Genomic DNA, 115,343 nt, shown 5'->3' with positions numbered 1-115,343 from the left:
GTTTCAGGGGCAACTCAAGGCGGCCTCGGCGGGTTTTTCCGAGGCCCAAGGCGAGCTCACCCGAGCGCTCGCGGCCGTGGGGCGACTCTTGCTCGCGCAGCAAGACGGGTTGAGCCTCGATCCTGCAATCCTGGCGGCGATCCGCGCCACCGAGGCCGAGCTTCGACGCCTGAACGAGTCGAACGCCATGCACCTCGCGGCGCTCGATGCCTACGATCGCGAGACCGTCAAACGCGGAACCCTGCTGGTCGGCGGCGCGGCGGCGCTGATCGTTCTCGTGATCGTGCTGCTCGCCTTGCGCTGAACGCCACGAGTCAGAGCGGAATGTTGCCGTGTTTGCGCGGCGGGTTCTCGAGGCGTTTGTTCTTGAGCATGTCGAGGCTGGTGGCCAGGCGCTTGCGCAGCATGCGCGGGTGGATGACCTCGTCGACGAAGCCGAGCTCCGCTGCTTTGTAGGGGTTCGCGAACTTCGCCCGGTACTCGGCGCTGAACTCGGCGCGGGCTTTGTCCGCGTCGGCGGCCGTTTCGATCTCTTTGCGGTACACGATGTTCACGGCACCGTCCGGGCCCATCACCGCAATCTCTGCGGTGGGGAAGGCCAGGTTCACGTCGCCGCGCACGTGTTTGCTGCTCATGACGTCGTAGGCCCCGCCGTATGCCTTGCGGGTGATGACGGTGAGCTTCGGCACCGTCGCTTCGCAGAACGCGTACAGGAGCTTGGCCCCGTGAACGATGATGCCGTGGTGTTCCTGATCGACCCCCGGCAAGAAACCCGGCACGTCGACCCAGGTCACGATCGGCAAGTTGAAACAGTCACAGAAGCGCACGAAGCGCGCGGCCTTGATGCTGGCGTCGATGTCGAGCACGCCCGCGAGAAACGCCGGCTGATTGGCCACGATGCCGACCGGACGGCCGCCGATGCGGGCGAAGCCGACGACCATGTTCTTCGCCCAGTTTTCGTGGACCTCCAGCAAATAACCGTCGTCGACCACCGCCGCGATGACCTTCTTCATGTCGTACGGTTTGTTGCTCTCGGCGGGCACGAGGTCATCCAGCTCCGGGACCTCGCGGTCGACGGGATCACTGACGCGGGCGAGCGGCGGATCCTCGGTGTTGTTGAGCGGCAAGAACCCCAGCAGCTCACGCACCTTGGCGATGCAAGCGCGATCATCCTGCGAGGTGAAGTGTGCGACACCGCTCTTTGCAGAGTGGGTGTGGGCGCCACCCAGCTCTTCTTTGGTCACCTCCTCGTGGGTGACCGTCTTGATCACGTCGGGGCCGGTGATGAACATGTAGCTGGTGTTCTCCACCATGAAGATGAAGTCGGTGATGGCCGGCGAATAGACGGCGCCGCCGGCGCACGGCCCCATGATGGCGCTGATCTGCGGCACTACCCCGCTGGCCAGGGTGTTGCGCAAGAAGATGTCGGCGTAGCCCGCGAGGGATTCGACGCCCTCTTGGATGCGCGCGCCGCCGGAGTCGTTGAGACCGATCACCGGTGCGCCGACCTTGAGCGCCAGGTCCATCACCTTGCAGATCTTCGAGGCATAAGCCCCCGAGAGTGAGCCGCCGAACACGGTGAAGTCCTGCGCGAAGACGAACATGCGGCGACCATCGACGGTGCCGTGCCCGGTCACGACGCCGTCGCCGAGCACCTTCTGATCTTGCATGCCGAAGTCTGCGCAGCGGTGCGTCACGAAGCGGTCGAGCTCGACGAAGCTGCCAGGGTCGAGCAAGAGATCGATGCGCTCCCGCGCGGTCAGCTTGCCGGCGGCATGTTGTTTGTCTACGCGGGCTTTTCCGCCGCCTTCCAGAGCTTTGGCGTTGAGCGCGTCGAGCGTGAGGATTGCTTGTTTGCCGTTCGACATGGGCGGCCTTCGCTACCACGAGGGGCGCGCTCTGTCACTCCGCGGGCACGTCGCCGCGGGTCACCCTGTTCGGCGCTCTAGACCTCGGGATCGAAGTAGTCGACCTCGACCCCGCGCGGCGTGCGGAAGCGGGTCTTGCCGGCGGCCTGCGCCAGCACGTAGTCCGGGCCGATCGGGACTTTGCCAAACCCCCCCGGCGTATCGACGATCAGCTTCGGGAGCGCGATGCCACTCAGTCGCCCCTGCAGTGCTTCCATGATGCGCACACCGGTTTCAATCGGCGTGCGCAGGTGCCCGGTGCCCCGAACGGGGTCGGCCTGCAGCAGGTAATACGGCCGTGCCCGCTGCCGAACGAGACCGCGAAACAGCTGCGCGAGCAGCGCGGCATCGTCATTCACCCCGCGCAGCAGCACGGTCTGATTCATCACGGGAAAACCGGCGTCGGCCAGGCGACGGAGCGCGCGGCACGCCAGCGGCGTCAGCTCTTTCGGATGGTTGAAGTGGGTCATCACCCAGATCGGGTGCATCGGTCGCAGTGCCGACAACAGCTCCGCGTCGATGCGCTGCGGCAACACCACGGGCACCCGCGTCGCGAGGCGCAGGGTCTCGATGCTGGGGATCTCTCGCAGCTTGCCGAGCAGCGTGACGAGGCGCGGGGTCGCGAGGGTCAAGGGATCTCCGCCGCTGACGATCACGTCGCGCACCTCGGGGTGGGCTCTCAGCCAGGCGAACGCCGGCGCCAGATGCGCGAGCGAGCGCGTGCCGCTGCCGCCTCCGACCATGCGGCTGCGCGTACAGAATCGGCAATACACCGCGCAGCGATCGGTCGTGAGCACGAGCGCGCGATCCGGGTAGCGACTCACCAGGTCGGGGGCCACCTCGTGCGCCTGTTCGCCCAGCGGGTCGACGAGATCACCGCGGGAGACCTGGCTCTCGGCCGCGACGGGCACGACCTGTTGGCGAATGGGACAGGTCGGGTCGAGACGATCGGCGAGCGCCAGATAGTACGGCGTGATGGCGAGCGGGAATCCGGTCCGCTCGGCGCGCAGCGCTCCACGCCGCTCGGCGTCGGACAGCTCGAGGTGCTGCTCGAGCTCCGCAACCGAGCGTACGGCGTGCGAGAGCTGCCACTTCCAGTCGGCGCGCCGCGCTCGGGTACGCGGGAGCGCGCGCCCTGCATCGTGGGCGGCTCCACCCTCTGCTCCACCGGACACCGGCAAGACGACGCGCGCGCTACTTTGGCGCGGCAGGTCCTGCATCGAGCTTCTCCAGCGGCGACGACGGCAGCGTGATCTTCTCCAGTGCCTTGTCGTCGATCTTCACGGGATAACGCTGACGCAGATCCTGCTCGAGCTTCTCCTCGGCCCCGCGCATCTTCTCCTGGAGAATGGCGACCCGGATCGTACGCTCGGCCTCGGCCACGCTGCGGTCCCGTGCGTCGGTCTTGCCCGTCATGCGCACGATGTGGAACTTCCCGGCGTCCTTCACCACACCGTCGAACACTCCACCGACCGCGCCGATCTTGAAAACGGCCTCCCGCAGCGGCTCGGGCACACGCGGATTGTCACCCTTCGCGGCCCCTGGCGGGCCCACGATCCCGAGATCACCCGCGAGCTCGGACGGCCCGGTTGCCGCACCCGGCGGGGGTTTCTCCAGCGACTGATCGCGCACCAGCTTGCCCCACTCGGTGGGAGACGCCTTCTTGGCCTGCTCCAGCAGCTGTTTTGCCTTCGCCTCGTCGGAGACCACGATGTGCGCCACACGGCGGCGCTCGGGATCGCGGAACTCTTCCCGATGTTTGTCGTAGTACGCCTTGACCTCGCTCTCGGGGATGTCCGCGGGAGCGATGGTGTCCGTGCGGATCTGACGCAGCACGTCCTCGCGCAGGATCTGACGCACGCGCTCCTTGACCTCGGGCTTCTGATCCAGGCCGCGGCGCTTGGCCTCGGTCGCAAGCAGCTCCGCCTTGATCAGCTCGTCGAGCAGCTGACGTCGACGATCGACGGACTGGTATCGCAGTCGCTCGAACTGATCCATGCGGTCGAGGGTCGCCGCGAACTCACCCAGGGTGATCACCCGGTCGCCGACCGTGGCCAGAGCTTTTTGCGCGAGCTCGGGCGACAGCCCGCTCGATGCGGGCGCGGCGGAGCTGTCCCCCACCGGCTGTTTGCCGATGGCCTTTTCGTCGCAGCCGCCGAGGCCCAACGATCCCGAGATCAGGGCGAGGGCAATCGGGAATCGAAACGGTCTCGGCATGCTGGGGCTTTCGAATACTACGACCCCGCCCTCGGTGCCAGACGTCCGCGGCCGTTGCAGGATGGGCGCCACCCGGCTAGCTATCGAGCCCGTGACTGAACAAACCTCGACTCTCAGGTACCGGCGGGTGGTCATCAAGCTGAGCGGGGAGGCTCTGTCCGGCGGAACCGGCGGTTTTGGCATCGACACCGCCACGCTGAAGTCGACCGCCGCCGAGCTCGGTGAGGTGCACGGCTCGGGAGTTCAGGTCGGTCTGGTCGTGGGCGGCGGAAACATCTTCCGCGGCCTCAAGGGCGCGAGCGAAGGCATGGACCGCGCGCAGAGCGACTACATGGGCATGCTGGCCACGGTGATCAACTCGCTGGCCTTGCAGGACGCCCTCGAGCGAACCGGCATCCCCACCCGCGTGATGACCGCGATCGAGATCCGCGAGGTCGCCGAGCCCTACATTCGTCGGCGTGCCATCCATCACCTGGACCGTGGCCACATCGTGATCTTCGCCGCAGGCACCGGTAACCCGTACTTCTCGACCGACACCGCCGCGGCGCTCCGGGCCATGGAGATCCGCGCCGAAGCGCTGCTCAAGGCGACCAAGGTGGACGGCATCTACGATCGCGACCCGGTCCGACACCAGGGTGCAACCTTGCTACCGAAGGTCGCCTACGAACGCTTCCTCAGCGAGAACCTGAAGGTGATGGACGCCACCGCCGTGGCGCTGTGTCGGGAGAACGGTTTGCCCATCCGGGTGTTCAAGATGGCGCCCGGGAACATCAAGCGTGTTTGCCTGGGCGACGAAGTCGGCACGATTGTCTCCGACGAAGGATGAGCAGAGGAAATTCCTGCGCTGCTAGGCCCCCGCTACCGGGCTGCACCCTCGCGGGGCCGTGGTAGGCTCCGCGCCTCGATATGTGGCAATCCCTGCCTGAGCTTGGAACCGGCGTTCTTTACGCAATCCTGGTGGCCGCGGCCTACACCTTCGCGGTGAGCATCGCCGCTGGCCGAGGGCGACCCCGCCTGCTCGACGCGGCGCGCCTCGGCGGGTACGCGACCTGCGCGTTGATCGGCCTGGGCGTGCTGCTCTTGGCCTACGCCTTCATCACCCACGACTTCCGCATTCGTTACGTCGCTCGTTACAGCGACCGCTCGATGCCAACCGCGTACCTGTTCGCCGCGCTCTGGGGCGGACAAGACGGCTCGCTCTTGTGGTGGACGACCCTGCTCGGCGCGTACACCAGCGGCTGCCTGTGGTGGATGAAAGGTCGCTACCGCCAGCTGCAACCCTACGTGATCGCCACCCTGATGTCGGTCGTGGGATTCTTCGCCGTGTTGATGCTGTTCGCGGCGAACCCGTTCTCGACCAGCATCTCCGGCGCGTCGCTGGACGGCGAGGGTCTGAACCCACTCCTGCAAAACTACTGGATGGCGATCCATCCGCCGGCTCTCTACATCGGCTTCGTGGGCTGCGCCGTGCCGTTCGCCTTCGCGGTTGCCGCCCTGGTCACCGGTCGGCTCGACAACGACTGGATCGTCGGTGCGCGCAAGTGGATGCTGTTCGCCTGGTTGTTCCTCAGCATCGGCAACGCGCTGGGCATGGTCTGGGCCTACGAGGAGCTCGGCTGGGGTGGGTACTGGGCCTGGGATCCGGTAGAAAATGCCGCGTGTTTGCCCTGGTTCTCCGCCAGCGCCTACGTGCACTCCACGATGATCCAGGAGCGCCGGAACATGCTCAAGGTCTGGAACGTGGTGCTCATCTGCATCACGTTCTTGTTGACGATCTTCGGCACGTTCTTGACGCGCTCGGGGCTCATCTCGAGCGTGCACAGCTTCGCGCAGAGCAACATCGGGATCTTCTTCGTCTACTACATGGGCATGGTGATTGCCGTCTGTGCCGGGCTGATCGCCTGGCGCTGGCGCGAGCTGCGCGGCGAATCGCGCATCGAGGCCGTGGCCAGCCGCGAGGCCGCTTTCGTGCTCAACAACTGGGTGCTGCTGGGGATCGCGACCTTCATCGCCGTCGCGACGCTGTGGCCGAAGCTGAGCGAGTGGATCTACAAGGAGAGCGTCACCGTCGGGCCGCCCTTCTTCAATCGTTGGATCGCTCCGGCGGGAGTCATCTTGTTTGCGCTGATGGGCCTGGCGCCGTTGTTCGGGTGGCGCAAGACCAGCGGGGAGTCTCTGAAAAAAGCGGCCGCTTACCCCCTCGTGGGCATGGTCGTCGCGGTCGTGCTGCACGTGGCCCTGGGCAAGTCCCTCGGCTATCCGGCCTTCGTGCACGCCGACCAGTTTTATCCCGGCGTCGTAGGGGTGATCTTGCAGAAGGCCGGCTCCGTGTTGCCGGCGCTGGTCGTCGCCCTGGCGGCCTTCAATACCGGGGTGATCGTGCAGGAATTCGCCCGCGGTGTGGCCGCGCGCCGGCGTTCGTCGCTCAAGGCTGGCGAACAGGAGAGCATCCCGACGGCGCTCATGCGCCTGGTGGACAAGAGCCGTCGCCGTTACGGCGGCTACATCGTTCACTTCGGCATCGTGCTGATGTTCATCGGTTTCACCGGCAAGGCCTGGAGCATCGACAAAGAGGCGAGCATGTCGCCGGGCGATCGCATGGACATTGGCAGCTACTCGCTGACCTACAAGGGTCCGCGCATGGAGGTCGACGTCAGCAAACGCATGGTCTTCGCTGATCTGGAGGTCACCCAGAACGGCAAGTCCCTGGGCGTGATGTCCCCCGCGAAGTTCATCTACAAACGCTCAGCCGAGATGCCAACGACCGAGGTGGCGATGCATCGGAGCTTCCGCGACGACCTCTACCTGGTCGTGGGCATGGTGAGCCCCGAGACCAAGAAGGCGGCCTTCCAGTTTCACGTCAATCCGCTGGTCTCGTGGATCTGGATCGGAGTCATCGTGTTGATCGCTGGGGCGAGCATCTCGCTCTGGCCCGAGCTCGCGCTGAAGGAGGTCGGCGCTTGGGGTTACGTCCGCGCAACGGCCGCGGGACTCTCGGCGGTTGCCTTCGCAGTCTGGCTGGCGATGAGCCCTTCCAACGCATTTGCGGCTGAACGCGGAGCCCGAGCTCCTCCGCCAGCCAGCCCCGTCCCCACGGCGGCCGCGGCGAGTGAGGCCTCGCCACCCGTCCTTGGCGCCAGTTTGGCCTGTGTTGGTGGGCTGGGGCTGGGCCTTGCCGCGGCGCTCCGACGGCGTCGTTCTCCAGAATAGCTCCGGGTGGCCGAAGCTGATATCGGGTGACCCGTGCCGCTGCGCCTAAACGATCTGTTGCCACGCTTGCGCCCCTTTGCGCTGCCCTTGCTGGTTGCTGCTGCGGCGGCGGTCGGCGCGGCCCGCGGTTTGGGTCTTGCTCTCCTGGTTGTGGCGGGCGGAATGCTGCTCTTCGCAATCTCCAACCTCTGGGAGAGCGTTCAGCGCCTCGGCGACGACGGCGAGCTGACGGTGGACGAGGCCCTGGCGCTCGCGGCTCCTTCGGCGGAGGAAGAGAAGAAACGCTCCGTGCTGCGCGCGCTCAAAGATCTCGAATACGAGCGGAGTGTGGGCAAGGTCGGCGATGACGACTACGCCGTGCTGTCCGCACGATATCGCGACGAGGCGCGACGGCTGTTGCAAGCCCTCGATCGCGCCGAGACACCCGCGCGTCAGCGGGTCGAAAGGCTGATCGCCAAACGGCTGGAGCGCGCGGGCATTGCGGCGACAGCGGCGGCGGCGGCCACGACGAGCCCCCCCAGCGACGACGACGCCAGCGACGACGAGGTCAGCGAGGACGCGGCGAGCGGCGACGACGACGCACACGCGAGCGAAGGGCCCGCGACCAGTCAGAACGACGCGGACGACCCCGCGGACGAAGATGATGACGACGCGAACGACGATGGCGCGGACGACGACGACGCGGACGACGGGGTCGTGAGCGCCCAGGCCGGGGGAGCTGCCGCCGAAACCGCGACCTGTGGGGACTGCGGCACGCGCAACGATCCCGATGCACGGTTCTGCAAGCACTGCGGAGAGTCCCTGTCATGAAGCGTTCGCTGTCGGTCTTTGCAGCCCTGTCGTTCGCTACGGGCATTGCGTTCGCGCAAGCGCCGCTCGATCCCGGCGCCGGCGGTCCCATGCCTCCCGGCCACCCGCCCGTCGGAGCCAACGACGCGCCCGCCGAACCGGGAGAAGCACCCGCCGCCCCGATGCCCCCTGGTCATCCTCCCACCACCGCAGGGCAACGCGGCGCGGGCACGGCTGCACGTACGGACACCAGCACCCCTTCGAAGGATCTCCCCCCGGGCACCATCGACGCACAGATCAACGACGCAGAGGGCAAACCCTTGCCGGGAGTGTCCGTACGCTTGGGCATCTTGCGTCAGAGCGTCGCAGAGGGTGACTCGAGCGAGTTCAAGAACGCGGTCACGAACGCCGACGGCAAGGTGCGCTTCGACCGCCTGGAGCTCGGCTCACGCTTCAGCTACCGCATCACGGTCAAACAAGAGCCGGCCGAGTACGCTTCCGCTTCGATCAACCTGCGGGAAGATTCCGGCCAGAGTGTGGTCTTGCACGTTTACCCCGTGACCAGCGACATCCGCCGCACGATGGTGGGCATGCGGGGCTTCTTGATGGTCGAGCCGCGCGACGACGTGTTTCAGTTCGAGGTCCTGCTGCGGGTCTTCAACGTGGGGGCGACGACCTGGGTGCCCGAAGACGTGGTGATCGAGCTGCCGCGCGGCTGGAAGGGTTTCAGCGCTCAAGAAGGCATGGGCGACACCCGGGCGGTCGCCGAAGGAGAGCGCGGCGCCAAGCTCTTGGGCACGTTTTCCCCCGGTCAACACGAGGTGGCGTTCCGCTTCCAGGTCCCGAACGATCACGATGAAACGGTCGATCTGAAGCTGGGTTTGCCACCCCACATCGCGGAGCTTCAGGTCATGGCCGAGTCCGCTCGCGGCATGGGCTTCGAGGTTTCGGGTATGCCACCTGCACAACCGAGTGTGCGAGAGGACGGCCGCCGCATGTTGACGACGGGTCGCCAGCTCAAGCCAGGTGAGCCCGAGATGGAAGATGTCTCGCTGCGCCTCACCGGCATTCCCACACCAGGGCCGGGCCGCTGGTACGCCGCCGGGATCGCAGCTGCCCTCGCGGCGCTCGGCTTGATGCTCACGGCGCAGAACGGCAAAGAGAAGCCTTCGCTCAAGTCGCTGCCGGAGAAGGACATCAGTCGCGCGCGCAACCTGCTCTTGGACGAGCTCGTTGCGCTCGAGCAAGCACACCGCAACAAAGACATCGGCCCGCGCACCTACGAGTCTGCACGAAGGGCGCTGGTGAACGCCCTCGCGCGTCTCGAGGTCGACCGCCCGACACCGACGGGGCGCGTCTCGAAGAAGCGCGCACGGGCGCACTGACCGCCTCCGCAGGCAGGTCGCAGCGTCTCCGCGCACCGAACAAGGCGTGGTGGGTCGGGCGCGCGAGCGCTCGTTAGCCCGCGCAATGGACGCACCCGTCTCCACAGGCTGGGGACAACCTCCTGAAAAGGCTGAGGAAGACGTCCTGTTTGATCCTGTGCATTTCCTTGCCCGGATCCCTTATCCACACCCGCCTACATAGTCGCCAGCGGTCGTTTCCCCAGGAGACCCCGGGATTAGCTTTGTAATTCCTGGCGGTTCCGAAGTTTCCCCCATTCTCCACAGGCCCTACTGCTTCGACTCCTAGATCTATTTCTTAAGAAAGAGAGAGAAGAGAGGCCGACCCCAGGCCCTGGAACCCCCTGTGGAAAACCTGGGCACAGAAAACCCGCGCATTCCTGGCGCTCTCGCCTAGCGCCCTGGCACGGACGCAGGTAGGACCGCCCGACCATGCAGGTCGTGGTCAGCAAAAAAGATCTCCTGCGCGTCCTCGGGCGCTGTCAGGGCGTAGCGGACAAAAAAAGTACGATGCCTGTCCTGGGCAACGTGCTGCTCGAGGTCTCGGGACCCGATCAACTTCGGCTCGCCGCGACGGACTTGTACCTCGCAGTCAGCGGAACGATCAAAGCCCGGGTCGACAAGGGTGGCTCCATCGCGGTGGGTGCGCGCGACTTGTTCGAACGCGTGAAGATGATGCCCGAGGGGCAGATCTCGATCACGACCACCGAGGGCGCGGCCACCACGATCCGCTCGGTCGGCTCCGCGCGTCGCTACACGGTGCACGGCATCCCCGGAGAAGAGTTCCCGGCGCTGCCGCAGCTCGACGAAAAGACACAGCTCCTGTCCCTCGACGTCGACACACTCTCGCAGCTGATCGCGGCGACGCAGTTCTCGGTCTCGACGGACGAAACGCGACTGCACCTGAACAGCGCGCTCTTCGAGTGGGAAGGCGATCGCGTCCGGATGGTTTCCACCGATGGGCACCGGCTGTCGAAAATAGAGATCCAGGTGCCTGGCAAAGAGCCAGCGCGTCGCTCCTGATTCCACTCAAGGGCGTGCTCGAGCTCAAGCGTCTGTGCGACGAGGCCAAGGGTGAAGCCGGCAAGTCCGACGACGCGGATGCCAACACGATCAAGCTGGCCCAGAGCGGCCCCAACGCCTTTTTCCAGCTGGCCGGCTTCCGTTTCAGCGTGAAGCTCGTGGACGCGCAGTTCCCGCCCTACAGCCAGGTCATCCCCGAGGCCACCGAGAAGGCCGTGCGAGTGCCCCGGCTCGCGTTTTCGGATGCACTGAAGGCCGTGGCCCTGGCCGCGAGTGATCGCACCGGAGGCGTCAAGCTGACGCTCGAGGGAGGCAAGGTACGCTTCGAGTCCGAGAGCCCCGAGAGCGGCGAGGGTTTCGACGAGATCCCCATCGACTTCGAGGGCGGGCCGATGACCATCGGCTTCAACGCGCGGTACTTCCTCGACGTGCTCGGCGCCATCGACGACGACGAGGTCATCCTCGGCATCAGCGGCGAGCTGGATCCGGCGGTGGTCAAGCCCGCCACCGAGAGCACCAAGAAGAGCTACCTCGCCGTCGTCATGCCGATGCGGATCTGAGTGACCGCCGAGCTCCGCTTCGAACGGATCAGCGTCCGCGGATTCCGCAACATCTCGACCGCCGAGCTCGAGCCAGCCCCGCGCCTCAACGTTGTCGCTGGCGACAACGGGCACGGCAAGACCAGCCTGCTCGAGGCGCTGTACGTGCTCTCCACCAGCCGCAGCTTCCGCGCAGAGAAGAACGCCGAGGTCATCCAGCACGGCAGCGAGACGGCGGTGCTGTCGGCGAAGATCCGTGATGCGGGCCTCCTGCGCGAGCAGCGAGCCGCGCTCGGGCCGAAGAGCCGCGGGTTTTTCGCCGATGGAAAGCGCATCCAGCGGCTCGCGGACTACGCCGTGAAGACACCGGTCGTGGTCTTTCATCCCGGTGATCTGGCGCTCGCCAACGGGCCAGCGCTCGGCCGCCGCACCTTGCTCGATCGTGTGGCGTTGTTCCTCGAGCCCCTCAGCGCGGAGCACCGCCTGCGTTACACCGAGGCCCTGCGGGAGCGTCAGCGGGCGCTGGACGAGCGTGGGCCACGCGCCGCGGAGCTCGATGCTTACGAGGTCATCTTGGCCGAGCACGGCTCGGCGCTATCTCGCATTCGCGTTCGCACGGCGGCCCGCCTCGAGGAGGCGCTGACTCCGGCCTTCACCCGCATGGCGGCGCCGAAGCTGGAGCTGTCGGTGCGGCTGATCAGCGCCGGCTGCTCGGAGGTCGAAGACTTTCGTCGCGCACTCGCCGAGGCGCGGGCCATCGACGTGCGGCGCGGGAGCGCGAGCTTCGGCCCGCAGCGCGACGATCTCGAGCTCACGGTCGACGGCCGCTCGGCGCGTCGCCACGCTTCTCAAGGCCAGCAGCGCGTGCTCTCGCTGGCGCTGAAGGTCGCGGAGCTCGATTGTGTGCGCCAGGCTCGCGGCGCGCACCCCATCCTCCTGCTCGACGACGTCTCCAGTGAGCTCGATGCACAGCGATTCGAAGCCGTGTTCACGCTGCTCCAAGGCATGCCGAGCCAGGTCTTCGTGACGACCCCGCGCCCCGAGCTGTTTGCCGTGCCCGGGCTCGAGCCAGCCGATCGGGCAGATTTCTCCGTGGTCGACGGCGCCATCCAACAGCTTGCGCGATAGCCACCCCGAAGGCGTCGCCCGCGGGGCCCTGAAAGCGCCGCAAACGGGGCCCAGAAATGGCCCCAATTTTTGCGCCGGCCCGAGCGCGGATCCAGCTGAATTTCCCCTGGCTCAGCCTTGCTCGGAGGGTGCGGAAGGGGTATACCAATCGGGCTCGTTTTGGCCCAGGCCGAACCCCTCCCGGAAAGCTCGCTCGGGCGCCCAGCCGGCACCGCGCGATAGCCCAGACCGACGCATCGCTCCTCGCGGATCGATGCGGGGGGTGCGCCCTTCGACCGAGACGAGACAACCCGAGGAACCGCATTGACCACCGAGGCTCCCGAGACCCCCGACACCCCGTCCGAGACCGCCGAAGCTGCTGCGCCTGCCGAGGCTGCCGCGCCCGCTGAAGCTGCTGCGCCCGCCGAAGCGCCTACGCCCGCCGAGGCTGCTGCGCCCGAGGAGTACGACGCCGCCAACATCACCGTGCTCGAAGGGCTCGAGGCCGTGCGCAAGCGCCCCGGCATGTACATCGGAGACGTGCACGATGGCTCTGCGCTTCACCACCTGGTCTGGGAGGTGATCGACAACTCCGTCGACGAGCACCTGGCCGGGCACTGCAATCGGGTCAGAGTCACGATTCACTTCGACGGCTCCGTGACGGTCGAGGACAACGGGCGAGGGATCCCGGTCGACAAACACGAGCGAGGGGTCAGCGCAGCCGAGGTCGTGATGACGGTGCTGCACGCCGGCGGAAAGTTCGATCACTCGAGCTACAAGGTCAGCGCAGGCCTGCACGGCGTGGGTGTGAGCGCCGTCAACGCGGTGTGTGAGAAGCTGCAGCTGGAGATCAAACGCCAGGGCGGGCTCTATTTTCAGGAGTATCGGCGCGGCGTGCCCCAGGGCCCCATCGAGCGCATCGGCGAGACCTCGGAGCACGGGACCAAGGTCACCTTCAAGCCGGACACGCAGATCTTCACCAGCACCGAGTACAACTACGACATCCTGGCCAATCGCCTGCGGGAGCTGAGCTTCCTCAACTCCGGGCTGGTCATCGAGCTCAACGACGAGCGCAACGGCGGCCAGCGCGAGGTGTTCGAGTTCCAGGGCGGCATCAAGGAGTTCGTCGCGCTCCTCAGTCAGAAGAAGGAACCGATTCACGAGGACGTGATCGCCTTCACCACCGAGATGCAGACCGAGGACTCGAAGGCGCCCATCGGAGTCGACCTGGCCATCCAGTGGTCGGCGGCCTTCCAGGAACAGATCCTCTGTTACACCAACAACGTCCACAACAAGGACGGTGGCACTCACCTCACGGGCTTGCGCACGGCCCTCACCCGCATGCTCAACAGCTATGGGCAAGCACAGAACCTGCTCAAGGACGTGAAGAGCGGCATCTCGGGGGAAGACGCGCGAGAAGGGGTGATCTGCGTCATCCACGTCAAGCATCCCGACCCGAGCTTCGACTCGCAGACCAAGAGCAAGCTGGTCTCCAGCGAGGTTGCCGGCCTGGTGCAGAACGTGGTCGCCGAGCAGGTGGGTCGTTATTTCGAGGAGCACCCGTCCACGGCCAAGAAGATCCTGGAGAAGGCCGTGCTGGCCAGCCGCGCCCGAGAGGCGGCGCGCAAGGCCCGCGAGGTCGTGCGCAAGGGTGTGCTCGACAACACCCACCTGAGCGGCAAGCTCGCCGATTGTCAGAGCAAGGATCCGGCGCAGAGCGAGATCTACATCGTCGAGGGAGAGAGCGCCGGCGGCAGCGCAAAACAGGGACGCGATCGCCACTTTCAGGCCATCCTCCCGCTCAAGGGCAAGATCCTGAACGTCGAGCGCGCGCGCCTCGACAAGATGCTCTCGAGCCAAGAGGTCGCGACGCTGATCAGCGCCCTCGGCTGCGGCATCGGCGAGAACGGCAACTTCGACCTATCGAAGGTGCGTTATCACCGCGTGATTCTCATGACAGACGCCGACGTGGACGGAAGTCACATCCGCACGCTGCTGCTCACGTTCTTCTATCGCCAGATGCGCGAGCTGATCGAGAGCGGGTTCTTGTACATCGCGCAGCCTCCGCTGTTCCGCGTGCGCAAGGGCAAGAAAGATCTCTACCTGAAAGATCAGGGCGCGCTCGATCGTCTGCTCACACAGAACGGCATCGACGGGCTCACCGTGCAGAGCACCAAGGGGCCAGCCATCTCGGGCAAGCCCCTGTACGAGCTGGCGACGCGGCTGCGCTCGTTCCGGCACATCCTCGGCAAGATCGATCGCCGCTGTGACGCGCGGGTGGTCGGTGCCGTCTTGCGCTCCAGCGGCATGAAACGCGAAGACTTCCGGAGCGCCGAGAAGGTCAACGCTGCCGCAGACCAACTGCGCACCTACCTGGAAGGGCGATATCCCGACCTCTTGCCGCTCAGCGTCGACGTCGATCGGGACGACACCCACGGCGGCGGCCGCATCGCGGTCAAATTCCGCCCCGGCGCGTCCACCCGACCTGCGGTGATGGACTGGGAGGTCGCCGACTCCGCGGAGTACCAGGAGCTCTTGGCCATCGAGGAGGACATCCGCTCCATCGGGCCATTGCCTTACACCGCAAAGACCGAGACCGGGCAGCCAGTGAGCTTGCCCGATCCGGAGTCTCTCGACGCGCTGATCGACGAGCGCGGGCGCAAGGGCACGGCCATCACGCGCTACAAGGGGCTCGGTGAAATGAACGCCAGCGAGCTCTGGGAGACCACCATGAACCCGGACGCTCGGACCTTGCTGAAGGTGCGAGTGACCGACGACGTCGCGGCCGACCAGCTGTTCAGTGTGCTCATGGGCGACCAGGTCGAGCCCCGCCGCCAGTTCATCGAAGACAACGCGCTCAACGTCCGAAACCTGGATATCTAACGGAAATTTCGGGCCGAGGGCGCAGGTGCGTCGGCCCGAAGTCGGCGGAGCGGATTGACGCGTGCTATCCTCAGCCACCCCGCAGAGGGGATGCCCAATTCCTTTCTTTTCACAACCGGCCGACCTGTGCTTTAGTCCGCCGCCAGATTTCTAAAGAGGTGTGATCATGCGTGGTTCGTTGAAGCTTACTTTCGGTATCAGTCTGCTCGGCCTGCTCGTGCTGAGCGTCCCCGCCTGCGGCGACGACGACAGCGGCGGCGGTGGCACGAAGGCCACTGGCGGCAGCGGCGGCTCGACCGGCGGCAGCGGCGGTTCGACCGGCGGTGCAGCGGGGAGCGCAACCGGCGGCTCGGCAGGAACCGCAACGGGCGGCGCGGCTGGCAGCGGTGGCGCCACCACCTGCGGCGGCACAGCCTGTGAGACCTACAAGGTCGGCGGCCTCATCGCCCTCCCCCCGTGCTGCTCCAAGAACGACAAGTGCGGCAGCGACGTGAGTTCCAACGTCGGTATTCTCATCGGCGTCGCGGCCGGCTGCTACGAGATCGGCCAGAAGGGCAACGACGACTCGACCTGCCCGCAGCTCCTCTTCACCAACCCCCTCGACAGCGGACCGGCGGCCTTCGACGGCTGCTGCAACCACGCCACCAGCAAGTGTGGTTACAAGGTGAACATCACCAGCTCCGGCGGCCCGGACTTCGGCTGCATCGACGCGACCGGCCTGACCGACGCGCCGCAGACCTGCACGCCGATGACCTCGGACGGCGGCGGCACGGACGGCGGCACGGACGCCTCGACCGAGGGTGGCTCGGACGCTTCGACCGACTGATCAGTCCGTCGCAGCGACAATGCGGAAGGGCCGCGGAGCGAGAGCTTCGCGGCTTTTTTGCGCTTGGGGTGTCTCGCGACTCTCCCCGGCCCCGTAGGCCTCTCTTGCCGCAACTGCAACGCGCGGCCAACCGAGGGGTGCGGCGCTCGCCGTACCGTCCGTATGCTTGACGTCGGCACGACCAACGTGTTTCCAGGCCGCGTCCACCGCGGGCTGAACCGCGTCGCCGACGCGAGCTTCGATGGCGCCACAGCAGATGAAGCGCTGAAACCAGCCCCGATTCCGCGGCGGCACGATTTCAAGACGGGGCGCGCAGAGCACTTACGAACTGCATGCGAGCTCCGCGACGCTGGACAGGGCGAGTAAAGTGAGCCCCCGATCACTTCCGGCACGCGACATCGCAACCTACCCACGCTGCCTGGGCGTTCGACTCGCGATAGATGGTCGCCGCAGCGGACTTGGGTCCGCCGGCAGCGTTCACTTCGTCGCGGCATGGAAATGCTTTCGCGACGAGATCGCAACCAAGTGTGCCATAGCATCCCGCTTGCCGCGCGCACCGGAATATTGGAGCACAGGCCGGGTCGGTTGCGCATCCGGAGGTGCTGGCAGGTCCCTCCCCGCAAACGCACAATGCGCACGGGGAGCTGTCTCCGACTTGCTGGAGGCAGGACTCGACCGCGTTGGGGGCAAACGGCGTCCCCACGCACTGTCCGTGCACGCAGGCTGGCTGCACCGGCAGCGTCCCGCAGCAGGGCGCAATCAGCGGGCAGCTGGCCGCGCCTGCTTGTAATACGTCAAACTGAGCGGAAGAGTAGCTAGTGTTCAGATAGAAGCCACCACCGCAGTGCTCTCTTACACTGAAGCACGCACCGGCGTGCTCGCAGTCCGAGTCTACGTCACATGTTTTGTTCTCATAGACGAACTGCACAACCTCGCTGAGTGCCGGGCACACCGGCGGGAAGCGGTCTTCAAAGCCGTCAAGCTGACCCCATTCGTCCGCGTCCTTCGTGGTTGAACCGCATGCGCCGACGTAGGCCAGGGGGATGACGAGGGCCCATGCGACTAGTCTGCGCCGCGCGGTCATTCGTCAGCCTCCGCCCAGGCGACTCCCCAAGTGGTGCCTGGCAGGCCGCTATAGTTGAGCGGGATCAGACGGATGTTGTAGGTCTTCACGCCGCCACCGTTGTTCGGCACTCGAACGAACTGATAGTTGTTGCTGGTGCTGTTCGACGCGGCGACCAACGTCGTCCCATCGTAGACCTGCAGCGAAAAGATGACGAAAGGGTTCGCCGAGCAGACCTGTGAGGCCGTGCAGCCGCTGAACCCCCCAGGCGACGAACACCCCGGGTTTGCTGGGCACGTCGGCCGAGACTGGAAAAATGCAGCCGCTCGAAGAACCTTGCCCGGCGCAACGCTCGCGTTCCACTTCTCCGAATACACTGTATACGTGGGTGTGGTGACTTCCCACATACTTCCGAAGTCATGACCCTGGACAGCAGCTGGATTGTTACCATCCCTTTTTGAGCCAGCCCCGAGCACCCCGGCAGCCAGCGATGCGTTCAAGAGGCCCGCGCCATCGGAATCGTCAACACCGTCATGTAAGTTGAGCGGTGTTCCGTCGACATCCTCGTCGCCGGACGCCAACAATCCTGGGATGACCACTTCCGGCCAGGACTTCAGCGTTGGGTTGAACTCGTGGAGACCGGCAACAACCCCAGCCACCTGCGGGGCTGCCACACTTGTGCCGGTCAGCCCGGTGTCAGTGCTATTCAATGCTTTTCCAGCAGAGTCTACGTTTGAGCCAATGGCCACGAGATGCGGGACTTCGAAGCCAGTGGCGCCGTTGGGGTTCAAATCGCTCGAGTGGGCCGCCATGACCACGCTGTTGCGATCACTGCCGGAGTTTTCCTGCGCGGAACCCACGCTTACTCCGTTGCGCGGACGGCTCATCACCTTGGAGCCTGCGTTGGCATTGCCGGCGATGACAGCAATGAACGGATACGGGGACACGGAGGCTTTGTAGTCGTAGAGTCGATCACGTGATGATTGAAAAGCGTCCACCAGCGGATCGGGACCCATTTGGTCACTACAGCTGATCACCCGAGCGCCGTTCGATGTCGCCCAATTGAGCGCACTTGAGAACGCATCGGGCCCATTGGTTGTGCATCCGCCGTCCGTGTTTGCAGCGATCGTGCTGACCTCGTCCGCCATCCCTTCAAACCAAAGCGCTCCGCTCGAGGCGCGCACGATTCCCATCATCTGCCGGGCGTGGGAACCCCGCGCCCCGCCGGGGCAGTGGCAAAGGCGGGAGGTTCCAAAGCCAGAATCCGGGGCACACGAGCCGGACGGCCAGCCCGGGAGGTTCAGCGAACTGTCTGGGCGAACGAACTCAAGTATCGCGACGGTCTGTCCGGTCCCGTCGTGTCCTGCGTAGTCCAACCAAACGTCATTGGTTGTGAAGAAGTAGTTGGTCGTGCCCGGCTTCCAAGTCTCCTCGACGGGAACGATCTCCCAGACTTCGTCAGCCATGCCGGCCTGGTCCAGCGCGTTTCGACTGCCTCGAGCCAAGATGACTGGCGGCCCATACTCAGAGAAACCGGCGGTGCCCGACAGCAGCTCCAAGCCAGGGATCTTTCCGAGCCGGTCAAGCACGTCATTCGCCTTCGCGAACACCTTCGATTCCCGCTTCGCTTGTTCTTGGGCTTCAAGCCCTTCTCCGACAGTCTCCTCTTTCGGAACGTCATCGATCACATCGGGGCGGAACCAAATCTGGACTTTGATCTCCCGACCTGAGTCGGAATCCAGCGCGGCGCGTAGGGCGCCACGCATGCTCGCGTTGACGTTGTGAAACGCGAGTGCATCAAGCCGCTCTAGCTCCTCGAAATCCGCCGTCGACCCCGTTTCGTCGGTGACTGCGAAGCGAGAAACACCGTCTACAGAATTGCAGGTCTGGATTACGACCGTTCGGTTGATATTCTCGAACACGTGGGGAGTCGTCAGCAGGGCGGGGCCTTTGCAGGTGGCTTCGAGTTCTGCACGCGAGCCTCTGAGCGGGCCGCCATCGACTCGCTCACCGCACGCGATTGAACAGAGCGATACCGTGAGGATCATTGCGATTCGTGCTTGATTCTGGTGCCGCTGGCCCTCGATCTGCATAAAGTTCTCCTTCGGAGTCGCCGGGAGCCGCAGTAATCGAACTGCCAAGCTCCACTGAGTCGGCGGTGGCACGCGCCACGAATATCGGGTCACAGCAGACCGCCCGTCAGTGATTCTCGCAAGCGGTTCGGTCAAGAGACGTGGCTACGAGGCGAGCTCAACAGGGCGGCTTGCCGCCGCGAACGACCACGAAACCAAGTCCTGAGATCGTGATCGCGCGGCACAGCACGTCGGTCGCGCGTGCCGCGAAAGCCCGGCGATTTCTGGGCTGCTATGCCCGGCCGCCCCATCTCACGCCCCGCGGCCGCTGACGCCGGCGCCCTCTCCTCGCCAGACGCAGGAGCCGGCCGCGGCCCACAGCACACTTGCCAGCACGATCACCAGGCCGACGACCAGCAGAACGAGATACGCCAACAGTAACTCCCGCCCCAAGCGCTTCTCCGCGCTCGCGCGCACTACACCCCAAACGTCCTTTGGCGAGATGGAGCCCGTCCGACCCACCCTCTGCTTCACATCTAGACCTCCTCCAGCTCGACCCCCTCTTGCCACCCCATCACCCGCTCCGCCGCGCGCCACCACACGACGAGCACGGGGCGTGCGGATCCAAGGACCACCGAACGGGACACCAACCTCGGCTGCACTACCCCCCGCCTCCAGAAACGCCGGCTCGGTCCAGGCACTCCGACATCTCCGCGCGATCCCGGGTGTCCACCGGGTTCAGCCCCAGCGTGACCATGAGCTCCGCCAGGCCCCGCCCACCTTCGGTGGTCGTCCATAGCGGGCCGAACAGTCGCTGGAACTGCCGTATCAGACCTTGCGGCCACGCCGCGAGCGGCTCCTCCAGTCGCAGATACAGGAAGGCCGCCCGCTGCTCCGCACGGGCAAGCTTCGCAGAATGGTCGTCAGACTTCGGCATTGCGGCCTCGTGAAGCGCCCGTCGCGCAAGCGCTCGCACGGCGCCCGAGAAGGACAGTCGCGCTGCATTCCGCGGCGGCGCCTTGGACGCCGAGGTCCCAGCTCGAAGCATCAGATCGCCGGCCTCGAGCGGGCCGGTGGCGCCGGACAGTGCGATGGCCCGCTCGATTGTGTTCTTCAGCTCTCGTACGTTGCCCGGCCAACCGTGCGCGGCCAGGGCTGCTCTTGCACCATCGGTCAGCTGCCGACCCGGTGCGTGCGCCTTTAGCAGATCCTCGGCCAGCCAGTCGACGTCCGCCGGGCGCTCGCGCAGCGGCGGGACGCGCACCGCGAGCTGTGCGATCCGGTGATACAGATCGAACCGGAAGCGCTCAGCGCGAGTCAGATCGTCCAGATCACGGCTCGTCGCCGCGACGACGCGCACGTCAACCGGAACCTCGCGGTCGGGCGCGGGCGTTCAAGGAAGCTTCGATGGCCTCCCAGCTCAGCGCGTCCCCGGAGCCCGGGATGCAGAGCCCACCTTCGATCCGGGACGCTGGGACGGATTGTAGCGCCCCCGGGTGTAGCAGCCCGCGCCGCAGACGCGCAACGTCGAAGCTGGCAACGCAGCTCGCCGCCCGCGAGGCCGGGGCGCACGTCGCCGGCGTGGTGATGTCCACGGCGGAGCCACCAAGTGTCAAGATGATGGGGAGCGTAAACGCCGCCTCGGTTCCCGACGCGACGAGCGCCGGACGGGGCAGTCGGAGCATGTGCATGACCTCCGTTGCCTCGTCCCATACGACCGCCCGGAGCAGCGCGAGCGATGACGTTTTGGAATGCGCGAGCACCTGGTCACGCACGGCGTGATCGTTGGAATGACCGGGAGCGGCAAGACCGGTCTGGTGATCGTCACCGCGGAGGAGGCGTTGCGCGCCGGCGTGCCCGTGTTGATGATCGACGTGAAGGGCGACGTGCCCGATCTGCTGCTCGCGTTTCCGTCTTTCGACCCGGCGCATCTGGAGCCCTGGGCCCCTGCCGTGACCGAGCCGGGCGATGACCGCACGCCCCGGGAAGTGGCTGAGTCCATCGCCAATCAGCGGCGCGACGCCCTGTCCGCGTGGGGCATCGGCGAGAGGGATCTGCGCGCGTTCCACCAGCGCGTTGCGGTACGGGTCATCACGCCCGGGTCGACAGCAGGCGAACCACTCCACGTACTGTCGTCGCTAGAGCGGCGGTCGCCGCGCTGGGACACCGATCCCGAGGCCGCACGCACGGCGCTCGCGGCGGCGGTGTCACTGGTGCTGCGTCTGGTGGGACGCGATCCCGATCCGGCGCGGAGCCGCGATCACGTGCTCTTGTCCGTGCTCGCTGAGCGGCGCCTCCACGCAGGGGAGGGAGCCACGTTGGCGGCACTGCTGTCGGACTTGGCGAAGCCTCCCGTCGAGTCGGTCGGAGCATTGAAGGTGGACGCCTTCATGCCCAAGAAGGAGCGCGCTGCGCTCGCCGCCGCCCTGAACGGCCTGGTTGCCTCCCCGACGTTCGAGAGCTGGCGGTCCGGGGCCGGAATAGACGTGGCGAGCTGGTTGTCCCCAACGACGGACGGACGGACGTCGGCGGTGATCTTGAGCGTCGCTCACCTCGACGACGAGGAGCGCGCGCTGGTGCTCGGCGTCGTGTTCGAGGAGCTGCTGGCCTGGACACGATCGCTACCGGGCAGCCAGCGCCTGCGGGCGCTCGTGATGTTCGACGAGGTCTACGGCTTTCTCCCTCCGCACCCGGCCAACCCGCCTACCAAGCGCCCGCTGGTGTCACTGATGAAGCAGGCCCGTGCGTTCGGGATCGGCGTCGTCGTCGCCACGCAGAACCCCATGGACCTCGACTACCGCGCCCTCGGCAATGCAGGCGTATGGTGCATCGGTCGTCTTCAGACCAACGCCGACCGCGCCCGCGTGATCGAGGGAATGGCAGACAACGGAGCAGGCGCTCGCGAGCTCGACGAGATCGTGAAGAAGCTCGCCCCGCGCTGGTTCGTGATCCGGGACGTCCAAGCGTCCACGCGAACAATGGCGTCGCCCTGCTCCAACCGCGCTGGGCGATGTCGTGGATGCGCGGTCCGATGACGCGAAGCGAGCTGCGGCGAGCGCTCGAGATGAGGTGCAGCGAACGAGAGGCAGGGTTCCGGCCGACGGAGCCGTTGGTGAGCGTCCCAATCCCGCACCGGCCACCCAACATTGGCCGGGCTGGCGCGACACTCGAGGGGGAGTTTCACAAACGTAATCCGCCGACCTTTCAATAAATCCCCGCCGGGTTGGAGCGGTTTGCAGTGAACGCGCGCCACTACGTATCGTCCTTCGAACAGGCGAAGGTCCAATGGTGCAACGCTCAGTCGCCAAGAGTGCGGGAACTCCAGTTCCGGATTCATGTGATCGCGAGCGAGCCGCGGCGGTTGTTTTGCGTGCGAGGAGGCCGAACGATGGCATTCGATATTGAGAGACGTGGGGCTGCAACGACTGCCTGCGCGCTTACCTTTTGCTTGGGGCTTCTGTTCGAATCCCAGGAAGCAAGTGCGGTAACGTGCCCGACCAATGGCACTTGGAGCGCGGACATACCGGTGAAGGTGACGGTGCGTGACCACCCGAACACGCCCGGCACCGACTCGAAGTCGAACCAGGTCCGTGTGGAATTTAGCGAGCCCGTAGAGGCGAGGAGCTTGGTCGCGAGTGGGGTGTTGGGCAGTTTGGGCAAGAGCGAAGCAAAGTGTCTGTTTCTGGCTGGCGAATGCGTAGCGGGAACCGGTTCGGACGGGCCAATCTTGCGCGAGTTGGTGTTTCAGTTGTCCGGACCGGTGCCGAAGGCCGCTACGATTCAGGTAGTACTGCCACCCTCACTAAAAGGGGTCGCCCCGGACCATCGACGAAGGCAAACAGGTTGCGGGGACCGCATGGACTGCGGTAGCGGGCGGTGGGATGAAGTTCTCGACCGACACGACCGGGAAGTGGAGCACCTGTCAGCAGGGGGCCGCCGAATGTTGGTCTTTCGAGCGATAGTTGCGCTCACGATGCTTCTCCTCCCGTTCGCTTCCTCATGTTCGGCGTCGAGCGAAGCGGACTTGGGAGCCTGCGCAGCGTGCCAACATGAGTACGCCACCTGCTCGTTCCCGAATCTCCAAGAAGGGCTCGCCGTCGAGATTCGGGAGCGAGACAGTCACGGCTGCTCCGGCGTGGTTCAGGGTGCTCCCATGCATATCGTCTGCGAGCCCCTCCAGTTCTGCTGGGACAATCTGTCGACTTGCTACCCGGTCAAGTATTCAGAGGGCACGCTGCGATTCGACGATGGCGGGGTTTGCGGTTGAATTGCGTTGGCCCCCTGTGCCCTTGCCGGGGTAGCCGGCCGACATGGGACGCACTGGCCTTCCCGCCGCCCCGGTCCGTGTGCCCGGGCGTGATCCACGCGGCGTAGAGGGCGCGCCCTGGGCGAGTACGCCGATGGAGATAGCGGCGCCCCCTCGCGAAACTTGACCATGGGCGGTGGGAGGCGGAGTTTCATTCTGGATTCGTCAACGGAAGGGTCGTATCGCACCCCCCGCGATGGGTTGGAACTCCGGGATCAGCCTGTCGACCGGTTGCGCGCCTGGCTGGTCCGCAACGCTTCCGGTATGATGAGCTGTTCATGAGCGGAACGATCACCGTGCTGTGGCTCATTGACGAGCGCGACCTCCCCGCGGAACGCGACGAGCGCTTCCGCCACGTCACCGGTGACCCCGACCGGCCTGGCGCGGTCATCACCGGCCTCCTAGCCGACGGCGCGGTTCTCGCCGTCGTACGCAGTGAAGAGGAGGGGCAGCGCGCCATCGCCTACGGCGCCGATGAGGTGGTCGTTGGGTCCGAAGCGCTCCGCGGGGGCTTCGAGAAGTCGCTCCTGCGGACGAACGCGCGAGCGCGCGCCCGGATGCATCGCGACCTTTTCCTGATCGACCTCATCCGCAAGGACGACACCGCCGCCCTCGAGCTGCTGTCGGCAGCGCTGGGCGAAGAGCTGCTGGTGCCACTCTCGCGGGCTTCCGACGAGAGCAAGGGGCTCGTCGAAGAGCTTGGAAGAAACGGCGGACCCGCCCAGCGGGCGAGCGCGATCGCCGAAACCGTCGCTGGCGCTGCGCGGGTCATCGAGAAAATGAAGGAGCTTGTCAGCACGGAGCCAACCGACGAGGTCGTGGACCTCTCACGGATCGCGCGCGATGTGGCGCGCGAGCTCGCTCCCGGCGTACGCCCCGTGGCTGGGCTCGAAGTGAACGTCGTCGACCGCCCTTGCCGTGTCGGCATGCCGAGGTGGCAATTGGTGATGCTCGTCGCAAGCCTCGTCGAGAACGCGGTGCAGTCCGTGGCGGCTCGCGGTGGCCCCGGCCGGATGGTGTCGGTTCGGGTGAACGTCACGGAAGGGGCCGCGGTGCTCGAAGTGCAGGACGACGGTATGGGTATGGACGAGGATGAGCGCTCGTACGCCGCCGATCCCTTCTTCACGACCAGCGGAAGGGGCCGGCTCGGGCTCGGCCTCACGCTCGTCTCGGCGCGCGTGCGGCGCGCCGGCGGCGAGCTCGTCATCGAGTCGGACCCCGGCGTCGGAACGACCGTCCGGGCGTTCCTGCCACTGGTTGGCGAGCCCTCGGTCGGGCCAGAGCCGAACTGACCGCCAGGGCGACCGTTTCCGCCGGAAACGGCCGGCTGGGCTTCTTTTTCCCTGAATCCGTGTTCGAGCTGTCAACCGCCCACTTGAAAAGCGTTCGCCGTCCCCGCCCGGCCGACGGGGGACGTGCGCCAGCAACCACGTCCACCGCTTCCGCCCGACCGGCGCATCGTCCTTCTCGCCGAGCAGCTCGAGCTGATCGCCTCGAGCCGGAGGTGGCTTGTGACAGGCCGCATCCACGGGCGGCTTGGGCACGACGAGGGACCGGCGCGATGAGTGGCTCGAGAGCACCCCGAAATACCGGAGCATGTGAAAGCGTGGAGGCGGCACGGCCGCCACCAACCGCGCAATCAGGTCGTGGGGCTCGAGCACCAGCGCGCGGGTGCCGTCCCGCCACACCTTCTTGAAGATGAGCTCGAGCCTGCCGTCCTGCCGGCGCTCGAGGCGGTCCTGCGCGATCGGTGGGCGCGTGATGTACTTGACGCGCTTCGCGATACCCGACGGGCCGACGGGGTACCGAGCCGCTCCACTGTCGGCTATCTCGGCCGTCGACGACCTGCGCCGCATGCAAGTTGATGCCGCGCACCTCCGCGATGGGCGCATCCGTCGCGTCCGCGGCACGCGAGCGCTCGGGCAACTCCGCCGGCACGACCAACCGCAAGGGCGGCTTGCCTGCGCGCTCACCGCTCACGCCAATGCCCTGCGCAGCGGCCGCGTAACACGCAGCCAGCCCCGGCTCGTCAAAGCACAGCTCCGGCAGCTCCTGCTCACCGAGCTGGGGGTCGAGGCTCCGGCTTGGCCGACGTTCGCTCGTCCTCGAACGTCGACATTGGCATCGCGGTCACGCGCCTGAGAACGTCGAGCGCCTTCAGAATCTCGAGCTTGTGCGGACGCCCGCCGTGCCCGCTGCGCTTCGACGACGCACCGATGCTGGGCGCGAGCTGCAGCGCGTACTCCACGTGGAGCGGAAACGGACCCGCGCGCCGGACTTGTTTCAGTGCGGGTACGCCGACGCTAATTCAATGGCGACCCGAGCAAGTTCGAGTTCGAATCTGTTCGGTTATCGACGCTGGATCAGGCTTGACGGCGTTCTTCATCGAAGATGCGGGGCAGATCTCTTGGCTGCAACGAAAACGGTTGCCGAGGCGAAGACGGTTGAGAAGATGGGCTCCGGCTTCGGGTCGCAGGCCTGCGCACGGAAGGATGTTGGACATGTTGGCGTTTCGCTTCAGGACCACCACGCTGCTCTCGCGGGTCTGTTCCGCTGCCCTCAGGCGATCCCCATCCAGGGCATCCAGATTGGTGGCATGGGGATTCGTGCTACCATTTGGTGTGGTCGCAAGCGTACTGTCCAGCCCGACGCAAGCGCGCGCACAAAGCTCGTCGGGGGTGATCGTGGAAACGGTTAACGACTACGGTTGGTGGAACTGCTCCCCCGCTGGGAGCTGCGACACCATCTGCAACAGCGAAGGAAACAACCTGTACAGCTCGCTGACGGCTGCCGGGGTCCACTCTTTGCTGATGTTGGTCCCGGTGGCAGCGTGGAAGTCGCCCCTTACGGGAAACGTCTGGGCATCTGACGCGCGGACGGAACCCAACCGGGGCTCTGATCTCGCATACACACTGGCATCGGAGCAGTAGCGTTGACTCGTCGTCAGGCTGCGGCAATCTTGGCGGCTATCGTCGCAGCGTGCGCCTGCGGCTGCGGCGCTGACGATGGTGGCGACTCCTCGGGTACGGGTGGCGGCTCCGCGTCCGGGGGATCTGGAGGTACGAGCGTCGGTGATGCCGCGGCCGATTCTTCGGTGAAGGACCCGCAGTGCGAGGTGATCCAGCCAGGCGATCGGGCCCCAGAGGGGGCGTGCGTCGTAGCGGCGGTTTGTGAAGGATACTGGCTGTTCCAATGCCCGGATGGCTACAAGCCGGGGATGACCTATCCGTGGATTTGCGATTGCACAACCGGGACCTGGAAGTGCACGTCTCCGAACGGGGCCGGGCTCTCGTTCCCCGATTGCACCGGCCACACGGGTGACGCCAGCGACGGGGATGGTGGGTAACGCGGCAGCAACGGCACGAGCTCGGCGATCAGACGCTGCAACTGTGCAACTGCTGCAACCGAAGATTGCAGCGTCGCCCTCTGTGCCACGGTTCGGCGCGTTGCCGTGCAGGAACGGACGCATCGCGGAAAGACGCGAGTCCGGCGATTCGGCGATTCTCGCCGCGTGGGCCCTGAAGAACAGTGGGCCCCGACCCCGAAGGCAAAGTGAGTTGAAGTGTAACCCTCGCGCTCTAGTTGCCGTTGGTTCGCTCTCGTGGCGTGCGCCAACAAAGAGAATATCGGCGACCGGGCTGGTGGCACCGACGGTGGGGTCGAGTGTACTCGACATCGGCGGCGAACACGACCCTTGGAAGTCCCCGACGGGCCGCCCGGCGATGCTCAAGTCCGGTTGGCGGCCTCCCGCAAAAGTGCGCGCAGCACGCCGAGCCGCTCGTCCAGATCCTCCAACATGGCGATGTAGACGTCGATCTCCTCGGCGGCTATCTTCTTGACGGCACGCTGATCAGAAAAGGCGTCGACTGGCATTTTCGTGACGCGGTACAGCGCGTCCAGGGCTCGGACCACCTCGAGCTTCCGCGGCCGCCCGCCGTGACCTTTGCGCGCGCACGCAGCAGCCGTCTCTATCGCGGCCGCACCGAGCCGTTCCCGTTCGGCCCTGGCTAGCAGCCTGTCTTGGTCGCGCGCCGGCAGGCCGAGGACCGCCCGCACGTGAGTGACCCCGAGGTGCTTGCTCTCGCGCAGCTGCGGATGACGCAGCGAAAGCTCGTAGATCCCCACGGCCCGCCATAGGTTCGCCCGGCTGATCCCGAGATCGCTACGGTCTGCTAGCTGCGTGAACGACACTTCCTTCGGCCCGTTGAGGCGCAGCAACTCGGCATCGCCGTGGAATATGCGGCGGAAGACGATTTCACCGATGCTCAGCGCCATCTCGAGAGTCCCGACGCGCGCCACGTGCTGGATCTCGGCGGCCGCTTGTTCGATCACGTCGGCCGTCAGCGCGCGACTGCGAGCCCCGCCCGACGCGAGTCCGCCCCGCCGTCCACCGTGCCGCTTTCCCGCCGCCACACGACAAGGACACCAGGGCTCTCTGCGGTGCGCAAGGTGGTAGGGTGTGTGCACCGCTAAAGGTCCTATACGAACAGCCGTTGCAAGGGCGCGACGAAAGCTGGACTGGAGTCCTCATGGGTTCCGTGAATGCAGGCCGCCATGCCGGGTTGACCGTGGACCTGGCGCGCGGGCTCGCCGAGCTCGGCCTCGAGAGACGCCTCGCGGACACGCCGTCCGGCGCGCACATCCGCGGCCTTTTTTTCAAGCTCGCCGAACACGCGCTTGCAGAACGCTCGAAGGACTTGGTCACCGTGTGGCGCGCCGCGTCGGGAGCGCGGTCGCGGTGGTCCTTCAGGATGTACTCGACGCGGGACTTCCTTCGGGAGCAAGCCATCGCCGCGGCGCTGCTGCAGCCAGACGACCCAGGCGAGGGGCTGCGCCGGATGTGGACTTCCACTCCCCGGCTCACTCCACTCATTCGAGCGGACGGGTTCATGCGCTACCTGGGCGGAAACGAGCCGATGGGTGCGCTGAGATGGCTCGAGCACAACCGCGGAATGATGTGCGACTACGGCGACTGGTGGGTCGAGCCGACCGGCACGAGTAGCGCCACGTTCCACTATCGCGACGAGTACACCTGGATCGAGCACTGCCACCTCGGCGGTGTAGAAGGGACACTTGTGCGCTGTGGAGTTTCGCCCGTCGTTACTACTGAGCTGGACGGGCCCTACCGCGGCCGCCTGCTGATCCGCTGGGCGTAACCCAGCTTTGCGCCACGGGTAGAATCGCGGCCGCAACTCGTGTGCTCCCGCGCCGCCACCCGGGCGAGTTTCGGGACCGGGGAGAGGAGTGCCAATGGAGCATCAAGACATCAGTGTGCCCGCGGTCGCGGGCGAGACCCAGTGTGCAACCAGCGCGCACTCTTTCCTGCAGACGCTCGCGGACCGGGGAGTGTCCGTTGCATTCGGGATACCGGGCGGGACAGCGAGCCCGCTCTTCGACGCGCTCCGAAGCGTGCGCGGGCTGCGCTACGTCGCAAATCGCCACGAGGCGGGTGCCGCCTTCGCGGCGCTTGGCTTCGCGCGCGCCACCGGCACGCCCGCGGTTGTCCTCACGACCTCGGGTCCAGGCGTAACCAACACGCTTACGGCGGTGGCGTCGGCGTATGCCGAGGAAGTGCCCATGATACTCGTGTGCGGCGAGGTGCCGTTGCGCGCTTACGGTCGCGGCGCCCTCCAGGACGGGACGTCGGTAGGTTGGCGCGCGCACGACGTGATTAGGCCGATCACTCAGTGGTGCGGATGCCTCGCGACGGCCGGGTCCGCGCCAGCTGTTGCGTCGAAGGCGCTGCTGGCCAGCACGGTCGGGACGCCGGGGCCGGTGTTCGTCACCGTGCCGCTGGACATCGGTTCGTCCGTCGCGCTGGCAACGGAGATCCACCTGGGCCCGCCGCGAGCGCCCGATGAGGCGAACGAGTCTGCCTGCCGGCTGCTCGGTCACGAGCTCTCCCGAGCATCGAGACCACTCATGGTCCTCGGCAATGGCGCGCGACGTGCCGGCGCGGAGGCTATCCATGTCGCGGAGCGACTCAGCATCCCCGTTGCCGTCACTGCGCACGCGAAAGGCGTGTTCCCGGAACGCCACCCGCTCTATTTGGGCGTGCTTGGCCTCGGGCAACACCCAAGCGTTGATGAGTACCTGCGGAGCCCGCCCGACGTCTCGCTCGTCGTCGGAAGCGGGCTCGACGACCTCGCCACCAACGGATGGTCGCTGCCGCTGGTCGGCACGAGGGTGAGCTTCCAGATCGACCGCGACGCGAGGACGCTCGGGCGAAGCATGGCGTTCACCCACCTGATCGTGGGTGACGCGGCCCGCGCCCTGGAGACCACCGTGGGGTTCCTCCCGAGCGATGTCGCTCGACCCGTGCGAACTCAGCCCCGGTTTTCGAAGCTGTGCCCAGAGCTCGCACACTCGGACGCCGTGCCACTAAAACCGCCCCGCGCCCTCCGCGCGCTCGCCGAAGCGTTCCCGAACGCCGTGTGGGTCTCCGACATCGGCGAGCACCTGGCGTACGCGCTGCACTACCTGCAGGTGGATGGGCCGAGCGACTTCCACAACTTTCTCGGGTTCGGCTCGATGGGCAGCGGCATCGGCGCGGCCGTCGGCATTCAGCTCGCGCTTCCTGACAGGCAGGTCGTCTGTGTGTGCGGGGACGGCGGCTTCGCGATGATGTTGGGGGAGCTGCTCACGTGCGTCGAGCAGCAGCTGCCCGTCGTCTTCGCGGTGATGAACGACGGCCGCTGGAACATGGTCGAGCACGGATTCCGGACCGTTTATGGCGCCGTGCCGGACGGCTTCGTGAACGCGGTTGCGGACTACGCCGCGACAGCCCAGGCCATCGGCGCGGTCGGCGCGAAGGTTGCAACGCCGGAAGATCTCGACCCGCCCGCGCTGCGGGCGCTGGTGAAGGCACGCCTCCCGGTCGTTCTGGACGTGCGCATCGACGCCAGCGAGTCGCTCACGCCCGGCACTCGTGCGGCGAGCATCCGACACTTCTGCGCGGAGGTGTCGTGATGCTCGACGATGAGAAGCTGCTCGAGAACGTCCGGCTCGCCGCGGGGTGCGGTGCGGGGCCAACGATGCTGCTCACGGTCGCGCTCGCCTCGAGCGGCGCGGTCAGCATCGACGAGGCGCTCGACCGACTGAACCGCCTCCGCGGTCACATCGCCAAGCTCGAGAAAGAGACGCAGCGTCCGCACGCGGTGCTGGCCGAGCTCGAGCCCGAACTCTTGGAGCAGCCGCCGGTAGCGAGAATGCGGCTCGACATCGGGGACCACGAGCTCCGCGGACGCCTGGTGTTCGGAGAGCTGCTCGGGCGGAAGTCCTTCATGCAAGCGGCTGCGTTGGCGGTCGCAGGGGTCGGGATCTCGGAATCCGACGGCAAACTTCTGGACGACATCGGCGTGCTTGCGCAGCTTGCTGATCCGCGGATCTGGCCGCTCACGGTCGCCAGGCGCATATCGGCCAACGGCGGGAGCCTTGCAGAGGCGGTCACAGCCGGCGTCGCAAGCCTCTGTACGGAGCAGATGACCGGCATGCCGTCGGCGGGGATGATGCGGTTCCTCGAGCGTGTCGAGCAAGCGGTGGCACGAGGCGAATCCCTCGAGTCAGCGATACGCGGCGCGTTGTCACGCGGAGAACGCATCCCGGGTGTGGGTCGGCCGGTCCTTCGCGGGGACGAGCGGATCGCGCCGATGCTGGAGACGATGGCTCGGCACGGCCGCGGCGACGGTCCGAGCGTGACGCTCGCGAAGAGCATCGACCAGGTACTAGCGACGCAGAAAGGACTACGCGTGAACTCCGCCGGATTCTGCGGCGCGCTCATGCGCGACCTGGGGTTCCTGCCGGACGCAGCGGCGGCCTTTTGCCTCATCTACTTTCTGGTGCCGGTGCTCACGCACGCGACTGGTCCGCGCGCCTCGGGGTAGTGTCCTAATTTGAACTTGCGCGCGGCGAAAGGCCGCTCACATGCCCACACTACGGGCCATTCCAATCCTGCGCGAGCAGAAGGTCTGGCGGAAGACGCGCAGACCCCATCCGTCCGGCCTCGTGTCGCTGGACCGTCTCTCACCCGACGAAGAGGTGAGCGTTCGAGCCGCCCTGCGTGTGCTGCGCCAACGGTACGGAACGTGGAGGGGCCTCGCCAAAGCGTTACGGAGGAGTTCTTCAATGCGGTCGCGGGTCAACGACTCCGTGCTACCTTCGCGTGGGACTCGTGCCCCAATGGTGCCACGTCGGCGCCCGTGTCTGTCTACACCGACTTCGACCTCTACCTCTACAACGTCACGACGGGCCAATACGTCTACGGCTCGCAAACCTTGGACGACAATAATGAGGGATTTGACATCACTTTTCCGTCGTCCGGGCACTACCAGATTTGGTTGTCATGGCCGACCGGTCTGACGGGCTGCGATCCGCTGTGGGGCGACTTGGAGCCTTCGGCCTTGAGCTGGGTGCTCTTTCTCTGACGCAGGCCATCCGCTTGCTCGTGCTGGCTGGTGCGGTTAGTGCTCTGGCCGTTGGGTGCGGCGGCGACACCGCTCGCGACGAACCATGTCGGGGCAAGCGCATCGAGACCTGTCAGTTGGCGGAGGGCTGCGTCTGGCTGAAGCCAAACGACGAGTTGCGTTTCGCTCCCGGTTGCTTCGCGGACGAGCGTCCTGCATGTCAGGACAACGCATCCTGTGGCAGTGGCGCTGAGTGCACGCTCTACTACCGGCACGTGGAGGAGGGCGACCTTGCGGTATACGACGTTTGTGCAGCCCCGATGTCGAGTGGGGGCTCGAAGTGACTCGGCGGGTGCTCGCTGCGGTCGCCCTCGGCTTCTTGAGCTGCGCCGTTGACGACGACGGCGTTTCTGCCGCAGACGCCGGTTCGGAAGGGGGCGGCCAGGATGCGTGCGCTGGGAATCTGTGCATGGATGCCGCCATCTTCGATGTGCAGCTCGACAGCGGTGGGGAGCTTCCACCGGGGAAGTTCTACTGCACCGTAGATCCCAGCGATCCCTTCGAGTGCTTCGCGGGCACGGTTTGCTGTGAAGCCAAGTCGCAGTGCTACGACGCTCCGCCTGCTGCTGCCAGCGGAGGTCAGCGCGCTCATCGACTGGTCCACGCTCCGCGTCGAGCCGACGAGCGTGGTTGACGCGGCGCTCGCCGACACGCGCTCGGACGTGCTGTTCTCGGCGCGCCTCGATGACCGCGAGCTCTACCTCTACTTGCTGCTCGAGCACCAGAGCACCGCCGACGCCTGGATGCCGTTGCGCCTGCTCGGTTACATGCTCCGCATCTGGGAGGGCTATCTCGAAACGCACCCCGACGCGAAGAAGCTCCCTGCCGTCGTGCCGATGCTCCTCAGCCACTCGGAAGGCGGCTGGTCGGCGCCGCTCGCGTTCCAGGAATTGCTCGACCTCGACGAGGCGCTAGCGGCCGCGCTGGAGACGTGCATTCCAAGCTTCCAGCCGCTGCACGACGACCTGACCCGCACCGAATCCGAGGACCTGCACCGCCGCTCGATGACGGCCCTGGGGCGTCTCTCGCTGTTCTGTCTGGACCGCGCACGTCGCTCCAGTGACCTCCTGACCGAGCTCGCCCGCTGGCGCGGCACGGTCGAGGACGCCCTCGCCGCTCCCAACGGCGTAGCGGCACTCGGAGCAGTACTGCGCTACATTCTCGAAGCCAGCGAGACAACCCCCGAGCAGGTCCGACAGTTGACCCGGCAGCTCGGGCCCAGAGGCGAGGAAGCGTTCATGACCGGTGCGCAGATTTTGAGGGCCGAAGCCGAAGCGAAGGGCAAGGCCGAGGGCGAAGCGAAGGGCAAGGCCGAAGGCGAAGCGAAGGGCAAGGCCGAGGTGCTGATCAAGCTCCTCGAGTTGAGATTCGGTGGAGTGCCGGACGCCGCGGTGACACGCATCCTCAACGCGCCCATGACCGATCTCGACCGCTGGGTGGAACGCTTCATCACCGCGACCACGCTCGATGACGTGATGACCGACTAGCGCTGCGAGCGGTCGAGCGGTCTGGTTCAACGCCGGCGCGCGGCGCGGCGGAGCACGGAGCCAAGCGCCGCCAGCAGACCCAAGAGGCCGAGATCCCGTTCGCTGTGGGGTGTGACGCGACAATTGCAGCCGCCGTCGTCGCCAGGAGTGGTGGTTGGGCCGGCGTCGCTGGGACCGCTCGATCCGCTCGATCCGTTCGACCCACCGCCGCCGGGACTGCTTCCGCCGGAAGATGGACACGCAACATAACCCCCGACTCCCCAGGATGCGTCGGGCATCCCCGCGTCGATCGGACATGAACCCACCGCGCCGTCGAGGCCGTTCGAGCCCACGGGCTCCGGCTCGCCGAGAGCCCAGCCGGTTCCGATCCAGCGCAGCGCCTTGCCGAGTGGCAGCGCCGGCGCTTTTGGCGTGCCGGAGATGAAGCCGGGATAGTCGCCGTAAATAGTCTCCGAGCTCGAGCTGTCACACTGCGAAATCACGCGCCCGTTCGGCGAAGACAGCGTGCCCGTCGCGACCACATCGGCCTTGATACCAAAGAGCGCCTCGGCGGCCGGCGTGGCCACGAGCAGGGTACCGCCGGCCTTGACCAGCTCGCCCGGAAGGCTGGCGAACAGGCTCTGGGATTCGCCGCAGTGATCGGCGGCGCGTACCGTGGCCGAATACGGAGCCGTGTACTGGTTGCTGGTAGTCAGCACGACGTATTGCGCAGCAGGGCACTCGACCGAACCGGCAAAAATCTCGATGAAGCGCGGAGCGAAACACGGCGGAGGAGTGCCCGACTCCGCAGACGCAGTCGCAACCCACAGGGCTGTGGCGAGAAACGCGAGTACGGCGCATCGACCGAGCTGCGTCTGCATGCCCCCAGGATCGCGGGTTTCTGGTTGACTTGCAACGGATGTCGACGACGGCGCCGGGTCGGTTCATTCTAGATTTCATGCTGGCGCTCGGCACTCACCGCGGAAGTTCGCTCTGCGTGCTGGCCGGACTGTTGGCCCACGCCTGCGGGGGTTTGACGGACGCTGAGGTCAACACGACTGGCTCCGGCGGTGACGTTCCCGCGGCCGACGCCGCGATGGAGGGCGCGCCGCGGCCCTCGACCGACGCGGCACCGAAGCCGGAAGCGGCGGCGCCGGATGCCTCGAGCTGTTTTGATGTCGCCTCGGGCTCCACCCCGGCCTGCCTCGAGAGGCCGGTCGTCGCTTGCCCGCTCTCGAAGGGCTCGCCATCGGTGGCGCACGCGGTGAAGACGCTCGTCACGGCCTGCCGTACGTGCATTGGCAGCTGGACGTGTGGCTCACTCAGCTTCGAGGTCGACGCCGACGGCTGCACGACTCCGCCGATCTTCTCCCACCCGGGCAACGAACCCTTCATGGCCTGTGTTCGCACCGCGATGGGCACTGTCCGGTTCGACTGCGCGGAGGGGCTGGACGCGCAAGCTTGGGGGGTCGGTATCGACTCTTGCACCAAGTAAATGCGCCGGCTTTTCGCCTCCGCCGAACCCACGTCCCGGCGCCGCGCCAGCAGCGACTCCCTCGCTTTTGGTACACCCCTTGATCGGTGAAGATCAGGCCTTACTTTCTCGTGTGCTTCGCGCCTGAAATGGCGACGGGGCAGGATTGGCGAGCGAATCTAGGACGAGCGGGCGCCGCGAGCGGCGACGCCGAGCGATGATGGTGTAGCCATGCGAATGGATCGACTGACGACCAAGAGCCAGGAAGCGCTGCGAGCCGCGGTGGATGACGCCGTTCGGCGCGGCAACCCGGAGGTGATTCCGGAGCACATTCTCGCCGCCATCATCCGCCAGGAAGACGGGCTCGGTGGGCCACTGGTGCAGAAGGCCGGGGCGAACGCCGACGCGCTGGCGAAGGAATTCGACGAGCGCGTGGCGAAGCTGCCGCAGGTGAGCGGTGGGGGCGAGCCTGCGTTCGGGCGTCGTGCGGTGCCGCTGCTCACCAAGAGTGAAGACGAAGCCAAGGCCTTCAAGGACGACTTCGTCTCCGTCGAGCACTTCCTGCTCGCCGGCGCGAAACACGACAAGGACGTACAAGCGGTCCTGAATCGACACGGGCTCTCGTACGACAAACTCGTGCAGGCGCTGGCCGAGGTGCGCGGCAGTCAGCGCATCACCGACCAGAACCCCGAAGGGAAATTTCAGGCCCTCGACAAGTACACCCGCGATCTGACGGCGCTGGCGCGCCGAGGCAAGATCGATCCGGTCATCGGCCGCGACGAGGAGATCCGGCGGGTGATGCAGGTGCTGTCGCGGCGCACCAAGAACAACCCGGTCCTGATCGGTGAGCCGGGCGTCGGCAAGACGGCCATCGCCGAGGGCATTGCGCTGCGCATCGCCGCCGGGGACGTGCCCGAGTCACTCAAGGAAAAGCGCATCTTGGCCCTCGATCTGGCCAGCATGGTCGCCGGGTCCAAGTACCGCGGGGAGTTCGAAGATCGCCTGAAGGCTGTCCTGAAAGAAGTGGAAGACGCAACGGGCAAGGTCATCCTCTTCATCGACGAGCTGCACACCCTCGTGGGCGCGGGCGCGGCCGAGGGCGCGATGGACGCCTCCAACATGCTCAAGCCGGCGCTGGCCCGCGGGGAGCTGCGTTGTGTCGGCGCAACCACCCTCGACGAGTATCGCAAACACATCGAGAAGGACGCGGCGCTCGAGCGGCGCTTCCAGCCGGTCATGGTGAGCCAGCCGACGGTCGAGGACACCATCGCCATCTTGCGCGGCATCAAGGAGCGCTACGAGGCCCACCACGGCATTCACATTCAAGACTCCGCGCTGGTCGCGGCCGCCGTGCTCTCGAATCGCTACATCACCGATCGTTTTTTGCCCGACAAGGCCATCGATCTGGTCGACGAGGCGGCGAGCAAGATCAAGATGGAGATCGACAGCATGCCGTTCGAGATCGATCAGCTCGAGCGCAAGCTGCTTCAGCTCAAGATCGAGGAACAGGCGCTGAAACAAGAGAAGGACAAAAACAGCAAGGCGCGCCTGGCGGAGCTCAGCCGAGAGGTCGCCGATCTCGAGGAGCAGAAGGGCGGAATGCGCGCCCAGTGGATGCGTGAGAAGGAGATCATCGGGGCTCTGCGCGACAAACAGGTCGAGCACGAGGAGCTGAAGATCGAGATGGAGCAGGCGCGCCGCAAGGGGGACCTCGGCAAGGCAGCGGAGTTCCAGTACGGCACCATCCCCAACATCGAAAAAGAGATCGACGCGCAGCGCGCCGAGCTCGCGCGGGTGCAGGAGAAGGGCAGCTACCTGAAGGAAGAGGTCGGCGACGAGGACATCGCGCAGATCATCAGCAAGTGGACCGGCGTTCCGGTCAGCAAGATGCTCGAGGGGGAGATGCACAAACTCCTCGCGATGGAGGAGAACCTGCGTCAGCGGGTGGTCGGGCAAGACTCCGCGCTGGTCGCGGTGGCCAACGCCGTGCGCCGCAGCAGGGCCGGGCTCGGCGACGACCGGCGGCCGATCGGCAGCTTCCTGTTCCTGGGTCCGACGGGAGTCGGCAAGACGGAGACCGCGCGAGCGCTGGCGGAGTTCCTGTTCGACGACGAGCGCGCCATGATCCGCATCGACATGAGTGAGTACATGGAGCGCCACGCCGTCAGCCGGCTGATCGGCGCGCCCCCGGGTTACATCGGCTACGACGAGGGGGGTCAGCTCACCGAGCCGGTGCGCCGCCGTCCGTACAGCGTGATCTTGTTCGACGAGATCGAGAAGGCTCACCCGGACGTGTTCAACACGCTCTTGCAAGTGCTCGACGATGGTCGCCTCACGGACGGGCAGGGCCGCACCGTGGACTTCAAGAACACGGTCGTGATCCTGACCAGCAACGTCGGCACCACCGAGCTGAACGTCATCGAAGAGCGGCGTGATCTCGAGGACGACGACAAGTCCGAGATCATGAAGCGCACGGCGATGGAGGCCTTGCGCCAGCAGTTCCGGCCCGAGTTCCTGAATCGGCTCGACGAGATCGTCGTGTATCGCCGGCTCGGCCGCGACCAGATCCGTCGCATCGTCGATCTGCAAGTGGAGCTGCTCCGCGAGCGCCTGGCCAATCGCGACATCACGCTCGAAGCCAGCGACGGCGCGCGGGATTTCTTGGCCGAGGTCGGCTGGGATCCGCAGTACGGTGCCCGGCCGCTGAAGCGTGCGATCCAGAAGTACGTCGAAGACGGTCTGGCCCGCCAGGTGATCGCCGGCGACGTCGTGATGGGCGACACCGTCGTCGTGGAGCGCGGTGGCGACGGGCTGAGCTTCGAGAAGAAGGCGAAGGTCAGCGAACAGCCGAGTGTTCCTCCGCGGCCACACGCCCAGGCCTGAAGCGTCGGGCTCACGCTGGCGGCGGCGACGTCCCCAGGGCGTGGGCAGCGATCACGCGGTACTGACTGCCAGAGGGGGTCAGCGTGGACGCGACGAGGCGAAGCTCGCTGAACTCGAGCTGAAGCGGCGCGAGCTCGACCTGTGAGAGCAGCGCTTGGACGGAGCCGGGGTGTTTGAAACGCGCGAGGGTGACGTGCGGGCGAAACGCACGCTCTTGCCGCGGTACACCGAGCTCGGCCGCGGCGCTCTCGAGCTCACTCGCGAGGGCGGTCAGGGTCGGTGAATCGGTCTCCACCTCGACGATGAGCACGCGCGCGCGTTCTGGACCGCCGAACGAAGTCAGACGCGAGAGCTTCGCAGTGAAGGGTGGGTGACGTCCGGCAAGCGCTGCCGCAACACGCTCGAGCTCGAGCGATACGGGCGGCGCGATGTCGCCCAGGAAGGCCAGCGTCACGTGCATCTGCTCGGCTGTGGTGAAACGAGGTGAGAGGCTCGTCACGAATGGGCGCGCGTGTTCTCGAGTCGCAGACAAGACCTCGATTGCCGCTGCGGGCAGGGGGAGTGCAAAGAAGGCGCGGACGCTGGCGGTCACCCGAGCTCCCCGTGCCCGTGCAGTACGACCTTGCGCACCAGTGCCATGCCAGCAAACGCACTCAGGTCGCGGATCTGAGCGCGAGAGCCAGGGAACACCATCTGACGGTCACTCGTGCCCGCCGCGGTGGACACGGCGAAGTGGACCAGTCCGACGGGTTTGTCTGCGGTGCCGCCGGTGGGCCCGGCGATGCCGGTGAGCGCCAGCGCGACATCGGCCGCGAGCGCGAGCCGCACTCCTTCCGCCATCGCACGGGCGACCTCGGCGCTGACCGCGCCGTGTTGGTCGAGCAGCGCCGCGGGAACACCAACGAGCTTCTGTTTGGCGCTATTGGCGTAGGTGATGGCGCCGCCCAGGAAGAACGCGCTCGACCCGCCGCGCTCGGTCAAGAGGCGCGACACGGAGCCGCCGGTACACGACTCCGCAACGGCGAGGGTCAGCTTTTGTTCGACCAAGAGCCGGCCCAGCTGCTCTGCGAACGTGACGTCGCCTTCGCCGTACACCACGTCGGAGCCAAGGCGAGTGAGCACCTCGTCTGCGGCGCGGCGCGCGCGAGCCGCTGCTTCTTCCGGATGCTCGGCAACCGCGCGGGCGTGGACCTTGACCTCGATCTCGGGGAAGTGGGCGCGGTAAGCCAGCGTCACGTCGAAGGCCGCCTCGATGCCGTCGAGTTTGTCGTTCACACCCGACTCGGTCATGCCGAAGGTCTTGAGCCGTACTTGGTGGATGGCGGCCTGGGTCAGGTGACTGAGCGACGGTGCGACCAGCTCGCCGAACATCGTCTTCATCTCGCGCGGGACACCGGGCATGAAGAAGGCCTGTGCGTCTCCAAGCGCGACGGAAAAGCCGGGCGCCGTTCCTTTTCGATTCGGAAGGATGCGCGCGCCTTCGGGAAAATCCGCCTGTTTGGCGTTGGAGGTTGCCATGCTGCGTCCGAACTTTTCCATGCGCACGCGGATCGCATCCAGCGAGGCTTCGTCGCGCACGAGCGGCACGTTCAGCACGGTCGCCACGCACTCACTCGTGATGTCATCCGTCGTGGGTCCGAGGCCGCCCGTGCAGACGATGACCGTGTGCTGGGCACTCAAGCGGTGCAGGGTGTCCACGATCAGCTGGCGGTCGTCGGGGATGGCATCGATGTCCGTGACCTCGATGCCGAGGTCGGTCAGCGTCTCGGCCAACCACGAGGCGTTGGTGTTGACGATTTCCCCGCGCGTGAGCTCTGTTCCAATGCACAAAACTGCGGCCGACATGCGGCGAGCCTAGTGCGGCGGCGCCCCCGCGGCGACGGCATACGCGCAGCGAAATCCTACATGTGCGGCTGGTCCTTGCAGCTGCTCTTCCGACCACGATTTCAGCTCCCCCGCGACGCGGGAGCGAAAGCTGCCGCCGCGCGCGCGGACGCTGCCATCCGGCTCTCGCGTCCACTCCGCGACGTTGCCCGCGAGATCGAACACACCCTCCGGGGTGCGTCCATCGGGGCGCGCTCCGGCGAGCTCGGGGCCGGACGCGCCGCTCGCGCAGGGGCCCTCGACGAGGCCGAAGCTCACACGCCGGCACACGAGGCCGGATTGTCCCCAAGGAAATCGGCGGCCCGCGCTGCCGGCGGCGGCGAACAGATGTTCGTCGGCGGTTGGCAGGTGCCCGTCGAGGGTGCGGCAGAACTTCTCGGCCTCGTCGGCGCTGACGTGAGTCACCGGCAAGCCAGGCTCGGTCGTGGCGAGTGCGCGGCAGGCGCCGCTGGTGGCGCAAGCAGCCCAGCGGAGGTGGGTGACCTCGGCGGTGTCTAGCTCGAAGTCGGGAAGGGTGAGCGTGCGGGGTGCAACGACGCCTTCTGCTTCCCAGTCGCTCGGCGAGAGGGTGAGTGTACCGGCCGGGATGCGCACGCGGGTCGCGGCCACGACACACCCCTTGGGAGTTCGCCCGAGCCCCGCTGGGCACACGAGCGGTGCGCCGGTGCACGCACCGCGAGCGAAGGTTTGGCCCTCGGCGCAACAACGAAAACCGCGGGCGACGAGACCTTCTGGGCAGCGCGCGGGATCGGTTCGTTCCCGGCGCGCCACGAAGAGCACGACCGCAACGGCGAGCAGCGCGCCGAGTACGCCGGCGCCGACCAACACCCGGCGGCCCATTGGACGCAGCATGGCGCGCAACACTGGTGAAGCTCAATGGTCGATGTTGGCGTTCGCCCTGCGCCCCGCGAACTTGCGCCCTGGCGATCACCCGAGCAGCCTCCTAGACTACCGCCGGTCAAGCATGAGCGACTTCAACGGCAAGATCGTGTTCGGGCGGACGGGGCTGCACGTGGGCCGATTGGGGGTGGCGTCGGGATACGGGGTGCCCGCCGCGGCGCTCGAAGAAGCCTTCGAACGAGGCGTGAACTACTTCTACTGGGGGTCCCGTCGCACGGCGGAGATGGCGACGGCCATCCGCAACATCGCCAAGCGGGATCGCGAGGCGCTGGTCGTCTGCTTGCAGAGTTATTCGCGCGCTGGCTTCTGGCTGAAGCGCTCCATCACCAAGGCCTTGAAAGAGGCCAAGCTCGACTACGCCGATGTGCTCCTGCTCGGCTGGTACAACGATCCACCCCCCGCGCGCATCATGGACGCGGCGACCGACCTCGTCGCCTCCGGCTTGGTGCGCCACATCGCGATCTCCAGTCATCGACGCACGATGTTCCCGCCATTGGTCGACGATCAGCGGGTCGGCGTCTGGCAGCTTCGTTACAACGCTGTGCACCGCGGGGCCGAGCGTGAGGTGTTCGCCGCGCTCGACGGCCTGGATCTGAACAAACGCCCGGGCGTCATCACCTACACGACCACGCGCTGGGGCCACCTCCTCGATCCCAAACGCACGCCCGCTGGAGAGGTCACACCCACGGGCGCCGACTGCTACCGGTTCGCGATGTCACACCCCCACGTCGACGTCGTGATGAGTGGCCCCGCCGATACCGAGCAGATGCGCGAGGCGCTCCGCTCCCTCGAGCTCGGGCGCATGGACGACGAGGAGCTCGCTCGCATGCGGCGAATTGGGGACGCCATCTACGGCAAGGATCGCACGAGCAAGGTCCGCGACTGAGCGGAACCGATCACCGAGCTCGGCGCTCGCCCCGACCTGCACACTCTCCCTGACCCCGAAGACAACGCCATGGCCCGAGTCTTGATGCCGCTGCCGGACGTGGACTTCGATCCAACCGAGGTCGCAGCGCCGTGGAGCGTGCTCTCGGAGGCCGGACACGAGGTCGTGTTCGCGACGGCTTCCGGCGACGCCGGGCGCGCGGATCCGCGCGTGCTGAACGGCGTGATCTTCGGTCAGCTCGGGGCGGAGCCGGACGCGCGGGCGCTGTATGCAAAGCTCGAAACCGCTCCAGAGTTCGCGCGTCCGCTGTCGTGGAGCGAGCTCGCCGAAGTCGACGTCGACGCCGTCCTTCTTCCAGGGGGTCATGCCCAGGGCATGCGGCCGTACCTGGAGAGCCGCGAGGTTCAGGCCGCAGTGCTCGCTCACTGGCAAGCGGAGCGACCGATTGCGGCCATCTGCCACGGCGTGATCGTGCTCGCTCGCACGCTCGACCCGACCAGCAAACACTCCGTGCTGCGCGGTCGAAGGAGCAGCTGCTTGCCGAAGTACATGGAGCGCATCGCGTATTATTCGACCGCCTGGCGACTCGGTCGTTACTACCGAACTTATCCCGAGTACGTCGAGGACGAGGTCAAGCGCGCGCTTGGCCCGGACGGTCACTTCGAGCGCGGACCGTTCACCTTGTTTCAGAAGGGCACCCGCTCCAACGATGGCGCGGCGTTCGTGGTCGAGGACGGAAACTACCTGTCGGCGCGCTGGCCTGGCGACGCGTACGCGATCGGAAAGAGGTTGGCCGAGCGGCTGGCAACGACGGAAGCGAGGCAAGCAGAATGACCGAGCCTACGGCAGCCGCCAGTGCACAGCGGTTCTTGCTGCGGGACGGACGCGCAGCGCGGATCCGCCCGGCAACACCCGATGACGCTGCGAAGATCGTCGCCCTTGGCACTGCGCTCGCCGCAGACGGCGCGGGCATGGTCACCGACCAGGGACAGGTGCGCGATGAACCGGCCGAGCGGCGCAAACTCGAGGACAGCGCGCGGACCGCACGTGGCGGGCGGCTCGCGCTGTGTCTCGTGGCGGAGCTGGAGGGAACCCCGGAACCGAGCCTGGGCCTGGGCGAGCTGAGACAGCTCGAGCCCGCGCGCTGCACCCACGTGGGGATCGTCGCGCTCGGGGTCCACCCCACGTTTCAGCGACAGGGCATCGGGCGGGCGCTGTTCGGTCGACTGGTCGCGCTGGCCGATGCCGCTGCCCTCGTCCGCCTCGAGCTGTACGTGCGCGCGGACAACCATCGCGCGCAGGCGCTGTACCGGGAATTCGGTTTTGTGCACGAGGGGACCCGCGAGCGCTTCGTGCGCTTGGACGACGGCCGGCTGATCGACGACTACATCTTCGCGCGCTTCAAGCCCTGACTCAGCCGGGTTCGGTCGCGACGTCGAAGCCGAGGCTGCCCAGCTCCGCGAGGCAAACCTCCACCGTGTCGGCGTGCGCGAGCGGGCCTACCCCCTCTGGAGTACCGGTCAGGATCAGGTCGCCGGGCTCGAGGGTCATGGCGTTGGAGATGAACGCAACCAGCGCGGGGATGTCGAAGACCATGTCCCGTGTATTGCCGTCCTGTCTCAGTTGACCGTTCACCCGCAGCTGCACCGAGAGCGAGCTTGGATCGATGCCTGTCACCAGCTCGGGCCCGAGCGGACAGAACGTGTCGAAGCCCTTGGCGCGGGTCCACTGTCCGTCCTTCTTCTGCAGATCGCGCGCGGTGACGTCGCACGCGATGGTGAAACCAAAGACATGATCGAATGCACGCTCGCGTGAGATGCGCCGTCCGCGTTTGCCGACCACGACAGCCAGCTCCGCTTCGTACTCGACCCGCTCACTCTCCCTGGGCAAGAACACCGTGCCGCCGGCGGCGAGCAGCGATGAGGGTGGCTTGAAGAACAGGAGCGGTTCTTTCGGCACCTCGTTGCCCAGCTCCTTGGCGTGGGCGCTGTAGTTGCGGCCGACACACACGATCTTGGTCGGCTCTGCCGGTGCCAGTCGGGGGAGCGAGCTCGACTCGAGCTTGCCGCGTTCGCGGCTCTCGTCGACCCAGGGGGCGTGCGTGAGGCTCATGCCGTCGTCGATTCGCAGCCAGATGGGGAGCCCGTCCTCGGAAACTCGTGCGTAGCGGGTCATCGTCAGCCCTCCGGCGCGGGTTCACCGCGCAACATGCCAGCCAAGATCTGCTCGTCAATCACGCGGGTCCCATGTTTCTTGGCGCTGTCGAGCTTGGATTTCCCGACCTTGTCGCCGGCGACCAGGAACGTCGTGCCCTTCTTCACCTTGTCGTGCACCTCGCCGCCGCCTCCGCGGATGTCGGCGTGCACGTCCTCGCGCTTCTTGCTGAGCACGCCGGTGACACAGAACGTCATGCCCGAGAGCGGTCCGTCTTTTGCGACGGCGGCAACCGGCTGCTGGCGCGAGACGCCGCGCGCGAGCAGCTTTTGCAGGAGCGAACGGCTGACGTCGTCAGCGAGGAAGCCGGCGACACTCTCGACCATCTTGGGCCCGAAGCCGGAGATGGCCGACACCTTCGCGACGACGTCCTCGGGCGTCCACGCAAGGAGAGTCGACAACTCGCCCGCCGCCTCGGCCAGCTGCCGCGCCGCAACTTGACCGACATGCTCGATGCCGACCCCGGTCAGCAGGCGCTCGAGGGGTTGCTCCTTGGAGCGGACGACCGAGTCGACCAGGTTGGTGGCGCTCTTCTCGGCCATGCGCTCCAGCGCGCTGACGCCGTCGACGTCGAGGTCGTAGAGATCGGCGACGTCCCGGATGCGCCCGGTGTCGACCAGCTGATCGACCAGCGACTCGCCGAGGCCGTCGATGTCCATGGCAAAACGCCGCGAAAAATGGATGATCTTCCCCTTCACGACCGCGGGGCAGGCGGGGTTCGGGCAGAAGATTGCGACCTCACTCTCGCGCCGTTCCACCGCCGTGTCACACACCGGGCAGCGCTCGGGCATCGACCAAGACTTGGCCCCGCGTGCCCGGGCGCTCACGTCGACGGCGACGACCTGAGGGATGATCTCGCCGGCCTTCTCGATGCTCACGCGATCACCGATGCGGACGTCGAGCGCCTGCACGATGTCGGCGTTGTGCAGTGACGCACGCGACACCGTCGTGCCGGCCAGCTGCACGGGCTCGAGCACGGCGACGGGTGTCAGCGCGCCGGTGCGCCCGACCTGCACGATGATGTCTTCGAGGCGGGTCTCGGCTCGCTCCGCGCTGAACTTGTAGGCGATGGCCCAGCGCGGAAACTTGGCGGTTGCCCCGAGGATGGCCTGCTCCGACAGCGCGTCCACCTTCACCACCGCGCCGTCGATCTCGTAGGGGTAGTCCTTGCGCTGGGTCTCGATCTCCGCGATGGCTGCCCGCAGCTCCTCGAAGCTGTGACACACGCGGTGCGCCCGATGCGTCGGCAACCCGAGCTCGGCGATCCGATCGAGCGCCGCCGAGTGACGGCCGCCGAGATCCTCCACGACCTGCCACACCAGGGCGCGCAGCCGGCGTTTTGCCACGATACGCGGATCAATCATGCGCAGGCTGCCGGACGCCGCGTTGCGCGGGTTGGCAAACAGCGCTTCCCCGTCTTGCGCGCGCTCGGCGTTGATGAGCTCGAGATCCTTGCGATAGATCACGACCTCCGCCCGCAGCGTGAGCGGGCCCTGATACTCGATGGTCAGCGGCAGCGAGCGAATTGTCCGGAGGTTTTCGCTGATTTCTTCCCCCGACGCCCCGTCGCCGCGGGTCGAGCCGCCGACGAAGCGGCCGTCGCGATAGAGCAGCTCCACACTGGCGCCGTCGAGCTTCGGCTCGACGACGTACGAGGGGCTCGCGCCGTCGGGGAGGCCGGCATGCACGCGCCGCACGAAGTCCGCGAGCTCGTCCTCCGAGTAGGTGTTGTCGAGGGACATCATCGGCACGACGTGCGCGACCGTCTTCAGATCGGAGCGTGGTCCGCCGCCGACGCGACGGGTCGGCGAGTCGGCGCTGCCGAGCTCGGGGAACGTGCGCTCTAGCTCGACCAGCTCGGCGTAGAGCGCGTCGTACTCGCGGTCGCCGATCTGCGGATCGTCGAGGACGTAGTAGCGGTAGTCGTGGGCGCGGATTTCACGCGTCAGCTCGCGGTGGCGCGCCTGCGCCTGTTTGGGGGTCATGCGCGTGTTTCCAGCTGCAAGGCCTTGGCCAGGCGGGTCAGGCCTTCTGCCAGCTTCTTCTTGTCCGTGGTCCAGCCGAGGCGGAAGGCGCTCTCGTCACCGAAGAACGTGCCCGGTGCGGCGAGGACGCCGTGCTCGCGGATCCCCTGCTCGATCAACGGCAGCAGATCGCCGCCGCGAGTGTCTCGCACCCAACCAAACACGCTGGTCGCGGGGGGCGGGACCCAGGCAAGGCTCGGGTGGCGCGCGATGAACGCGTCGACCAGCTCGCGTTTGCCCACTTGCAGCACCCGAACTCGCTCGAGCAGGCGGTCGGCGCGGGTCACGGCGCGTTCACCCCAGGCCCAGGTGACCGGCGGCGCCAGGCCCGCGACGTAGCGCTCGACCCGCAGCGCGGCGGCGACGTGCGCCTCGGGCAGAAACAACCAGCCGGCGCGCGCCCAGCCAGCGCCCCAGCACTTGGTGGCGCTGCTGCAGGTCACGATGTTCGGCGACAGCTTGCGCGCGGTCGTGCGCGGCGACGCCAGCTCCTGATAGGCCTCGTCAATCAAGAGGATGACACCGCGCTCAGCGAGCACCGACGCCAACTCGCTTAGCGTGGCGTCGCTCGCGACGTGTCCGGTCGGGTTGTGAGGGTTGGTGATGGCAACCACGCGGGTCTCGGGGCGGCAGGCGTCGAGCACACGCTCCGGCTCGATCCGGTAGCCTTCGTCAAAGCTGCGCTCGAAGCGATCGACCTTGACGCCCAGGGCTTGGGCTCCGCACCACAGGGGTTCGTAGCTGGGGTTCTCGACCAGCAGCCGTTGTCCGGGTTCGAGCAGCGTTGCGTGGGCGGCGAAGAGCGCGCCGCTCGCGCCGAGGGCGGTCACGACCTCGTTCGTCCCGACGCCGTAGCGCGCTGCGAGCGCCTGTCGAAAACGATCGCGCGCGCCCAGGTCGTCGAGAGGCACTCCCGCGCCGAGCAGCTCGTCGGACACGGGCGCGACGCCGCTCGAAGCGAGGTCGAAGCCGACCTGTCCGTACCAGCGACCCGCGAAGTCCAAATAGGCGATCGGCGGCAGCACGATTTCCCGAGGGTAGCCCGGATTGCCGCGTCAAAGGATAGGCTCGAAAGCCGAAAATTCGCGGGCAAACCTCGGGTTTGAACGCCGGGGTGCCTTGCCTTTGCTAAGGTCCGCCCGCGATGGCGGACACGCCGGGTGAGGACCAGAGTCGAGAGTCGGGAGCAGACCCGCCGGACGACGACGCGCGCCCTTCGGCCGACGACACGCGCGAGCGCGAGTACGAATACCCGGACGGCGCAGCGGAATCCGGAGTGCCGGACGTCAGCATTTCGGACAACGAGGCGCCGAAGAGCCGCGGTGATCTGATCTGGCGCCTGCGCGGTGTCGTGAAGACGATCCGCCCACACCAGTGGGTCAAGAACGTGTTCGTGCTCGCGCCGGTGGTCTTCGCCAAAGAGATCTTCGATCCGTTGTTGCTGTGGCGAGCCGGCGCGGCGTTCCTCGCCTTCTGTCTCTTGGCAGGCGCCGTCTACACCATGAACGACCTCGCGGACGTCGAGGCCGATCGGCAGCACCCGGTGAAGCGATTTCGCCCCATCGCCTCAGGAAGGGTGCCGATCCCGATTGCGCGTGGGCTGGTCGTGGCGCTGGTGGTTGGCGCGCTGCTGGGCTCCGCGATGCGCTCGTGGCCGTTTTTTGCGGCGGCGGCGGCGTACTTCACGCTGAACGTTGCCTACTCACTCAAGCTCAAACACGTGGCGTACCTGGACGTGGGCTGCATCGCGGCCGGGTTCGTGCTGCGGGTGGTCGGCGGCGGTCAGGCGACGCAGATCAACGTCTCGCACTACTTGCTGGTCTGTACGGCACTCTTGGCGCTGTTTTTGGGCTTCGGGAAACGGCGCCACGAGCTGTCTCTGGCGGCGGCGGGTGGCGGGAAGACGCGAGCCGCACTCGAGTCGTATTCACCGCGTGGGCTCGACGTTGCGCTGACCGTCACGGCGCTGGCCACGGTCGCTACCTACGTTGCGTACACTCTCGATCCGCACACCCAAGAGTTCTTCAAGACCCGCTGGCTGTGGCCGAGCGCGTTGTTCGTGGTGCTCGGGGTGTGGCGCTTCCTGTTCTTGATCCGGAGCCGACCGCGGGCCGAGAGTCCGACCCAGGAAATGCTGAAAGATGGGCCATTCGTGGGCATCGTGTTGTGCTGGGTCGTGCTCGTGATGTGGGTCGTCTATCACCTCAGGCCGAGCTGAGATGGCGGAGCCGGCGAAGCCCGAGGCGGAGAAACCCGGCTTCTTCGCCAAGGCGAGTGACGCCTGGTCGGACCTGGTGCTCACGCTGCCGATCTTCGTGCTCTATCACCTTGGGGTGGTGTTCTTGCCCGTGCGGAACGCCGCCGATGTCGTGACCAGCGAGCTGATCGCGCTCGCGGACAACAACATGGTGGCGTACGGCGGGCTGACGCTGCTCATCGGCGGAGTGTTCGTCGGCGTGCTGCTCTTGATGGGACGGCGTGAAGCCCTGGAGTGGGAGCGGTTTGCTTTCCTCGCCGTCGAGGCGACCGTCTATGCGATCGCCATGCGGTTCATCGCGGGCTGGGTGGTGGGCAAGGTGAGCCTGGCCGGCTCCGCATTGCAGGGGGGCTTTTCGGGCGCCGTCATGAGCGCTGGCGCAGGATTTTACGAGGAGATTGCCTTTCGAGTGGTCCTGTTCGGGCTCGGGCTCCAGCTCTTGAAGCTGCTGTTTCCGATGACCGACCCGGTGCGGCCGCGGCTGCTCGGTGTGGGTTGGGCGCTGGCGTCGTCAGCCGTGTTCAGTGGCTGGCACTACGTGGGTGCGTTTGGCGATCCGTTCGAGCTCCGCTCGTTCGTCTTCCGCTGGACGTGCGGCGCGGTGTTCACCGCGATCTACGCCTTCCGCGGTTTTGCTCCCGCGGTCTGGACCCACACGCTCTACGATCTCTGGGTGCTGGTGCTCTAGAGCGCCGATCAGCTTGCGCCTCGTTGTGCGCGGGGCCCTGGGCCGGGGGTGGGCCCCCCCCCCGGCCCCCCCGCCCGGCCCCCGCCCCCGCCCCGGGGCGCGGCCCCCCCGCCCGGCCCCGGAAAACAAACGACGTTCAACCTGTTCGGCGCTCTAGCCCTCAGCGCCGCTCGGCCAGCACGAAGTGTTCGACGTTGCCCTTGGGACCCGGCACCGTGGACTCACACTCCGCGAGCACGGAGAACCCCGCTGACTCGATGGCGGCGCGGGCGTCCGCGATCGCCGCCTCGCGGACCGCAGTGTCCTTGATCACCCCGCGATGGCGCCGCGCGGCCTCGCGGCCTGCCTCGAACTGGGGCTTGACCAGGGCGACCAGGCGGCCGCCCACTGGCAAGAGGCTCGCGATGGCAGGCATCAGCTTCTCGATGCCGATGAACGAAGCGTCCACGACCACGAGGCTTACCGGTTGATCGAAGGCGGCCGGGGTCAGGTGACGCGCGTTGGTGCGCTCCATCACGACCACTCGCGGGTCGCTCCGGAGTTTGTGCGCGAGCTGCCCGTGACCGACGTCGACGGCGAAGACTCGTGTTGCACCCCGTCCGAGCACACAGTCGGTAAAGCCGCCGGTCGACGCGCCGATGTCGGCGACGATTGCGCCCGTGACGTCGAGCTCGAAAGTATCGAGCGCGGCATCGAGTTTGTCGCCGCCCCGCGAGACAAAACGCGGGGCGCCGCGGACCATGAGCTCGAGGGTGTCGGGCAGGAGCTCCCCCGGTTTTTCGATGCGCCGATCGGCGGAAGACACCCGGCCCGCGAGGATCAACGCCTGCGCCTGGGTGCGCGAAGCCGCGAGGCCGCGCTCGACCAGCAGCAGATCGGCGCGCTGCTTCATGGGATCACGACCCCGGGGTGCAGCGCGCGTGCGAGCACCGCGAGCCCCTGCCCGACCCGAGGCCCGGGTCGTAGCACTCGATCGTCGGATACGACGACGAGGTGGCCTTCGCGCACCGCACGCACCTCGGTCCAACCGGGAAGATCTTTGGTGATGCTGATGCCTTCGCGCATCGCTCCACCCGTCGAATCGACCACGACGTCCGGATCGAGAGCGAGCACTCGCTCGATTCCCAGGGTTGGAAACCGCGTGCGCTCGCCGACGATCACGTTGTCCGCGCCCGCGAGCGTCAGCATCTCGTCGGGGAAACTCCCCGGCGCAGCGACGACGACGGGTCGCAGGCCAAACACCAGCAGTGCACGGGGACGAGGGCGATTGCCGAGCGCGCTCACGACGCTGTCTCGCTCGCGAAAGATGGCGGCCCGAGCCGCGACGCCCGCAGCTTCGTCACCGAGCAGCCGCGCGAGGCCGACCAGCATCGCGCCGATCTCGGCGAAGTTCTGGCTCGGCGGAAAGTAGGTGCTGATGCCGCGCGCTTCGAGGCGATCGGCAAAGTCACGCAGCCCCGGACCCTGCACCCCGATCACGAGGTCCGGCTTCACCGCGAGGATGGCCTCCAGGCTCGGGTCCACGAAGCCGCCCACCGGGCGGACGGCCTTCACCTCGGGGGGGAAGTCACAATAACGCGAGCGGCCGACCAGCCGGGCCCCGTGACCCAGAGCAAAAATTGCTTCGGTGGTCGAGGGTGAGAGCGACACGACGCGGCGGGCAGGCCCCGGAGCGCGCCCCGGACGCGCGCAGCCGATCAGCGCGAATGTCGAGAGAAATGCGCGTCGGCCGAGCCTCACGCCCCTCTTCTAACCCCGCCTCGGGAAGATGGGCACCGGCCGCGTCGTAATAGGAGCCCGAGCGGGTTTTCCCCGCAACTCCGCGCGTTCGACCGCAGGTTGACGGCGTCGGGGGCCTCGGGCAACCATGCGCCCGCCCGAGGCAGGGCAGCTTTCAGTTTTCCGGGCCGAATACGGCCTTCATCGGAGGATCAGTAGATGCGGATCTCGAAGCTCAACGTGGGAGCGGCAGTGGTGTTGGCGACGGTGTCCTTTGCGGGCAGCGCCTTGGCTCAAGACGCGGAGGCAAGCGGCGAGGTCGGCATGACGTTGCCCGGCGCCACCGGTCCGAAGGCGGGTGCAGCAACCGGCGAGTCGGATCACGATCAGATGATCGGGCACTTCGCGATTGGTTACCTCGGTGCGCGCGCCGTTCCGATCATGGACATTGCAGGTGGCGCGGGTAACCCGACGCCAGTTCTCGGGACCGTTCAGGCTCCGGTCATTGGTCTGCGCTACTGGCTGGACCAGGGCATGGGCCTCGACGTCGGCCTTGGTTTCTTCAGCAGCGGTGGCAGCACGAAGAACGGCAACACGACCACGGACAAAGCTGGCATCAACGCCGTGCTGGTGCACGCCGGCGTTCCGCTCGCGCTCTCGGGCAGCAAACACTTCAGCTTCCAGATCGTCCCGGAAGCGAACGTCGGTTTTGCGCAGCAGACGAAGAAGGACATCTTCGCGGGCAACGACGAGCTCAAGAACAGCGGCTTTGTCATCGACGTCGGCGCTCGCGCCGGCGCCGAGCTGCACTTCGGCTTCATCGGAGTGCCCCAGCTCAGCTTGCAGGGAAGTGTAGGTGTGCTGTTCCGGTCGGAGACCCGAACCGCGGAGTACACGCCTCCGGCGGGCGCGAGCACCACCGTCGAGGACAAGTCGACCGTGATCTCCACCAGTGTTTACGACAACCCGTGGAACATCTTCACGAGCAACGTCGCCGCCCTCTACTATTTCTGATACCTTTTTGAACGACACCACGCGGTCGGGTCGACTCGCGAAGGGAGCTTGGCGCCATGAAATATCGCAGCTCAGTTTGGCTCGTCGCCTCACTGTTGGTTCTCGGCTGTGCGACCTCCGGAAACGGGGACGCACCGTCGGGCTTCGAGAGTGATCGCTCTCCGCCCGGAAACGCAAACAACCCACTGCCGAACTCGAACGGGCCGTCCGGCTCGTCCGGCGGCGGTGGTGAGGGCGCGCAGGGTGGCGGTGGCGGCGACGGCGGCGGCGGTGGCATCGGCGGCGGCGACGGCGGCGGTGGTGGCATCGGCGGCGGCGACGGCGGCGGTGGTGGCATTGGCGGCGGTGGCGGCATCGGTGGCGGTGAGTTCGGTGGCGCGGGCGGCATCGGCGGCGGTGAGTTCGGCGGCGCAGCCGGCCTCGGCGGCGGAGCCGGCCTCGGCGGCGGCACCGGCGCATGCAGTTATCCGGACTGCGGCGGCTGCGTCGATCCGTGCGAGATCTGCCTGTGCGCAACGCAGAACAACGCCAGCGCCTGCACCTCGTACTGCGGTTGATGGCGAAGAGCGCCGGCGGCCGCCCGATGGCCGCTGGCTGAAACGACGCGGCGTCCGAGTTTCCCTCGGGCGCCGTTGTCGTTTGTGAGCGAGTGGCGGCTCGGCGCGATGTTTGCTCAGCACGAGTGGAGTGAGAGTCGATCCACTCCTGGCCGTGGCGCTCGCGTTGGCTGCGGGGCCCTTGGCCGTTGTTGCGCCAGGTCCGTCGGCGCTGGGGTTTCTCGGCGTTTTTGCGCTCTCTTTCGGCCGTTTTCGTCCGGGAGTGCTCGCGCTCGCAGTTGCGGCGCTCCTGGCCGGAGCCTTCAACGCGCACTTCGCGCTGGAGCGCTGGCGGGGAGCGTGGCTCGATGCCCGCGCGGCGGTGAACGAACCGCTGCGCTGCGCCGCAACGGCGACGGTGCGAAGCTCGCCGACCCGCCGAGGGGACGCGATGAGTTTCATTGCCGAGCTCGATGCGCTCGAGTGTGAGGGTCAAGCAAAGGCGGCGCAGGTTGCGCGCGTCTACGGTGGCGCGGCGGATCTCCGGCGTGGCGATCGGCTCGAGGTCGTCGCGCAGCTGGCGCCGATCCAGCTCTTCCGAAACAAGGAGCTGCCGGATCCGGCGCCCGGCGCGGCGCGGCAAGGGGTGACGTTGAGCGGCATGCTGCTGAGTGCGGAGCGGGTGCAGCGTCGAACGACCCTGGCGTCACTGATCGACGGCGCTCGGAACCACGCGCGGGCCGCCATCGATCGCTCCTTTGCTCCCGCCGCGGCGCCGCTCGCGCGGGCGCTCGTGCTCGGTGAAAACGATCTCGAACCGGAGGACGATCGCGCCTTCCGACTGAGTGGGCTGTCGCACTTGTTGGCCGTGAGTGGCACCCACCTCGTGTTTGCGGTCGCGGCGCTGGTGCGCGCGCTCGCCGCGATTCTGGTTCGTCTCGAGGCCCTCGCAGCCCGGGTCGAGGCGGCGCGTCTTGCGGCGGCGGCTGGTGTGCCGATTGCGCTGATCTACGCCGATTTTGCCGGCGGAAGTGGCTCGGCGTGGCGCGCGGCCTGGATGCTCGCGTTTGCGTACTTCGTACGCGCGGCCGGGCGACACGCGCGCCCCGAGCGCACGCTGGGTGCCTCACTCATCGGTGGCACCCTCGTCGATCCGCTGCTGCCCTTCGACGTCTCGTTCTTGCTCTCGGCAGGTGCAACCGTGGGCCTCATCGTGCTCGGTCAACCGTTCAATCGGCGTGTCGAGCGGCTGACCTGGGCTCCCTGTCGCCTCGTGGTCGGCTCCATCGGCACCACGTTGTCCGCGATGATTCCTTGCGCGCCGCTCCTCGCGCTCTTGGCGCCCGAACAAACCCTGGCAGGTGTGCTCGCCAACGGTTTCGCGGCGCCCATCGGTGAGGCGATCGCCCTTCCGCTCTGTCTGATCCACCCGCTCGTGAGCGGAGTTCCGGGGCTGGGTCGCGGGATCGCACTGGCTGCGTCTGGGGCGCTGCTGTGGGTGCGCGGTGTCGCGCACGCCGGTGCGTCGGCACGCTGGCTCGCGTTCGCGGTTCCGCCGCCAAACGCCTGGCACTTTGCGGTGCTCGCCGTCGCGCTGCTCGGCATGTGGCTCAGACCGCCACGCTTCACCTGGCTCTTGGGCGGGGCTTTCGCGCTGGCAATGGTCGAGCTCGCGGCGATCCGCGCCGGGCATCCGACCGGGCGTCTGCGAGTGAGCGTGCTCGACGTCGGCCAAGGGGACTCACTCTTGGTGGACCTGCCCGACGGCTCGCTGATGTTGGTCGACGGCGGCGGTTTCGTCGGCAGTCCGGTCGATCCGGGCAAGAGTGTGATCGCTCCCCTGCTGCGCGTGCGGCGGCGCCGCCGGGTGGACGTCGTGGTGCTGAGCCATCCGCACCCGGATCACTTCGGGGGACTCGCGTCCGCGCTCGAGCGCGTCGAGGTCGGTGAGCTGTGGGACACCGGTCAGGGGGAGCGTGAAGGAGCCGGCCCCGTGTACCGGCAGCTGCTGGCCGGTCTGCGCTCGCGTGGCGTGTCTGTGCTTCGTCCGGCCGAGCTCTGTGGCGAGAGCCGGGCGTTTGGTGCAGCTCTGGTACGAGTGCTCGCACCGTGCCCCGACTTCGTTCCGGGTCGCGGGCAGAACGACAACTCGTTGGTGGTGTCGCTCGCTCTCGGCGCGCACCGTGCCCTGCTGCTCGGGGATGCGGAGCGCGAAGAAGAGGAGGAGCTCGTGGCGCGCTTCGGGCGCGGACTGCGCGCGGATCTGCTCAAGCTCGGCCATCACGGCAGCCGCACCTCGAGCAGCGCGTCGCTCCTCGGCGCCGTCGGTCCCAGCTACGCGGCTATCTCCTGCGGCGTACGCAATCGGTTTGGCCATCCCCACGCCCAGACGTTGGAAGCCGTCGCGGCGCGGTCTATCCACACCTTACGCACAGATCTCCACGGCGGGTTGAGCTGGTGGACGGACGGGGCGGTCATGCGCGTCGAGGTCAGTGAGCTGATCCACCGACGGTGATTGACGGGGCAAGCCCGCCTCGGTACCGCCTGAGCATGAGCTGGTACCGCGAGAAGATCGAGACCCTGTACACCCCGGAGCAGATCAACACGCGCGTGCGCGAGCTCGGAGCCGAGATCACCCGAGACTATCGCGGCAAATCCCTGGTTCTGTTGTGCGTGTTGAAGGGCAGCTTCGTGCTGGCGGCGGATCTCGCGCGTGCCATCGACCTGCCCCTGCGAGTCGAGTTCCTGGGTGTGCAGAGCTACGGGGACGACACCGAGTCGAGCGGCGTCGTGCGGATCACGTTGGATCTCGCCAGGCCGGTGGACGGTGAGCACGTGCTGCTCGTCGAGGACATCGTGGATACGGGTCTCACGCTGGACTACCTGATGCACCAGATCCAGACGCGCAACGCCGCGAGCGTGAAGGTGTGCGCGCTCCTGCACAAGCCGGCGCGCACTCAGAAGAAGGTGTCCATCGACTACCTCGGCTTCACCATCGACGACGTCTTCGTCGTGGGGTACGGGCTCGACTGGGCGCAGAAGTACCGCAACATGCCCGAGATCGGCGTGGTCAAGGAGCCGAGCGCGGGCTGAGGCGTCACTCGCTCGGTTTCGGCGGGCGCGCGCGCAGTCGCTCGAGACGCTCGCGGATCTGCTTCTCCAGACCTTCGTGGCTCGGCGCGTACAGCGTCGTGCCTTCGAGCTCGTCGGGCAGGTAACTCTCCCCCGGCACGACGTGCCCGGGGAAATCGTGGGCATATCGATAACCCTCGCCGTATCCCTCGGAGCGCATCAGTCCCGTGACGGCGTTCCTCAGCTTGAGCGGCACCGGCAGAGCGCCACGCTTTTCAATCAGCGCCCGGGTCGTCGAAATGGCGCGCTTCACCGCGTCGGATTTGGGACAGCTCGCCAGATACAGGCAAGCGTGGGCCAGCGGGTAGACCCCCTCCGGCAAGCCGACCCGGCGGAAAGCCTCGTCCGCCGCGACCGCAACCTGGAGTGCCCGGGGATCCGCGTTGCCCACGTCTTCGCTGGCGAAGATCAACATGCGCCGCGACAGGAAGAGCGGGTCGTCGCCCGCGTCGAGCATGCGCAGCAGCCAGTAGATTGCCGCGTCGGGATCACTGCCGCGCATGGCCTTGATGAGCGCGCTCGACACGTTGTAGTGCTCTTCACCGGACTTGTCGTAGAGCAGCGTTCGCTCTTCGGCGCCTCGCTTCACGTCATCCAGGCAGAGCTCACTCGCCGAGTCGGGCAAGAGGGCGACCGCGGTCTCGAGCAGACCCAGCGCGCGCCGCGCGTCCCCTGCGCTGCTCTCCGCGATCAGCGCGAGCGCGTCGCCTTGCGCCGACAGACCGCGCTCGCCAAGACCGAACTGTTTGTCCGAGAGCGCGCGCTCGAGCAGCTTGACGAGGTCGTTCTCGGTGAGCGCTTGCAGCCGGAGCACCTTGCAGCGCGACAGCACGGCGGCGTTCACGGCGAACGAGGGGTTCTCGGTCGTGGCACCGATCAGGGTGATGGTGCCGGCCTCGACGTGGGGCAGGAACGCGTCCTGTTGCGCCTTGTTGAAGCGATGGATCTCGTCGACGAAGAGCAGGGTCTTGCGGCCACGGAACCCGAGCTCCTCTTTTGCGGTATCGATGATGACCCGGAGCTCCGCCACACCACCGAGCACCGCCGAGAACGGCACAAACAGCGAGCGCGTGGAGCCGGCCACCACGTTGGCGAGCGTCGTCTTGCCCGAGCCGGGTGGCCCCCACAGGACCAAGGACGGCACACGGTCGTTGCGGATCGCGTCGGCGAGCCACTTGCCATCGCCGATCAGGTGGCGCTGTCCCATCACGTCGTCGAGCGTGCGCGGGCGCATGCGATCGGCGAGCGGCGCGGTGCCGGAGCCGAGTGAACCGCGACGAGCTGCCGCAGCGAGCAGGGTCGGTTGACCGGGTGGTTCGCGGCGCTTCTGGGCCATCAGGCGCGCTCACCGAAGATCGCCGTGCCGATCCGCACCCAGGTCGCACCCGCGGCAATGGCGTGTTCGAGATCGTGGCTCATGCCCATGGACAGCTCGGGCAGTCGGGCTGCCCCGCCGTGGGCGTCGCGCAGCGCGACCAGGGTGTCGAAGAATGGCCGGGCGCCCGCCGGGTCTTCGGTGTGCGGCGGCACCGTCATCAGCCCCGTCAAGCGCAGGCTCCGTGCCTCCTCGATGGTCTCGAGCAAGGGGCCGAGCGCATCCGGCGAGCAACCGTGCTTCTGAAACTCCCCGCCGACGTTCACCTCGACCAGCACGGTGAGGGGTTCCCGCCCCGCCTCGGCGACGCGCTTGTCCAAGTCCAGTGCCAGCCGCGCCGAGTCGATGGTGTGGACGGCGCTCGCGAGCTTTGCGACGTGTTTGGTTTTGTTGCGCTGCAGGTGGCCGATCAAGTGCCAGCTGAGATCGGAAAGATCCGCCAGCTCGGCGGCTTTTTCCAGCAACTCTTGCACGTAGTTCTCGCCGAAATCTCGCTGTCCCGCCGCGTGAGCGGCACGGATGGCGGCGGCGGGTTTGGTCTTGGAGACGGCGAGCAAGCGCACGGAGCCCGGCTCGCGACCGGACTGCCGGGCCGCTAGCTCGATGCGCTGCCGGACGTCGCGCAGGCGTGCCGCGACGTCGAGCATCAGCGTCCGCTCCGCGCTTTGTTGATGACGTCGCGATACACATCCAGCGTGCGCGCGGCCATGCGCTCGAGCGTGAACTTGCCCGCGCGCGCAGTGCCGCGCGTGCTGAGCCGCGCGCGCTCGGCGGGGTCCTCGACCAGTGCCAGGATTGCCTCGGCGATGGCGTCGGCGCTCTCGGGATCGACCTGGATCGCGGCGTCCCCGGCGATCTCCGCGAGGCTCGAGCGATCACTGGTGATGACGGGGCAGCCCGCGGCCATGGCCTCGATCACCGGGTAGCCAAAACCCTCCGCGCGAGAGGGAAACAGCTGGGCCAGCGCGCCGCGGTACAGCGCAGCGAGATCGGCATCCGACACGTAACCGGCCAGCGTGAACGAGCTGGATACGCCGTGTTCGTAGGCTGCGCGACGCAGCTCCATCTGCGTGGAAAGGTCGAGGCGTGCGGCCCAGACCATCACCACGTTGGCATCGGTCGCACGTTTTCTGACCTGCGCCAGGGCCGCCAGCATCAGGTCGTGGTTCTTGCGAAAATCTGCGGCCCCGACACACAGCACGTAAGGCGCTTCTGCCAGGCCAAAACGCTCGCGCACCTTGCCGTCGTCGTGGCCGGGCTCGCTCGACCACCGCACGAGGTCGACGCCGTTGTGCACGACGCTGATCTTCCGGGGCGACACCCCGAGCAAGGTGACCAGATCGTTCGCGGTCGTCTCGCTGACGGCGATCACATGGTCTGCTGAGTGGTAACGCCGCTGATCCAGCCAGCGCCGCCCGGTGCGGTAACCGTCGCGCAAGCTCAGGTACTGGTCCGGGAAGCGCAGCGGGATCAGGTCGTGACACGTGGTCACGCGCGGGCAACCGAGATCGCCGAGGGGAGTTGCGTTGGGGTGTCCCGTGTGGACGAGATCGGGCGAGAGGGCGCGCGTCGCCGCGGCCATCGACACGCGCAGGCGGTAGGCCCACGACAAGTGCGCCTGGGTGGGCGTGCTCGTTGCGGTCAGACGCTCCACCGCGCCGCTCAGATCTTCGGTGACCGACGCACCACCGATCCAATCGAAGCGTTCGACACCCAGGACCCGCAGATCTTCCAGCGTGCCTTCGCTCCTGGCGAAACCCTGCGCCAGATCTGCGACGTAGCGGCCGATCCCGCGCCGTCGCGTGTTCGTCGCCAGCACACTCAGATCGAGCAGAGCCGTGGACACGGCGACGATCTAACACGAACGCGGCGGGGGCCCGAGGGCGGGCCGCTCGGCGGACACAGCCGCGTGCGCTCAGCTTCCACTCGGCGCCGCGTTCGGGACGGGCTCTCCGACGGCGGGTTTGGCTCCGCCACGGGAGACCACGATCAGCGCATCCCGCACGGTTTTGCTGTCGCCGGTGGAGGCCTGAAGGCGCCCCTTCATCTGATCCCCTTCGCGCGTCAGCACGGTGAATCCGCTGAACGCACGGTCTCCCGGAGTCTTCGCCGTGAAACGCACGCGGAACACCTCGGCGTCGACCTCACCCACCAGCACTTGCTCGCCGAGCGGACCCTTCGCGACGCCGCGAATGTCACCGCCCTCCGCCACGTTCAGCGTCAGCTGCCCGGTGCCGGTGTTGGCTCCGCCGTCATCGGCTGCCCACTCGCGCGCGCCCTCGTTCTTGCGTGCCTCGATCAGGTAGTGCTGCGCTTCATAGGTTCCGCCCCAGGTTCCCGCCGTGGTGCTGGCCGGTGCGGCGGCCGATGCGCTGGGCAGGGGTCGAGCAACGGAGGCGCTCGGACCGGGCGCGCTCGCGGCCGGCGTCGGAGCGGCGGGTTTGTCACACCCAAGAACCAGGAACGCCACGCCAACGGCGCTCCCTCGCACGAGGTTCACGGAGCGCCCCCGAGAACTTCTCGAATTCGAACCCCCAGCTCGCCTTCGATCTCCACGAGCTCTCCACGCGCCACCTCGCGACCAGCAACGCGCAACACGACCGGATCGTTGATCCGGCGTCCGGTCTCGATCACGTCGCCGGGGCGGAGCGCCGCCCACTCGCGGGCGCTCAGCGACACTGCGCCAACCTCGACCCGTACGACCACCGGCGCGTCGAGGACTGCCTCTGTCAGCGCCGCTCCACCATGATTTTCCCCGTCCACGCTCATGTTCGCCTCGATGTCGAACGACAGATCGACCTCGCCGTCCCCTACCACGACACGCCCATCGGGCGCCAAGTCGACGCTCAGCCCCCGTTCCCCGCGGGGAGCCGCGAGCGCCGCGCGCCCGGCGCCCTGTCGATCGATCCACCAGCCGTCGCCCGGCAGCCAGGCGTCTCCGGGGCGCAGGGTCCCGAGCTCGCCGGGGTTCGCCGAGGCGAGCGCGACCACCAGGCGCAGCGACACTTCCAGCTCACCCAGGTCGTCCAGAGTTGCAGGTCGTTCGCGCTCCGAAGTTTTGTCCGCGAGCACCCACGCCCGCGCAGAGTAGGGTTTGTCGCCCACCACCAGCGTTCCGGAGACACACACACAAACCGCGCTCGGGTTCGGGCGCTGGTCGAGCACGCGCAGCGCCTCGGCTGCGCCTGTGCGACGCGCGACCTCGACCAAGATCGCCGAGAGCGCGCCGCTCGACGCGGGATCGAGACGCGTGCCTTGGGGTGTGAGGCCGACGGTTCTGCCGAGCACACGAGCGAGCATGGCGCTGACCAGCGGCGCCTCCAGCTCGATCCAGATACGAGAGCCGTCCGAGAGCTGAAGACCCAGGACGTCCTCGGCGCTTGGTGCTGGACCAATCGAGACGTTGCCCAGTACGACGAGCACCTCGCCGGACAGGATTTCCGAGAGCGCGCGCCCCAGTCCCTCCGGACGTACCGCGCGCTGAACGGCGCGCCTCGCGAACCGAGCCTCGCGCCACGCTTGGCGAGGGAGGCGCTCCAAGGAGGCCCACGGAAAGGGCTGGACCCGCATGCGGCCCGATTGATCGCGGCAAACCCGCCCTTCGTCCAGCATTCTCGGGCGCGCTCCCACGACCGAGAGAAGCCCACGGATTTCCCACGGATATTCCGGCCGCCGGGGCGGTGCTCCCGCGCGATGTCGCGCCGGTGATGGAGCCCGTGATACGTTCCTTCGCATGAAGACCCGGCTCTTGCTGCTGCCCGTCTTGGCGCTGACGATTGCGCTCCCCGCGGCCGCCGAGAACAAAGAGAAACCCGCCAAGCCAGCCGCCACGGCGACGGGCGGTCCCCGCAAGGACCCGCAGGGCATCAAGGGCATCAGCCCGTTCTGGGAGCAGCTCAAGAAGGGCGACGACCTGTTCGTGGCGCGCGACTTCGATGGAGCGATCGGCGCATACAAGGACGCGATCACCAAGGAGCCCCAGAACCCGATGGGCCACTATCGCATTGGTGAGGCGCACCTTGCGAAGAACGACACCCAAGAGGCGGAGACGTCCTGGGTGGCGGCGCTGCGTTTTGTCGGCGGCGACCACATGCTCAAAGCCAAGATCTTGTTCGTGCTCGCCGATCTGCGCGAGCGGCAGAAGTCTTACGACGACGCTACGGATCGCTGGAACGCCTACGGCCAGTTCGCTCAGCAGCAGCCGGCAGCCAAGGCCTTCCCGAAGAGCGCGGAAGACCGCAAGGTCAAGATCACGACCTGGACCAAGTTGGTCGCGGACTATGCCGTCGTGAAGAAGCGCATCGAGACGCGCCTGAATGAAGCCGACGCCAAGGCCAAGAAGGACGCGACGAGCACCAAGGCCGACAAGTAGGGCTTCAGCGCGGTACGGCCAGACGGACGTCCCGCCCGAGCGCCGCGTCCGCGCGCCGCGCGAACTCGAGAAACGCCGGATACGCTTCGGGGCTGACGCGGCCGGCGGGGATGTCGAGCACTCGATCGAGCCAGAGGGTGTCCCCTACCAGGCGATCGGCGATCTTCACCGACCGATCGCCGTCTTTGACCGTGCTCCCGGCCAAGACATCCTTGAGGGTCACGCCCTTGGGCAGCTTGATCGCGAGCCGCACTTCCTGATGGGTCGCCTCACCGATCATCAGCGGCGTCTGCCGAACCGGCAGCGTCGCGAGCTGCGCGACGCGCGGTGAGAACGGCGGCGAGATCGAGAGATCGGCTCCGCTGTTCGTGGCAAAGCCCGCCATCTCTGCGTGCATCTCCAGCAAGAGCGGTTGGTCCGCGTCGTCGAGGTGACGGAGCTCGTGTTTGATCAGGCGTGCACCGCGCAGCGCGCGGCCGAGCAGCTTGGATTCGACTAGATCTCTGAGCTGCGCCTCCGGCAGCTGAATGAACGCCGCTCGCACTGCCATCGCGTACTTTCCGGTGAAGCGCTGGGTGATGTCGAGCTTGGCGGAGCCGTCGGCCGCGAGAGTCACGCTGCCCTCGTAGATCACGCTGTCTTCGGTGCCCGCGGCCGGTGTCGTGATGCGTTTCGGACCCCGTGCAAGCAGCACGTAGGCCGGCGCTCCCCGCAGCTCCGCGGGCACGTAGCCAAACGGCGCGAACTTGCTGGCTACGGTGAGCCAGAGGTCGCCCTTCTTCGTCGTTACTCGCACCAGCGGCTCGGTGAACTGCGTGGCCGCGCTGATCTTTCCCGTGGGCTCTGGTGCGAGACGGTTCTTCGCCACCGCATATGCGGTTGGCATGCCGAGCGCGCGACACAGAGTCATGAAACCGCGCCAGCGGTTGCCGCGCTTGCTCACGACCACCCTGCGGCCGTCGCTCTCGGGTCCCTCCTCCACGTTGGCGAGCACCCAGCGGTAGAGTTTCTTCGCGCGCTCGGCCTCCAGCTCGGCGGGCAGCGGCTCCACGATCTTGCGGGCAATGCGGCGCACCCGCGGATCCACGGGTGTTGCGTCGGTGAGCGAGTCCGCCAGCGAGCGCACCCGCTCTTCGAGGTTCACACCCCAGCCGACGCGCACGCTGGGCAGAAACTCGGTGATGGGCGGGCTGCCGGGCTCGGTCTCGGCGGCCGGGCTCTGATCGACTCGCCAGCGGCGGATCACGATCCCGTCTTTCTTCTCCATGACCGGCGTGGGCACCGCGCCCTGCGTCTCGATCTCCAGGTTCGCGCCGTCCGGAGTGATCATCACGAACTCGCTGCGCGCGTAGGCGATGTTCGCCTCCCGGAAGAACCAGTGAGGGCTCACGTATTGTTTGCCGCGCCCGTCGCCCGGCTTGCTGACGACGTGCTCGGTCTCGATGTAGTCCCCGACCTCGAGGTGCGGGAAGGTCATGGTGGGTTTGCCAGGGACCTCCTCCGGCTCGAGCACGCGCCCGTCCTTCTTGATCACCCGCGCGTGCAGCACGACACCGTCGAGCTTCGGATGCTCGGCGAGCTGCCCCGCCGCCTCTGGCGATTGGATGCGTATGACCTCGTGCTCCAGCATGCGGCTGGAGCCGTCCGAGTGGACCCAGATGGCCGCGTAGTCGAGCACGCGCGCTGCGGTCCCGGGCATGCTGAGCCCGCTCTTTTCGTAGTCGGCGATGATGCGCCGCGCGTCGAGCCGATAGTGTTCGAGCTCGCTCTGGCCCTCGACGAGATCGAGTGCCTCTTCGAGCGGGCCGGTATTGGCTCCGTTGACGAGGGCGTCCACCAGGGCCTTGCGAAGCGCGTTGTGATCCCCCGCGCTCAAGCGGGCGTCGGCGAGGGCCAGGCGCGCGCGGCCGTCGAACGGCTCCTTGTTGATGGCCGACTCGAGCTTCTTCCAGGTCTCGCTGCGATTTCCTGCGCGCACCATCACGTCGTGCACACGCTCGGCGACGTCTTTGCGATCGGGGTGGCGCGCCCCGATGCGCGAGAGCTCTGCCAGCGCGGCCGGGTAGTCCTCCCGGGCCAAGGCGCGGGTCAGCTGAATTTCGGTGTCCGGATCGAGCGCCTTGATGCGAGCGACCAGCCCATCGACCTTGGTCTGGTCACCTCGAGACTCGTACACGGCGAGTGCTGCGCTCAGCGCCTCGACGTCGTCGGGAAAACGCGTCGCGAGCTTCTTGGCGGTGTCGGCGTACTCCGCGACCCAGCCGAGCTCGCCGTACAGTCTGCCGAGGGAGAGCAAGACCGGGGACGCCTCCGGGAAATCGTCGGAGAGCTTGCGCAGGCGTCGCACGGCCTCCGTGGGTCCGGCGCGCTCACCCTGCCAGAGTGCGAGCGCGAGCTCGGATTGCCACAGATGTTTGTCCTTCTTCACGGCGCGCTCGTGGAGCTCACGCGAGAGGTCCCGCACACTCGTCGGATCGAAGAGCGGATCTTTCTCGGCGAAGGTCGCCGAGGCCCCGAGCACGAGGCCGGTTGCCTTGGAGTTGTCCTTCAGGAGCGGCTCGGTGAGGATGGCGGCAACGTCGCCCTGGCCCTCGGAGTAAGCGAGGTAGGCCAGCAAGAAGCGGGCGACGTCGTCATTGGGATCACTGACGTCGCCGTGTTTCACGTAGCGGCTGATCAGGTTCGGCTCACCGGTGATGCGCGGGGGCACGGCTCGGTAAGGCGTCGAGGTGTCGGCGCTGCCGCGGATGCCCGCGGGGCGGCCATCGGTCGCGAGCACACGCACGCTGGTCTGCGGATCGGCGAGGCGCGCAATCACGCGGTGTCGACCCGCCTCGAGCCAGACTTGCACGCCGAATTTCGGCCAGACGCCCCAGATGCGCGGATCGCGATCCAGCACCTTCTCGTCGTCCACGAACAGCGCGAGCGCGCCCTGCACGGCCACGATGACCTCGGCCGGCGAGTCGAGCTCGAGCAGGGTCTCGGCGTAAAACACACCGTTGGTCACCGGCTCGTCGACCCGGACGAAACAGCCGTCTTGTTTGGTGGTGAGGATGCGCGGCGCGACGAACGCTCCGGGCGTGGGCTCCCAGCGTGCCGGCCACGGTCCAGGGCGCTCGGCGAGAAAACTCCGAAACGCGTCCGGCATCGCACCTCGCCCGAAGGGGCCCGACAGCCGTACGTGATCGACACAGCCGTACTCGGCGGCGGACTGTTTCTCGACGTCCTTTGCGGCGCCCGCGTAGGCCTCGTCGGCCCACCACTCGACGAGCTCCGCGCGCGCTCGCCAGCCCAGGTTGAGCGGCTCCTTCATCGCGTCGGAGACGAACGAGCGCCAGCGCGGCCACAGATCCTTGGCATGGCTGCGCAGCGCCACGGCGCGGTTGGCGGCGAACCACGCCACGGTGGGCGCCCGCGGATCGGTCGAGGTGCGAGCGGCGCGGGTCGCAGCCAGGTAGTGATCGGGAGCGCTCCGCATGCGCCCGTGGATGGCGTCGTCGAGCCCCCGCGCGAGGTGCGCGAGCATGTTCCCGCCGCCCAGCTCGTCCAGGCGCGCCCGGGCCTTTTCGGCTGTTTTCGCGTCGCCACCTGGCGAGACCAGCTCGTGCAGCAACCACTCTCCCACGAGCTCGGCGTTTGCCGTCGTGGGCCCCACGCGGCGCAACTCGCCGAGGGCAGTGGGTGCGTACTCGGCGCCTTTGCCCGTGCCGCAGGCGACGGCAAACAGCATACACACGAGGACGAGAAGGCGTCTCACTGCGACACCACCAGTCGACCGCTCAGAGCGCGATCCACGTCCTCGCAGAACTGCTTGAACGCCGGATACTGCTTGGGTGTGATGCGTGTTGCGCCAACCTCGACGCGACTCTTCACCGTGACCTGACCCGCTTGCACCGAGGCCTCGACCTTGAAGGATCCAAACGGGGACGTGCCCGAAGCGCTGAGCGGTGCCGTCTTCACCTTCATGCCGGCTGGCAGCTTGACCACGAACGTGTCGTCGATGGTGGAGAACGATGGGATCCGCACGTCCTGTTTACGGCTCGAGAGCGAGGCGTAGTTCGCCGTCAGGCGGACCCCGGGCGTCACCCCCATGCTGAGTGTGTCGCCCTCTTTGCGGGCGAAACCCCGGGCGGTGCCACGCACCTTGAGCTTCGGCGAAATCTCGAGGTTCTCCAGGTCGTTGCTGGAGATGCCGGCGTTCCCGGCCACGATCTCGAAGCCGGGGAACTCACGGCCGAGATCGGCGTTGATGCGGGCACGACGGGTGGACTCGGCGTGGTAACGGCGGCGCCAGTCGGAGGATTCGGAGCCCAGCGTCTCGAAGTCCATTTCGAGCTTCGCGTCCCCGTTCGGACCGACGGCGGCGGTCACGTTGCGCGTGAGCACGTTCTTCTTGGGGTCACGCTCGGGCAGGTGGGTGAGCTTGGAGTCTCCCTTGTTGATCAACAGGCCAAGGGCGCCAGCGTCCATGTCCGGCAACTCGCCGGAGCCCGTGTACTCGGCCGTACCATCCAGGTAGAGGTCGAGGGACGGCACGTAGACGATGGCGTGATCGAAGGCGGCCAAGCTCGGAATGTTCGAGCGAAAGTCGCCGCGCATCTGGGTGCGCAAGATCACGATGGTCGACGGCACACCCAGCTCTTCGAGCAGGGTCACGATCACCGTTGCCTTGTCCTTGCAGTCACCCCAGCCGCGCGTGACGGTCTGCACACAACGCCGGGGTTTGTAGCCATAGATGCCGAACTCGAGGGCGACGTAGCGGGTGTTCTTGACCACCCAGTTGTAGACCGCCGTCACCTTCTCCCGCTCGGTCTTGGCGCCCTTTGCCACTTCGCGGGCCAGCTTCCGCGTCTCGTCGTCGAGGTCGAACTGATCTTTGACGAAACCCCAGTACCAGCGCCCGAGCTCCTTCCAGTCCTTGTAGGTCGAGACGTGCACGAAACCGAGCACCTCGGACCAAGGAGGCATGGCGCTCTCGGGCTGGAGCGGCGCGAGTTTGTCGGCGTAGAACCGGTAGATGCGCTGCTCCCCCTGCTCCCGCGTCTCGCGCTTCAGTCCCGGGACCTTCTCGTCGATGTAAAACGTGCGCTTTTTCGGCGTGATCAGCACGTACTCGGCGTTCTGCACCGGCTCGTTGGACTGCAGGTAGGCGACCTCGCCGAAGTAGTCGGCGTACTCGTTGCGCGGGGTCACCTCGTCGATGCGGTAGCGGAGCTCGACCACGTCGCCCGGGTCGAGTCGCGGGAACTGCACGTAGAAGTTCCGCGCGGAGGTGTACATGCTGATTGACGGATCGTCGGCAGCTCCTTCGCCGTACTCCACCGCCTCGTCGGTGCGACCGTCGCCGCGATACACCTTGGCGCCGCGTAGCTGCACGACCTCGCGGTCCGACTCGTACTGAAAAGCGTACTGGCGAGCGAGCGCCGCGCCGGCGTCGTTCAGCGGTTGGAACACGACCTGACGAAACTTCCCGCTCAACCCGTTCTCGAACACCGTCGTGACGGTCAAATCACGCAGCACTCTGCGGTTCTGTCCCGCGGCCGGCGCGTGCCTCAGCTTCAGGAACTTCTCACTCTTGTAGGCCCAGGCTTCGTCGGCGCGAGGTTTGGCGGGCTCGATGTGCTCGACGTACTCGCGCACGTCCTTGTCTTGCGGCCGGATCTTGAGGATGGCCTGGAGCAACTTGAGCTGTTCGTCGCGGCGCCCGAGCTCACCCTGGAGATCCGAGAGCGCGCGCAGCGTGCCCACGTCTTCAGGGGCCAACGTCAGGGCTTTTTGGTAGGTGGCGATGGCGCGCTGGGGCTGGCCCAGCGAGCGGTAGGTGCGCGCGGCAATGCCGTGGGCCCACTGGCTGTCGGGATCGGAGTCGAGCAGGCGCTGCACCCAGCGCTCCGCAGACTTGCGGTCACGGCGGGCCACTGCGAGCTCGATCTGTGAGCTCAAGAAGCTCGGGTCGTCGAAGCGCAGAGCCGCGTATCGCCCCTCCGCCTCGCTGGCCTCCGTCGCTCTGCCGAGTGAGCGGAGCTGCGAGGCATACATGTTGAGCAGCAACAGTGCGCTCGGGTTCTTCTGGACCGCAGCCTCCAAGGTCGCGAGCGCCGTGCGCTTGAGGCCCGCAGTGTTGTAGGTGATGACGCGGCCGGCGATGGCGTCGATCTGCTCGGGGTCGATGGCGAGCGCTTGGTCGAAGTAGCGCGACGCGGTCTGCCAGCTCGGGCCCGACCGCGCGAGATCGGCGCGGGCGAGCAGCACGTCGATGCTGGGCTTGCCGCTCTTTTTGGCCAGCGCCTCCGCCTTGTCGACCCACTCGGCGCGTTGATTGCGGTCCTCTGCCAGCTCACCCGCGAGCAGCAGTCGCGCGATGCTGGGTTCACGCTCGGCCGCACGCCGGGCGAGATCTCGCGCCTCGTGTTTGGTGCGGTCTTCGCCCCCGGTGACCTGGAGATAACGCGCGTAGCCCTCGAGGTCGGCGGCGTTCGGAGTCTTCTTGGCGACCAGCGCCGTGAACGCTTGCAGTGGGCCGAGCGGGCCGCGGGCCGGCACTATTGCGGTCTTTTTGCTGGAGGCAGGCGGGGCGAGCTTCGCAGCCTCGGCGCTCGCGGCCAGATCGCCGGTGGTCTCGAGCTCCCCGTCGGGCGCGCCGCGCGCATCTCCGAGCCGCACGGAGACGATGGGTGGCACCTCGTCGCCGCAGACCTTGACGGTCAAATTGTTGTAGCCCGGCTTCAGGCTCAGTGTTGCCGCCATGCGGTCCGCGTCGTGGTTGCGGTACGCCGCATCTCGCAGGACCTCGCGCCCGTTGAAGTAGAGCGCAAAACTGCCGCTGGCGCCGACCCACGCGGTCATGGTCCGCGCGGCTCGCGCGCCCGGCTTCGCGCGCACGAAGGTCGTCGCGAAGCCGCAGACCTTGCGTTCGGGTCGGAGCAGCGCGCCCAGATCCAGATACCCGAGCGGGAAGGCGTCGGGCACCGTGCGCCAGCGCACAGGTCGCTCCTTGCCGGAGTAAGCGCGGCCCGGAACGATGGCCTTGTCGAAGTCGGACTCCGGTCCTTGTTCCACGTCGAGCCCGCCGCGGCCCTCGTTGTCGAAGGGCCCGACGACCATCCAATGGTTCACGAAGCCGAGCGCTGAGATCTTCTTCCGCGCCTGCGTGACGTCCCCACGGCGCATGCGGGTGTATGCGCCGAGCATGCCGGCGTAGGCCCGGGTCGGCGCGTCGAGCTTCGGGTTCGACTCGGCTGCCAAGAGGGCCTCCTCCACCTGATTCGGGTCGGCCCGGTCCCAGGTGTTCCAGATGCCGCGCAGGGCTCCGTAGACATGCGGGCCCCGCGCCGCGTCGAGGTCCGAGACGGCCTGCCGAAGCGCCACGTGGAACCGGCCGACTTCGGCGCTGGCGTGGGGGACGAAGGTCGTCAGCACCGCAAACAGCCACAAGGCGATGCGTTTCACGCTCGGACCATAACCTCCGGTCATGGGGCCCTGTAAACCCTCCCCCGCTGCACCCGGGACGCGCGGCCGGACGGTCGGGAAATCGGCCCGTTTGTCGTTTCCGGGTGGGGGGATCGATGCCGCGCTTGCTGGCCCGTATGGGGTTCGGTAGAAGGGTGGAACGCTATCAGGCTCGAACTCTCAATTCGCCGGCGATTATCGTCGGAGAAGGGAGGGAACACCCGGGGAGACAGGTGACGTCAACCCGGTGCCGCGTAGGCGGCGCTCGCGAAGAGAACGCGGGCGGCTTGCGGAGGTTCGGATGGTTAACCCGCAGATGGTGATGTACGAAGAGGAGTTCAACCAGATCCAGGTGGTCGTAGACCGTCTGGTGAAGGAAGCGAACGCCAGAGTCGTCTTCATCGTCGACAAGAACGGTCAGCTCATCGCGGCGGCCGGCGACATCGACAACATCGATACGACGTCGCTGGCATCGCTCACGGCGGGCAACATTGCTGCCACGGGCGGCATCGCCAAATTACTTCGGGAGAACGAGTTCGCCGCTCAGTTCCACGAGGGCGAGAAGGCGAACATTCACATCCAGCTCGTGGGCAACCGCGTGATTTTGGTGGTGATCTTCGACGCGAAATCGAGCCTCGGCTTGGTCCGCTTGAGGGTCCGAAAGGCGACCGACGAGCTGAATCGAATCTTCGAGGCGCTGCTATCGAAGGTGGCGGCACCCGGTGCCGACTCGCCCTTCGCCGAGATCACCGATGATGACATCGACAACCTCTTCAACGACTGAGGAGAGGGCGGCCGATGAGCTTCATCAACTACATGGCTCGGGAGATCAACTGTAAGATCGTCTACTACGGGCCTGGACTCTGCGGAAAAACCACGAATCTGCAGTACATCTACGAGCGCACGAACCCCGACGCGAAGGGCAAGATGATCAGCCTCGCGACGGAGACCGAGCGCACGCTGTTCTTCGACTTCTTGCCGCTGTCCCTGGGTGAGATCCGCGGCTTCAAAACGCGCTTCCACCTCTACACGGTGCCCGGGCAGGTGTTCTACGACGCCAGCCGCAAGCTGATCTTGAAGGGTGTCGACGGCGTCATCTTCGTGGCCGACAGCCAGATCGAACGGCTCGAGGCCAACCAAGAGAGCTTGGACAACCTGCGCACGAACCTGGCGGAGCAGGGGTACTCGCTCGAGAAGATCCCGTTCGTGATTCAGTACAACAAGCGCGATCTGCCGAACGCCGTCGAGGTCGTCGAGCTCCGAGAGCTGTTGAATCCGACGGCGGTCCCGGACTTCGAGGCCAACGCGCGCTCCGGCATGGGCGTGTTCGACACGCTCAAGGCCGTGAGCAAGCTGGTCTTGACCGAGCTCAAGCGCGGCGGCTGAACGCGCGAGCGTCGCTCAACACGCCGACGCGTTGAGGCACTGGCCGGTGCGCGGCGTCGCGCTGCCCTTGCCGACGCCACACCACTCCGGCATCACCTTGGGTAGCCCGTTCGTCTGGTACGGGGACTGACCTGCTGGCAGCCAGTACGGGTGATCGAGCACGAATTGCCAGAGCGATTGGTACTTCGAATACCCGGTCGCGCCGGTGATCGGAGGCTCCGAGTGTCCGCAGTTGTGCACACACTCCACGAAAAAGTGGCCGCCCTTGATCAGCTCGTCTTCGAGGGTCGCGGAGAGGGAGTTGAAGCTCAGCAGGCCTGCGCAGGTGTCGGTGGGTCCACCCCAGAGCACCAGTCCCGGGAGTTTGTGGGTCGGTTTGCCCCAGGACCGGATGACCCCGCCCACGCCTCCGGACAGGGACAGGAACGACGACAGGTATTCACTTCGGCTGCCCGCCAGCTGATCGGTCCACAGCGCGCCGGCGCTCACCCCCGCGCTGGCGACGCAGTTCTTGTCGACCGAGAACTGCTCGCTGACGCAGGCGAGCATGTCGTCGAAGAACTTCAGCTCCTCGTCGATGCGGGTCTGTGACTGGATGATCTCGACGGGCCACACGAACAAAGCGTCGCCCTTCTTCTCGGGCAGCACCGCGATGAAGTGCTGGCTGTCGACGGCAGCCTGGATCTCACCCTTGTCGAGGAAACCCTGAGCGCTACCGCCGAGCCAGTGCCACAGGAAGATGACTGGCGGTTTGTCTCCCGGCTTCAGATCTTTGGGCAGCACGAGAATGAACTTGCGATCCGCGCTGCTCTGAATCGTGTTCTCTCCGGCAACCAGCTTCGGGCAGCTGCCGCCCGAGTACTTTGGCGGGTCCTTCGCGGTCGGGGCGCCGGCGGGAACCGGATCTCCGCAGCGCCCGAGTGCCGGGCCGCCTCCCGCGTCGCTGCCACCACTCGAGCTGCCGGCAGCTCCACCGGTCGCCACGGTGCCGGCGCTGCCGCCGCTCGAGCTTCCGGCCGCGCCGCCGCTGGCCTGTCCGCCGCTGCTCGGGCTCGAATCCTCCGACTGACCGCCGCAAGCGGCTGCGAGTCCGAGTGCACAGAAGCAGCTCACCACCAGACTACGTGCGATCATGGTTCGCCAGGATACGCCGAGCTTCGACTCACGACCATCATGCGCCGCGTCGTCGCGGGGTGTATTGGGAAGAGTGCGTCGTTTTCGCGGAACCGCGCCCGTGTCAGGTCGAGAGGGAGTCCGGATGGTTGTCGAGCGAAAGCGCCCAACCTTCGTCGCCGAACCAGAGCAGCGAGACTCGAGATGAAGAAGTCGAGCAAGAGACCGTGCGAACCCCTCACTCGCGACGAGCTGGAAAGGGCCGCCCTCGCGTACCTCGATCGTTTCGATAGCTCCGTCACGAATCTGCGCCGCGTGCTGCTCGGTCATGTCGCGCGCGCTGCCGAACAGCGGGGTGGGGACGCTGCCAAGGGCGGCGAGGTCTGGGTGGACGAGCTGATCGCGCGCTATCAGGCGAGCGGCCTGCTGAACGACACGCGTTTTGCGGCGACGCTCGCGACCGGGCTCCGGCGCCGCGGTTCATCGAAACAGGCCATCGTGCACAAGCTCCGCGCCCGCGGCGTGGAGGAGGCTCAGGCGAACGAGGCGCTCCTTGGGGTCGACGCCGACACCGGCGTTGACGCCGAGCTCGAGGCGGCGCGTGCCTTTGCTCGCCGCCGTCGCCTTGGCGTGTTCCGACCGGAGCAGGACCGGAGAGCTAGCTACCGGCGCGATCTCGGCGCGCTAGCGCGCGCCGGTTTTGGCGTGGACGTCGCTCGGCGCGTGCTGGGCAGCACGGAAAACGACGACGAAGAAGGCTGAGCTCAGGCGCGGATGTGATTGTGCCGGCGCTTGTTCTTGTTCTTGAGCTTTGCCTTGTGACGTGCGGAGCGCTTGCGGTCGCGCTTGGGCTTGCCGAGCTTGAAGAGAAACATGGGAGGCGGAGTTTATGCAGAACGAGCCGCTTGTCGAGGCTTCTTTCCGCCGCGCTTCTGGGGCCGTCCGGCCCCGCGTAGCCCGCCCGTGGCCGGCGCGCTGAGCGGATTATCAGGGTTTTACCTGGGCCGCCGTGTGGGTCAGGAGCTTCTCGATCAGCTGCGCGGAGTACTTGCTGAGCTCGAGGAAAACCACGCCCATGCCGGGTGGGCTGGCTTCGACGCGCACGACCTGGCCCAGGCCCTCGATGCTCTCGATGTCATCCATGATGACCGTGAACCGCAGGTTCACCTCGGTCCCGATCGGGAGCGGCTGATCGGTGCGGATGAAGGCGCCGGTGCGCGAGATGTTGGTGACGTACTCTTGGATGAACTGATCGAACGACTCGAACTCCTTGTTGATCGTCACCCGCTCGTCGCGCCGGTCGTTCGACATTGTCATCTCCCCTGCAGATCGAACTGCTCGATGTGATACTCGCGCCGCGGGACGAGCTCGATTCGGCGCATGTAGCGGCGCTCCGCGTCTTGCACGGCCTCTTTCTCGTCGGTGGTCAGCAGGTCCACGACCGCGGGATGGGCGTTCACCGTGATCACGTAGCCCGGGAGACTGTCCCGCTCGCGGCGGATCTGCCTCAAGATCTCGTAGGCGATGGTGGCGCGTGATTGGATGTGACCCGTGCCGTCGCAATAAAAGCACGGCTCGTTCATCGTGCGGCTCAGGCTCTCGCGAGTGCGCTTGCGCGTCATCTCGATCAGGCCGAGCTCGCTGATGCGGTTGAGCGTCGTCTTGGCCTTGTCCTTGGCCAATGCGGTCTCGAGCGCGCGCCAGACCTTGTCGCGACTGCTGGCGATCTCCATGTCGATGAGATCGAGGATCACCAGGCCGCCGATGTTGCGGAAGCGCAGCTGATAGGCGATCTCCGCGACCGCCTCGAGGTTGGTCTTGAGCGCCGTCTCCTCGAGATCTTTGCTGCCTTTGCCTACGAATCGCCCGGTGTTCACGTCAATGGCCGTGAGCGCCTCGGCCTGATCGATGATCAGGTAGCCGCCGCTGCCGAGTGGCACCTTGCGGCTGAGGGCACGCCCGATCTCGTCCTCGATGCCGTAGGCATCGAAGATGGGTTCGGGGCCGGTGTAGAGCTCGATGTCCTTCACCCGCGCCGGCAGGAACATCTCGACGAAGCGCACCAGGCGCAGGTACTGCTCGCGATCATCGACGACGATGTGCTCGATCTCGTCGGTGAACAGATCGCGCGCCGTTCTCAGCACGATGTCGAGCTCGGAGTACAGGACCTTGGGCGAGCGGGCGCCCTCGCGGTTCTTGGCGATCTCGGCCCAGAGTTTGATCAGGTAGCCGATGTCGGCCTTCAGCTGTTTCTTGGTCAGCCCTTCGGCGACGGTGCGCACGATGAGCCCGCCCTGCTGGGGCCTCACCGAGTCGATGACCTCGCGCAGGCGGTGACGCTCGCGCCCGGAGCCGATCCGCTTGCTGACACCGGTGTGTTCGACCGTCGGCAGATACACGACGTAGCGACCCGGCAGCGAGATGTGGCTGGTCACCCGGGCGCCCTTGGTGCCAATGGGCTCCTTGGAAATCTGGACGACGACCTCGTTGCCTTCTTTGACAACCTCGGTGATCGGCACGGTGCGCGCCACGCGGAGCTGCGGCTTTTTGCCCTTGTTGTCCTTGTCCTTTGCGCCCCTGCCGGAGCGTGCGTCGCGACGGCCCGGCGGCGGTGCGGCGGGCTCCGGCGTACGACCACCACGACGCCGCCGTCGACGTCGGCCGCGGCGCGACGCTTCGACGAAACGACCGGTGCTCTCGTCGACTGCGGCTCCCTCCGGCGGCGCTTCGTCCTCTGCAACCGCCGCGGGCACAGCTGCGGCGTCGGCCGGCAGAATTGCGGCGTTTTCGGGGCTCGCCACGGCTCCGACCGCGGCTTGCTCCGCCTCGACGCTGGGGTCGGCATGCTCGCCCTCAGCAGCGACGAGCAGCGCGTCGGGTTCGTCCGAGTCCGGACCCTCGTCCTCGTCGTCGTCCTCGTCGTCGTCCTCGTCGTCGTCCTCGTCGTCGTCCTCGTCGTCCGAAGGCGTGGCTTCGTCGTCCGCCGCCTCCGGGTCTGACTCCGGTTCGCCCGGCACCGGCTGGTCGGTGGCTGACGCTTCCGGATCCGACTCCTCGTCGACCGCTACGTGCTGCGCGTCTGAGGGTTCCGGTGGAACGTCGTCCACCGTGATCTCGGGCACGGAAGCGAGTGCGGGCTCGAGACTGGCGTCGACGGCAGAGACTTCCGCCCCCGCCTCGACCACGACCTCGTCGTCGTCCTCGGCTTCGCCGTGACGGCGTCGACCCCCCTCACCCTTGCCCGAGGGTTCGTCGTCTTCACGATTCGCCCCGGCCAGGTAGGCCTCGAAGTCTTCAGGCCGTATCAGGTCCTCGACGTGGAGGAACGCAGCGCGATCCATGCCCACATCGATGAAGGCCGCCTGCATGCCCGGAAGCACGCGCGTAACCTTACCCAACACGACGTTTCCGACCGTGCCCCGTGCGTTCGCCCGCTCGATGTGGAGCTCGGCGATGACCCCGTTTTCAATCAGAGCGACCCGGGTCTCCCTCAGATCGCAGTTTATAACCAGTGTATTTCGCGCCATGCGCCCGGCGGGGGCAAAGCCAGCCCGCCCCAAAAAGGATGAGGCTCCCCTCGCTGCTCGCGACCGCGCGACGCCGAATTGGGGAGCGGAAAATCATGTCGACGCAGGTCACCACGGGCCGCCTGGTCTGTCAAGTACTCGGAACTAGGTGATATTTTGCGTGGGTTTGGCTCGGTTGGCGGGGGCGTGGTCGGGTCCGGCGGCTGACGCGCGGCCGACGCCCCGGCTGGCCGCGGGCGGCGGTTGACCCCCTCGGCCCGGACCGTAAATGCTGCGGCGTGGCCAAGTCGTACCTCGTGCTCGACATCGAGACCGTGCTCGATGCCGAGCTCCCCATCGCCGAGTCGAGTGAAGCCGAGCGCCTGCCGGCTCCGCCTCACCACCGCATCGTCGTGATCGGCGCGCTCTTGTTCGACGCGAGCTACGTCGTGCAGCGCATCGGTGTCATCGGCGAGGACCGGGACGAACCGGCGATGCTCCTGGATTTCGCCAAGTTCCTCGACGAGCGGAAGCCCGACATGATCACCTTCAACGGCCGGGGCTTCGACCTACCCGTGATCGCGGCGCGCTGTCTGCGCCACGGCGTTCCGCTGCGCCACTACTACCGCGCACGCGACGTGCGGTATCGATTTTCCCCCGAGGGTCACCTCGACCTGATGGACTTCATCGCCGACTTCGGGGCCGCCAAGAGCGCGAAGCTGGACATCCTCGCCAAGCTCTGCGGAATGCCCGGCAAGGTGGGGGTCGACGGCAAGGACGTCGGCCCGATGGTGCACGCCGGTCGGATCAAAGAGGTCCGGGAGTATTGCCTGTGCGACGTCGCGCAGACCGCCGGGGTGTTCCTGCGAGTGCAGCTCGTGCGGGGGGAGCTCGAGCCGAGCGCCTATCGAGAGGCCATGAAGGGCCTGATCGAGTCCATCCGCGCGGACCCGCGGCTGGTTGCGGTTGCCTCCGCGCTCGACGAAGAGCGCCTGATGTCCGTGGCGGGTTGAGGGGAAACGCCGCGCAAAGCCGGGCATTGCCCTGCCGAGCGCGAGCACTAAGCTCCGGGTCCGATGAACCTGACGGCGAAGCGATGTGTTCCGTGTGAGGGCGGCGTTCCGGCGCTGGGAAACGACGAGGTCTGCACTCTGACGCGGGAGTTGCCCGAGTGGAGCGTGGCCGCCGACGAGAAGAGTATTTCCAGGAAATTCGGCTTCGCGAACTACTACCAGACCGTGGCCTTCGTGAACGCCATCGCCTGGATGGCCCATCAGGAGGACCACCATCCGGACCTCGAGGTCTTTTACGATCGCGTCGTCGTGCGCTACGCGACCCACGCCATCGGGGGCCTGAGCGAGAACGACTTCATCTGCGCGGCCAAGGTCGACGCGCTGTTCGCCAGCGGCTGAGACCTGCTCAGGGCTCGCGGTAGAAACGCGGCACGCGGCGCGAGACCGCGGTCAGGATTTCCCACGGGATGGTGTCGAGTTGTTTCGCCATCTCTTCGGCGCTGATGCTGCCGGTGCCGAGCGGGCCCTTCTGCGAGCCGAGCAGCACGACCTCGTCGCCGAGGCGGGCGCCGTCGATGTCGGTGACGTCGACCATGATCATGTCCATGCTCACGACGCCCACGATGGGGGCGCGTTTGCCACGCACGAGGACGTGGCCCTTGTTGGAGAGCCCGCGCGAGAGGCCGTCGGCGTACCCCATCGGCACAGTGGCAACTCGGCTCGGGCGGCTCGCCTTCCAGTTGGCGCCGTAACCGACGCTCATTCCGGCCTGCAGCTCGCGCACGGCGATCAGCTGGCTCTGGATGCGCATGACCGGCCGGAGCTCGCTGGAGAGTCCCTCGCTCGGCGATACGCCGAACAGCGCGATTCCGGGGCGAACCAGGTCGAAGCGAGCTCGTTCACTGCGCAGGAGAGCGGCGCTGTTGGCGGCGTGCCGAAGCTCCGCGTTGATGCCCATGCTGCGCAAGGTGGCAGTGGCGGCGTCGAAGCGGTCGATCTGCTCGTCGATGCCCTCACCGGTGTCGGCGCAGGCAAAGTGGGTCATCAGACCCTGCAGCTGGACCTCGGGGTGACGCAGCAGGCTCGCGCCGAGCTTGCCGATGTCCTTCGGCATCACACCCAGGCGGCCCATGCCGGTGTCGATCTTGACGTGGACCCGAATGGGGTCACTGGACGAGTAGCGCACCTCGTCCGCCAGCTCTTCGATGTGGCTGGGGTCGAAGACGATCGGGGTCAGATCGTTGCGTAGGAGCTCCCCCAGGGCGCGGCCGTAGTAGCCGCCCATGACCAGAATGGGCACGCGGATCCCGGCCTCGCGAAGCTCGATGCCCTCTTCCAGGAGCGCCACACAAAGCCCGGTAGCCCCGGCACGCTCCAGGGTGCGCGCGACGGCCTTGGCGCCGTGGCCGTAGCCGTCCGCCTTGAGTACACCCCAGACCGCGGCGCCTCCGGCGGAGCGCTGGAGCACCCGCAGGTTGTGGCGCAGGTTCGCGAGGTTGATCTCGGCGCGGGTCGGCCGCACCGCGTCGGACGGCACGGCTCGCTGGGGCCGAAGCACGCGCGGGAGGGGGGTGGCGAGGGCGCCCGCGCCAGGCCCGAGCAAAGGATGCTGCACCGTCATGCTGGCCTCATGGAGCGTTAGCGTTGCTTTGCGTGCCGCGTCAACTAATTGGGTTCACTTGAAACAACGCTGAACGCACCTGCTGTAGTCCGAGTCGCATGCTTTGCAGGCGTTGTGCTTCGAGCCGCTGTCCGGGTTGCAGATTTCCCGACAGGCCCTCCAGATGGGCCGGCAGCTCCCGCTGCACTCGGCCCCCGGCGGCTCGGCTTGGCCTGCATTCCCCGCGTCCGCAACGGCGCCATCTGGAGGCCCGGCATCTTCGCGTGGCTTGGCCGTGGGCAACATCTTCGGTGGCGGAGCGTGCACGTTGGTCGGCTGCGGCGCCTCGTCCGACTCGGCCGAGGCACTCCGCACCGTCAGGTCGAGCTCGGGTCGCGACGAGTCCCCGCTCTGGAGTGCGTGGATGCGTCGGCGCGCGTACTCGAACCGATCCCGAGTCTGACCATACGTGTAGCGCCGGCTCCACTCGCGCCAGCAAGTGATGCGATGCCCGGGCGCGACGTTGGGGTCGAGATCGAGTCGGTAACAGTGCTCGAAGCGGATGTTCGCCTCGTAGATGGCGCTGACACTCGGTCCGCACGCCCCCGCCAGACCCACCGCCAAGAACGGGGTGAGCGCGACGAGCACGGTGCGGCGGGTCACCGCCCGACTATAGACCACGGCTCCCGCCCCCTCCATTTCGGCGTTCGCGCCTAGAGCGCCGAACAGGTTGAACGGCGTTTGTTTTCCGGGACTTGCAAGGTGTTCGGCGCTCGCGCGCGGAGCGCGCACGGCCGAAGGCCGGGGGTTTGGGGCGCAGCCCCAACGTAAAGGTCCTAGAACACGAGCTGCGCAAGCTGATCGGTGTTCTAGGGAACGCCCGCCCCGAGGTGCTATGGACCAGCCGCGATGTTCACGGGCCTGGTCGAAACCACGGGCGAGCTTCGGGCGCGCCACGCGCGCGGGCCTGGCTTTCGGCTGGAAATTGCCTGCAGCCTGGGACCGCTCGAGCTCGGTGAATCGATCGCGGTCAGTGGCGCGTGTCTGACGGTGGTGACGGCGGAGAGCGGGAGCTTCTCGGCCGACGTATCCCGCGAGACCGCGGACAAGACCACGCTCGGGCGCTTGCCGCTCGGAGCGAAGCTGAACCTGGAGCGCTCGCTGCGCGTCGGCGATCGACTCGGCGGCCACTGGGTCAGTGGTCACGTGGACGACATCGCCAAGGTCCGCTCGGTCGAGACCGTCGGCGAAGCGTGGCGCGTCCAGCTGACCGCGCCGGCTGCCCTGGCCCGCTACGTTGCAAGCAAAGGCTCGGTGACGCTCGACGGTGTCTCGCTCACCGTCAACGGGGTTGACGCGGCCGGTTTCGAAGTGATGCTCATCCCGCACACACGCAGCGTGACGAACCTCGGACGCCTCGTGCCGGGTGAGCTCTTGAACATGGAGGTCGACCTGGTCGCCCGCTATGTGCTCCGCTACCTCGACGTGGCGGGCAAAGACCCCGACGCCCGCCTGCACGACGTGCTCGAGCGAGCCGGCTTCATCCGAGAGACCTGACCCCGCCATGACCGAGCGCATCTCGAAACCGCTACCCAAGCCACTCGACATCGACCCCGAGCCGCTCGCACGCGTGACCCGTGCGCTCAGCGACATCCGTGCGGGCAAGATGGTGATCCTGGTCGACGACGAGGATCGCGAGAACGAGGGTGATCTGACCATGGCCGCGGATCGGATCACACCGGAGGCCATCAACTTCATGGCCACCCACGGCCGCGGTTTGATCTGCGTCACCTTGACTGAGAGCCAGGTAGAACGCCTGGAATTGCCGATGATGCAGCCGCCGTCGGGCCGCGCCGGCCCGCCCCTCGGTACCGCCTTCACCGTGAGTGTCGAGGCCAGCGAGGGTGTGACCACCGGCATCAGCGCCGCCGATCGCGCGCACACCATCAAGGTGGCCACCGCCGCCAACGCAAAACCCACCGATCTGGTGACCCCGGGCCACGTGTTTCCGCTGCGCGCTCGGCGCGGTGGCGTGCTGGTGCGCGCCGGGCAGACCGAAGGCTCGGTCGACCTCTCGCGCCTGGCCGGGCTCACACCCGCGGGCGTCATCTGCGAGATCATGAACGAGGACGGCACCATGGCGCGCATGCCGGACCTCGAGATCTTCGCCGAGCGACACGGCCTCGTGATCCTGACCATCGCGGATTTGATCCGCTACCGGTTGCAGGCAGAGCGTCTGGTCGAGCGGGTGGAAGAAGGTCTGATCGTGCTCGACCGCACGGACACGGCGTGGCGGGCCATCGTCTACGAAGCCACCGTCGATGATCGACAGCTGATGGCCCTGGTCAAGGGCGACGTGAAGTCCGAGGGCTCGATCTTGTGTCGGATGCACTCCGGGTCGACGCTGGGCGACGTGTTTGCTTCGCCGGTGAGCGAGGGCGGGCGTAACTTGTTCCAGGCGGTCGACGCCATCGAAAAGGAGGGGCGCGGTGTGATCGTGTACCTGCCACCGCGCGGCGATCTGCGCGCCGAGCTCGAATCCATCGCTCGTCGCACCAAGAGCTCTCCGGTTGCGGCGCCGCCGCCGGAGACCCGAGCGCACGGAGGCACGCTCAGAGAGTACGGTCTCGGGGCTCAGGTTCTGCGCGAGCTGGGTGTGCGGCGGATCCGGCTTTTGACCAACAATCCGCGAAAAATCGCGGGCATTCACGGCTATGGGCTCGAGGTGGAAGCGAGCGTGCCGCTAGTGCCGGGACCGTCCGGCCAGGTATCGTAGGTGTCCCGATGAACAACTCCCCGAAGACCCTCGAAGGTTCGCTGCTCCCGCCGGACAACGCGCGCTTTGGCATCGTCGCCTCGCGCTTCAACGATTTCATCGTGGAAAAACTGGTGGCGGGCGCGCTCGACGCGCTGTCGCGCCACGGTGTCTCCGCGGACCGCATCACCCTGGTGCGTGTGCCGGGCAGCTGGGAGCTCCCGCTGGTGTGTGCACGACTGGCAAAGAGTGCGAAGTTCGACGCGGTCATCGCGCTCGGCGCGGTGATTCGCGGTGGCACTCCGCACTTCGACTACGTCGCAGCCGAGGCCGCCAAGGGTGTGGCTGCGGCAGCCGCCGCGGGAGTGCCTGTTGTCTTCGGGGTGCTCACGACCGACAGTATCGAGCAGGCGGTCGAGCGCGCCGGGACGAAGATGGGGAACAAGGGCGCCGACGCCGCGATGGCCGCCATCGAAATGGTGAGCCTGGGTAAAGCGCTCACCGACGCTGGGCTTTGAGCCATGGGCGCGCGCACCGGAGCCCGCGAGGCAGCCTTGCAGTTGCTCTTTGGCATCGAGATGAGCGACGTGCTCGCCGAGCAGGCCATCTTCGATTTCTGGCGGGAAATGCCCGGAGATGCCGAGGGTCGGGAGTATGCGGACGCCGTGGTGCGCGGCGTCACCGAAGAGCGTGACGCCACCGACGCCTTGATTCGTGCGGCCAGCACCAACTGGCGGCTCGAGCGCATGACCCGGGTCGATCGCAACCTGCTGCGCATGGGTGCCTGGGAGCTCAAGGCGCGTCCCGAGATCCCGCGTGCGGTCATCATCGACGAGGCGGTCGAGCTGGCAAAACGTTACGGCACCGAAGACAGCGGCGCCTTCGTCAACGGTGTGCTCGAGCGCATTGCGAACGACCTCGGGCGCGAGGACACTGCAAAAAGCGCAGGCTGAGGGGCGATGGACCTGCGCTTCGTCACGCGGAACTTGCGGCGCCTGGACCTCGCGGCGACCGAAGTTCTCCTTGCCACCCTCGCCGAGGATGAACGGCCGCCGCACGGAGTCGCGGGCCTCGTCGACTGGCGCCTCTCGGGTCGAGTGTCGGGTCTCGTGGCGGGAGGGTTTGCGACCGGGAGCCTGGGTGAAGTGCTGCTCATCCCCGGCAAACCCAAGCTGCCCTTCGACAAGGTGGTGTTTTTTGGCTGCGGGTCCCGGGAGGCGTTTGGCGAACGCACCTTCCGCACGGTGGTCGAGACCATGCTCAGCACGCTCGAAGGGCTGCGGGTTCGCTCCGCGGTGGTCGAGCTACCAGGGCGGCACTTTGATGGCATTTCGCCCGAGCGCGCGGCGGATTTGTTGCTCGAACAAGCGGCGAGCCGGCCAGAGCACGACGTCTGGACTCTGGTCGAGAGCGCGGAGGCTCAGCGCACGATCACCCAGCACATGGTGGCCGAGCGGCGCCGCGTGCGGCAGCCGTGAGTCAGTCCGGAATGCGCGCGCCGCCGAGGGCGGGACGGCCGTTGGGCAGACGGTCGTACTCGAGCACGATGCCCTTGTAGGCGTGCTGCTGGAAACACTCGGGCGCCGCACCTTCGTTGTTCTCGATCACCCGTTCGGGTGGGCCCATGTATTGCTGTATGGCAGCGGGCAGCATGCCAAAGAGCAGGTCCGGCGGGATGGCGCCGTTGAACACGCCGTACTCCTTGTCGCCGACCTTGCGCCCCTGGCGGTGGGCGCGGATGCGTTTCACCTTGCCCGCTCCGTCGAGCTCGAACTCCACGGCGCGACCGACGTAGCGGCAGAGGGTCGGGGTCTTCTCCTCGCATGGAGCTTCCATCAGGCGCTCCACTGTGGTCACGGACGCGCCCACGCGGATGGCGCCCACGCCCTGTCCTGCGACGATGGCCAGACGCGGCCCAGTGGGAACCGGGTAGGTCGAGCGTGCGGAGCCGGTCGGCGATGCGGCCGGGGTGGGCGGCTGGCCGGACGCGGCGGCGCCTGCGTCCGTGTTGCCCTGGGCGACCTGAGATTTGCAGCCCCCAGCCCCAAGACTGGCCAGGACAAACGTCGTGCTGAAAACGAGGCGGAGGTTTGGGCGAAGCATGGTATGTGGACTCGCTCCGAGTAGCGCAGATGACGCCCCTCGACCAGCGTCGCTTCCTGTTCGTGACCGGCAAGGGGGGAGTCGGGAAATCGACGGTTACCGCAGCCTTGGCTCTGGCCATGGCGGAGCGGGGAAAACGCGTGCTTGTCACGGCCTGCGACGCCAAGGAGCGGATCAGTCTGCTGCTCGGCAGCGAGCCGCTGACCTCGGAGGTCCGCGAGCTCCGGAAGGGCATCTACGGCGTCCAGCTGGTGCCACAGGTCGCGCTCCGTGAGTACGGGGGCATGGTGCTCAAGAGCGAGGTCGTCTTCGGGGCGGTGTTCGACAACAAGTACGTGCGCCAGTTCTTCGCCGGTGTTCCGGGGCTGCAAGAGTGGGCCATGCTCGGTAAGGCCTGGTTCCACGCGATCGAAGAGACCTCGAAGGGCAAACCCCGCTTCGATGTCGTGCTGTTCGACGCGCCCGCCACTGGCCACGGTCTCGACATGCTGCGGGTGCCAAAGGTGATCGTCGACGTGGTTCCGCCGGGTGTCTTGCGGCGAGACGCCGAGCGCGCCTGGAAGATGTTCCAGGACGAAAAACAGAGCGGAGTGGTCGTCGTCACGCTGCCCGAGGACATGCCGACCAACGAGACCGTGGAGCTGTGCGAAGCCCTGGAAAAAGAGCTGCTGCTCCCGATCGCCACGCTGGTGATCAACGGAGTCATCGAGGCGATGTTCTCCGAGCCGGAGCGCGCGACGCTACTGCTCGACCGCGAGCTCGACCGGTCGAACCCCGGCGACGAGGCCATCGCGTGCGGCATCCGCCGCTCGATTCGCGAGCGAGTCCAGGCCCAGAGCCTGGGCCGGCTCCAGGCGCTGGGAGGCAACCAGATCCAGCTTCCGCTGCTGCGGCGGGATGCGGCGACTCCGGAAGCTGTCGCGGAGCTTTCGACACGTTTCTGAAAACGCCGGAATTACCGGCCCTTGGCCGGCGTTCTGACGCTCTCGAGCGGGCGTTAATAGCTGCCCCCGGGCGCTCTGGGCGCTATCGTGTCTCGTTCCCCGGCCATGGCACCCAAAACTCCTGAACCCGGCCTGGTCCTGGCCGGCCGCTATCGGCTCGAGGACAAACTCGGGGTGGGAGGCATGGGGACCGTGTGGCGGGCGGAGCACCTGGTGCTGTGCGCCCCCGTCGCGGTGAAGATCCTGGACCGCGACGTGAGCCGCGACGAGGAGGCCCACGACCGTTTCATTCGCGAGGCGCGCTCCGCTGCGGCGCTGCGCAGTCCGCACGTGGTGCAGATCCTGGATTACGGCATCGACGGTGGCCACCCGTACATCGCGATGGAGCTGCTCGAAGGGGAGACGCTCCAGCATCGACTGGCCCGGATGACTCGGCTGGCGCCCATCGAGACGGCACGCATCATCAACCACGTGGCCCGCGCCGTGGCTCGCGCGCACGAGGCCGGGATCATCCACCGGGATCTCAAACCCGAGAACGTCTTCATCGTTCGCAACGAAGACGCCGAGATCTCCAAGGTCCTCGATTTTGGCGTGGCGAAGGTGGAGACGGCGCAGCTTGGGCCCAAGGGCACACGAACGCGCACGGGTTCGCTGCTCGGCACTCCATTTTACATGAGCCCCGAGCAGGCTCAGGGGAACAAGACCATCGATCCGCGCTCGGATCTCTGGTCGCTGGGTGTGATCGCGTTCGAGTGCCTGACGGGCAAACGGCCGTTCGAGAGCGAAGGGCTCGGAGACCTGGTGCTGCAGATCTGCGTGCGGGACATGCCGGTTCCGAGCGAGCTCGCGGCGGTACCGCCGAAGTTCGACGAGTGGTTCTCGAAGGCCTGCGCGCGGGATCTGGAACAGCGGTTTCAGACGGCTCGCGAGCTCTCGGACGGGCTCAGAGACATCGTCGGGCTCGAGGCGCGCGAGACCCTCGCGACCCTCTCGGATGAGGACCTGCCCTCGGTACCCAAGTCAGTAGTCGTGCGCAGCGGGCGCGACGATGACTCGGGAGGTATCGCCAAGACTCTGGTCGAATCCGCGCCGAGCTCGCTGTTCGACGAGGACGATGTCGCCGCCGCGAGCGCCAAGAAACCATCCCTCACCATCCGGCAATTCGGCACCACTCAGTCCAGCGTGCCGGGTTCCTCCAGCCGGACGGCGCTCTTGGTGGGGGTGGGCGGAGTCGCGCTGGCCGTCGGAGTCGTGGCGGGTTTTCTGGTGCTGAATGGCCCGAACCAAACGCAGGCGGGCGCAGCGACCGATACCTCGGGAGTCGAAGCCGGGGTGTCGCTGCCCGAGCCTTCGGCTAGCGCCGAGGGCGAAACCGCGCCCGAGAAGAAAGAGCAGGACGCTGCCGAAGTGGAAGACGCAGCGGCCGCCGCCGAGCTGAAAGAAGACGCCGCCGTCGATGCTTCGAGCTCGGCGACGGACGCCAGCGTCGAGCCTCAGCCCGTACACCCGACCGGCGGCGACGACGGCGAGAAACCGGACAAGGAAAAGAAGGCTGTGTTCGACGCCGCGACGGATCGCGACTGGGGCAAGACCACGGGGGAAGAGCCTGTGGTCCCGAAACCGCCCGATCCGAAGCCGCCCGATCAGAACAAACTGCCGACGCCGCCGGCGCCGATCACGCCTGATCACTGAGCGTTCAGCGCGACGACTCGATCATCTCGCAGATCAGCGAGGCGAGGTTGTGCCCGTCGACCATTCGGCTCGACAGCACGGTGCCGTCCCCGGAGTTGCTCATGAAGATCCTGAGCATGTTGCCGTGCACCGACGTGACCACGATGAACGGAGTGGTCACTCCCTGACGGCGTACCCGCGCCAGCACTTGCAGCGTGCTCGGTCCGGGCAGGCGGGCACCGGCGATCACCAGCTGAAAGCTGCCACCGGACAAGAGCAGGGTCTCGAGAGTGCCGCCGTCGCGCGCCTCTGCGATCTCGGCGTCGAGATCACCCAGCCAGGGCAGGAGCAGCTCGCGTGTGGTTCGGTCGGCCTCGGCGAGCAGCAGGCGGCGCGCCACCGAGCTCCCATCCTCGCGGCGAGTAGCCCGCTGCGAATGGGGTCGAGACCCCGCGGTCAGCACCCGCGCATGGCCCTCGGGTGTGTCCCGATCCTGGGCCTGCATGGCGAGCGCTCGGCCGGTGCTGCTCCGCATCGGAATGGACAGAGAGCACGCAGCGTGCCCGCCGAATTCGCTTGGAAGTGTATGGAATCAGGCCAGCGGGCCCGAGCTGCGGGGCCATGGATTTCAGGTCTGCACGCAGCCTTGCAAGCTCAGCCCAGGAGCGCTGTCAGGTCGGGCGGGCTCGCGGTCGCCGCATCCGTCAGATCGATCTGAGCTTTCTGGAGCTTACCGGCCAGGTCGACGTTGACCGCTTGCCAGCGGGTGTAGGCGTCAATCACCCAGATCCCACTCTCTCGCGTACCGTTCCCGCTCCAGCCGTTCCCACCGAAGGGGAGGTGGGCCTCGGCGCCGGTCGTGGAGTTGTTCACGCTGGTCATGCCCGCGCGGATCTCTTCTTTGAAGCGCAGCATGGCGCGAGCATCTCGCGTGTAGACGGCGCTCGACAGGCCGTAGGGCGTGCCGTTCGCCGCCGCGACGGCCTCGTCGAAACCATCGACCTCGACGATGTTCACGGTGGGACCAAAACACTCGTCCTGGAACACCCGCATGTTCGGCTTCACCTTGTCGAAGATGCGCGGGGTGGCGTAGAGCCCGCGGCTCGCGTCACCGCTGAAACCAGCAGGCTCTTCGCCGGGGACGATGCGCTTGCCGTCGAGCAGCAGCTCCGCTCCGTCTTCGAGGCCGATGGCGCGCTGTTCGATCCACTTCTCCAGGAAGCGCTCGTTGATGAAGGGCCCGTAGTCCACGGTCTCTGTCAGCGGGTTGCCGATCTTCAGCGCCTTGGCTCGGCGCACCAGCTCCGAGCGCACGTTCCCGGCGACGCGTTTGTCCACGATGATGTTGCCGCAGCTGGTGCAGCGTTGGCCCGCGGTCCCGAACGACGCCCAGAGCGCGCCCTCGACCGCCAGCTCCAGATCCGCGTCCGCCAGGATCACCAGCGGGTTCTTGCCGCCCAGCTCGAGGGAGGGCACCTGCAGGTTGCGCCCGCAGGCCTCGCCGATCTTCCGGCCGATGGCCGTCGAACCGGTGAATGAGACTTTGTCCAGCAAACCCGCGTCGATCATCTCGATCAGGAACTCACCCGCGCTGTCGGCGCCGCGGCCGTGCACCACGTTGACCACCCCGTCCGGCAGGCCAGCCCGGCGCCACAGGTCGACGAAGATGTCGGCGATCCCCGGGGCGTCGTCGCTGGGCTTCCAGACCACGGAGTTGCCGCACAAGATCGCGGGCACCATCTTCCAGGCCGGCACCGCGATCGGAAAATTTCCAGCTGTGATCATGCCGACCACGCCGATCGGGCGCCGATACGTGAAGAGCTCCTTGTCGCGCAGCTCACTCGGCACGGTCTGGCCGTACAATCGCCGGCCTTCGCTCATGAAGAACTCGGCCGTGTCGATGGCCTCCTGCACGCTTCCCCGAGCCTCGCGCAGAGGTTTGCCCATCTCCCGAGCGATGAAGCGCGAGAGCGACTCCTTGCTCGCGCTGAGCAGGCCCGCCAGGCGGGTCAGCACCTGGGCGCGCTGCGGCGCGGGCACGCGGCCCCAGCTCTTTTGCGCCACACCTGCCGCTTCACACGCGGCCTTCACCTGCTCGCGGGTCGAGAGCGGCGCGACCGTGACGACGTCATCCCGGTTCGCGGGGCTCCTGCGCTCGAAGCTCTCCTTCCCAGGCAAGGACTCCGCTCCGCCGATCCAGTTTCCGACGATGAGTGTTGCCGGCAGTCCGTCGATTTGTGGGCGCGTTTCCATGGGGCGGGGACATGCGATGGACGGCCAGGGCGTGCAAGTCGAGGCCGGGTACGGCGGGGATTTTCGAGGTATTTCCGGCTGCGGCGTGCCCGCGGGCGAGTGCTTGGCGAGCGCAGCTGCGCTCGCTGACCGCATTGCACCCACGCCCTTGGTCTGGGAAGAAATGCCCTGGGCTGGCGTACGAAACCCGCCCTTTTGCTCATGGCGCCACGCTGCCCGGAAGAAGCTGCAATGTTCCGTTTTTCGCACGAGCTCGGTCTGATCCTTTCGGCGTTGGTTGCCGTTGCTTGCAGCAGCGCTGGCAGTGGTGGGGCGCTGCCGGCGGGCGGAGAGTGCGACGCACTTCACGCGTGCTGCGACGACATCGCCGACGCCGCCCAGAACCAGCAGTGTCACGATCAGGCGACGCAGTTTCAAGGCTCGGCGAACGCCGCGGCGGCCTGCACGAACGCCAAGCAGAGTTACTCGCAGGCGGGTATGTGTGGTGGGGGAGGTACTTCCGGCGCGGGTGGCAGCGGCGGTACCTCCGGGGGTGCCTGCGCCGAGCTCGGTGCGTGTTGCGACGCCGCGGAAGCCAGCTTCAAGGCGGAGTGCGGCGCCGCGCTCGACGCCTACAAGAAGAGCAGTGATCCAGAGACGGGGTGCAAGAGCGCGTACACCGCATACCAGCAGGGCGGCCTGTGTGATGGCGGGAGCGGGGGCGCGGGTGGCGCGGGTGGTGCGGGCGGCACGAGCGGTGCGGGCGGCACGAGCGGCGCGGGCGGCACGAGCGGCGCGGGTGGCACGAGCGGCTCGGGTGGCACGAGCGGCGCGGGTGGCACGAGCGGCTCCGGTGGCACGAGCGGCGCGGGTGGCACGAGCGGCGCGGGTGGCACGAGCGGCTCCGGTGGCACGAGCGGCGCCGGTGGTTCGGGTGGCACCGTCGCAACGACGGAAGATACCAATCAGACCTGCAGCGACGGCAAGGACAACGACGGCGACGGGTTCATCGACTGCAAGGATTTTTCATGCAGCAAGAGCCCGAGCGTCACGTTCTGCAAGGGCACACCGGGTCCCGAGAACAACAACACCGCCTGCAGCGACGGCAAGGACAACGACGGTGACGGCTACGTGGATTGCAGCGACTACGACTGTGTGAACAGTCCGAGCGTTACCGTCTGCCCCTGAGTCGCTCGCCGCGGTGGTAAATCCCCGCCCGCAGAGCTAGACACGTCGGCCATGCGGGCAATGGTCCTCGGGGCAGGCAGAATGGGTCGTGCGGCGGCGTGGGATCTCGCGCGCCAGCCAGGGGTCGAGGTCGTACGCCTGGTCGATCGCGACGCCGACGCGCTCGCCGTGGCGGAGCACGAGGTCAGCAAGCTGCTGCGGGAGACCTCGCCAGAAGCCACGACCAAGATCGACGCGCAGCGCTACGACCTGAGCGAGACGTCAGGCCTCGTGCGTCTGCTGGACGGCTTCGACGTGATGCTGTCGAGCTCCGACTATCGCTACAACGAAGTGCTCACCCGCGCGGCAATCGACGCCAAGTGCCACATGTGTGATCTCGGCGGGAACCTCTTCGTCGTCGAGAGGCAACTCCAGATGTGCGAGGACGCCGAGCGTCGCGGCGTGACCATCGTCCCCGACTGTGGGCTCGCGCCGGGCATGGCGTGTCTGTTTGCGGCCTTCGGGGTCGAGCGCATGGACGTGGCGGAGAGTGTGAAGATCCGCGTCGGCGGGCTGCCGGCCCACCCGAAACCCCCGCTCAACTACAAACTCCTGTTCGCCGTGCGCGGACTCACGAACGAGTACCTCGAGCCCGCGGAGGCGCTGCGCGACGGGAAGATCGTTCGCATCCCGTCGCTGACCGAGGTCGAGACCGTCGAGTTCCCGTATCCCTACGGCACGCTGGAGGCGTTCAACACCTCCGGCGGCTCGTCGACGTTGCCCCGCACGCTCAAGGACAAGGTCAGGAACATCGACTACAAAACCCTGCGTTATCCAGGCCACTGCGCCGCCTTCGCCGGCATGCACGCCATCGGGCTCCTGTCCGAGAAACCGGTGGACGGCGTGGTCCCGCGGGAGTTCACCGAAAAACTACTGGAGCAATCGCTGCACGATGACGACACGGACGTCGCTCTGGTCCGGGTGATCGTCGACGGAAAGAAGAACGGCAAGTCCAAGCGCCTGACCTACGAGGTCATCGATCGCCACGACCCCAAGACCGGCCACAGCGCCATGGCACGGACCACCTCGTACCCGGCCGCCGCGGTGGCCTACATGCTGGGCGCCGGCGCGGTGCGAAAACGCGGGGTGTTGCCCGGGGAGCTCGCCGTGCCGCTGGAGTCGTTCCTGGGCGCGGTGCGCGCTCGCGGCATCGACGTGAAGGAGCGATGGGAAGAGCTCTCTTAGTCTGGTTGCCGCTCCCGCTCGTGTGGGCGTGTGCGCCGGCGGTGGGAGCGGGGGCTGCCTCGCCCACGGCGTCGGAGCCCACTCCGCGGTCCGAGCGGGAGCCGCGCGCGGGCCCGGTGCGAACGCCTGCGGCTCCCGCATCTCTGCCGCGCTCCGAGCCCACCCCCGCAAACAAACCGATCGAAGCGCAACCCTCCGCGCCGCCCCCCGCCACACCCGAGCCCAAGTGCCCCGAGGGCATGACCCTCGTTCACCGCAACCAAGGGCCCTACTGCATCGACCGCTATGAAGCGTCGCTGCTGCGTGTGAAGGCCGACGGCTCGACCGCGCCGCACCCGTTCAATCAGAACGTGGACGGGATCGAAAAGGAGGTGCGCGCGCGGAGTGTGAAGGCTGTGCGCTCACAAGGTTACATCAGCGGCAAACAGGCGGCCGCTGCCTGCGCCAACGCTGGCAAACGCCTGTGTGAGATCGACGAGTGGGTGCTGGCGTGCCGAGGTCCGAAGCTGACGCGGTACCCCTATGGCAACACCCGGCGGGCCAACGTCTGCAACGATCGCTTCAAGGTTCTCGACCGACACCCGGTGCCGATCTTGTGGAAGAAGGATCCGCTCGATCCGCTCGACGAAAAACTGATGTGGCACCCGCGCTTCATGAACGACAAACGCCTGCTCGAACTGGCGAACACGACGGCGCCCACCGGCGCGTTTTCGTCGTGCAGCAACGAGTACGGTGTCTACGACATGGTCGGGAACCAGCACGAGTGGGTGAACGATCCGGCGGGCACGTTCTTCGGCGGCTTCTTCATGGACACCTTCCAGAACGGCGAGGGCTGTGAATACCGAACCGGCGGCCACCCCTTCGACTATCACGACTATTCGACCGGATTTCGCTGCTGCGCCGACGCGAACGCTGTGACCGACGACGTCTCGAAATGAGATGACAACTTGGCAGGCGCGCGCTCGCTGCGGTCGTGTGCGCTGACAAATCTGCACGAGCCTGCCCAACAAACCCCCAGAAACACCCCGATCTCGCCGCTGGCACGCGGCTCGCTACGGAGCACCGTTCATGGATCGCGATGCCGCCGTTCGTGCGGTCGCGCTGGCTGCCATTCCGCTGATCGCTGGCGGTCTGTATCTCGCGCGGGATCGCCACGCTGCCGTCGCGGCGACCACGAGCGCGAGCGCCGCGTCCGCGCCGCCGGAGCCTCGCGGCCTCGGGGCCCTCGCGGGGTTGATCTCCGAGCGCGGGGAGGCCGCCCTCGCCGAGCAGAAGAGCGCGAGCCCCAGCGCTCGCGCGGCGCCGAGCGCTCCGCCCGCCGATGCCATCGCGGCGACGAATCTGCCCCTGGCCGATGCCAAACCCACTGCGCCGCGCGTGCGCGAGAAGCCGGCACGCGGTGCCTGTTCCGGCGTCGAGGTGCGCCTGATCACCGAGTCCGACGATCCAACCTGGGCGTTCGCCTCCCTCTCACCCGCCGCCGGAGAGCGCGCCGTGATCCGTCGTGTCGGCGAGAGCATCGGCGGCATGCGAGTCGTGAAGATCGAATGGGATCGCGTCTGGCTGGCAGGTGGCGGAGGCCGCTGCGCCGCAGCCATGCTTTTTGGAGCGCGGGAAGCCGCCGAGGCCGACGAAGGCACGCCGAAAAGACGCCGCCACCGCCTGCCCGACGAGCTCAGAGCAGAGAAACCCTGGCGGCTGAGCGGCGAGATGATCAACGGCATCGAGAAGCTGAGTGAGAGCGAGTTCGCCGTCGATCGCGGGCTCGTCTCCGCCATCTACTCACAGGCGGGCAGCCTGCTCGCGGGCGTCAAGATTGAACCCGTGCGCGACCAAGACCAGGTGGTGGGTTTCGAGCTGGGTGAAGTCCGCACCGATTCGCTGCTGGAGCGCCTGGGGGTCGAGACCGGCGACCGCGTGCTCAGCATCGACGACACCCCCGCACGCGACCTGGAGGCGCTGGTTGGTGCCCTCGGTCGAGCCCGGGAGAAAGACCGCTTGATCGCGAAGCTCGAGCGTCAGGGTGAAGCGTTCTCGCTCCGAGTGACGGTCAGGTAGCTCGGCGCTCGATCACTTTTCGAGGAACGTCGGGATCGGAAAGCCGTAGCTCTCGACGATCTTCACCTCGTCCGCCGTGAGTGACATGGCTTCGAAGGTGCCCTTGGTCGGATCTTTGCCGACTCCGTTCAGCTTCACGGCCTCGACGCTGAGGCTGCCGGTGCCGCGCCAGCGGTCATCGTCGTGATGCCGGAACACGCCGCTGATGCGGGTGTTCTCCGCGTCGACCAGGATGCCTCCCGAGCCTACGGTCACCTCGATCAAGAACGGCGCCGTGCCGAAGGCGGTGGTCTGGTTCGCCTCGTCGCGCGCGAACCCGTCGGCGATGAAGAAGTAACCGTTCGGCGGATCGGTCTCGGGCAGAAAATCCACGTACTGCTCGAGCGCGGTTTGTTTCTCGCTCGGCTTCGCGCAGCGAGGGCTGGGCACGAGTGCACAGATTGGTGTGTCCGTCGGGCAACTGGACGGGCATCCGGGACGCTTGTTGAGCGCTGGAAGCCGGTTGCCGTTGGTGAAGTTCGCGCGCCAGGCGCCGGTCTCGGGGTCGACGACCATGTAGGCAAAGACCTGGATCTGCACCGCCAGGAAGTCGACGTTCATCAGGAAGTAGTAATAACCCGTCGGCAGCGCGGTCTTCCCTCCGCCCTCCAGCTGGTACACGAAGGGCGAACGGTTTCGCGGAACGGTGGCGTGACCGTCGAGGTCCTCGAGGCCCGGCTCCACCAGGAACAGGTACGGAGTCGCGATCGAGAACGCCTTCGTTGGATCGATGCTCAGGCGTGTTTCGGTGAAATCGAAGGTTCCGCCGTAGGAGCGCTCTTCGTCCTCGGGAGCCTTGCCATCAAACTCCACCAGGGTGTTCTTCTTGAACCCCTCGAGGTCCGGCGGATCTTGCTCGTCGAGCAGGTTCTCTTCCGGATCCATCACGGCCTTGACCAGCTTCACCCGCAGCGAGTTCTTGACGATGGGCTCGGAGAAATTGACGACGAAGGGCGCGTCGGGCGCGATCGTCATGACGCCGTTGTCGAGCCCCTCGACGCTTGCCTTGGGTGGCGGATCGAACTCCTGGCAGGCGGACGCAACCAGGGCGAGACCCCCGAGGAAGAATGCCGAGCGAAGTGAGAGCATCTCCATTCTCCTTAGAACACGAAGGTGGTGCGGCCCTGGATCAGCACACTGCGCACGGCCTGGTTGTTCTCGTCGTTGAAGGCGTCGCCGGGGAAGAGCACCGCCCCCTCCAGGTCGAACAGGAAGTGGTCGAGGTACTTCCACTGAAAGCGCCCGTCGAGCTCCGCCCCGTAGAAATGGCCGGGTTTGCCGCCGTGGTAGTTGACGAGGTCGTCTTCGACACTGGCGCCGTCCCGTGCCTTCAAGCTTTCGGTGGGGTCGACGGTGCCGGCCGGCGCCCATGCCATCAACACCCCGGAGCGCAGCAGCACGTTCTTGTGGGGCCGGTAGTCGAACTGCGGAAACAGCGCGACGGCGTTGGTGAAGGAGCCCTCGGTGTCCACCCGCTCGGCGGGGAACGTGTCGGCCCCGATGCGTCGGAGCAGCACCACCCCGGCGGCTGCCGAGCGCGCTGACTCGAAGGCCAGGATACGCTCGAACATCAAGAGGCCGACGTTGTTGTCCTCTGCGAACAAGAGCTGAGTCAGCGCGGAGCCCGGGTTCGGGTTGTGGTCGCCGGTCGCGAGATCGGCCTCCAGATAGGCGGTCCACGTCGGTTCGTCCCAGCGTACGACCGCGCGGGCGCCGAACTGCTCCACCCGCTGTCTGACGATGGGGTCGTTGTTGATCAGCGACAACGCCTCACTCACCTCGCGAGTTCGTCCAAAAATGCCGACCCCTTCGATGCCTGCCGAGAGGCGATCGATCTTTGCCACGGCCTTCACGTCCACGATGTTGACGCTGGTGTCGTAGAAACGCTCCCAGCGGTGGGCGTAAGTACCCTGCAGCTCGAGGTGAGTCCGGTGGGTGGGCTGAGGGTCCAGAAAGCGTACGGCGCCGCCGGCTCCATGCAGATCGTCGCCAAACAGCCGAATGTCTTTGGACGCGGCGCGGTCGTAGAACGCCGCCAAAAATAGGCCGCGGTCCCGCGAGCGGTCGCGGGCGCTCTCTTCCTTCAAGCCCTCGAGGGGTTTGGTCGCGAACAGGATGCGGTCCGTCGAGTCGCCGGCGTTCGAGTAGCCAAAACGATTGGCGCGGCCGTCTCCGTCCGACACCAGGAGCGACACCCCCTCGGTCGTGGGCTGACGCCCGATGCGCAGCATCCCCACGGGCGTGATGATTTCTCCGTAGGCGCGCCGCAGCTTGAGCGGCTCGCTGGGCACCAGCACGTAGCCGTAGCTGTCCGGATCGAGCTCGTCGCCGCCGACGTACCCGATGCCGGGCTTGGCGTTGTTCGGGTTGGTCGCAGCAACCCGGGTGCCGCTGTTGGGGGATGGGTCGTCGCCGAAGGTGCCGTTGTCACCCCAGAGTGTTCCATCGAGGCCGTCGATGCTCATCACGAAGCGGACCTTTTCGTCGTAGTCCACCTTGGCGTCGAGGCGCAGGCGATGCTCGATGAAGCTCGCGTTGCGGTGTTTGACGCCGCTGAGATCCAGGGGCTTCACGTAGAGCCAGTTGGCGCGGTACTCGGCTCCGACCTCCAGGCCGTAGTCGCCGAACTCGTGCCGGGTCGGCACACCCAGCCCGTCGTCGTCGGACCAGGGCTCGAGGGCAAGCGCACGCGCCGGGGCGAGTGCGACCATGAACGAGAGGAGGAGCGGCGTCCCGAATCGTCGCATCAGACCGAACACGCTAGCGGACGCTGCCCTGTGCGAGAAGCACCTGGCGGGGTGTCCCGGGCCTGTGCAAGGCTCCGAGTGGACGAAATGGCAGACAGAGCGCTGGTCACAGGAGCCGCCGGGTTCATCGGCTCACACGTCGCAGATCAGCTTCTATCCCGAGGTTTTTCGGTCATTGGCTTCGACAATTTCGATCCCTATTACGACCCGGCCCAGAAGCGGCGGAACGTGGAGAGTGCCCGCCGAAATCAGCGCTACGAATTGATCGAGGGGGACGTCCGGGACCGCTCGGGTCTCGACGCGGCCTTCGAGCGCGCTCGCCCGGACGTGGTCGTGCACCTCGCGGCTCGGGCTGGCGTACGGGCCAGCGTCGATGATCCGCTCTCGTACGTGGAGGTCAACGAGGTCGGGGGGCTATTCGTGCTCGAGGCCTGCCACGCGCGCGGCGGTGTGCCGATCGTGTTCGCCTCGACGTCGAGTGTTTATGGAGGCGGAGCCGAGCCGCCTTTCCGCGAAGACGACCCGGCGGTGACCCCGCTGTCGCCCTACGCCGCGAGCAAACGCGGCGCGGAGCTGATGGTGCATGCCTTCCATCACCTGCACGGCAGCCCCGTCGCCGTGGCGCGATTTTTTACCGTCTACGGTCCGCGAGGCCGCCCCGACATGGCCATGGCCTCGTTCACCCGCGACATCCTGGCGGGGCGCCCGATCCGCCTGCACGGCGAGGACACGGCGCGGGACTTCACCTACGTGGACGACATCGCGGAAGGCGTGATGGGTGCGATCGATTGGGTGCGTCGCACACGTGGCCTCGACACCTTCAACCTCGGCCGCAGTGAGCCCGTGCTCGTGCGGCGTCTGATCGAGCTGCTTGCGGCGGAGCTCGGCGCACCGGCCAATGTCGTTCTGGGCGAGCTCGGCGCGAGTGAAGTTTCCGTCACTTCCGCGGACGTCTCCAAGGCGGCTGCCGCCTTCGGTTACGCCCCGAAAATCGCCCTGGCGGAGGGAGTGCGTCGTTGGGTGGAGTGGACCCGCAAGAGTGAAGAAGCGCCGGCGGAGCTCCGAGGAAAACCGTGAACGAGGCGCTCGCGCCCGCACCGGCGGCGCTGCCGCTCTGGCGGCGTGTGATGCCCTTTGTGCTCGCGGTCCTCTTGCTGGGTTTCGTGCTCGTGCGCCTGGACTTCGCCGCGTTCTGGGCTGCCGTCTCGCGCACCCACTACGTGCTCTTTTTCCTGTTCACGATCCTGTTCAACGTGGCGCTGCTCGCTGCCGACGTGCTGGCGACCCAACACGTCTACAACCGCCTGGTCTGCCCGGTGCGGTACTCCGAGCTGTTCGTGATCCGCGCCGCGTCGTACCTGCCGAGTCTGCTCAACCATCACATTGGGCAAGCCTGGCTGACCTTCTTCATGGCCAAGGTCTACAAGGCTCCGCTCTGGCGGGTGGCGGGTGCGACGCTCTTGGTCTACGCAACGACGTTCGGGTGTGTGTATCTGATCGGGGCGGCCGCGTTGCCCTTCAATCATGGGCGTGTGGCCTGGCTCGCGCCGACCACCGGTCTGATCGGCGCGTCCGGTCTGGTGTACATGCTGGTCATTGGTCTCAAGCCGTCGATCTTGAAGGCCCGCCAGGCAACCTCGGCGCTGCTCGAGTCCGGCGTGCGCGGGCACCTCGTGGCGCTCGCCTATCGGCTGCCGCACGTCGTGGTTTTGTTCATCGGGACCTGGGTGCCGTTCATGTTTTTCGGCGTCGAAATCCCATTTGCCGACGCGCTGGCGTACGTGCCCATCGTGATGCTGGTGACGGCGCTGCCCATCACTCCGCAGGGTGTCGGCACCCGAGATCTGGTGGCTTTGCAGCTCCTGGCCGGTTACGCCAGCGGGTCCGCCAGCGAACAGACGGGCGCGATCGCGGCAACGACTTTGTCGTGGGCCTGTGCGCTCACCCTGGTTCAGGTTGGGTTCTCGCCACTGTTCATGCGACGCGCGCAGCGCATGTTGCAGGCCTGAGGGCGATCATATTGCGTAGCGGCCGGCCGCTCTCGCGCTGGCTTGGGCTTGACGTGCTCGGCACGGCGCCGGAAGGTGTTTGCCGCCCTCGGAGGCACCATGTCGAGCATACGCCCCCCGCCCCACCTTCCCCGCGTCGTCATCGAGCGCATCACGCCTGAGCTCGACGGCGGTCGTCACCCAGTCAAGTGCGTCGTCGGCGATACCGTCCGGGTGAGCGTGGACATCTTCAAGGATGGACACGACCTGATCGGCGCGCAGCTGCTCTACCGCGGGCCCGGCGAACAGCTCTGGCGCGAAGCACCGCTCGAGCACGACTACGATCTAGACCGCTGGTCCGGGCGCTTCGTGCCCGATCGCATCGGGGCGTGGGAGTACAGCGTGGAGGCCTGGCCCGATCCGTTCCGAACCTGGCGCGAAGATCTGAAAAAACGCCTCGACGCGGGCCAAGACGTCACGAGCGAGCTGCTCGAAGGAGCCCAGCTCGTGGCGCGCAAGCTGGCCTGGATCGGCGCGGAAGCGTCCCTCGAGCTCTCGAGCTCGGCCAAGGCCCTCGCCAACGTCGATGCAACGAACGACGCGCGGCTGGCCGTTGCCTTCAGCAAGAAGCTGCAAGAAGGCATGCTCGGACCGCTCGATCCGGAACACAGCACCCGCTACGAGAGCCGCAGCCTGACGGTGGATCGGCCGCTTGCGCGTTTTGGCGCGTGGTACGAGCTGTTCCCGCGCTCGCAAGGGACCGTGCCGGGCAAACACGGCACCTTCGCCGACGTCGAGCGGCGGCTCCCCGATCTCGAGGCGCTCGGGTTCGACGTGCTCTATCTGCCACCCGTGCATCCGATCGGACCGACTCACCGCAAGGGGCGCAACAACGCCACGAGCGCCGAGCCCGGAGACGTGGGCAGCCCGTGGGCGATCGGCGACCGCAGTGGGGGGCACACCGCGCTGCACGCGGAGCTAGGCAGCTTTGAAGATTTCCGGAGCCTGGTGAACAAAGCCCGCGCGCACGGGATGGAGCTCGCACTCGATTTCGCCCTGCAATGCTCGCCCGACCACCCCTGGATCCACGACCACCCCGAGTGGTTCTTCGTCAGGCCCGACGGCACGCTGCGCCACGCGGAAAATCCTCCCAAGAAGTACGAGGACATCTACCCGCTGAACTTCTGGTGCTCCGATCGCCACGCGCTCTGGACGGCCTGCCGCGACGCCATGCTGTTCTGGGTCGATCACGGGGTGAAGATCTTCCGCGTCGACAACCCCCACACCAAGCCGCTGGCTTTCTGGGAGTGGGCCATCGCCGAGATCCAGCGCCGGCACCCGGACGTGATCTTCCTGGCCGAGGCCTTTACGCGCCCCAAACGCATGCGTGGGCTCGCCAAGCTCGGCTTCACGCAGAGTTACACCTACTTCACCTGGAAGAACACGTCGTGGGAGCTCCGGGAGTATCTGGACGAGCTCGCGAGCAGTGAGATGGCCGAGTACTACCGGCCGAACTTCTTCGCCAACACGCCGGACATCTTGCACGAGTACCTGCAGGACGGCGGGCGACCGGCATTCCGCATCCGGTTGCTCTTGGCGGCCACGCTGAGCCCGACCTACGGCATCTACAGCGGCTACGAGCTTTGTGAGAACACCCCCGTGCGGCGTGGCAGTGAGGAGTACCTGGACTCGGAGAAGTACGAGATCAGGCAGCGCGACTGGCAGGCTCCCGGCAACATCCGGGCGGACATCACTCGCATCAACCGCATCCGGCGTGAGCACCCGGCGCTGCAGCGGCTCGCGAATTTGAGTTTTCTGCCGAGCGAGAACGAAGCGGTGCTCGCGTACCTGAAGCGCGACCCGACCGAAGACCTGATCATCGTCGTCACCACAGACCCACACAAAGTGCACGAGTCGTTCGTGGAGGTGCCGGTGGACGAGCTGGGACTGGGAGAGCACCTGCCCTACACCGTCGTCGATCTGCTGACCGACGAGCGCTACGAGTGGCACGGGTCGCGCAACTACGTGAAGCTGGATCCCGCGGAAAAAGTCGGCCATGTGCTGCGCATCGTGCGCAGCGACGCCGAGGCCTGATAGGGTCGCCCTCGCGTGCGCGTCTGGCCTGGTGACCCTGATCCGCTTGGTGCGACCTGGGATGGCGAGGGCGTCAACTTCGCCCTGTTTTCCCACGACGCGGAGGCCGTCGAACTGTGCCTCTTCGACGATCACGGCGTCGAGACCCGCGTGCTCCTCAAGGAACGGCACAACCGCGTGTGGCACGGCTACATGCCCGACGTGCGTCCGGGGCAGCTCTACGGGTATCGGGTGCACGGTCCCTACGCGCCAGAGCTGGGTCAGCGCTTCAACCCACACAAACTGCTGCAAGACCCCTACGCCAAGGCCATCAGCGGCAAGTACGAGTGGCACCCTTCCGGGTTCGGCTACGAGACCAAGCTGGGCTTCGATGATCGCGGCTTCTCCGAGGAGGACAGCGCGCCCCACGTGCCCAAGAGTGTCGTCGTCGATGACGCCTTCACGTGGGGTGACGACCGCGCCCCGCAGACACCCTGGAGCCGAACGGTCATCTACGAGTGCCACGTCAAGGGCATGACCCAGCGTCACCCGGGTGTCTCGCCGCGCTTGCGCGGCAAGTATCTCGGGCTGGTGTCCGACCCCATCCTCGACCATCTGCTCTCACTCGGCGTCACGGCGGTCGAGTTGCTCCCGATTCACCATCGCGCGTCCGAGCGACACCTGCACGAGCGCGGCTTGGAGAACTACTGGGGCTACAACACCCTCGGTTTCTTTGCGCCCGATGCGCGCTTCGCGTCCCACGACCGCGGCGCACAAGTGCAAGAGTTCAAGACCATGGTGAAGGCGTTTCACCGGGTCGGCATCGAGGTCTTGCTCGACGTGGTCTACAACCACACGTGCGAAGGCGACCACAGCGGTCCCACGCTGGCTTTCCGGGGCATCGACAACCGCGCCTATTATCACCTGGACCCGACCAACCCCCGCCGTCACGTCGATTTCACGGGCTGCGGCAACAGCCTCAATCTGTGCCACCCGCGGGTGTTACAGCTCACGCTGGACAGTCTCCGTTACTGGGTCTCCGAGCTGCACGTCGATGGTTTCCGGTTCGACCTGGCACCAGCGCTCGCGCGCGAGCCCACCGAGTTCTCGAGCTTCGCCCGGTTCTTCACGACCATCCAGCAAGACCCGTGTCTGTCGCGGGTGAAGCTCGTGGCCGAACCGTGGGATCTTGGCCCCGCCGGTTATCGACTGGGTGCGTTTCCTCCGCAGTGGGCCGAGTGGAACGGTCGTTATCGCGACGTGGTGCGCCGGTTCTGGCGTGGTGACGAGGGCCAGGTACCGGAGCTGGCAGCGCGCTTGTCGGGTTCGAGCGACGTGTTTCAAGGGAGCGACCGCGGCCCACACGCTGGCGTCAACTTCGCGACCTGTCACGACGGCTTTTCGTTGGCGGACGTGGTCAGCTACGCGGGCAAGCACAACGAGGCGAACCAGGAAGCGAACCGCGACGGCACCGACGAGAACTTCAGCACGAACTGGGGGCGCGAAGGCGCGACCGACGATCTGGAGATCAAACGGCAACGCCAGCGCATGCAAAAGAACTTCTTTGCCGTGCTGGCCTTCTCCCAGGGGGTGCCGATGATCTCGCAGGGGGATGAGCTCGGGCGCACGCAACTCGGCAACAACAACGCCTACTGCCAGGACAACGAGCTGTCGTGGGTCGACTGGGAGCCGACCCCGGAGTCGAACTTGTTGCTCGACTTCGTGCGCAAGGTGTTCGGCCTCCGCGCGGCCAACCCCGTGTTCCGGCGGCGGCGGTTTTTCGCCGGTGATCAGGTCACTTCCAGCGGCATCAAGGACGTGCAGTGGCTCAGGCCCGATGGCCGCGAGATGGCCACCGAGGACTGGCACCTGGCGAAGAACCGAGTGCTCGGCATGCTGGTGCCCGGGCGTGCTTCGGACGAGCTCGACGAGCGTGGTCGACCCAACATCGGGCAGACGTTGCTGCTCTTGCTGAACGCCTCGACGCGCGCGCGACAGTTCGCGCTCCCGGTCGTGCCCGGCTCGGGCAAGTGGACCGAGGTGGTGAACACCGCCCAGCCTGCCAATCGTGTGCCCCGGGGCAGCACGATCCAGCTGCCGTCTCACTCCGTGGTACTGCTGGGTCGAGATGACGACTGAGCGGCCGCCGATCGAAATTGAGAGCGCAGACGACGAGGGCCTGCTCGGCCTGGTGACACGCGCCGAGCACGCGGTCCTGGACTCGACGACGGAGCCGGTCGGAGTGCTGCGGCTCGAGCTCGTCAGGCCACACGACGAGTCGAGTCCGGAGCACCCGCTCGTGGCCGTCGAGGCGGCCTTCGTCGAGCGTGCGGGCAGCGGAGTGGTCGAGCGCCTCGAGGTGCACTACTGCCGGCGGCTCGACCAACCCGTCGAGCCGAGCTTGCTGGCCGGAGTGCTCGAGGGCTCCGGCGGCAGCGAATACACGAGCCTGTGCCTGCGCGACGACGAACGGGAGTTGCTCGACGCAACCTTGCATTTCGGCTCCGTCATCAAGCTCTTTGGGACGTGCACCGCGCTGATTGCCGACCGGCTCTCGCCCGAGCAAGTGAGCGCGTGTCGTTTTGTGCTCGCTGCGCTCGGCGTGGGGCTGCGGGAGTCGGGTGGCGAGCTGACGGCGTCGCGCCGTCGCTTGGGTGGGACGCCCGGGGTATCCGCGCAGGTTGCGGTGATCGAACGCGCCCGCGAGCGCGGGCTCGACGTCGCGCTCTATGCGTCCACGCTGCCCCTCACACGGAGCGCGCGCCTGGCTATTGCTGGACCGACCGACGCTGCGCGGCTGTATGTCTCGCTCAGCCGCCAGATCCCGCGGGAGGCGACCAGCATTGCGCGGGACGCGGTCGCGCTGCGCGAGCTGGTCAGCCGGCAGCTGGCCTTTGATTTCGGAGGCCAGCGCTGGCGCGTCGAGAATGCTCACGGAGAGCGCGTGGAACACCGAGCGCACGGACCGCTGAGCGGGGGGGGCCCGGTCCACTGGTCGCTCAACTGGGGCGCGAAGCGCAGCTGACACTCGGCTGCGACTGGCCACACACGACCAGGCCCAGTAGCCTTCGCTCATCGTGGGCTCCGTCGCGCGCAACTCGAGCACGCTCTCTTGGCTCACCGCCGCGCTCTGGTTGTCTCTGGGGTCCTGCAGCCTGACGCAGAACCTCGACGACTTGAAGTCGACGGCTGACGCCGGCGATGCAGGCTCCGACGCGAGCGCTTGCAAGAAGAAGACGTGCAAGGAGCTCAACGCCAACTGTGGCCTCGCGCTGGACGGCTGCACGAGCGTGCTCGACTGCGGAACGTGCACCGACGGCAAGTACTGCGGTGGAGACGGACCGAACCGGTGCGGAGACTTCCCGTGTGTTCCTGCGAGCTGCGCCGATCTGGGCGCCGAGTGCGGGCAAGTGCCCGACGGTTGCGGCGCCATCATCGACTGCGCGGCGTGCACTCCGCCGGCGACCTGTGGTGGCGACGGCGTACCCAATGGGTGCGGTTGCAAACCGAAGACGTGTGAATCGGAAGCTGCTACCTGCGGCACGCTCGACGATGGTTGTGGCAACTCGCTCAATTGCGGTGTCTGCCAGCCTCCCACGACGTGTGGGCAGGCTGGTCAGGCCAACAGCTGCGGCTGCACCGCGAAGACGTGTCAGGAGCTCGGTGCGGATTGCGGCACGCAGGCCGATGGCTGCGGGGGCACGGTCAGTTGCGGCAGCTGTCCGAGCGGGCAGACTTGCGGTGGAGGTGGCCCGAACAAGTGCGGCGCGGGCCCGTGTGTGCCCAGCACCTGCAATGCACAGGGCAAAAACTGCGGAGACGTCTCCGATGGCTGCGGGAACAAGCTCAATTGCGGGAGCTGTTCGCCGCCCCAGACCTGCAGCGGGGGTGGGGTGGCGAACGTCTGCGGGTGCACCAAGACCACGTGCTCCGCGCTGGGCAAGAACTGCGGCTCTCCCCCCGATGCCTGCGGGGGCACACTCAACTGTGGCACCTGCACAGCGCCGGAGACGTGCAGCGCGGTGACGCAGAACGTGTGTGGTTGCGTCAAGACCAGCTGCCAAGCTCAGGGCAAGAACTGCGGCTCGATCCCGGACGGCTGCGGCGGAAACCTGAGCTGCGGAGCCTGTGTGGCACCCGAGAGTTGCAGCGGCGGCGGCGTGGCGAACGCGTGTGGTTGCACCAAGACGACCTGCCAGGCTCAAGGCAAGAACTGCGGGCAGATCTCCGATGGCTGCGGCGGCTCACTCGATTGTGGGTCGTGTTCCGGGCTCAACACCTGTGGGGGCGGCGGTACGCCCGGTGTGTGTGGCAGCGTGTGCGGCGAGGCGACCTGTGTTGCGCCCGAGAGCGCGTACATCAGTCACTTCACCGGGGCGGGCTGCACGGGCACGGAGAGTTACTATCTCCCGTACGACGGCTTCGCTTACAAGTGCCGGCCCTGGAATTCGGCCGGTGCGGTCTGTGGGACGATGAACCGAACCGAGACCAACAAGTCGTACAAAGACTCAGCGGGCAACTGCGTCGAAGCCTGGCCCTCCGGCAACACGTTGCCGGAGTTCGCGCGTGTGTATCGTTGAAAGGGGCCGAATGAAGAAGTTTCTGGCTGGCGCTCTGCTCGTTGGATCGGCGCTCTTGGCATGTTCGACCGAGGACACCGCTGGTAGTGGCGCAAGCGGTGGGGCGTCGAGCGGTGGCGCGTCGAGCGCTGGAAGTGGCGGCAAGACGGGCAACGGCGGCGCATCGGGCAGCGGCGCCGCAGGCAGCGGCGCCACGACTTCGAGCGGAGGGGCCGCCGGCAACAACACAGGCGGCGGCGGCGGCGTGGCCTACGACTGCAAGAACCCGGCTCCGGCGTGGCTGCTCTGCGACGACTTCGAAGGCATGGGCGCGGGCTTCGACAGCTGGCTCGCGAGCTCCCCCTGGACCGAGAACATCGGAGCCAAGGATCCCGGTCGCATGACCTCGTCGACCGAGGCGCACCGAGGCGGGTTTTCGCTCTACATGCCCGCTGCGGCCAGCGCGGGATATCAGGGAGCGGACCTCATGTTCCGAACTTGCAGCGGGCAAAACAAATCGGGCTGTGCGCTTACCGGTTACGACAAACTCTACTTTCGCGCGTTCTTCAAGCTGGCGCCGGATCACGAGCGGGTTCACCACTTCCTCTCCATCGGCGGCAGCCAAAAATACTGGGACGCCTACGGCAACGCGGGCTGCCGTCCCGACGGCACGCGTCACATGGGCACGACCGTCGACTTCAAGCCGCTCACCCACAGCACGTTCTTCTACTCGTACTTCCCGGACATGAAGTGCGAGTCCGCCGCCAGTTGCTCCAACTACGCCGACCCGAAGGCGATCTGCGACGGCTGCGCGACGAAGGGCATGCCGTGCACGAACGGACTCGAGTGTTGCTGGGGTGAGACCCTCGCGCCCAGTCCCGAGGTGACGCTGCCGCTCGACAAGTGGGTGTGCCTGGAGATGATGATGAAGGCCAATGATCCCGGGAAATCCAACGGAGAAATGGCCTATTTCATCGATGGTGTACCGGCGCACCAGCTGACGACGATGGCCTTCCGTGCGACCTCGGACCTGAAGCTCAACATGGTGAGGTTGCAGCACTACCTCGAGACCTCCGACGCCAAGAGTCATTCGAACCGCATCTGGTTCGACGATGTGGTCGTCAGCACCGAGCCGATTGGTTGTCAGTGATGTCGGAACTTTTGCGCGCGCTCGCGAGCAGGCGGCTCGGCGCAGCAAAATACGCGCGTCGAAGGGCGAGCCGCGCGCAGCGGTCGCCGCGCGCAGCGGTCGCGCGTCGAATGTGCTAACACCGCACCCCGATGGTAGAGACCCGTGTAGAACCCAAAGAGCTCGACGAAATCACGCTGATGCGCGGCCCAACCGAGGCCGTGCACCGACTCTTTCAGGGGGATCATCACGAGCCGCACCAAGTCCTCGGTGCGCACCCGCTCAGTATTGGCGGACGGAGCGGCGTCGTCGTGCGTGCGTTCCATCCCGATGCAACACGCGCCGAGTGCCTGCTGTCCGGCGGTCGAACCCTCGGGATGGTTGCCATCGAAAAGGGATTGTTCGCCGTGTTCGTCCCGGGCGAGGAGCTACCCCTTGCCTATCGGTTGCGGTTCCACTTCGCCGACGGGAAATCCTGGGAGCGAGGCGATCCCTATCGGTTCTTGCCGACGGTGGGCGAAGTCGACGCGCACCTGTTCGGTGAGGGCAACCATCGCCAGCTCTGGCGCGTGCTCGGCGCCAACCTGCGCACCATCGACGGAGAGAGCGGCACCGCGTTCGCCGTCTGGGCGCCGAACGCGCGCCGCGTGAGCTTGATCGCGGACTTCAACGGTTGGGATGGTCGCCTCTCGCCGATGCGCTCCCTCGGCTCATCCGGGATCTGGGAGCTGTTCGTCCCCGACGTTGCGCCAGGTGCCCTCTACAAGTTCGAGATCAAGACCCACGACGGTGGCCTGCGCTTCAAGGCAGATCCTCTGGCGCAGCTGGCCGAGCTTCCTCCGGCGACGGCGTCGGTGGTCAGCGAGTCGAGCCACGTGTGGCGCGACGGCAAGTGGATGACCGAGCGTGGCACCCAGGACGTGACGCGGCGTCCGATGAACATCTACGAGGTGCACCTCGGCTCGTGGAAGCGTGTGCCCGAAGAAGGGAACCGCTCCCTCAACTACCGTGAGGCGGCGGTGCAGCTCGTCGAGCACTGCAAACGCCTGGGTTTCACCCACATCGAGCTGATGCCAGTAGCCGAGCACCCGTTCTTCGGCTCGTGGGGTTATCAGGTCACGAGTTATTTCGCGCCGAGCACTCGTTATGGCTCACCCGACGATTTTCGCTGGTTGGTCGACCACTGTCACCAGAACGGCATCGGCGTCATCATCGACTGGGTCCCCGCGCATTTTCCGAAAGACGACTTCGCGCTGCGTCGTTTCGACGGCACGGCTCTGTATGAGCACGAAGATCCGCGGCTGGGCGAGCACCCCGATTGGGGCACGCTGATCTTCAACTTCGGCCGGCCCGAAGTGCGCAACTTCCTCCTGGCGAGCGCGCTCTACTGGCTCGTGGATTTGCACGTGGACGGCCTCCGGGTCGATGCCGTCGCCTCGATGCTCTACCTCGACTACAGCCGGGCCGAGGGCGAGTGGTTACCGAACGAACACGGCGGGCGCGAGAACATCGCTGCCATCGAGTTCTTGAAGGCGACCAACCACATCATTCGCGAAGAGGTACCAGGGGCCTTCACGATCGCCGAGGAGAGCACCTCGTGGGCAGGGGTGACGCGCGACGCACGCGAGGGCGGCCTCGGCTTCACGTTCAAGTGGAACATGGGCTGGATGCACGACACCCTGGAGTACTTCCGGAAAGACCCGGTGCATCGTGGTTATCACCAGAACCAGCTCACGTTCTCGATGATCTACGAGTTCCACGAGCGTTTCATCAACAGCATCTCCCACGACGAGGTCGTGCACGGCAAGGGTTCGCTCTACTCCAAGATGCCCGGGGACCACTGGCAGAAGCTGGCGAACCTGCGGCTCTTGCACGCCTACCAGTACACCCGCCCGGGCAAGCAGCTGGTCTTCATGGGCAACGAGATCGGCCAGGAGCGCGAGTGGAACCACGACGGGAGCGTGGACTGGCACCTGCTCGAGGAGCCGGATCGCCGCAAGCTCCAGGTCTTCTTCGAGGCGCTCGGGCGCCTGTACGCGGGCACACCCGCGTTCTGGGAGAACGATCCGAACCCGTACTCGTTCGAGTGGATCGACTGCAGTGACAGCGCGAACTGTGTGTTCAGCTTCCTGCGTCGCGGCGGTGGGCAGCACGTCCTGGTGGTCATGAACATGACCCCCGTGCCGCGCATGGACTATCGCGTAGGCGCGCCGGAGCCGGGTTCCTACGTCGAGCTTCTCTCCACCGACGACGTGGCGTTCGGCGGCAGCGACGTCGAGACGGCTTCGTTGGTCGAGACCGAAGAGGTTCCGGCCCACGGCCGGCCGCAGTCGCTGCGGCTCACGCTGCCGCCCCTCGGCCTGTTGGTGCTCGGAAGACCCGAGCCCTAGAACACCGATCAGCTTGCGCTGCTCGTGTTCTAGGACACTTACGTTGGGGCTGCGCCCCAAACCCCCGGCCTTCGACCGTGCGCGCTCCGCGCGCGAGCGCCGAACACATTGCAAGTCGCTGAAAACAAACGACGTTCAACCTGTTCGGCGCTCTAGCCTATACTCGGAGCCGAAGTGCCGGCCACGTACCGCAGCCTGGATCCAGATCAGATCATCGCGACGGTGGACCTGCTCGCGCGGCGCATCGAGGAGCGCTTCCCCGAAGCCAGCCTGGTGCACGTGGCCAAGGAGCTGACGCGAGTGGCGCAGGGCACGACCGCGCGCATCAACGAGCTGTCGCGCCCGAACCTCGGGCTGCGCGCCGGCGTCGGGTTCTTGCTGTTTGGTTTCATCGCGCTTCTCTGGACGGCACTGCGCACGCTGGGCCTGACGTGGTCGATTCGCGCCGGCACCGAGCTGATTCAGACGCTGGATGCCGTGCTCGAGGCGAGTTTTTTCATAGGCGGCAGCATCCTGTTCTTGGTCACGCTCGAGAGCCGCCTCAAGCGCCGGCGTGCGCTTGCCGAGCTGCACGAGCTGCGTGCGCTCGCGCACATCGTCGACATGCACCAGCTGACGAAGGATCCGGAGCAACTGCTCGAGGCTGGACCGCGCACCGAGTCGTCGCCGGCGCGCACGATGACGAACTTCGAGCTGTCGCGGTACCTCGACTACTCGACGGAGATGCTGGCGATGCTCGGGAAGATTGCGGCGCTCTACTCGGAGCACATGTCCGATCCGGTGGTGCTCTCGGCAGTCGACGAGGTCGAGGAGCTGACCACGGGCCTGAGCGGAAAGATCTGGGGCAAGATCGCGCTCATCGATCAGATCGCAGGACGGCGCGCCGAGCTTGCCGCCGCGGCGAGACCCGAAACCAGCCGCATCGGTCGCGGGACTTCGGGAGCAAGACGCCGGGCGAGGCGGGTCTCGCGGGGGTGAGCTCGAATGCGGGCGGCGCGCGGTCACGTGGTCCGTTCAAAAGACGCAACTGGCCGGCGCCTCGCGCAGATAGGGGCGGGCATGACTTTCTCCGTCCAGCGTAGGCCGGCGACCCACGTCGCCGTCCCGGATCCCCCCAAACCGTCGTCACCCGGCCCGGCCCGATCCCAGTGGCACGCGTTCGCTTCGCAGAAGCTCGGCCCCTATGATCACGACCTACAGGGGATCTATCGCCCGAAGGTGGACCGATGAGAGCGCTCACCCTGCTAATGTTGTTCGTCGCCTCGGCCTGCAACGACCCGCGCACGGCGACGCCGACGGCTGATGCGGGACCAGATTGCGACACACCGGCGAGCTGTTGTCAGGCGGGCGACGCCGGGGCGTGTGAAACGGCGGCGGAACGTGCTCCCGTTGCCGAGCGGCGGGCGCTCTTGGAGCGCGGCTGCGAGCTCGCAAGTGCAACCGCATGTCTACGCGGCGCGGTGCTGCACCTCGGTGGTGACGTCGTGCAGGCGCGGCGCATGGCAACGCGGGGCTGTGGTCTCGACTCTCGCGCCTGGGTTCCGGGTGCCGACGGCGAGTCGTTGTCCTGCGCCTTCTTCGATGGCGAGCTCATGGATCGCGCCGAGCAGCTCGGCGGCCGGTGCGCGAAGCGCGAGTCCGGGTCGTGCCGCGCCCTCGGCGATCTGCTGCGCCCGTACGACTCGGCTCAGGCGAAAGAGGCTTGGGCGAGCGAGTGCCGGGCTGGCGGCATCGACGCTGCGGAGAGTGACGAGTGCCTACATTTTCTGGAATTCTTGGCGACCCCGCCCCGCTGCCCGGCGTCGCCGCGCACCACTTCGCCGAGTTACGGACGTTGTCCGAGTGAGGCCAAGGGGCCACCGAAACACATGGGCCGGGTGCACATCACCAGCGCGACGGACGAAGCCTTACGAACGCTGTTCGTGAAGTCCGAGCCAATGAAATACTGCTACGCAGCGGGCTTGGTCGACTCGCCCAAGCTGAGCGGTACCGTGCGCCTGTCGGTGCGCGTCGACGCGCGCGGTCGGCCGTACAGCGTCTCGAGTGAAAAGAGCGCGCTGGCCGATCCGATGGCCCTCGAGTGTCTCGTGCGAGAGACCGCCGAGCTTCACCTGACCCCGTTGCCCGGTGCACAACAGACTGCCGTGATCGAGCTGCGGCTCGAGCCATGAGTGTGTGTCCGTGAATGAAAGGTCGCCCGGCCCTCAGGTCGCAAGTCCGCGAAGCTCGCGCAACACGTCGCGGACGACACGCTGCCCTTGGGTGTCGCCTGCCCAGTACGACTTCGCCCAGCCCGCCAGGAACCGGTAGAAGTCGACGGCCGCGATCGGGTAGAGCGCCCGCCACTCCGCTTCGAGTGCGTCCGCGTCGACCGACTGGCCCGCGAGCGCGCGCCGGAGGTGCGCGAAGTAGGCGTCCAGGTGCAGCTGCTCCTCGGGGTCGCTGCCATCGTCCGACCAGCTGCCGAGAAAGTAGGCCACGTCGCTCATGCCACAGCCGCCGCCGACGTACTGAAAGTCGACCGCCGCGACCGCGCCGTCGCCGAAGCAGAAGTTTGCGAGCTTGGCGTCGCCGTGCACCAGGGTGCGGAACTTTCCTGCGCGGAGCGCCGCATCGATGTGCGGGGCGGCGGCGCGCAGCTGCGCGTCTTCGATCGCGGCCAGCTCGTCCGGGCGCGTGGCGAGATGCCAGTAGGTTCCGGTCTTCCACAGCCCTTCGGGGGGTGTGTTCAGGAATCGCGCGTGGAACGCGGCGAGCCACGCGAGACAGCGATCGATGGCGGCCGCATCGAGGCCGCGGCCTTGGCGAATGGAGAAGCCCGCGGCGTCGAGGTCTTCGAGCACAAACAGCCAGCCCACGTCGGTTTTTTCCCCAGCAATCAAGCTTGGCACCCGACAATCGGCGTTGCTGCGTGCAGCGTAGGTTCGATACCAGGCGAGCTCCACGTCGTACGACTTGCACTTGCGGGCATGGGAGCGATCCGAAGCTCGCGACTGACGCGGCGGTTTCACCGACTTGATTACGGCCGTGTCCGAGTCTGCCCCGTGGAGGTGGACCCGATAGAGCTCGCCGTACCCGCTCCACAACGTCTGGATGTGGTCCCCTCGCTCGACGCGCGTTGCGCCGGTCGCGCGGGCGATGAAGCGCAGCTCACGGGCATCGCCGTGCATCGACGGGCGAGTCGGCATGTTCGAGATCTCGTACTCGCTCCTCCTCGCGGCGTCCCCACCCAAATCGTGTCATCATCGCCGCGACTCGTGCGCCTGATCACCATCCCCATCAGTCACTACTGTGAGCGCGCACGCTGGGCGCTGGACCACGCGGGTTTGTCCTTCGTCGAAGAGCAGCACCTCCAGATGTTCCACTGGCGCTACGTCAAGGCGGCGGGTGGCACCAAGACCGTTCCCGTCTTGGTCCTCGAAGACGGAGGCGTCCTCCGCGATTCGTCCGAGATCGTGCGCTACGCCAGCGACGCTACCGCTTCGGGGCAAGGTCTCTACAGCGGGGAGCCCGCCCTGGATCGCGAGATCCTCCGCCTGGAGCGCGGCTTCTGCGAGCCGTTCGGGGTCGAGGCTCGCCGGGTCATGTACTACCACTTCTTCCGCTGGGGTCGCCCCGCGCTCCGCTTCAACGCAGGCCGTGCACCACGCTGGGAGCGTCGAGTGCTGGAGCTCGGGTTTCCGTTGGCCAGCCGCTTCATGCACCGCTACCTGGACATCAGCGCGGACACGGAGCGGGCGGGCCGCGCGGTGGTGGACCGCGTGTTCGACGAGGTCGGAGAGCGTCTCGCGGGTGGAAAGAGATTCTTGGTTGGCGAGCGTTTCACGGCCGCCGATCTGACGTTTGCTTGCGGCTGGCGGCGGCGCTGACCTGCCCTCGAAACTACGGCGTGCCGCTGCCCACGCCGGATGAGCTTCCGGAGCCCGTGCGGGCATTGGTCGCGAGCTACCGCGCGCATCCGGCCGGCGCGTTCGCGCTGCGGATGTTCGATGAACACCGCTCGAGATCGACTGGCCATCCGCAGCGGTGTTGAAAAGGGCGGCGGGCTGGCACCAGGGTGACAATCCGGCGCGCTCCGATCTTGCGTGGCTGGTTCTCGCTGCGGCCATCGGGCTCGCGCGTCGTCGGCGCGCGGCCTGACTCAGCAACGCCGCGGAGCGAGCTGGGGTGAGCCAGCTCCGACTGCCCCGCGGCTCTTCGGCCCGACGGAGATGTGTTTTCGATCAGAAATCGAGGCCGACCGCCACGAGGGTACGACTGCCGCTGATCTCCTCCTCGATCGTGGCATCGACACCGCTGCCCGAGTAGTCGACCTTGCGCCCTTTGCCGCTGTACCACTGCTGAAGCAGATCGAAACGCAGGGCGACAGAGCCGACGTCCACGATGACTCCGCCCCCGACGCCGTAGCTCAGTGCAGCGTTCGACCCCTCGTCGAACTTGCAGTTGACCTGTTGCAGCTGTCGTTGATGGAGTCGTTCTCGTCTTTCAAGTCGGAGCCCGCGATGACGATGGCCGGCCCCACGAACAACCGCAGCGCCAGGGCCGTCGTGGGCCCGACGTCGAACACACCCTCTCCAATGGCCAAGAGCGAGAGATCACTGCCGACCTTGGCGCTGCCATCCGAGGTCTCCATCTTCGTGTTCGGCGCGAAGAGCAGACCCCCGCCGAGTCGGAACTGCGGGGACAGGTGACCGAAGAAGTCCGCGCCGAGCACCAGCCCCGACTTGTCGTCGTAGTCCTCGGTACGTATGCTCGGACAGTCCGAGCCCGCGCACTTCGTGTCGCGCTCCCGCTGCCCGTGACGATGTACCCGGCGCGCACCACGGCGGCGAAGCCAGAGCGCACTTTGTGGCGGCAGCGGCGGGAGCAGCCGCGGCGCCGCTTGCTGCGGGTGATGCGCCGGGTTGCGGTGCCGCGTGGGGCGGCGCCGCCGGCGGTGGTGCGCCAGCGGGTGGAGCTGCAGGCGGAGCGGCGGCGGGGGCGGCAGGTGGGGGCGCGCCGGCGGGGTCTCGGCGGGCGCGGGCGGCGGAGGCGGAGGCGCCACACACACTCCCCGCCTGGCAGACCGATCCGGCAGCATGCCGGCACGCATTCTTGCGCCCCAGCAGTGGAGACCCAGAGCAGGAGACTCGCTCCACAGACCGAGCCGAGGACCGTGTAAGTTCGCATATTCAACCCTCCGCGAGCGAGATACCCGCTCGGGAACCCCTGCACAAGCCGGCGGCTGCACAGCTGACGCCGCTCAGCCCAGCACGGGCCGGCCGATGCCGCGGTAGCGCAGGCCGGCGTCCCAGACGCTGCCGGGGACCAGGCAGTTGCGACCGTCGAACACCATCCGGCCCTTCATCGAGGTGCGGACCCGGTCGAAGTCGGGTGAGCGGTACTGGTTCCACTCGGTGGCCACGACCAGGGCGTCCGCGCCGCTGCAGGTCTCGTAGTAGTCGGCGCTGAGCGCGACCTTCTCCGCGATGCCGAGCTCTTTCAGCCGCACGAGCGCCGTCTCTCGCGCTTGGGGATCGGTCGCGCGCACGACGGCGCCCTTGTTCACGAGGTGCTCGATCAACTTCAGCGCAGGCGCCTCGCGGATGTCGTCGGTGCGCGGCTTGAAGGCCAGGCCCCACAGCGCGATCGTCTTGCCCGCGACACCCCCCAGATCAGCCTCCATGTGCTCGAGCAGCAGCCGTACCGGCTCGTCGTTGGCTCGTGTGGCCGCTTCTGCAACCCCCATCGGAATGCCGAGGTCCTTGGCTGTGTGCACCAGCGCCCGCAGGTCCTTCGGGAAGCAGCTGCCGCCGAAACCCAGGCCCGGATACAGAAATTGCAGACCGATGCGCTCGTCGGCGCCGACGGCGCTGCGCACGTCCTCCGCGTCGGCACCGACCACGTCGCATTGGGCGCGCGATCTCGTTCAGAACGGATCTTGGTCGCGAGCAGGGCGTTGGCCGCGTACTTCACGATCTCGGCGCTCTCGGGGCTCATGCGGTGGATGCGTTCCTTCTGGCGATTGAACGGCGCGTACAGGCGCGCGAGCACCTCGTACGCCTCATCGTCGTCGCAGCCGATCACGATGCGATCGGGCTGAAAAGTCGTTGACCGCGTCGCCCTCCTTCAAGAACTCGGGGTTCGAGACCACGCTGATGCGATGTTTGGCGTGACGCGCGACGACCTCACGCACCTTCTTGTTCATGCCCACCGGGACGGTGCTCTTGGTCACCAGCGCCAGATCGTTGGTGGCGCTCGCAGCCACGTCCTCGGCGACCTTCAGCACGTGCTGTAGATCTGCCGAGCCATCCTCGTTCGGCGGGGTGCCGACGGCGATGAACACGGCCTTGCGACCCGCGATGCTGTCCGCCAGGTTCGAGCTGAAGCGCAGCCGGTCCGGTGGTTCCGCTTCACCAGCTCGTTGAGCCGCGGCTCGAAGAACGGGACCTCGCCGCGCCGGAGTTTCTCCAGCTTGCTCTCGTCCACATCGACGCAAGTGACGTCCGTGCGACGTCGGCAAAACAGGCGCCCGCCACAGACCCATACCCTGAACCCACCACGGAAATGCGCATGATGCGGCTCACTCAGCGTCCATCGTCCGGGCTGTCGAGCCGCCCGAGCGCAGCCTCCCACACGGGAAGCCCTGAGCGGCGGCGTCCATGATCACCGTCACGACGCCGGCTGGCGCAGCGAGGTAAATGCGCGCGGGGATCACGTCCTCGTCCCCGGCCGCGAGGGCCTGGACCAGGGCGGAGCGTTTGCCAGCGCCACTGACCAATAGCAGCACTCGCCGCGACGCGAGCAGCATGTCGCGCCCGAGGCTGATGCGCGGCTCGACCCTCCGCCTGGGGTCACGGCAACGACACGTCCGGGCAAACGCACGGCGCCGGTGCCGGGAAAGAGCGACGCGGTGTGCCCGTCGTTGCCGAGGCCAGCAATCACCAGGTCCATGGGTGCCCCCGCACCGAGCTCGGCGTCGAGCACCTCCGTGTAGGCACGCGCCCCGGCCTCCGCGCCCAGCTCACCCAGCATGCGGAAGACGTGAGCGTCCGAGATCTTTTGTTCGATGTCGAGACCGCTCTCAGCCAGAGTCGATACGTCTCGCCTGGCGTGGACCGCCGGAGAGCGCGATGTTAGCAACACCGCGCTGGTCGATGGCGGTTGCGATGATGGTGGAGGCCAGCGTTCGGGCCTGCTCGGCGAGCTCACCGGCGTCGTTCGTCACCAGATTTCAGGCACGAGATTTCCATTCCTGGCAAACGCGAGCGCCTCTCGCACCAGCTCGTCGTCTCGAAAGCTGCGGATCGCGCGCTCCACCAGCTCCGCATCGTCGCGCCGGGGACCGAAAAGCGACGCATTGGTCCGACGCGCCCGGTGAGCTCACGGTCAACGACAGGTGCTCCCCATCGGCGCTGCGCTCGATGCGAGCTTCGAGCGGCCTGCGTCAACTCCGCGTGCAACACCACCGTAGCAGGCAGCCCGGCAACACGCCGTCTCGCGTTGCACTCTGCACACTGACGTGAACCGGCGTTCCGCTCTTGTCGCGGAGCGACGCATCCCAGCCGAGCCGCGCCGCGAGCCACGCGATCAGCAGCTCCGCTTCGACGCCCGCGCCGACGTGCCCCGGGCGCTCGGCGTGCACGATGTCAATCGCTCGGATCCGACCGAGCGCCGGGCGCAGACCGCAGTCGTCGAACACCCGCGCCAGCATTTCCGCGAGCGCCGGCCGCGAATGAAGGCAAGATCGTGGATTTTGCCTGCCCCAGTCCCGCGAGCTTGCCCGCGCGCTCGGCCAGCGAGCTCGGCGCTGTCGAGCTTGACGACCCCCGCCTCGGGGCACAGGGCCTCGACCACCGCGGCGGGTGCGCCGGGACCGACGAACAACGCCGTGGGCAGCGACGCTTCGATCAGCGAAGCGAGGATCGACGCCGCGCGTTTGCCCAGGAGTGCGCCGAACGTCAGGCTCACCCGCTCGGCGCACACCGCCTCTCGAAGCGTACCCGGCTCCACGCGGCAGACGGCCGACACCTCGGCGTCGAGGGCCCACGGTTCGAGGCGACCCTCCACACTCACGATGAACGTGCGCGCGCCGAGCCGAGCCGCGACGTCGTCGAGCGTCTCCAGGAACGATGGCTCGCGCTGACCGTGAACTGCGATCAGGTTGAGCGTGGTGGCGTGGGGTTTGATCTGTCCCGAGGCATCCGGCTGCCACAGGGCGCCCAGCTCGCGCTCGATGCGGGAGAGTGAGTCAGCTCACGCGCACGATCCGGTTTAGCTCCAGTGGTGCCCGTTCCGCGCCAGCATCGCGTCCCGCAGTTCCCCAGCGCCAGCCAGGTAGCTCGCCAGGAGCGCCGCGTTGTCCCGCCATGCCGCCGGGATCCGATCGACGAACGACCACACGCTCGACATCGTCGTGGCGCGTGAAGAAGCGTCGCATCACTTCGCATTATCGGCAGGAGCCGCTCGTAGGCCTCGGGGCTCTCGTGCCCGAACGCGGTGCCGTAGCGAAAATCCGTGGCAACGTCCCATCGCGACGCCTTGGCCGGGGATCTTGCTGGCAAACCGGAGTGCGATACCCTCGTCCGGCTAATGCGCAGCACCAACGAGTTCAGTTGCCTGAAGCCCCGAGGTGCTCTCGTCGAACAGCAGGTGGGGCGGCGGCCAGAAGTCGCCCGGTTTCCGGTGGCGTGTTTTGCCAGGCGTTTGCAGCGCAGATGTCAACTGGCACTCCATGGCGCACCAGTTCTCCGCACGCGCCTCGATCACGGCAACGGGTCTCAACGCTGCTCTCCCGAGCAACGTCAGGCTCCTCGCGGTAGCTGGGCACGGCGTCACCCCGGTTGACGCCTCGCGGCATTACTGTCCTCACCAGCGTGCTCGTGCGGATCTCTTCCGATACTGCGGATCTGCCACAGAGCGCGCAGGGCCTTCACCTTCTCGTCGCGTACGGCGTCGGCGTCCCAGGCGACGGGCACTCCATGGCGACCAGGGACAACAGCTGCAGCGTGGTGTTTTGCACGATGTCGCACATCAAGCCGTCTGCTCGTGAACTTTGCTCCGGCCTTCCGTGCCAATAGTCGGCCGTCAGCTCGACGTGAGACACGTGGCTGCGATTCCACAGCGGCTCGAATCGTGTTGCCCGAAGCGCAGCACCAGCAGGTTCTGCATCGTCTCTTACGAGGGTGGTGATCGATGCGAAACACCTGGCGCTCGTCCAGGAACCCCCGGAGGTCACGATGGGCTGCTTGGCCGAGGCCAGATCCACCCCGAAGGGTTTCTCGACGATCACCCGCGCGTACGGGGTGCCCGGCCGTCGGGTCGCGGGCACAGCCCGCTTCGACCGGCTGTTCGACGATGCCCCGCACGGCGTCGGAGGGACGGCCAGGTAGAGGTGCGCCCGCCGGCGGTGCCTCGGGTGCGGTCGAGCTCCTCCAGGGTCTCCTTCAGCTTCCGGTACGCGGTCGCGTCGTCAAACGCTCCTTGCGCGTAGTGCATGCGCCCGCAGATCATTCCGGGACCGGTTCGTCCAGCGGCTGCAGGCGCGCGCGTGCTTCTGGACCGAG

97 protein-coding genes and 3 pseudogenes (1 of these 100 running past the window's edge) are annotated in these 115,343 nt (G+C 66.9%); 57 read left to right on the top strand and 43 right to left on the bottom strand.

From position 1 onward, the window contains the following. A protein-coding gene (locus IPI67_00600; protein MBK7578677.1) for a hypothetical protein crosses the window boundary here: on the top strand, nucleotides 1–304 show its end. Its footprint begins 1,151 nt before the window's first position; 304 of the gene's 1,455 nt are visible here — the last part of the coding sequence; its start codon lies off the left edge, out of view; its stop codon occupies nucleotides 302–304. A 10-nt stretch (nucleotides 305–314) separates the two neighbouring features. Here the strand turns inward: IPI67_00600 and IPI67_00595 are convergent, their stop codons facing one another. The 3 genes from IPI67_00595 to IPI67_00585 all read right to left on the bottom strand — a co-directional run bounded on the left by IPI67_00595 (nucleotide 315) and on the right by IPI67_00585 (nucleotide 4,124). Further along, complete coding sequence (locus IPI67_00595; GenBank protein MBK7578676.1) at nucleotides 315–1,868, bottom strand: acyl-CoA carboxylase subunit beta; 1,554 nt, start codon at nucleotides 1,866–1,868, stop codon at nucleotides 315–317. A 77-nt stretch (nucleotides 1,869–1,945) separates the two neighbouring features. Continuing rightward, complete coding sequence (locus tag IPI67_00590; GenBank protein MBK7578675.1) at nucleotides 1,946–3,127, bottom strand: KamA family radical SAM protein; 1,182 nt, start codon at nucleotides 3,125–3,127, stop codon at nucleotides 1,946–1,948. Next, a complete protein-coding gene (locus tag IPI67_00585; protein MBK7578674.1) occupies nucleotides 3,102–4,124 on the bottom strand; it encodes a peptidyl-prolyl cis-trans isomerase in 1,023 nt (340 codons plus the stop codon). Before IPI67_00585 ends, IPI67_00590 begins: the two co-directional genes overlap by 26 nt. A gap of 61 nt (nucleotides 4,125–4,185) precedes the next feature. On the opposite strand from IPI67_00585, the gene IPI67_00580 reads away from it, so the two are divergent. The 8 genes and pseudogenes from IPI67_00580 (at nucleotide 4,186) to IPI67_00545 (ending at nucleotide 15,904) form a co-directional block, all read left to right on the top strand. Then, nucleotides 4,186–4,950 carry a UMP kinase gene (locus tag IPI67_00580; GenBank protein ID MBK7578673.1) on the top strand — a complete coding sequence of 255 codons (765 nt, stop codon included), beginning with the start codon at nucleotides 4,186–4,188 and terminating at the stop codon, nucleotides 4,948–4,950. Nucleotides 4,951–5,030: 80 nt separating this feature from the next. After that, nucleotides 5,031–7,334: a heme lyase CcmF/NrfE family subunit gene (locus tag IPI67_00575; GenBank protein MBK7578672.1), complete on the top strand. Its 2,304-nt coding sequence runs from the start codon at nucleotides 5,031–5,033 to the stop codon at nucleotides 7,332–7,334. Nucleotides 7,335–7,367: 33 nt separating this feature from the next. After that, the gene (locus tag IPI67_00570) at nucleotides 7,368–8,144 is read left to right on the top strand and encodes a zinc ribbon domain-containing protein (GenBank protein MBK7578671.1); all 777 of its coding nucleotides are present in this window, start codon (nucleotides 7,368–7,370) and stop codon (nucleotides 8,142–8,144) included. Further along, entirely contained in the window at nucleotides 8,141–9,508 is a 1,368-nt protein-coding gene (locus IPI67_00565) for a carboxypeptidase regulatory-like domain-containing protein (GenBank protein MBK7578670.1), read from the top strand. The genes IPI67_00570 and IPI67_00565 overlap by 4 nt, the downstream gene beginning before the upstream one ends. Before the next feature lie 450 nt (nucleotides 9,509–9,958). Continuing rightward, nucleotides 9,959–11,109: pseudogene (gene dnaN, locus IPI67_00560) on the top strand (DNA polymerase III subunit beta). Continuing rightward, nucleotides 11,110–12,216 (top strand): DNA replication and repair protein RecF, encoded by a 1,107-nt coding sequence (recF, locus tag IPI67_00555; protein MBK7578669.1) that lies wholly within the window; start codon nucleotides 11,110–11,112, stop codon nucleotides 12,214–12,216. A 303-nt stretch (nucleotides 12,217–12,519) separates the two neighbouring features. Beyond that, on the top strand, nucleotides 12,520–15,078 hold the full coding sequence (gene gyrB, locus IPI67_00550) for a DNA topoisomerase (ATP-hydrolyzing) subunit B (GenBank protein MBK7578668.1): 2,559 nt from the start codon (nucleotides 12,520–12,522) through the stop codon (nucleotides 15,076–15,078). Nucleotides 15,079–15,244: 166 nt separating this feature from the next. Next, entirely contained in the window at nucleotides 15,245–15,904 is a 660-nt protein-coding gene (locus IPI67_00545) for a hypothetical protein (GenBank protein MBK7578667.1), read from the top strand. A gap of 1,080 nt (nucleotides 15,905–16,984) precedes the next feature. Here the strand turns inward: IPI67_00545 and IPI67_00540 are convergent. From IPI67_00540 to IPI67_00525, 4 genes are all read right to left on the bottom strand, one after another. After that, the gene (locus IPI67_00540; protein ID MBK7578666.1) at nucleotides 16,985–19,060 is read right to left on the bottom strand and encodes a S8/S53 family peptidase; all 2,076 of its coding nucleotides are present in this window, start codon (nucleotides 19,058–19,060) and stop codon (nucleotides 16,985–16,987) included. Between the two features lie 291 nt (nucleotides 19,061–19,351). After that, nucleotides 19,352–19,573 (bottom strand): hypothetical protein, encoded by a 222-nt coding sequence (locus IPI67_00535; protein ID MBK7578665.1) that lies wholly within the window; start codon nucleotides 19,571–19,573, stop codon nucleotides 19,352–19,354. Nucleotides 19,574–19,700: 127 nt separating this feature from the next. Continuing rightward, the gene (locus IPI67_00530; protein MBK7578664.1) at nucleotides 19,701–20,399 is read right to left on the bottom strand and encodes a sigma 54-interacting transcriptional regulator; all 699 of its coding nucleotides are present in this window, start codon (nucleotides 20,397–20,399) and stop codon (nucleotides 19,701–19,703) included. 1 nt (nucleotide 20,400) lies between these two features. Continuing rightward, nucleotides 20,401–20,814: a hypothetical protein gene (locus IPI67_00525; GenBank protein ID MBK7578663.1), complete on the bottom strand. Its 414-nt coding sequence runs from the start codon at nucleotides 20,812–20,814 to the stop codon at nucleotides 20,401–20,403. On the opposite strand from IPI67_00525, the gene IPI67_00520 reads away from it, so the two are divergent. Together IPI67_00520 and IPI67_00515 are read left to right on the top strand one after the other, a co-directional pair. Then, the gene (locus IPI67_00520) at nucleotides 20,791–22,074 is read left to right on the top strand and encodes a DUF853 family protein (protein ID MBK7578662.1); all 1,284 of its coding nucleotides are present in this window, start codon (nucleotides 20,791–20,793) and stop codon (nucleotides 22,072–22,074) included. The two genes, IPI67_00525 and IPI67_00520, sit on opposite strands and share 24 nt — an antisense overlap. A 1,549-nt stretch (nucleotides 22,075–23,623) precedes the next feature. Continuing rightward, a complete protein-coding gene (locus IPI67_00515; protein MBK7578661.1) occupies nucleotides 23,624–24,637 on the top strand; it encodes a HAMP domain-containing histidine kinase in 1,014 nt (337 codons plus the stop codon). Between the two features lie 273 nt (nucleotides 24,638–24,910). Here the strand turns inward: IPI67_00515 and IPI67_00510 are convergent. Further along, nucleotides 24,911–25,237 (bottom strand): annotated as a pseudogene (locus tag IPI67_00510) (transposase). Between the two features lie 1,834 nt (nucleotides 25,238–27,071). Further along, nucleotides 27,072–27,677: a hypothetical protein gene (locus IPI67_00505; protein ID MBK7578660.1), complete on the bottom strand. Its 606-nt coding sequence runs from the start codon at nucleotides 27,675–27,677 to the stop codon at nucleotides 27,072–27,074. 197 nt (nucleotides 27,678–27,874) lie between these two features. On the opposite strand from IPI67_00505, the gene IPI67_00500 reads away from it, so the two are divergent. From IPI67_00500 to IPI67_00475, 6 genes are all read left to right on the top strand, one after another. Continuing rightward, nucleotides 27,875–28,501: a DUF2378 family protein gene (locus tag IPI67_00500; protein ID MBK7578659.1), complete on the top strand. Its 627-nt coding sequence runs from the start codon at nucleotides 27,875–27,877 to the stop codon at nucleotides 28,499–28,501. Between the two features lie 94 nt (nucleotides 28,502–28,595). Continuing rightward, nucleotides 28,596–30,314, top strand: a complete 1,719-nt coding sequence (locus IPI67_00495; protein ID MBK7578658.1) for a thiamine pyrophosphate-binding protein — start codon at nucleotides 28,596–28,598, stop codon at nucleotides 30,312–30,314. Next, nucleotides 30,314–31,228, top strand: a complete 915-nt coding sequence (locus IPI67_00490; protein ID MBK7578657.1) for a hypothetical protein — start codon at nucleotides 30,314–30,316, stop codon at nucleotides 31,226–31,228. The genes IPI67_00495 and IPI67_00490 overlap by 1 nt, the downstream gene beginning before the upstream one ends. 315 nt (nucleotides 31,229–31,543) lie before the next feature. Beyond that, on the top strand, nucleotides 31,544–31,768 hold the full coding sequence (locus tag IPI67_00485; GenBank protein ID MBK7578656.1) for a hypothetical protein: 225 nt from the start codon (nucleotides 31,544–31,546) through the stop codon (nucleotides 31,766–31,768). A 319-nt stretch (nucleotides 31,769–32,087) separates the two neighbouring features. Next, nucleotides 32,088–32,441 carry a hypothetical protein gene (locus IPI67_00480; protein ID MBK7578655.1) on the top strand — a complete coding sequence of 118 codons (354 nt, stop codon included), beginning with the start codon at nucleotides 32,088–32,090 and terminating at the stop codon, nucleotides 32,439–32,441. Then, nucleotides 32,335–33,294, top strand: a complete 960-nt coding sequence (locus IPI67_00475; protein ID MBK7578654.1) for an Rpn family recombination-promoting nuclease/putative transposase — start codon at nucleotides 32,335–32,337, stop codon at nucleotides 33,292–33,294. The genes IPI67_00480 and IPI67_00475 overlap by 107 nt, the downstream gene beginning before the upstream one ends. Before the next feature lie 26 nt (nucleotides 33,295–33,320). Here IPI67_00475 and IPI67_00470 read toward each other — a convergent pair whose 3' ends face one another. Then, entirely contained in the window at nucleotides 33,321–34,154 is an 834-nt protein-coding gene (locus tag IPI67_00470; protein ID MBK7578653.1) for a hypothetical protein, read from the bottom strand. A 38-nt stretch (nucleotides 34,155–34,192) separates the two neighbouring features. On the opposite strand from IPI67_00470, the gene IPI67_00465 reads away from it, so the two are divergent. Continuing rightward, nucleotides 34,193–34,768, top strand: a complete 576-nt coding sequence (locus IPI67_00465; protein MBK7578652.1) for a hypothetical protein — start codon at nucleotides 34,193–34,195, stop codon at nucleotides 34,766–34,768. Nucleotides 34,769–34,978: 210 nt separating this feature from the next. Then, nucleotides 34,979–37,630 (top strand): ATP-dependent chaperone ClpB, encoded by a 2,652-nt coding sequence (gene clpB / locus IPI67_00460; GenBank protein MBK7578651.1) that lies wholly within the window; start codon nucleotides 34,979–34,981, stop codon nucleotides 37,628–37,630. A 10-nt stretch (nucleotides 37,631–37,640) separates the two neighbouring features. On the opposite strand, the gene thpR is transcribed toward clpB, so the two are convergent. Genes thpR through IPI67_00445 form a run of 3 tightly spaced genes read right to left on the bottom strand, consistent with a single transcriptional unit; the run spans nucleotide 37,641 to nucleotide 40,366 of the window. Beyond that, complete coding sequence (gene thpR, locus IPI67_00455) at nucleotides 37,641–38,222, bottom strand: RNA 2',3'-cyclic phosphodiesterase (GenBank protein MBK7578650.1); 582 nt, start codon at nucleotides 38,220–38,222, stop codon at nucleotides 37,641–37,643. Next, nucleotides 38,219–39,475 (bottom strand): competence/damage-inducible protein A, encoded by a 1,257-nt coding sequence (locus IPI67_00450; GenBank protein ID MBK7578649.1) that lies wholly within the window; start codon nucleotides 39,473–39,475, stop codon nucleotides 38,219–38,221. Before IPI67_00450 ends, thpR begins: the two co-directional genes overlap by 4 nt. A gap of 9 nt (nucleotides 39,476–39,484) precedes the next feature. Next, nucleotides 39,485–40,366: an SUMF1/EgtB/PvdO family nonheme iron enzyme gene (locus IPI67_00445; GenBank protein MBK7578648.1), complete on the bottom strand. Its 882-nt coding sequence runs from the start codon at nucleotides 40,364–40,366 to the stop codon at nucleotides 39,485–39,487. 112 nt (nucleotides 40,367–40,478) lie between these two features. Between IPI67_00445 and IPI67_00440 the strand changes: the two genes are divergently transcribed. The 3 genes from IPI67_00440 (at nucleotide 40,479) to IPI67_00430 (ending at nucleotide 42,712) form a co-directional block, all read left to right on the top strand. Further along, nucleotides 40,479–41,300, top strand: coding sequence for an aldo/keto reductase (locus IPI67_00440; GenBank protein MBK7578647.1), 822 nt, complete (start codon nucleotides 40,479–40,481; stop codon nucleotides 41,298–41,300). 69 nt (nucleotides 41,301–41,369) lie between these two features. Continuing rightward, nucleotides 41,370–42,134: a DJ-1/PfpI family protein gene (locus tag IPI67_00435; GenBank protein ID MBK7578646.1), complete on the top strand. Its 765-nt coding sequence runs from the start codon at nucleotides 41,370–41,372 to the stop codon at nucleotides 42,132–42,134. Then, nucleotides 42,131–42,712 (top strand): GNAT family N-acetyltransferase, encoded by a 582-nt coding sequence (locus IPI67_00430; protein MBK7578645.1) that lies wholly within the window; start codon nucleotides 42,131–42,133, stop codon nucleotides 42,710–42,712. Before IPI67_00435 ends, IPI67_00430 begins: the two co-directional genes overlap by 4 nt. Nucleotide 42,713: 1 nt before the next feature. Here the strand turns inward: IPI67_00430 and IPI67_00425 are convergent, their stop codons facing one another. The 3 genes from IPI67_00425 to IPI67_00415 are packed head-to-tail and all read right to left on the bottom strand — an operon-like array spanning nucleotide 42,714 to nucleotide 46,563. Continuing rightward, nucleotides 42,714–43,475: a fumarylacetoacetate hydrolase family protein gene (locus tag IPI67_00425; GenBank protein ID MBK7578644.1), complete on the bottom strand. Its 762-nt coding sequence runs from the start codon at nucleotides 43,473–43,475 to the stop codon at nucleotides 42,714–42,716. A gap of 2 nt (nucleotides 43,476–43,477) precedes the next feature. After that, nucleotides 43,478–45,499 (bottom strand): NAD-dependent DNA ligase LigA, encoded by a 2,022-nt coding sequence (gene ligA / locus IPI67_00420; GenBank protein ID MBK7578643.1) that lies wholly within the window; start codon nucleotides 45,497–45,499, stop codon nucleotides 43,478–43,480. Next, nucleotides 45,496–46,563 carry a pyridoxal phosphate-dependent aminotransferase gene (locus IPI67_00415; GenBank protein ID MBK7578642.1) on the bottom strand — a complete coding sequence of 356 codons (1,068 nt, stop codon included), beginning with the start codon at nucleotides 46,561–46,563 and terminating at the stop codon, nucleotides 45,496–45,498. The genes ligA and IPI67_00415 overlap by 4 nt, the downstream gene beginning before the upstream one ends. 119 nt (nucleotides 46,564–46,682) lie before the next feature. On the opposite strand from IPI67_00415, the gene IPI67_00410 reads away from it, so the two are divergent. Together IPI67_00410 and IPI67_00405 are read left to right on the top strand one after the other, a co-directional pair. Continuing rightward, entirely contained in the window at nucleotides 46,683–47,756 is a 1,074-nt protein-coding gene (locus IPI67_00410; protein MBK7578641.1) for a decaprenyl-phosphate phosphoribosyltransferase, read from the top strand. A 1-nt stretch (nucleotide 47,757) separates the two neighbouring features. Beyond that, nucleotides 47,758–48,483 carry a CPBP family intramembrane metalloprotease gene (locus IPI67_00405; GenBank protein ID MBK7578640.1) on the top strand — a complete coding sequence of 242 codons (726 nt, stop codon included), beginning with the start codon at nucleotides 47,758–47,760 and terminating at the stop codon, nucleotides 48,481–48,483. Between the two features lie 160 nt (nucleotides 48,484–48,643). Here the strand turns inward: IPI67_00405 and IPI67_00400 are convergent, their stop codons facing one another. Together IPI67_00400 and IPI67_00395 are read right to left on the bottom strand one after the other, a co-directional pair. Then, nucleotides 48,644–49,375 carry a TlyA family RNA methyltransferase gene (locus IPI67_00400; GenBank protein MBK7578639.1) on the bottom strand — a complete coding sequence of 244 codons (732 nt, stop codon included), beginning with the start codon at nucleotides 49,373–49,375 and terminating at the stop codon, nucleotides 48,644–48,646. Beyond that, nucleotides 49,372–50,223 carry an ABC transporter substrate-binding protein gene (locus IPI67_00395; protein ID MBK7578638.1) on the bottom strand — a complete coding sequence of 284 codons (852 nt, stop codon included), beginning with the start codon at nucleotides 50,221–50,223 and terminating at the stop codon, nucleotides 49,372–49,374. The genes IPI67_00400 and IPI67_00395 overlap by 4 nt, the downstream gene beginning before the upstream one ends. Nucleotides 50,224–50,421: 198 nt before the next feature. On the opposite strand from IPI67_00395, the gene IPI67_00390 reads away from it, so the two are divergent. The 4 genes from IPI67_00390 to hpt all read left to right on the top strand — a co-directional run bounded on the left by IPI67_00390 (nucleotide 50,422) and on the right by hpt (nucleotide 54,845). After that, complete coding sequence (locus IPI67_00390; protein MBK7578637.1) at nucleotides 50,422–51,216, top strand: hypothetical protein; 795 nt, start codon at nucleotides 50,422–50,424, stop codon at nucleotides 51,214–51,216. A 56-nt stretch (nucleotides 51,217–51,272) separates the two neighbouring features. Beyond that, on the top strand, nucleotides 51,273–51,773 hold the full coding sequence (locus tag IPI67_00385) for a hypothetical protein (GenBank protein ID MBK7578636.1): 501 nt from the start codon (nucleotides 51,273–51,275) through the stop codon (nucleotides 51,771–51,773). 130 nt (nucleotides 51,774–51,903) lie between these two features. Continuing rightward, nucleotides 51,904–54,267, top strand: a complete 2,364-nt coding sequence (locus IPI67_00380) for a DNA internalization-related competence protein ComEC/Rec2 (GenBank protein ID MBK7578635.1) — start codon at nucleotides 51,904–51,906, stop codon at nucleotides 54,265–54,267. Nucleotides 54,268–54,302: 35 nt separating this feature from the next. Beyond that, on the top strand, nucleotides 54,303–54,845 hold the full coding sequence (hpt, locus tag IPI67_00375; protein ID MBK7578634.1) for a hypoxanthine phosphoribosyltransferase: 543 nt from the start codon (nucleotides 54,303–54,305) through the stop codon (nucleotides 54,843–54,845). 4 nt (nucleotides 54,846–54,849) lie between these two features. Here hpt and IPI67_00370 read toward each other — a convergent pair whose 3' ends face one another. The 5 genes from IPI67_00370 to IPI67_00350 form a co-directional block, all read right to left on the bottom strand. After that, entirely contained in the window at nucleotides 54,850–56,220 is a 1,371-nt protein-coding gene (locus IPI67_00370) for a replication-associated recombination protein A (protein MBK7578633.1), read from the bottom strand. After that, nucleotides 56,220–56,906, bottom strand: a complete 687-nt coding sequence (locus IPI67_00365; protein ID MBK7578632.1) for a YggS family pyridoxal phosphate-dependent enzyme — start codon at nucleotides 56,904–56,906, stop codon at nucleotides 56,220–56,222. The genes IPI67_00370 and IPI67_00365 overlap by 1 nt, the downstream gene beginning before the upstream one ends. Beyond that, entirely contained in the window at nucleotides 56,906–58,105 is a 1,200-nt protein-coding gene (locus IPI67_00360) for a glycosyltransferase family 4 protein (protein ID MBK7578631.1), read from the bottom strand. The genes IPI67_00365 and IPI67_00360 overlap by 1 nt, the downstream gene beginning before the upstream one ends. 69 nt (nucleotides 58,106–58,174) lie before the next feature. Beyond that, nucleotides 58,175–58,759 (bottom strand): hypothetical protein, encoded by a 585-nt coding sequence (locus tag IPI67_00355; protein ID MBK7578630.1) that lies wholly within the window; start codon nucleotides 58,757–58,759, stop codon nucleotides 58,175–58,177. After that, the gene (locus IPI67_00350; GenBank protein ID MBK7578629.1) at nucleotides 58,756–59,682 is read right to left on the bottom strand and encodes a FliM/FliN family flagellar motor switch protein; all 927 of its coding nucleotides are present in this window, start codon (nucleotides 59,680–59,682) and stop codon (nucleotides 58,756–58,758) included. Before IPI67_00350 ends, IPI67_00355 begins: the two co-directional genes overlap by 4 nt. 310 nt (nucleotides 59,683–59,992) lie before the next feature. Between IPI67_00350 and IPI67_00345 the strand changes: the two genes are divergently transcribed. Beyond that, on the top strand, nucleotides 59,993–60,631 hold the full coding sequence (locus IPI67_00345; GenBank protein MBK7578628.1) for a tetratricopeptide repeat protein: 639 nt from the start codon (nucleotides 59,993–59,995) through the stop codon (nucleotides 60,629–60,631). 4 nt (nucleotides 60,632–60,635) lie between these two features. Here IPI67_00345 and IPI67_00340 read toward each other — a convergent pair whose 3' ends face one another. Both IPI67_00340 and IPI67_00335 read right to left on the bottom strand, forming a co-directional pair. Continuing rightward, complete coding sequence (locus IPI67_00340; protein MBK7578627.1) at nucleotides 60,636–64,388, bottom strand: hypothetical protein; 3,753 nt, start codon at nucleotides 64,386–64,388, stop codon at nucleotides 60,636–60,638. Then, nucleotides 64,385–68,080, bottom strand: a complete 3,696-nt coding sequence (locus tag IPI67_00335; GenBank protein MBK7578626.1) for a DUF3857 domain-containing protein — start codon at nucleotides 68,078–68,080, stop codon at nucleotides 64,385–64,387. Before IPI67_00335 ends, IPI67_00340 begins: the two co-directional genes overlap by 4 nt. A 301-nt stretch (nucleotides 68,081–68,381) precedes the next feature. Here IPI67_00335 and IPI67_00330 point away from each other — a divergent pair, with 301 nt between their 5' ends. Further along, the gene (locus IPI67_00330; protein MBK7578625.1) at nucleotides 68,382–68,864 is read left to right on the top strand and encodes a roadblock/LC7 domain-containing protein; all 483 of its coding nucleotides are present in this window, start codon (nucleotides 68,382–68,384) and stop codon (nucleotides 68,862–68,864) included. 14 nt (nucleotides 68,865–68,878) lie between these two features. Beyond that, entirely contained in the window at nucleotides 68,879–69,466 is a 588-nt protein-coding gene (locus tag IPI67_00325) for a GTPase domain-containing protein (protein MBK7578624.1), read from the top strand. A 15-nt stretch (nucleotides 69,467–69,481) separates the two neighbouring features. Here the strand turns inward: IPI67_00325 and IPI67_00320 are convergent, their stop codons facing one another. Beyond that, nucleotides 69,482–70,600, bottom strand: a complete 1,119-nt coding sequence (locus IPI67_00320) for a hypothetical protein (GenBank protein ID MBK7578623.1) — start codon at nucleotides 70,598–70,600, stop codon at nucleotides 69,482–69,484. Between the two features lie 183 nt (nucleotides 70,601–70,783). Here IPI67_00320 and IPI67_00315 point away from each other — a divergent pair, with 183 nt between their 5' ends. Further along, the gene (locus IPI67_00315; protein ID MBK7578622.1) at nucleotides 70,784–71,341 is read left to right on the top strand and encodes a RecX family transcriptional regulator; all 558 of its coding nucleotides are present in this window, start codon (nucleotides 70,784–70,786) and stop codon (nucleotides 71,339–71,341) included. A 225-nt stretch (nucleotides 71,342–71,566) separates the two neighbouring features. Here the strand turns inward: IPI67_00315 and IPI67_00310 are convergent, their stop codons facing one another. Beyond that, nucleotides 71,567–71,896 carry a PilZ domain-containing protein gene (locus IPI67_00310; protein ID MBK7578621.1) on the bottom strand — a complete coding sequence of 110 codons (330 nt, stop codon included), beginning with the start codon at nucleotides 71,894–71,896 and terminating at the stop codon, nucleotides 71,567–71,569. Beyond that, nucleotides 71,893–74,106 (bottom strand): Rne/Rng family ribonuclease, encoded by a 2,214-nt coding sequence (locus IPI67_00305; protein ID MBK7578620.1) that lies wholly within the window; start codon nucleotides 74,104–74,106, stop codon nucleotides 71,893–71,895. Before IPI67_00305 ends, IPI67_00310 begins: the two co-directional genes overlap by 4 nt. Before the next feature lie 278 nt (nucleotides 74,107–74,384). Between IPI67_00305 and IPI67_00300 the strand changes: the two genes are divergently transcribed. Continuing rightward, entirely contained in the window at nucleotides 74,385–75,098 is a 714-nt protein-coding gene (locus tag IPI67_00300; protein ID MBK7578619.1) for a ribonuclease H-like domain-containing protein, read from the top strand. 63 nt (nucleotides 75,099–75,161) lie between these two features. Further along, on the top strand, nucleotides 75,162–75,497 hold the full coding sequence (locus IPI67_00295; GenBank protein MBK7578618.1) for a 4a-hydroxytetrahydrobiopterin dehydratase: 336 nt from the start codon (nucleotides 75,162–75,164) through the stop codon (nucleotides 75,495–75,497). Between the two features lie 7 nt (nucleotides 75,498–75,504). Here the strand turns inward: IPI67_00295 and alr are convergent, their stop codons facing one another. Together alr and IPI67_00285 are read right to left on the bottom strand one after the other, a co-directional pair. Continuing rightward, nucleotides 75,505–76,620 (bottom strand): alanine racemase, encoded by a 1,116-nt coding sequence (gene alr / locus IPI67_00290; GenBank protein ID MBK7578617.1) that lies wholly within the window; start codon nucleotides 76,618–76,620, stop codon nucleotides 75,505–75,507. 153 nt (nucleotides 76,621–76,773) lie between these two features. Continuing rightward, a complete protein-coding gene (locus IPI67_00285) occupies nucleotides 76,774–77,361 on the bottom strand; it encodes a hypothetical protein (GenBank protein ID MBK7578616.1) in 588 nt (195 codons plus the stop codon). 246 nt (nucleotides 77,362–77,607) lie between these two features. On the opposite strand from IPI67_00285, the gene IPI67_00280 reads away from it, so the two are divergent. From IPI67_00280 to IPI67_00260, 5 genes are read left to right on the top strand one after another with little or no spacing between them, the layout of a single operon-like run. Beyond that, nucleotides 77,608–78,255 carry a riboflavin synthase gene (locus IPI67_00280; protein ID MBK7578615.1) on the top strand — a complete coding sequence of 216 codons (648 nt, stop codon included), beginning with the start codon at nucleotides 77,608–77,610 and terminating at the stop codon, nucleotides 78,253–78,255. Between the two features lie 7 nt (nucleotides 78,256–78,262). Then, nucleotides 78,263–79,474, top strand: coding sequence for a 3,4-dihydroxy-2-butanone-4-phosphate synthase (ribB, locus tag IPI67_00275; protein MBK7578614.1), 1,212 nt, complete (start codon nucleotides 78,263–78,265; stop codon nucleotides 79,472–79,474). A gap of 8 nt (nucleotides 79,475–79,482) precedes the next feature. Continuing rightward, nucleotides 79,483–79,971: a 6,7-dimethyl-8-ribityllumazine synthase gene (locus IPI67_00270; protein ID MBK7578613.1), complete on the top strand. Its 489-nt coding sequence runs from the start codon at nucleotides 79,483–79,485 to the stop codon at nucleotides 79,969–79,971. 3 nt (nucleotides 79,972–79,974) lie between these two features. Next, a complete protein-coding gene (gene nusB, locus IPI67_00265; protein ID MBK7578612.1) occupies nucleotides 79,975–80,406 on the top strand; it encodes a transcription antitermination factor NusB in 432 nt (143 codons plus the stop codon). 6 nt (nucleotides 80,407–80,412) lie between these two features. Next, nucleotides 80,413–80,931, top strand: coding sequence for a leucyl aminopeptidase (locus IPI67_00260; GenBank protein ID MBK7578611.1), 519 nt, complete (start codon nucleotides 80,413–80,415; stop codon nucleotides 80,929–80,931). 1 nt (nucleotide 80,932) lies between these two features. Here the strand turns inward: IPI67_00260 and IPI67_00255 are convergent, their stop codons facing one another. Beyond that, a complete protein-coding gene (locus IPI67_00255; GenBank protein ID MBK7578610.1) occupies nucleotides 80,933–81,556 on the bottom strand; it encodes a hypothetical protein in 624 nt (207 codons plus the stop codon). A gap of 29 nt (nucleotides 81,557–81,585) precedes the next feature. On the opposite strand from IPI67_00255, the gene IPI67_00250 reads away from it, so the two are divergent. Together IPI67_00250 and IPI67_00245 are read left to right on the top strand one after the other, a co-directional pair. Continuing rightward, the gene (locus IPI67_00250) at nucleotides 81,586–82,500 is read left to right on the top strand and encodes an ArsA family ATPase (protein ID MBK7578609.1); all 915 of its coding nucleotides are present in this window, start codon (nucleotides 81,586–81,588) and stop codon (nucleotides 82,498–82,500) included. Nucleotides 82,501–82,605: 105 nt separating this feature from the next. After that, nucleotides 82,606–84,192 carry a serine/threonine protein kinase gene (locus tag IPI67_00245; protein ID MBK7578608.1) on the top strand — a complete coding sequence of 529 codons (1,587 nt, stop codon included), beginning with the start codon at nucleotides 82,606–82,608 and terminating at the stop codon, nucleotides 84,190–84,192. A gap of 4 nt (nucleotides 84,193–84,196) precedes the next feature. On the opposite strand, the gene IPI67_00240 is transcribed toward IPI67_00245, so the two are convergent. Together IPI67_00240 and IPI67_00235 are read right to left on the bottom strand one after the other, a co-directional pair. Beyond that, nucleotides 84,197–84,571, bottom strand: a complete 375-nt coding sequence (locus tag IPI67_00240; GenBank protein MBK7578607.1) for a response regulator — start codon at nucleotides 84,569–84,571, stop codon at nucleotides 84,197–84,199. Between the two features lie 254 nt (nucleotides 84,572–84,825). Then, entirely contained in the window at nucleotides 84,826–86,424 is a 1,599-nt protein-coding gene (locus tag IPI67_00235; protein MBK7578606.1) for an aldehyde dehydrogenase family protein, read from the bottom strand. Nucleotides 86,425–86,655: 231 nt separating this feature from the next. Between IPI67_00235 and IPI67_00230 the strand changes: the two genes are divergently transcribed. The 4 genes from IPI67_00230 (at nucleotide 86,656) to IPI67_00215 (ending at nucleotide 90,873) form a co-directional block, all read left to right on the top strand. After that, the gene (locus IPI67_00230) at nucleotides 86,656–87,591 is read left to right on the top strand and encodes a hypothetical protein (protein MBK7578605.1); all 936 of its coding nucleotides are present in this window, start codon (nucleotides 86,656–86,658) and stop codon (nucleotides 87,589–87,591) included. 51 nt (nucleotides 87,592–87,642) lie between these two features. Beyond that, entirely contained in the window at nucleotides 87,643–88,815 is a 1,173-nt protein-coding gene (locus tag IPI67_00225; protein MBK7578604.1) for a saccharopine dehydrogenase NADP-binding domain-containing protein, read from the top strand. Between the two features lie 239 nt (nucleotides 88,816–89,054). Beyond that, nucleotides 89,055–89,753 (top strand): SUMF1/EgtB/PvdO family nonheme iron enzyme, encoded by a 699-nt coding sequence (locus IPI67_00220; GenBank protein ID MBK7578603.1) that lies wholly within the window; start codon nucleotides 89,055–89,057, stop codon nucleotides 89,751–89,753. 130 nt (nucleotides 89,754–89,883) lie between these two features. Beyond that, complete coding sequence (locus tag IPI67_00215) at nucleotides 89,884–90,873, top strand: hypothetical protein (GenBank protein ID MBK7578602.1); 990 nt, start codon at nucleotides 89,884–89,886, stop codon at nucleotides 90,871–90,873. Nucleotides 90,874–90,885: 12 nt separating this feature from the next. On the opposite strand, the gene IPI67_00210 is transcribed toward IPI67_00215, so the two are convergent. Both IPI67_00210 and IPI67_00205 read right to left on the bottom strand, forming a co-directional pair. Next, entirely contained in the window at nucleotides 90,886–92,001 is a 1,116-nt protein-coding gene (locus tag IPI67_00210) for a hypothetical protein (protein MBK7578601.1), read from the bottom strand. Between the two features lie 11 nt (nucleotides 92,002–92,012). Continuing rightward, complete coding sequence (locus tag IPI67_00205; GenBank protein ID MBK7578600.1) at nucleotides 92,013–93,659, bottom strand: hypothetical protein; 1,647 nt, start codon at nucleotides 93,657–93,659, stop codon at nucleotides 92,013–92,015. Nucleotides 93,660–93,746: 87 nt separating this feature from the next. On the opposite strand from IPI67_00205, the gene IPI67_00200 reads away from it, so the two are divergent. From IPI67_00200 to IPI67_00155, 10 genes are all read left to right on the top strand, one after another. Continuing rightward, nucleotides 93,747–94,736 (top strand): GDP-mannose 4,6-dehydratase, encoded by a 990-nt coding sequence (locus IPI67_00200; GenBank protein ID MBK7578599.1) that lies wholly within the window; start codon nucleotides 93,747–93,749, stop codon nucleotides 94,734–94,736. Continuing rightward, on the top strand, nucleotides 94,733–95,668 hold the full coding sequence (locus IPI67_00195) for a flippase-like domain-containing protein (protein MBK7578598.1): 936 nt from the start codon (nucleotides 94,733–94,735) through the stop codon (nucleotides 95,666–95,668). Before IPI67_00200 ends, IPI67_00195 begins: the two co-directional genes overlap by 4 nt. A 99-nt stretch (nucleotides 95,669–95,767) precedes the next feature. Further along, the gene (locus IPI67_00190) at nucleotides 95,768–97,741 is read left to right on the top strand and encodes an alpha-1,4-glucan--maltose-1-phosphate maltosyltransferase (protein ID MBK7578597.1); all 1,974 of its coding nucleotides are present in this window, start codon (nucleotides 95,768–95,770) and stop codon (nucleotides 97,739–97,741) included. 15 nt (nucleotides 97,742–97,756) lie between these two features. Beyond that, the gene (glgX, locus tag IPI67_00185; GenBank protein ID MBK7578596.1) at nucleotides 97,757–99,859 is read left to right on the top strand and encodes a glycogen debranching protein GlgX; all 2,103 of its coding nucleotides are present in this window, start codon (nucleotides 97,757–97,759) and stop codon (nucleotides 99,857–99,859) included. Then, nucleotides 99,849–100,745 (top strand): hypothetical protein, encoded by an 897-nt coding sequence (locus IPI67_00180; GenBank protein ID MBK7578595.1) that lies wholly within the window; start codon nucleotides 99,849–99,851, stop codon nucleotides 100,743–100,745. The genes glgX and IPI67_00180 overlap by 11 nt, the downstream gene beginning before the upstream one ends. A gap of 52 nt (nucleotides 100,746–100,797) precedes the next feature. Then, complete coding sequence (locus IPI67_00175) at nucleotides 100,798–102,300, top strand: hypothetical protein (protein ID MBK7578594.1); 1,503 nt, start codon at nucleotides 100,798–100,800, stop codon at nucleotides 102,298–102,300. A gap of 10 nt (nucleotides 102,301–102,310) precedes the next feature. Continuing rightward, on the top strand, nucleotides 102,311–103,429 hold the full coding sequence (locus IPI67_00170; protein MBK7578593.1) for a hypothetical protein: 1,119 nt from the start codon (nucleotides 102,311–102,313) through the stop codon (nucleotides 103,427–103,429). Between the two features lie 179 nt (nucleotides 103,430–103,608). Further along, nucleotides 103,609–105,798 carry a 1,4-alpha-glucan branching protein GlgB gene (glgB, locus tag IPI67_00165; GenBank protein MBK7578592.1) on the top strand — a complete coding sequence of 730 codons (2,190 nt, stop codon included), beginning with the start codon at nucleotides 103,609–103,611 and terminating at the stop codon, nucleotides 105,796–105,798. Between the two features lie 174 nt (nucleotides 105,799–105,972). Continuing rightward, nucleotides 105,973–106,776: a hypothetical protein gene (locus IPI67_00160; GenBank protein ID MBK7578591.1), complete on the top strand. Its 804-nt coding sequence runs from the start codon at nucleotides 105,973–105,975 to the stop codon at nucleotides 106,774–106,776. Nucleotides 106,777–107,024: 248 nt separating this feature from the next. Further along, on the top strand, nucleotides 107,025–107,969 hold the full coding sequence (locus tag IPI67_00155; protein MBK7578590.1) for a hypothetical protein: 945 nt from the start codon (nucleotides 107,025–107,027) through the stop codon (nucleotides 107,967–107,969). A 33-nt stretch (nucleotides 107,970–108,002) separates the two neighbouring features. Here the strand turns inward: IPI67_00155 and IPI67_00150 are convergent, their stop codons facing one another. Beyond that, the gene (locus tag IPI67_00150; GenBank protein MBK7578589.1) at nucleotides 108,003–108,968 is read right to left on the bottom strand and encodes a phosphotransferase; all 966 of its coding nucleotides are present in this window, start codon (nucleotides 108,966–108,968) and stop codon (nucleotides 108,003–108,005) included. A gap of 66 nt (nucleotides 108,969–109,034) precedes the next feature. On the opposite strand from IPI67_00150, the gene IPI67_00145 reads away from it, so the two are divergent. After that, nucleotides 109,035–109,667, top strand: coding sequence for a glutathione S-transferase (locus tag IPI67_00145; protein MBK7578588.1), 633 nt, complete (start codon nucleotides 109,035–109,037; stop codon nucleotides 109,665–109,667). Nucleotides 109,668–110,021: 354 nt separating this feature from the next. Here the strand turns inward: IPI67_00145 and IPI67_00140 are convergent, their stop codons facing one another. The 6 genes and pseudogenes from IPI67_00140 to IPI67_00115 all read right to left on the bottom strand — a co-directional run bounded on the left by IPI67_00140 (nucleotide 110,022) and on the right by IPI67_00115 (nucleotide 113,491). Then, the gene (locus IPI67_00140) at nucleotides 110,022–110,180 is read right to left on the bottom strand and encodes a hypothetical protein (GenBank protein MBK7578587.1); all 159 of its coding nucleotides are present in this window, start codon (nucleotides 110,178–110,180) and stop codon (nucleotides 110,022–110,024) included. Between the two features lie 26 nt (nucleotides 110,181–110,206). Further along, nucleotides 110,207–110,878, bottom strand: coding sequence for a hypothetical protein (locus IPI67_00135; GenBank protein ID MBK7578586.1), 672 nt, complete (start codon nucleotides 110,876–110,878; stop codon nucleotides 110,207–110,209). Nucleotides 110,879–111,040: 162 nt separating this feature from the next. Then, nucleotides 111,041–112,352: pseudogene (locus IPI67_00130) on the bottom strand (UDP-glucose/GDP-mannose dehydrogenase family protein). Between the two features lie 8 nt (nucleotides 112,353–112,360). Continuing rightward, the gene (locus IPI67_00125) at nucleotides 112,361–112,588 is read right to left on the bottom strand and encodes a hypothetical protein (protein MBK7578585.1); all 228 of its coding nucleotides are present in this window, start codon (nucleotides 112,586–112,588) and stop codon (nucleotides 112,361–112,363) included. After that, complete coding sequence (locus IPI67_00120; protein MBK7578584.1) at nucleotides 112,492–112,989, bottom strand: 6-phosphogluconolactonase; 498 nt, start codon at nucleotides 112,987–112,989, stop codon at nucleotides 112,492–112,494. The genes IPI67_00125 and IPI67_00120 overlap by 97 nt, the downstream gene beginning before the upstream one ends. Nucleotides 112,990–113,224: 235 nt before the next feature. Continuing rightward, on the bottom strand, nucleotides 113,225–113,491 hold the full coding sequence (locus IPI67_00115; protein ID MBK7578583.1) for a glucose-6-phosphate dehydrogenase assembly protein OpcA: 267 nt from the start codon (nucleotides 113,489–113,491) through the stop codon (nucleotides 113,225–113,227). Between the two features lie 35 nt (nucleotides 113,492–113,526). On the opposite strand from IPI67_00115, the gene IPI67_00110 reads away from it, so the two are divergent. Next, a complete protein-coding gene (locus tag IPI67_00110; GenBank protein ID MBK7578582.1) occupies nucleotides 113,527–114,027 on the top strand; it encodes a hypothetical protein in 501 nt (166 codons plus the stop codon). 682 nt (nucleotides 114,028–114,709) lie between these two features. Here IPI67_00110 and IPI67_00105 read toward each other — a convergent pair. Continuing rightward, nucleotides 114,710–115,108 carry a hypothetical protein gene (locus tag IPI67_00105; protein MBK7578581.1) on the bottom strand — a complete coding sequence of 133 codons (399 nt, stop codon included), beginning with the start codon at nucleotides 115,106–115,108 and terminating at the stop codon, nucleotides 114,710–114,712. Between the last annotated feature and the right edge of the window lie 235 nt (nucleotides 115,109–115,343).

This window comes from Myxococcales bacterium, assembly GCA_016706225.1.
Taxonomy (GTDB): domain Bacteria; phylum Myxococcota_A; class Polyangia; order Polyangiales; family Polyangiaceae; genus JADJKB01.
Note: the sequence above shows the minus strand (reverse complement) of the source record. Positions and strands in the feature narration are given on the sequence as shown.

Bases quoted from the DNA above. Each gene is read 5' to 3' on its own strand.
- IPI67_00595 (MBK7578676.1), bottom strand. From the start codon at position 1,868: ATGTCGAACGGCAAACAAGCAATCCTCACGCTCGACGCGCTCAACGCC.
- IPI67_00590 (MBK7578675.1), bottom strand. From the start codon at position 3,127: ATGCAGGACCTGCCGCGCCAAAGTAGCGCGCGCGTCGTCTTGCCGGTG.
- IPI67_00585 (MBK7578674.1), bottom strand. From the start codon at position 4,124: ATGCCGAGACCGTTTCGATTCCCGATTGCCCTCGCCCTGATCTCGGGA.
- IPI67_00580 (MBK7578673.1), top strand. From the start codon at position 4,186: ATGGGCGCCACCCGGCTAGCTATCGAGCCCGTGACTGAACAAACCTCG.
- IPI67_00575 (MBK7578672.1), top strand. From the start codon at position 5,031: ATGTGGCAATCCCTGCCTGAGCTTGGAACCGGCGTTCTTTACGCAATC.
- IPI67_00565 (MBK7578670.1), top strand. From the start codon at position 8,141: ATGAAGCGTTCGCTGTCGGTCTTTGCAGCCCTGTCGTTCGCTACGGGC.
- IPI67_00545 (MBK7578667.1), top strand. From the start codon at position 15,245: ATGCGTGGTTCGTTGAAGCTTACTTTCGGTATCAGTCTGCTCGGCCTG.
- IPI67_00540 (MBK7578666.1), bottom strand. From the start codon at position 19,060: ATGCAGATCGAGGGCCAGCGGCACCAGAATCAAGCACGAATCGCAATG.
- IPI67_00520 (MBK7578662.1), top strand. From the start codon at position 20,791: ATGCGCGAGCACCTGGTCACGCACGGCGTGATCGTTGGAATGACCGGG.
- IPI67_00515 (MBK7578661.1), top strand. From the start codon at position 23,624: ATGAGCGGAACGATCACCGTGCTGTGGCTCATTGACGAGCGCGACCTC.
- IPI67_00500 (MBK7578659.1), top strand. From the start codon at position 27,875: ATGGGTTCCGTGAATGCAGGCCGCCATGCCGGGTTGACCGTGGACCTG.
- IPI67_00495 (MBK7578658.1), top strand. From the start codon at position 28,596: ATGGAGCATCAAGACATCAGTGTGCCCGCGGTCGCGGGCGAGACCCAG.
- IPI67_00490 (MBK7578657.1), top strand. From the start codon at position 30,314: ATGCTCGACGATGAGAAGCTGCTCGAGAACGTCCGGCTCGCCGCGGGG.
- IPI67_00470 (MBK7578653.1), bottom strand. From the start codon at position 34,154: ATGCAGACGCAGCTCGGTCGATGCGCCGTACTCGCGTTTCTCGCCACA.
- IPI67_00465 (MBK7578652.1), top strand. From the start codon at position 34,193: ATGTCGACGACGGCGCCGGGTCGGTTCATTCTAGATTTCATGCTGGCG.
- clpB (MBK7578651.1), top strand. From the start codon at position 34,979: ATGCGAATGGATCGACTGACGACCAAGAGCCAGGAAGCGCTGCGAGCC.
- IPI67_00450 (MBK7578649.1), bottom strand. From the start codon at position 39,475: ATGTCGGCCGCAGTTTTGTGCATTGGAACAGAGCTCACGCGCGGGGAA.
- IPI67_00445 (MBK7578648.1), bottom strand. From the start codon at position 40,366: ATGCTGCGTCCAATGGGCCGCCGGGTGTTGGTCGGCGCCGGCGTACTC.
- IPI67_00440 (MBK7578647.1), top strand. From the start codon at position 40,479: ATGAGCGACTTCAACGGCAAGATCGTGTTCGGGCGGACGGGGCTGCAC.
- IPI67_00435 (MBK7578646.1), top strand. From the start codon at position 41,370: ATGGCCCGAGTCTTGATGCCGCTGCCGGACGTGGACTTCGATCCAACC.
- IPI67_00430 (MBK7578645.1), top strand. From the start codon at position 42,131: ATGACCGAGCCTACGGCAGCCGCCAGTGCACAGCGGTTCTTGCTGCGG.
- IPI67_00425 (MBK7578644.1), bottom strand. From the start codon at position 43,475: ATGACCCGCTACGCACGAGTTTCCGAGGACGGGCTCCCCATCTGGCTG.
- ligA (MBK7578643.1), bottom strand. From the start codon at position 45,499: ATGACCCCCAAACAGGCGCAGGCGCGCCACCGCGAGCTGACGCGTGAA.
- IPI67_00410 (MBK7578641.1), top strand. From the start codon at position 46,683: ATGGCGGACACGCCGGGTGAGGACCAGAGTCGAGAGTCGGGAGCAGAC.
- IPI67_00405 (MBK7578640.1), top strand. From the start codon at position 47,758: ATGGCGGAGCCGGCGAAGCCCGAGGCGGAGAAACCCGGCTTCTTCGCC.
- IPI67_00400 (MBK7578639.1), bottom strand. From the start codon at position 49,375: ATGAAGCAGCGCGCCGATCTGCTGCTGGTCGAGCGCGGCCTCGCGGCT.
- IPI67_00390 (MBK7578637.1), top strand. From the start codon at position 50,422: ATGCGGATCTCGAAGCTCAACGTGGGAGCGGCAGTGGTGTTGGCGACG.
- IPI67_00385 (MBK7578636.1), top strand. From the start codon at position 51,273: ATGAAATATCGCAGCTCAGTTTGGCTCGTCGCCTCACTGTTGGTTCTC.
- hpt (MBK7578634.1), top strand. From the start codon at position 54,303: ATGAGCTGGTACCGCGAGAAGATCGAGACCCTGTACACCCCGGAGCAG.
- IPI67_00370 (MBK7578633.1), bottom strand. From the start codon at position 56,220: ATGGCCCAGAAGCGCCGCGAACCACCCGGTCAACCGACCCTGCTCGCT.
- IPI67_00365 (MBK7578632.1), bottom strand. From the start codon at position 56,906: ATGCTCGACGTCGCGGCACGCCTGCGCGACGTCCGGCAGCGCATCGAG.
- IPI67_00345 (MBK7578628.1), top strand. From the start codon at position 59,993: ATGAAGACCCGGCTCTTGCTGCTGCCCGTCTTGGCGCTGACGATTGCG.
- IPI67_00330 (MBK7578625.1), top strand. From the start codon at position 68,382: ATGGTTAACCCGCAGATGGTGATGTACGAAGAGGAGTTCAACCAGATC.
- IPI67_00325 (MBK7578624.1), top strand. From the start codon at position 68,879: ATGAGCTTCATCAACTACATGGCTCGGGAGATCAACTGTAAGATCGTC.
- IPI67_00320 (MBK7578623.1), bottom strand. From the start codon at position 70,600: ATGATCGCACGTAGTCTGGTGGTGAGCTGCTTCTGTGCACTCGGACTC.
- IPI67_00315 (MBK7578622.1), top strand. From the start codon at position 70,784: ATGAAGAAGTCGAGCAAGAGACCGTGCGAACCCCTCACTCGCGACGAG.
- IPI67_00310 (MBK7578621.1), bottom strand. From the start codon at position 71,896: ATGACAATGTCGAACGACCGGCGCGACGAGCGGGTGACGATCAACAAG.
- IPI67_00305 (MBK7578620.1), bottom strand. From the start codon at position 74,106: ATGGCGCGAAATACACTGGTTATAAACTGCGATCTGAGGGAGACCCGG.
- IPI67_00295 (MBK7578618.1), top strand. From the start codon at position 75,162: ATGAACCTGACGGCGAAGCGATGTGTTCCGTGTGAGGGCGGCGTTCCG.
- IPI67_00280 (MBK7578615.1), top strand. From the start codon at position 77,608: ATGTTCACGGGCCTGGTCGAAACCACGGGCGAGCTTCGGGCGCGCCAC.
- ribB (MBK7578614.1), top strand. From the start codon at position 78,263: ATGACCGAGCGCATCTCGAAACCGCTACCCAAGCCACTCGACATCGAC.
- IPI67_00270 (MBK7578613.1), top strand. From the start codon at position 79,483: ATGAACAACTCCCCGAAGACCCTCGAAGGTTCGCTGCTCCCGCCGGAC.
- nusB (MBK7578612.1), top strand. From the start codon at position 79,975: ATGGGCGCGCGCACCGGAGCCCGCGAGGCAGCCTTGCAGTTGCTCTTT.
- IPI67_00260 (MBK7578611.1), top strand. From the start codon at position 80,413: ATGGACCTGCGCTTCGTCACGCGGAACTTGCGGCGCCTGGACCTCGCG.
- IPI67_00255 (MBK7578610.1), bottom strand. From the start codon at position 81,556: ATGCTTCGCCCAAACCTCCGCCTCGTTTTCAGCACGACGTTTGTCCTG.
- IPI67_00250 (MBK7578609.1), top strand. From the start codon at position 81,586: ATGACGCCCCTCGACCAGCGTCGCTTCCTGTTCGTGACCGGCAAGGGG.
- IPI67_00245 (MBK7578608.1), top strand. From the start codon at position 82,606: ATGGCACCCAAAACTCCTGAACCCGGCCTGGTCCTGGCCGGCCGCTAT.
- IPI67_00235 (MBK7578606.1), bottom strand. From the start codon at position 86,424: ATGGAAACGCGCCCACAAATCGACGGACTGCCGGCAACACTCATCGTC.
- IPI67_00230 (MBK7578605.1), top strand. From the start codon at position 86,656: ATGTTCCGTTTTTCGCACGAGCTCGGTCTGATCCTTTCGGCGTTGGTT.
- IPI67_00225 (MBK7578604.1), top strand. From the start codon at position 87,643: ATGCGGGCAATGGTCCTCGGGGCAGGCAGAATGGGTCGTGCGGCGGCG.
- IPI67_00220 (MBK7578603.1), top strand. From the start codon at position 89,055: ATGACCCTCGTTCACCGCAACCAAGGGCCCTACTGCATCGACCGCTAT.
- IPI67_00215 (MBK7578602.1), top strand. From the start codon at position 89,884: ATGGATCGCGATGCCGCCGTTCGTGCGGTCGCGCTGGCTGCCATTCCG.
- IPI67_00210 (MBK7578601.1), bottom strand. From the start codon at position 92,001: ATGCTCTCACTTCGCTCGGCATTCTTCCTCGGGGGTCTCGCCCTGGTT.
- IPI67_00205 (MBK7578600.1), bottom strand. From the start codon at position 93,659: ATGCGACGATTCGGGACGCCGCTCCTCCTCTCGTTCATGGTCGCACTC.
- IPI67_00200 (MBK7578599.1), top strand. From the start codon at position 93,747: ATGGCAGACAGAGCGCTGGTCACAGGAGCCGCCGGGTTCATCGGCTCA.
- IPI67_00190 (MBK7578597.1), top strand. From the start codon at position 95,768: ATGTCGAGCATACGCCCCCCGCCCCACCTTCCCCGCGTCGTCATCGAG.
- IPI67_00180 (MBK7578595.1), top strand. From the start codon at position 99,849: ATGACGACTGAGCGGCCGCCGATCGAAATTGAGAGCGCAGACGACGAG.
- IPI67_00170 (MBK7578593.1), top strand. From the start codon at position 102,311: ATGAAGAAGTTTCTGGCTGGCGCTCTGCTCGTTGGATCGGCGCTCTTG.
- glgB (MBK7578592.1), top strand. From the start codon at position 103,609: ATGCGCGGCCCAACCGAGGCCGTGCACCGACTCTTTCAGGGGGATCAT.
- IPI67_00155 (MBK7578590.1), top strand. From the start codon at position 107,025: ATGAGAGCGCTCACCCTGCTAATGTTGTTCGTCGCCTCGGCCTGCAAC.
- IPI67_00150 (MBK7578589.1), bottom strand. From the start codon at position 108,968: ATGCACGGCGATGCCCGTGAGCTGCGCTTCATCGCCCGCGCGACCGGC.
- IPI67_00135 (MBK7578586.1), bottom strand. From the start codon at position 110,878: ATGCTGCCGGATCGGTCTGCCAGGCGGGGAGTGTGTGTGGCGCCTCCG.
- IPI67_00125 (MBK7578585.1), bottom strand. From the start codon at position 112,588: ATGCTGCTCGCGTCGCGGCGAGTGCTGCTATTGGTCAGTGGCGCTGGC.
- IPI67_00115 (MBK7578583.1), bottom strand. From the start codon at position 113,491: ATGCTGGCGCGGGTGTTCGACGACTGCGGTCTGCGCCCGGCGCTCGGT.